General features: G+C 37.0%; 84 protein-coding genes and 2 pseudogenes (1 of these 86 running past the window's edge). 21 read left to right on the top strand and 65 right to left on the bottom strand.

Features of this window, described 5'->3' with window-relative positions; genetic code table 11:
• Positions 1–97: 97 nt before the first annotated feature.
• Positions 98–439: a glycosyl hydrolase family 18 protein gene (locus BANVL01_RS16955; protein ID WP_066087879.1), complete on the bottom strand. Its 342-nt coding sequence runs from the start codon at positions 437–439 to the stop codon at positions 98–100.
• Positions 440–835: 396 nt separating this feature from the next.
• On the opposite strand from BANVL01_RS16955, the pseudogene BANVL01_RS16950 reads away from it, so the two are divergent.
• Together BANVL01_RS16950 and BANVL01_RS16945 are read left to right on the top strand one after the other, a co-directional pair.
• A pseudogene (locus BANVL01_RS16950) lies at positions 836–997 on the top strand (pyridoxamine 5'-phosphate oxidase family protein); the annotation flags it as partial.
• Between the two features lie 250 nt (positions 998–1,247).
• Positions 1,248–2,387 (top strand): IS110 family RNA-guided transposase, encoded by a 1,140-nt coding sequence (locus tag BANVL01_RS16945; protein WP_066087883.1) that lies wholly within the window; start codon positions 1,248–1,250, stop codon positions 2,385–2,387.
• A 182-nt stretch (positions 2,388–2,569) separates the two neighbouring features.
• On the opposite strand, the gene BANVL01_RS16940 is transcribed toward BANVL01_RS16945, so the two are convergent.
• The 5 genes from BANVL01_RS16940 to lipP1 form a co-directional block, all read right to left on the bottom strand.
• The gene (locus BANVL01_RS16940) at positions 2,570–3,340 is read right to left on the bottom strand and encodes an SDR family NAD(P)-dependent oxidoreductase (RefSeq protein WP_066087886.1); all 771 of its coding nucleotides are present in this window, start codon (positions 3,338–3,340) and stop codon (positions 2,570–2,572) included.
• 57 nt (positions 3,341–3,397) lie between these two features.
• Positions 3,398–4,435 (bottom strand): 2,3-butanediol dehydrogenase, encoded by a 1,038-nt coding sequence (locus tag BANVL01_RS16935; RefSeq protein ID WP_066087889.1) that lies wholly within the window; start codon positions 4,433–4,435, stop codon positions 3,398–3,400.
• A 116-nt stretch (positions 4,436–4,551) separates the two neighbouring features.
• Positions 4,552–5,988, bottom strand: coding sequence for an MFS transporter (locus BANVL01_RS16930; RefSeq protein WP_066087893.1), 1,437 nt, complete (start codon positions 5,986–5,988; stop codon positions 4,552–4,554).
• A gap of 395 nt (positions 5,989–6,383) precedes the next feature.
• Positions 6,384–8,021 (bottom strand): flavin-containing monooxygenase, encoded by a 1,638-nt coding sequence (locus BANVL01_RS16925; RefSeq protein WP_066087894.1) that lies wholly within the window; start codon positions 8,019–8,021, stop codon positions 6,384–6,386.
• Positions 8,022–8,428: 407 nt separating this feature from the next.
• Positions 8,429–9,373 carry a LipP1 family hormone-sensitive lipase gene (lipP1, locus tag BANVL01_RS16920; RefSeq protein WP_066087897.1) on the bottom strand — a complete coding sequence of 315 codons (945 nt, stop codon included), beginning with the start codon at positions 9,371–9,373 and terminating at the stop codon, positions 8,429–8,431.
• Positions 9,374–9,750: 377 nt separating this feature from the next.
• On the opposite strand from lipP1, the gene BANVL01_RS16915 reads away from it, so the two are divergent.
• Positions 9,751–10,665 (top strand): LysR family transcriptional regulator, encoded by a 915-nt coding sequence (locus tag BANVL01_RS16915; protein WP_066087900.1) that lies wholly within the window; start codon positions 9,751–9,753, stop codon positions 10,663–10,665.
• A 94-nt stretch (positions 10,666–10,759) separates the two neighbouring features.
• Here BANVL01_RS16915 and BANVL01_RS27845 read toward each other — a convergent pair whose 3' ends face one another.
• Positions 10,760–10,921, bottom strand: a complete 162-nt coding sequence (locus tag BANVL01_RS27845) for a hypothetical protein (RefSeq protein ID WP_169803190.1) — start codon at positions 10,919–10,921, stop codon at positions 10,760–10,762.
• 863 nt (positions 10,922–11,784) lie between these two features.
• On the opposite strand from BANVL01_RS27845, the gene BANVL01_RS28910 reads away from it, so the two are divergent.
• Positions 11,785–11,922, top strand: coding sequence for an LPxTATN C-terminal sorting signal domain (locus tag BANVL01_RS28910; protein ID WP_501193477.1), 138 nt, complete (start codon positions 11,785–11,787; stop codon positions 11,920–11,922).
• A gap of 73 nt (positions 11,923–11,995) precedes the next feature.
• Positions 11,996–12,484: a pyridoxamine 5'-phosphate oxidase family protein gene (locus BANVL01_RS16910; RefSeq protein ID WP_066087903.1), complete on the top strand. Its 489-nt coding sequence runs from the start codon at positions 11,996–11,998 to the stop codon at positions 12,482–12,484.
• A gap of 137 nt (positions 12,485–12,621) precedes the next feature.
• On the opposite strand, the gene BANVL01_RS27370 is transcribed toward BANVL01_RS16910, so the two are convergent.
• The 3 genes from BANVL01_RS27370 to BANVL01_RS16900 all read right to left on the bottom strand — a co-directional run bounded on the left by BANVL01_RS27370 (position 12,622) and on the right by BANVL01_RS16900 (position 16,047).
• A complete protein-coding gene (locus BANVL01_RS27370; RefSeq protein ID WP_156482343.1) occupies positions 12,622–12,789 on the bottom strand; it encodes a hypothetical protein in 168 nt (55 codons plus the stop codon).
• A gap of 323 nt (positions 12,790–13,112) precedes the next feature.
• Positions 13,113–14,840 carry a glycine betaine ABC transporter substrate-binding protein gene (locus BANVL01_RS16905; protein ID WP_066087906.1) on the bottom strand — a complete coding sequence of 576 codons (1,728 nt, stop codon included), beginning with the start codon at positions 14,838–14,840 and terminating at the stop codon, positions 13,113–13,115.
• A gap of 1 nt (position 14,841) precedes the next feature.
• The gene (locus BANVL01_RS16900; protein WP_066087910.1) at positions 14,842–16,047 is read right to left on the bottom strand and encodes a quaternary amine ABC transporter ATP-binding protein; all 1,206 of its coding nucleotides are present in this window, start codon (positions 16,045–16,047) and stop codon (positions 14,842–14,844) included.
• Between the two features lie 241 nt (positions 16,048–16,288).
• Between BANVL01_RS16900 and BANVL01_RS16895 the strand changes: the two genes are divergently transcribed.
• Positions 16,289–16,969: a Dph6-related ATP pyrophosphatase gene (locus BANVL01_RS16895; protein ID WP_066087911.1), complete on the top strand. Its 681-nt coding sequence runs from the start codon at positions 16,289–16,291 to the stop codon at positions 16,967–16,969.
• A 167-nt stretch (positions 16,970–17,136) separates the two neighbouring features.
• On the top strand, positions 17,137–17,832 hold the full coding sequence (locus tag BANVL01_RS16890; RefSeq protein ID WP_066147998.1) for a class I SAM-dependent methyltransferase: 696 nt from the start codon (positions 17,137–17,139) through the stop codon (positions 17,830–17,832).
• Between the two features lie 118 nt (positions 17,833–17,950).
• Here BANVL01_RS16890 and BANVL01_RS16885 read toward each other — a convergent pair whose 3' ends face one another.
• Together BANVL01_RS16885 and ftsH are read right to left on the bottom strand one after the other, a co-directional pair.
• Positions 17,951–18,676 carry a 3-ketoacyl-ACP reductase gene (locus tag BANVL01_RS16885; RefSeq protein WP_066087917.1) on the bottom strand — a complete coding sequence of 242 codons (726 nt, stop codon included), beginning with the start codon at positions 18,674–18,676 and terminating at the stop codon, positions 17,951–17,953.
• Between the two features lie 151 nt (positions 18,677–18,827).
• A complete protein-coding gene (ftsH, locus tag BANVL01_RS16880) occupies positions 18,828–20,675 on the bottom strand; it encodes an ATP-dependent zinc metalloprotease FtsH (protein WP_066087921.1) in 1,848 nt (615 codons plus the stop codon).
• Between the two features lie 232 nt (positions 20,676–20,907).
• On the opposite strand from ftsH, the gene cls reads away from it, so the two are divergent.
• The 3 genes from cls (at position 20,908) to BANVL01_RS16865 (ending at position 24,204) form a co-directional block, all read left to right on the top strand.
• Entirely contained in the window at positions 20,908–22,359 is a 1,452-nt protein-coding gene (gene cls / locus BANVL01_RS16875; protein ID WP_066087924.1) for a cardiolipin synthase, read from the top strand.
• A 51-nt stretch (positions 22,360–22,410) separates the two neighbouring features.
• On the top strand, positions 22,411–22,878 hold the full coding sequence (locus BANVL01_RS16870) for a GntR family transcriptional regulator (protein ID WP_066087927.1): 468 nt from the start codon (positions 22,411–22,413) through the stop codon (positions 22,876–22,878).
• 294 nt (positions 22,879–23,172) lie between these two features.
• Positions 23,173–24,204, top strand: a complete 1,032-nt coding sequence (locus BANVL01_RS16865; protein ID WP_066087930.1) for an acyltransferase family protein — start codon at positions 23,173–23,175, stop codon at positions 24,202–24,204.
• A 146-nt stretch (positions 24,205–24,350) separates the two neighbouring features.
• Here the strand turns inward: BANVL01_RS16865 and BANVL01_RS16860 are convergent, their stop codons facing one another.
• The 7 genes from BANVL01_RS16860 to BANVL01_RS16830 form a co-directional block, all read right to left on the bottom strand.
• Positions 24,351–25,073 (bottom strand): hypothetical protein, encoded by a 723-nt coding sequence (locus tag BANVL01_RS16860; protein WP_235845621.1) that lies wholly within the window; start codon positions 25,071–25,073, stop codon positions 24,351–24,353.
• Between the two features lie 140 nt (positions 25,074–25,213).
• Complete coding sequence (locus tag BANVL01_RS16855) at positions 25,214–25,387, bottom strand: ATP-binding cassette domain-containing protein (RefSeq protein WP_235845619.1); 174 nt, start codon at positions 25,385–25,387, stop codon at positions 25,214–25,216.
• Between the two features lie 58 nt (positions 25,388–25,445).
• On the bottom strand, positions 25,446–25,796 hold the full coding sequence (locus BANVL01_RS16850; protein WP_066087940.1) for a DUF2178 domain-containing protein: 351 nt from the start codon (positions 25,794–25,796) through the stop codon (positions 25,446–25,448).
• Positions 25,786–26,025: a helix-turn-helix transcriptional regulator gene (locus tag BANVL01_RS16845; protein WP_066087943.1), complete on the bottom strand. Its 240-nt coding sequence runs from the start codon at positions 26,023–26,025 to the stop codon at positions 25,786–25,788. The genes BANVL01_RS16850 and BANVL01_RS16845 overlap by 11 nt, the downstream gene beginning before the upstream one ends.
• A gap of 349 nt (positions 26,026–26,374) precedes the next feature.
• A complete protein-coding gene (locus BANVL01_RS16840; protein WP_066087946.1) occupies positions 26,375–27,649 on the bottom strand; it encodes an L-cysteine desulfidase family protein in 1,275 nt (424 codons plus the stop codon).
• A gap of 372 nt (positions 27,650–28,021) precedes the next feature.
• Positions 28,022–28,936 (bottom strand): DUF2628 domain-containing protein, encoded by a 915-nt coding sequence (locus tag BANVL01_RS16835; RefSeq protein WP_218010674.1) that lies wholly within the window; start codon positions 28,934–28,936, stop codon positions 28,022–28,024.
• Positions 28,937–29,325: 389 nt separating this feature from the next.
• Positions 29,326–33,087: a PDDEXK-like endonuclease domain-containing protein gene (locus BANVL01_RS16830; RefSeq protein ID WP_066087952.1), complete on the bottom strand. Its 3,762-nt coding sequence runs from the start codon at positions 33,085–33,087 to the stop codon at positions 29,326–29,328.
• A gap of 201 nt (positions 33,088–33,288) precedes the next feature.
• Between BANVL01_RS16830 and BANVL01_RS16825 the strand changes: the two genes are divergently transcribed.
• From BANVL01_RS16825 to BANVL01_RS16815, 3 genes are read left to right on the top strand one after another with little or no spacing between them, the layout of a single operon-like run.
• Positions 33,289–33,840: a gluzincin family metallopeptidase gene (locus BANVL01_RS16825; RefSeq protein WP_169803196.1), complete on the top strand. Its 552-nt coding sequence runs from the start codon at positions 33,289–33,291 to the stop codon at positions 33,838–33,840.
• Positions 33,824–34,063, top strand: a complete 240-nt coding sequence (locus tag BANVL01_RS16820; RefSeq protein WP_066087958.1) for a hypothetical protein — start codon at positions 33,824–33,826, stop codon at positions 34,061–34,063. The genes BANVL01_RS16825 and BANVL01_RS16820 overlap by 17 nt, the downstream gene beginning before the upstream one ends.
• 7 nt (positions 34,064–34,070) lie before the next feature.
• Positions 34,071–34,367, top strand: a complete 297-nt coding sequence (locus BANVL01_RS16815) for a hypothetical protein (protein ID WP_066087963.1) — start codon at positions 34,071–34,073, stop codon at positions 34,365–34,367.
• 263 nt (positions 34,368–34,630) lie between these two features.
• On the opposite strand, the gene BANVL01_RS16810 is transcribed toward BANVL01_RS16815, so the two are convergent.
• Entirely contained in the window at positions 34,631–34,990 is a 360-nt protein-coding gene (locus BANVL01_RS16810; RefSeq protein ID WP_066087966.1) for a hypothetical protein, read from the bottom strand.
• Between the two features lie 52 nt (positions 34,991–35,042).
• Positions 35,043–35,390, bottom strand: a complete 348-nt coding sequence (locus BANVL01_RS16805) for a hypothetical protein (protein WP_218010673.1) — start codon at positions 35,388–35,390, stop codon at positions 35,043–35,045.
• A gap of 257 nt (positions 35,391–35,647) precedes the next feature.
• On the opposite strand from BANVL01_RS16805, the gene BANVL01_RS16800 reads away from it, so the two are divergent.
• Positions 35,648–36,160, top strand: coding sequence for a hypothetical protein (locus tag BANVL01_RS16800; protein ID WP_066087973.1), 513 nt, complete (start codon positions 35,648–35,650; stop codon positions 36,158–36,160).
• Between the two features lie 385 nt (positions 36,161–36,545).
• Here BANVL01_RS16800 and BANVL01_RS16795 read toward each other — a convergent pair whose 3' ends face one another.
• Complete coding sequence (locus BANVL01_RS16795) at positions 36,546–37,097, bottom strand: DUF6155 family protein (RefSeq protein ID WP_066147994.1); 552 nt, start codon at positions 37,095–37,097, stop codon at positions 36,546–36,548.
• Positions 37,098–37,190: 93 nt separating this feature from the next.
• Here BANVL01_RS16795 and BANVL01_RS16790 point away from each other — a divergent pair, with 93 nt between their 5' ends.
• The gene (locus BANVL01_RS16790) at positions 37,191–37,634 is read left to right on the top strand and encodes a TOTE conflict system archaeo-eukaryotic primase domain-containing protein (protein ID WP_066087976.1); all 444 of its coding nucleotides are present in this window, start codon (positions 37,191–37,193) and stop codon (positions 37,632–37,634) included.
• 316 nt (positions 37,635–37,950) lie between these two features.
• On the opposite strand, the pseudogene BANVL01_RS27360 reads toward BANVL01_RS16790, so the two are convergent.
• The 3 genes and pseudogenes from BANVL01_RS27360 to BANVL01_RS16770 form a co-directional block, all read right to left on the bottom strand.
• Positions 37,951–38,405, bottom strand: a pseudogene (locus BANVL01_RS27360) (IS1595 family transposase); the annotation flags it as partial.
• Positions 38,406–38,899: 494 nt separating this feature from the next.
• Positions 38,900–39,301, bottom strand: coding sequence for an acyl-CoA thioesterase (locus tag BANVL01_RS16775; RefSeq protein ID WP_066087984.1), 402 nt, complete (start codon positions 39,299–39,301; stop codon positions 38,900–38,902).
• Between the two features lie 36 nt (positions 39,302–39,337).
• Positions 39,338–40,924 (bottom strand): long-chain-fatty-acid--CoA ligase, encoded by a 1,587-nt coding sequence (locus BANVL01_RS16770; protein WP_066096596.1) that lies wholly within the window; start codon positions 40,922–40,924, stop codon positions 39,338–39,340.
• A 442-nt stretch (positions 40,925–41,366) separates the two neighbouring features.
• Between BANVL01_RS16770 and BANVL01_RS28625 the strand changes: the two genes are divergently transcribed.
• From BANVL01_RS28625 to BANVL01_RS16755, 4 genes are all read left to right on the top strand, one after another.
• Positions 41,367–41,498, top strand: a complete 132-nt coding sequence (locus BANVL01_RS28625) for a hypothetical protein (RefSeq protein ID WP_268874947.1) — start codon at positions 41,367–41,369, stop codon at positions 41,496–41,498.
• 144 nt (positions 41,499–41,642) lie between these two features.
• On the top strand, positions 41,643–42,263 hold the full coding sequence (locus tag BANVL01_RS16765; protein WP_066087988.1) for a gluzincin family metallopeptidase: 621 nt from the start codon (positions 41,643–41,645) through the stop codon (positions 42,261–42,263).
• Positions 42,260–42,622 carry a M1 family aminopeptidase gene (locus BANVL01_RS16760; protein WP_066087992.1) on the top strand — a complete coding sequence of 121 codons (363 nt, stop codon included), beginning with the start codon at positions 42,260–42,262 and terminating at the stop codon, positions 42,620–42,622. The genes BANVL01_RS16765 and BANVL01_RS16760 overlap by 4 nt, the downstream gene beginning before the upstream one ends.
• On the top strand, positions 42,598–42,894 hold the full coding sequence (locus BANVL01_RS16755; protein ID WP_066087995.1) for a hypothetical protein: 297 nt from the start codon (positions 42,598–42,600) through the stop codon (positions 42,892–42,894). Before BANVL01_RS16760 ends, BANVL01_RS16755 begins: the two co-directional genes overlap by 25 nt.
• A gap of 427 nt (positions 42,895–43,321) precedes the next feature.
• Here BANVL01_RS16755 and meaB read toward each other — a convergent pair whose 3' ends face one another.
• From meaB to BANVL01_RS16635, 24 genes are all read right to left on the bottom strand, one after another.
• Positions 43,322–44,275, bottom strand: a complete 954-nt coding sequence (meaB, locus tag BANVL01_RS16750; RefSeq protein ID WP_066147991.1) for a methylmalonyl Co-A mutase-associated GTPase MeaB — start codon at positions 44,273–44,275, stop codon at positions 43,322–43,324.
• A 51-nt stretch (positions 44,276–44,326) separates the two neighbouring features.
• A complete protein-coding gene (locus BANVL01_RS16745) occupies positions 44,327–44,743 on the bottom strand; it encodes a cobalamin B12-binding domain-containing protein (protein ID WP_066088000.1) in 417 nt (138 codons plus the stop codon).
• 137 nt (positions 44,744–44,880) lie between these two features.
• Positions 44,881–46,062, bottom strand: coding sequence for an acetyl-CoA acetyltransferase (locus BANVL01_RS16740; RefSeq protein ID WP_066088003.1), 1,182 nt, complete (start codon positions 46,060–46,062; stop codon positions 44,881–44,883).
• A gap of 1 nt (position 46,063) precedes the next feature.
• Positions 46,064–47,464 (bottom strand): OB-fold domain-containing protein, encoded by a 1,401-nt coding sequence (locus BANVL01_RS16735; RefSeq protein ID WP_066088006.1) that lies wholly within the window; start codon positions 47,462–47,464, stop codon positions 46,064–46,066.
• A gap of 26 nt (positions 47,465–47,490) precedes the next feature.
• On the bottom strand, positions 47,491–49,173 hold the full coding sequence (locus BANVL01_RS16730; protein ID WP_066088009.1) for an acyl-CoA mutase large subunit family protein: 1,683 nt from the start codon (positions 49,171–49,173) through the stop codon (positions 47,491–47,493).
• 27 nt (positions 49,174–49,200) lie between these two features.
• Positions 49,201–50,754: a class I adenylate-forming enzyme family protein gene (locus BANVL01_RS16725; protein WP_066088012.1), complete on the bottom strand. Its 1,554-nt coding sequence runs from the start codon at positions 50,752–50,754 to the stop codon at positions 49,201–49,203.
• 206 nt (positions 50,755–50,960) lie between these two features.
• The gene (locus BANVL01_RS16720; RefSeq protein WP_066088015.1) at positions 50,961–51,281 is read right to left on the bottom strand and encodes a DUF3870 domain-containing protein; all 321 of its coding nucleotides are present in this window, start codon (positions 51,279–51,281) and stop codon (positions 50,961–50,963) included.
• A 104-nt stretch (positions 51,282–51,385) separates the two neighbouring features.
• Positions 51,386–52,153, bottom strand: a complete 768-nt coding sequence (locus tag BANVL01_RS16715) for an SDR family NAD(P)-dependent oxidoreductase (protein ID WP_066088018.1) — start codon at positions 52,151–52,153, stop codon at positions 51,386–51,388.
• 64 nt (positions 52,154–52,217) lie between these two features.
• Complete coding sequence (locus tag BANVL01_RS16710) at positions 52,218–53,075, bottom strand: 3-hydroxyacyl-CoA dehydrogenase family protein (RefSeq protein WP_066088020.1); 858 nt, start codon at positions 53,073–53,075, stop codon at positions 52,218–52,220.
• Positions 53,076–53,103: 28 nt separating this feature from the next.
• Positions 53,104–53,874, bottom strand: coding sequence for an SDR family oxidoreductase (locus BANVL01_RS16705; protein WP_066088023.1), 771 nt, complete (start codon positions 53,872–53,874; stop codon positions 53,104–53,106).
• Positions 53,875–53,893: 19 nt separating this feature from the next.
• Positions 53,894–54,691: a 1,4-dihydroxy-2-naphthoyl-CoA synthase gene (gene menB, locus BANVL01_RS16700; protein ID WP_066088029.1), complete on the bottom strand. Its 798-nt coding sequence runs from the start codon at positions 54,689–54,691 to the stop codon at positions 53,894–53,896.
• A 61-nt stretch (positions 54,692–54,752) separates the two neighbouring features.
• Positions 54,753–55,916, bottom strand: a complete 1,164-nt coding sequence (locus BANVL01_RS16695; protein WP_066088032.1) for a CaiB/BaiF CoA transferase family protein — start codon at positions 55,914–55,916, stop codon at positions 54,753–54,755.
• Complete coding sequence (locus BANVL01_RS16690; RefSeq protein ID WP_066088035.1) at positions 55,913–57,562, bottom strand: class I adenylate-forming enzyme family protein; 1,650 nt, start codon at positions 57,560–57,562, stop codon at positions 55,913–55,915. Before BANVL01_RS16690 ends, BANVL01_RS16695 begins: the two co-directional genes overlap by 4 nt.
• A gap of 101 nt (positions 57,563–57,663) precedes the next feature.
• Entirely contained in the window at positions 57,664–58,428 is a 765-nt protein-coding gene (locus BANVL01_RS16685) for an enoyl-CoA hydratase/isomerase family protein (protein WP_066088036.1), read from the bottom strand.
• 14 nt (positions 58,429–58,442) lie between these two features.
• Positions 58,443–59,285 carry a 3-hydroxyacyl-CoA dehydrogenase family protein gene (locus tag BANVL01_RS16680; RefSeq protein ID WP_066088037.1) on the bottom strand — a complete coding sequence of 281 codons (843 nt, stop codon included), beginning with the start codon at positions 59,283–59,285 and terminating at the stop codon, positions 58,443–58,445.
• A 15-nt stretch (positions 59,286–59,300) separates the two neighbouring features.
• Complete coding sequence (locus BANVL01_RS16675; protein ID WP_066088040.1) at positions 59,301–60,494, bottom strand: ABC transporter substrate-binding protein; 1,194 nt, start codon at positions 60,492–60,494, stop codon at positions 59,301–59,303.
• 11 nt (positions 60,495–60,505) lie between these two features.
• Positions 60,506–61,636 carry an acyl-CoA dehydrogenase family protein gene (locus tag BANVL01_RS16670; protein WP_066088043.1) on the bottom strand — a complete coding sequence of 377 codons (1,131 nt, stop codon included), beginning with the start codon at positions 61,634–61,636 and terminating at the stop codon, positions 60,506–60,508.
• Positions 61,637–61,659: 23 nt separating this feature from the next.
• Positions 61,660–62,778: a CaiB/BaiF CoA transferase family protein gene (locus BANVL01_RS16665; protein ID WP_066088044.1), complete on the bottom strand. Its 1,119-nt coding sequence runs from the start codon at positions 62,776–62,778 to the stop codon at positions 61,660–61,662.
• Complete coding sequence (locus tag BANVL01_RS16660; protein WP_066147987.1) at positions 62,775–63,497, bottom strand: ABC transporter ATP-binding protein; 723 nt, start codon at positions 63,495–63,497, stop codon at positions 62,775–62,777. The genes BANVL01_RS16665 and BANVL01_RS16660 overlap by 4 nt, the downstream gene beginning before the upstream one ends.
• A complete protein-coding gene (locus BANVL01_RS16655) occupies positions 63,484–64,254 on the bottom strand; it encodes an ABC transporter ATP-binding protein (protein WP_066088048.1) in 771 nt (256 codons plus the stop codon). The genes BANVL01_RS16660 and BANVL01_RS16655 overlap by 14 nt, the downstream gene beginning before the upstream one ends.
• Before the next feature lie 30 nt (positions 64,255–64,284).
• Positions 64,285–65,292 carry a branched-chain amino acid ABC transporter permease gene (locus BANVL01_RS16650; RefSeq protein ID WP_066088052.1) on the bottom strand — a complete coding sequence of 336 codons (1,008 nt, stop codon included), beginning with the start codon at positions 65,290–65,292 and terminating at the stop codon, positions 64,285–64,287.
• Between the two features lie 10 nt (positions 65,293–65,302).
• A complete protein-coding gene (locus tag BANVL01_RS16645; protein WP_066088055.1) occupies positions 65,303–66,172 on the bottom strand; it encodes a branched-chain amino acid ABC transporter permease in 870 nt (289 codons plus the stop codon).
• A 458-nt stretch (positions 66,173–66,630) separates the two neighbouring features.
• Complete coding sequence (locus tag BANVL01_RS16640) at positions 66,631–67,065, bottom strand: PaaI family thioesterase (protein WP_066088058.1); 435 nt, start codon at positions 67,063–67,065, stop codon at positions 66,631–66,633.
• Between the two features lie 527 nt (positions 67,066–67,592).
• Positions 67,593–67,871, bottom strand: coding sequence for a transposase (locus BANVL01_RS16635; protein ID WP_156487444.1), 279 nt, complete (start codon positions 67,869–67,871; stop codon positions 67,593–67,595).
• 210 nt (positions 67,872–68,081) lie between these two features.
• Between BANVL01_RS16635 and BANVL01_RS16630 the strand changes: the two genes are divergently transcribed.
• The gene (locus tag BANVL01_RS16630; RefSeq protein WP_066088063.1) at positions 68,082–70,406 is read left to right on the top strand and encodes a TOTE conflict system archaeo-eukaryotic primase domain-containing protein; all 2,325 of its coding nucleotides are present in this window, start codon (positions 68,082–68,084) and stop codon (positions 70,404–70,406) included.
• A gap of 199 nt (positions 70,407–70,605) precedes the next feature.
• Here the strand turns inward: BANVL01_RS16630 and BANVL01_RS16625 are convergent, their stop codons facing one another.
• From BANVL01_RS16625 to BANVL01_RS16550, 16 genes are all read right to left on the bottom strand, one after another.
• Positions 70,606–70,911, bottom strand: coding sequence for a hypothetical protein (locus tag BANVL01_RS16625; RefSeq protein ID WP_066088064.1), 306 nt, complete (start codon positions 70,909–70,911; stop codon positions 70,606–70,608).
• A 121-nt stretch (positions 70,912–71,032) separates the two neighbouring features.
• Positions 71,033–71,206: a hypothetical protein gene (locus BANVL01_RS27355; RefSeq protein ID WP_156482340.1), complete on the bottom strand. Its 174-nt coding sequence runs from the start codon at positions 71,204–71,206 to the stop codon at positions 71,033–71,035.
• Between the two features lie 543 nt (positions 71,207–71,749).
• Positions 71,750–74,647, bottom strand: coding sequence for an AAA family ATPase (locus BANVL01_RS16615; protein ID WP_066088072.1), 2,898 nt, complete (start codon positions 74,645–74,647; stop codon positions 71,750–71,752).
• Positions 74,644–75,201 (bottom strand): ABC-three component system middle component 1, encoded by a 558-nt coding sequence (locus tag BANVL01_RS16610; RefSeq protein ID WP_235845617.1) that lies wholly within the window; start codon positions 75,199–75,201, stop codon positions 74,644–74,646. The genes BANVL01_RS16615 and BANVL01_RS16610 overlap by 4 nt, the downstream gene beginning before the upstream one ends.
• Entirely contained in the window at positions 75,194–76,525 is a 1,332-nt protein-coding gene (locus BANVL01_RS16605; RefSeq protein ID WP_066088073.1) for an ABC-three component system protein, read from the bottom strand. Before BANVL01_RS16605 ends, BANVL01_RS16610 begins: the two co-directional genes overlap by 8 nt.
• A 21-nt stretch (positions 76,526–76,546) precedes the next feature.
• Positions 76,547–77,758: an MBL fold metallo-hydrolase gene (locus BANVL01_RS16600; RefSeq protein ID WP_066088077.1), complete on the bottom strand. Its 1,212-nt coding sequence runs from the start codon at positions 77,756–77,758 to the stop codon at positions 76,547–76,549.
• A gap of 602 nt (positions 77,759–78,360) precedes the next feature.
• Positions 78,361–80,115, bottom strand: coding sequence for a DUF2075 domain-containing protein (locus tag BANVL01_RS16595; protein ID WP_235845615.1), 1,755 nt, complete (start codon positions 80,113–80,115; stop codon positions 78,361–78,363).
• 89 nt (positions 80,116–80,204) lie between these two features.
• Positions 80,205–80,519, bottom strand: coding sequence for a nucleotide pyrophosphohydrolase (locus tag BANVL01_RS16590; RefSeq protein WP_066088079.1), 315 nt, complete (start codon positions 80,517–80,519; stop codon positions 80,205–80,207).
• Between the two features lie 597 nt (positions 80,520–81,116).
• Positions 81,117–81,959, bottom strand: coding sequence for a phosphoenolpyruvate hydrolase family protein (locus BANVL01_RS16585; protein WP_066088088.1), 843 nt, complete (start codon positions 81,957–81,959; stop codon positions 81,117–81,119).
• Positions 81,946–83,187 carry a Tm-1-like ATP-binding domain-containing protein gene (locus tag BANVL01_RS16580; protein ID WP_066088098.1) on the bottom strand — a complete coding sequence of 414 codons (1,242 nt, stop codon included), beginning with the start codon at positions 83,185–83,187 and terminating at the stop codon, positions 81,946–81,948. The genes BANVL01_RS16585 and BANVL01_RS16580 overlap by 14 nt, the downstream gene beginning before the upstream one ends.
• Complete coding sequence (locus BANVL01_RS16575; RefSeq protein WP_066088102.1) at positions 83,180–84,094, bottom strand: sugar phosphate isomerase/epimerase family protein; 915 nt, start codon at positions 84,092–84,094, stop codon at positions 83,180–83,182. Before BANVL01_RS16575 ends, BANVL01_RS16580 begins: the two co-directional genes overlap by 8 nt.
• A gap of 21 nt (positions 84,095–84,115) precedes the next feature.
• Positions 84,116–85,201, bottom strand: coding sequence for a Gfo/Idh/MocA family protein (locus tag BANVL01_RS16570; protein ID WP_066088105.1), 1,086 nt, complete (start codon positions 85,199–85,201; stop codon positions 84,116–84,118).
• A 41-nt stretch (positions 85,202–85,242) separates the two neighbouring features.
• Entirely contained in the window at positions 85,243–85,599 is a 357-nt protein-coding gene (locus tag BANVL01_RS16565) for a cupin domain-containing protein (RefSeq protein ID WP_066088108.1), read from the bottom strand.
• A gap of 68 nt (positions 85,600–85,667) precedes the next feature.
• Complete coding sequence (locus BANVL01_RS16560; RefSeq protein WP_169803193.1) at positions 85,668–86,456, bottom strand: carbohydrate ABC transporter permease; 789 nt, start codon at positions 86,454–86,456, stop codon at positions 85,668–85,670.
• 47 nt (positions 86,457–86,503) lie between these two features.
• A complete protein-coding gene (locus BANVL01_RS16555) occupies positions 86,504–87,454 on the bottom strand; it encodes a carbohydrate ABC transporter permease (protein ID WP_066147984.1) in 951 nt (316 codons plus the stop codon).
• 73 nt (positions 87,455–87,527) lie between these two features.
• Positions 87,528–88,892: an ABC transporter substrate-binding protein gene (locus BANVL01_RS16550; RefSeq protein ID WP_066088114.1), complete on the bottom strand. Its 1,365-nt coding sequence runs from the start codon at positions 88,890–88,892 to the stop codon at positions 87,528–87,530.
• Positions 88,893–89,298: 406 nt separating this feature from the next.
• Between BANVL01_RS16550 and BANVL01_RS16545 the strand changes: the two genes are divergently transcribed.
• A protein-coding gene (locus BANVL01_RS16545; RefSeq protein WP_169803192.1) for a sensor histidine kinase crosses the window boundary here: on the top strand, positions 89,299–89,473 show its 5' end (the start). It continues 1,442 nt past the right edge of the window; only the first 175 of its 1,617 coding nucleotides appear in the window; its start codon is at positions 89,299–89,301; its stop codon lies beyond the right edge, outside the window.

Below are 89,473 nucleotides of genomic sequence, written 5' to 3'. Positions count from 1 at the left end.
ATTATTGCTTTTATATTGTATTAGACTCTTCATATATTAATTATATCAAAAATTTCAAACTAATTCCACAATTAAAGGAACATTTGTTCTAAAATATTTATAAAAAACCCCCTCCCCCCATACATGAATGCAGGGGCTTGCGGTTGTTTATTTTGGTCACTACTTTCCCGTCACGATGCAGCGCATCAGACAATTTTTTAATCATTAAACTAAATGAATCGCGGTCAGTCAAATTCAAATTTTCTATGTCTATATTTACACCATCAAAACTGAACTGATTAATTTCATTTCGTAAATTCTGAATGAAAACATTGCGGTTATTTTCGTTATTGATGACATTACTTGCCACTTGTTTGCCCTTCTCCAAGGTTTCATAAAAGAGGTTGTGAACAACTAGATAAACCTTCACCTGTTTTTCATGTGCTCTTTGAATAACCATTCTCTTATGATCTGCTGTAACGGAATCAATAAGACTGCCTGGACGCTTATCATCAAGCTTGTACCAAAAGGGCGCAATGCTGCTTAAATTCGTGAATTGCGAGTTACTGTAGGTTGAGACCCTGGAAAATTTCCTTCCTGCTCTGTATAAAAACCTAAAACTTCTCGAGGAGTTTTATTTTCTGGGCTAACTTCTTTTCTTTGTGATTGATTGCAGGATGACAATAGTAAAAAGACCATGTTTAAAGAAATTTATTGTAAATACCGATAACCGTTTCGCGACATCTATTACACCCACCCACTTTACTAATTTGTTTATTTCTTAAAACCGCCATATCTGAATAAAAATTGGTGTAAAGGGTAGATTACCTCTATAAACATTAATGAGGTGATGGAAATGTCTAACATGATGAAACAAGAAGAAATGGAAACATTAAGAGAGTTAATCAAAGACGTAGACACGGCCATGCTGAATACGGTAACTGAAGAAGGGCTTGTTTCTCGTCCTATGAAAACACAAGAAGTAGAGTTTGATGGTGACTTATGGTTTTTCACTAAAAACTTTCATGAGCTTACGCTCCCAACCCATGCATGAAAATTAATCTCCTCCGACCATAATGGTAGTGACACAAACAGTATGTAAGACGTGGTCTTTTTTGGTGGCTCGACCCTGTACAAAAAACTGTTTGAGTGAGCTTGGTGTTCAACCCTTTGTTAGCTCTCTCCGTTGGAGGGATGACTCGTACAGAAAAATGCTCATTTTTCAATCTCACTCACTGTTTGTGATCCTATTTATGGAGGAGATTTTTATGGATGTATTTATTGAACTATGCGCTGGTTTAGATGTCCATTCTGAGACGATTGTTGCTTGTGTCATAACTGGAAATCACAATGAAGAATTATTCAAGGAAACAGAGACATTTCCTACTTTAACAAAGGATTTATATCGTCTCTTAAAATGGCTTGAAAACCATGGTGTTTCCCATATTGCAATGGACAGCACTGGAGTATATTGGAAGCCTGTATTCAATATTTTAGAAGGCTTCTTTGATATAACATTGGCAAACGCACAACGTATCAAGAATGTTCCAGGAAGGAAAACGGATGTATCGGATGCAGAATGGATTGCTAAATTATTACGACATGGATTAATCGAAAAGAGCTTTGTTCCACCGGTCGATCTTCGAGAACTTCGGGATTTAACCAGACTTAGAAAAAAATGGATTGGTCACTTAACTTCTGAAAAGAATCGGATTCAAAAGGTATTGGAGTGTTCGAATGTAAAATTGAGTACAGTCATTTCTGATGTTTTTGGCGTTTCGGGGAGAAAACTGCTTGAAAGACTTGTAGAACAGGGTTATGTAGACGCCTCTGATGTAGAAGAAAGAATACACGGTAGAATGGCGGCAAAAAAGCAGATGATTACGGATTCTTTGTTTGGCACATTAAATGACCATCAACGTTTTCTCATCCGTCAATCTTGGTCGCACATTGAATACTTAGAAAAGCTTATTAAAGAAATTGAAGAGCGAGTGGATACCTTATTACAAAACTACCAAGAGGAACTCCAATTACTTACAACGATACCCGGTATAAAGAAAGATACTGCAGCGATTATCATTGCCGAGATTGGTGTAGATATGAGTCAATTTCCAACATCCCAACACCTAGCTTCTTGGGCTGGTGTTTCACCAGGGAACAAAGAAAGTGCAGGTAAACGGTATAGTACTAAGACTGTAAAGGGAAATCCTCATATTAAATCGGCAATGTGCGAAGCTGCATGGGCTGTTTCTAGGTGTAGGAATCGCTGGTTAGCAACAAAATACTGGTCAATAGCTGCAAGAAGAGGAAAGAAAAAAGCACTCGTAGCTTTATCGCATCGAATGCTTCGGATTATTTACTCCATGCTTATCAACAAGGAGCCATTTAAAGAAATGCAAATTAGTTAGTATAACCAAAACCAAATAGATTTATACAAAGATACCCTGCAACCGGTAGCTCTGCTTTCTTATTGGCTTTTTAGATTATTTATAGGGTTACCCACCTCGATCAATAATATACAGGAGTCCCGAGGGACTTTTATTTTCACAGAAAATAAACAACTTACTAAGTAGAAACGAGAATAATAATGTTAAATAAACTTACTTAAATCTGGATAACCGCTAACTTCCCAAGCACCATCGACAACTAATCCTGTACCATTTACATAGGAGGCATCATCGCTTACTAAAAACAGTGCTGGTCCAGCCATTTCATCGGGATCAGCTGGTCTTCTCATCGGAATGCGCTCTTTGTAAGCGTTAACTACTTCCTTATTATCAGTTAAACCTTTTGTTAAAGGTGTAGAAACTAACCCTGGTAAAATAGCATTTACCCTAATATTGTACTGTGCTAATTCCAGCGCTGCGTTTTTAGTAAGCATTTCAACACCTGCTTTTGCAGAAGAATAAGCAGCACCATAAAACATTGGAACATGAGCGTTTAGCGAAGCAACGTTAACAATTGCTCCTCCACCATGATCTTTCATGTATCTTGCTTGATGTTTTACAGATAGGAATACGCCTTTAAGAATAAGGTCAACAGTAAAGTCCCAATCTTCTTCACTTTGCTCGATAATCAAACCAGAGCGAGATGCACCTGCAACATTAAACGCATAATCTAATCCACCAAATGTATCAACCGTTTTTTGTACTAATTGTTCAATATCTTTTTCTACGGTAACGTTTGTTACACAACCAATTAAATTACCTTTATGTTGCTCTTCTAATTCTTTTAACTTTTGTTCGTTTAAATCAGCAACTGCAACTTTTATCCCTGCATTTATTAGGCGTGTTACAATCGTATTTCCTATTCCTGATGCTCCACCTGTTACAATTGCTACTTTTCCGGATAATTTACTCATTATCTTTACCTCCAATATTGTAGTTAAAATAATTATATTTAATTCGAGAATAATTAATTATATACATCTTACCAAAATTTTTGCTTGCTTTTTATCATGAATTAATTGTTCAAACCCTTCTGCTACTATATCTTCTAGATTAATCTTCTTTGTTATAACAGGGTTCACAACCAATTTACCTGTTGAAATCATATCGATTACCTCTGGAAAAACATGTCGATAAGCAAGTCTGGAGGTAATATCTGAAGCTTTGAACATCAATTGTCCTAGCTCAATAGAAACTGGTTTTGCAAAAGTGGCCAGTACCATTACTTGCCCACCTTGCTTTACAGAAGCAACAGCATTCGTTATGGTCGCCTGTGCCCCAGCACATTCATAAGCAACATCTACACCACCATTTGTTAATTCCATAATTTCTTCCACAAGATTCTCATTTGCCCCATTGAGAATAGTAGTTGCACCAAGGTCCCTTGCCTTCTCAAGTCGCTCTTCTGACAGGTCCACGGCGATAATCTTTGATGCGCCTGCAGCTTTTGCAGATAATAATGTGAGCAATCCAATCGGACCAGCACCAAATATTGCAACCGAATTACCAGCTTTTAATTTGCTTTCTTTTACCGCGTAAAAAGAGACTGCAGTAGGTTCTATTAACGCACCCTCTTCAAAAGAGACATTTTCAGGCAGTACATGAACCATATGTTCATCAACTAGTACAAATTCAGCAAACCCTCCATCACGATGTAATCCTACAAAACCAACTTGGCTACATTGATTGTAGTACCCTCTTGTACATGCATCACATTCACGACAGTAAATTAAAGGTTCGATTGCTACTCTTTGCCCGACTTGAAGACTGGTGACGTTATCTGCAACTTCGACAATTGTACCTGAGAATTCGTGGCCAAGTGTATGTGGCGGCTTTTGTCCAGTAATTGGATGCGCTTCTAAAGATAAACCGTATGAGTAAGCTCCAAGGTCACTCCCACATATTCCTGCCCACTCAACTTTTACCTTTACTTGACCAGATGAAATTTCTGGAATCGATACTTCTTCTATACGTAAATCTTTTATCCCATGCCATACCGCAGCTTTCAACAATTATCCCTCCCTATCTACTTATATAAACATTCGGTTTTAACCGAGTCATACGGTCAATGATTTAACTCCCCCTTACTTTTGTCTACCAGTGAAAAGACTATTTGGCGCTCTCCTTATTTAACATTGCTTTCTACTCTACCTATTTCCACATTTTGTGCTAAACCTTTTGCTCTTTTAAATCCTGCCACTCTTTTCGGAATTGCTGGTATAAAGATTAGCCCTATGGCAGTAAAAATCATAAGGTAAAGTGCAGTCCTTGGTACAGCTCCATCCCCTAGGGTTACAGCAAGTAAGGAGTAGGTTATTAAAACGAACGTACCCCCTATATTTTTTACAATATTCTCAACTGTATTAAAGGTAAACGTTATGACTCCTAGTCTAGCTGGGTTCGCTTCTGCCAACACAACAGGCTTCAGTCCAGTATTTAAAATACCTGCACCTGTTGATGCTATTATTACTAATATAGTAATATAGAACATAGAAGTGTTTGTATTTAAGAATGCAAGCATAGCAAACCCCGTAGAAACAAAAATCACACCTAACATATTAATCATTCGAGCTGAAATTTTAATCAGTACCCTTCCACATATATAGGCACTTATCCCAAGTCCTAATGAAAATACAAACTGTAATGTCCCGGCGATGATTGATGGTTTGCCTAGAACATTCTGTATATAGAATGTTAATAGATATAGAAGTGAAACAGTAACTAAGCCATAAAATAAAGTTATTGCAGCTGGCCCCCAAAAGTGCCGATTTCTTATATAATCAATATCCAGCAGTGGATCCTTTTTCTTCTTTTGAACAAAATATAACACGATTAAAGAAATAAAAAATATACCCAATGAAGGCATCCATGCAATAGAATCTGTTCCCGTAGCGTTCAGAATTAATGCTATTGACCCGAGTGCTACCAACATGACAAACATGAGAATGGAACCCGAAATATCGAATTTGTATTTAATGTCTCGTACATCATTAGGTAATGAAAGTGCAATCATAAAAATGGCTACAATGGCCAATAATGCGGAAGCCCAATAGTTATAGGACCAATGCATAAGATCAGTAAATACCCCACCTTTTAAGGGAGCAATTGCATTAAATAAAAAGATTATCGCAAACATGGTACCAATTTTTTTCCCTCGTTCTTCTTCACCATAATATTTTCCGATAAAATTATAGGCCAATGGAAAGGTAGCAGCAAAGGATATTCCTGTAAAAGCATAGCCCACAATAGCTAGCCAAAAACCGATAACGGGAGACACAGCTAAAATAACTGATCCAATTAGCATCAGTGAAGCACCTAGAATGCCAACTCGTCTTTGTCCGTAATTATCCGCTATCCACCCAAATAAAGGTTGAAATACAACCATTGCAACAGCAAAAAAACCCTGTGGCCATGCCGCATACCCTGGACTCAAGTCGAAGGTTTCCATCATTTTAGGTATTACTGGCACACCTGAGGTTGGAGTAAAAATAACTAATGCCACTCCAATACATAACAGATAAAATTTTTTATTTAGATTATCCAATGTTGCTTGATTATTCAAAGTAATCTCCTCCATGATTTGTTATACTTAGTAAATTTCTAAACAAATCTAATTCTTCTCTCTTATATCAATGTGAAACAATACTATAGTGGGGTATTCCCCCCACTAGTAGAAAGTACATATAATTTTTATCCATCTTGAGTTCAACTACTGAAGCGAGTACACACGTTCTATTTCTTACAATTCGTCCACTATCTCTAGATTTTTAACAGTCATTACCACTGTACTTTAAAGGAACTACAAATAAAGTGAAACTTCAATCAGTGGGTCCCACTGATTGTTAGTTGAACGAATCGGGCTTTAACTGACTGTTAATCCCCCACTTTAAATTCCCAGTTTTTGCTCGAATTTTTTCAAGTGGGGGTCTCAGCCAGGAACCTACGATAAAGTTCCGGCTATCTTTTCAATTTTGTTTCAAATGATCGAGTCATTAAAAAACCCTCGTATTCTTTAGAAGCAACCTCATCATATTTTGCCTTATACGTTGGCCAATCTCCAAAATACATCAGATTCGCAGGAGGCTTGCCTTCAATATTTGCCCCATGATACCAACTAGGCACCCTGTTTGATAAGCTTTGGGAAGCGATAGCATCATTAAAATTGGTCCATTCATCTTCCGCTTCGGCAGTAGCCTCAATGGTTTCTACTGCATGCTTTTGAAGATAATCAATGCATTGAAAAGTCCATTCTACATGTAACTCAAGACCCCTAAGTGCATTAGTAAATGCAGTACTATGTGGTCCCCAAATGGTAAACATATTAGGAAAACCGGAGTGCGTAAGACCCAAATTTGTCTTAAAGTCTTTAAATCCATCCCATTTACCCCATAGGGTCAGGTCATTTCTCCCAAGGATATCTATTTTCAATAATCCTCCTGTTAAACCATCAAAGCCAGTAGCAAATACAATGTAGTCGAGTTCATGTTCCGTATCTCCAGTCCGAATCCCTTGCTTTGTGATTTCAATCGAAGTGTCTCGAATATCTACCAAAGAAACGTTATCTCGGTTATAAGTTTCATAATAGTCTTTTCCAAAAATAGGACGCTTGGCACCCACTAATAAGTTCGGAAGTAATTTCTCAGCAGTTGTAGAATCTTTTACAATTTCTTTGATTTTTGAACGAATAAAGTTCGCTACATCTTCATTTGCTGCATCGTTTGTTCTGGTATCTGTATAAGCACTTAATAGCGCCGTGGCGGATCGACTTTGCCAAAGTTTCTCGTAAAGTTTTTGACGTTCCTCTCGTGTATCATCAAATGTTGGGTATGGTTTCCCAAAATTTTCTTGAAGGAAGCCACCTGGAGATTCATCCATCCTGCGCCGCCAATTATGAAAATTGTCTTTCATCGCCTGAACTTCTTTAGGTTTAGGAGGTTCGTCCTTGCAAGGAAAAACCCATTGCGGTGAGCGTTGGAAGACTTTTAAATGTTCTGCCCCCTTGGCAATTTCTGGTATTGCTTGAACACCACTTGACCCTGTACCAATCACACCTACACGCTTCCCTTTAAAGTCAACTTTTTCATGTGGCCACTTACCAGTATGATAAATTTCACCTTCAAAATCTTTTAAGCCTTTTATATTAGGCATATGGGTTGCGGATGACAGAGATCCAAGTGCAGTTACAAAATATTTTGCTATTACAACTTCATTATCATCCGTTTGAATTTGCCATTTGTTTATCTTCTCATCAAAATGCGCGGAAACGATTCTTGTATTAAATTGAATATCTCGACGCAGATCTAACTTATCTGCAACAAAATTTGCGTACTTCAGAAGTTCTGGTTGTCTTGGAAAGCTCGTAGACCATGTCCATTCTTTAAAAATTTCCTCAGAAAAAGTGTAACAATAATACATCGTTTCTATGTCACAACCTGCGCCAGGGTAGCGATTCCAATACCAAGTTCCACCAACATTATCCCCTTTTTCAAAAACACGGGTAGAATACCCTTCCTTACGTAAAAGATGGAGTAAATACATGCCAGAAAACCCAGCCCCTACTACAACAACATCAAGTTCTTTTTGATTTAAATTCATTTATTATTTACCTCCTCTTATTTACACTACCTCTTGTTTTTTTGTCAGACAACAGACATGAAAACGCTTCCATTCCTTTGCTAAGGTTCGTTATATTTTTCAATTTCAAATCAAATTTTAAACTTTGCAATTATAGTGTAAAAAATTAAATCCTACGCCAATGTAATTATTAAGACTCGGAGATAGCATTATCTCTTCTAGTAATAAGAATGACTTCCCTCCCGCGGGAACCAATATTACAAAAGCTTTATTGATTTTTCTTTTTGTCGGACAAAGAGGTTGTTTAATTTCCTTAGTTCCGAACGAATCGGGATTTCACCGGCTGTTGATCCCCACTTAAAATTTTCAGTTTCCTTTCGAATTTTTGAAGTGAAGGTCTAACAACCAGTTAACCTGCATAAATGAGTTTAGGAGTTTTTAATTCTATTTGAAAATGCTTCTTTTAGAGAATTTGCTGTTTCCTCTATTGCTTCCATACCTTGTTTATAAAGTTTGGGCATCCAATAAAAACCGTGAAGCATTTCATCATAACGGCTAATTTTTACTGGTACTCCAGCTTCTTTTAACCGCTCTCCATACCCTTCTCCTTCTACACGGAGTTGATCATACTCGGCGGTAATTACCAATGCTGGAGGAAGTCCACTGAGATCCTCAGCTATAAGTGGTGATACGTAAGGATTCTTACCATCTTCTGCGTTATTTAAATAATGATCCCAGAACCATTTCAATTCTTTATTTGTAAGTAGATATCCTTCCCCAAATTCCTCATGTGTTGCTGTATCAAAGGCATAATTTGTGTTCGGATAAACTAATACTTGGTATGAAAGCTTTGGATTTCCTATGTCTTTTGCCATTAAAGTCACAGCAGCAGCTAAGTTTCCTCCTGCACTATCCCCTCCAACAGCGATTCGAGTTGTATCTACTCCTATCGATTTCCCATGCTCTGCTACCCACTTCGCTGTTGCATACGCATCATTTAAAGGTGCGGGAAATTTATGTTCCGGGGCTAAACGATATTCAACAGCAATCACGATGGAGTCCGATCTGTTTGTAATCAGGCGGCAAGGGACGTCAACGCTATCTATACTGCCAATCGTCCAGCCCCCACCATGATAATAAATGAATGCCGGGAAGTCACCCTCACCTTTAGGGGTATACACCCGTATAGGAATGTCACCTAGCGGACCAGGTATTAAGACGTCTTCTACCTTACCTACTTCTTCTGGTTCTCCAGCAGTTTCTGTGAGATCCATTGGTTGTCTTGCTTGCTCGGGGGTTAATTCAAATACCTTTGGCGCATTCATCGCTTTCTTTTGTTCCAACATATGTTGTGCAACAGGATCGAGGGTCATTATTCATTTCCTCCTCTAATTTTTTATCAATTATAAATTCGTTCCTAATTAATTTTCACCATAAACGTTTTACGAATGCACAAAGGAAACTCGGATTGAACTAAGACTAACTACAACACAGATCACCTCCCCGTTATAATAAACCACCCTACTGAAGGCACTTACATAATATTATTCTATTAAACTTAAAAAATTAATGAGTGCACACTTGCTATTCATTTAACTAGTTTCAAACATTTTCATTAGAACCTTTTTTCAGATTATAGACTTGATTTTGAATATTGCGATAAGTTACAATGTTATTATACTCACAAAAGATAGGCTCTGAATAAAAACTAATTTAATTGTACTTAAAATTTACTTAAGGGAGGTTCACTATGAATATTGAACAATTGTCCTATGTAGTAGAAGTAGCTAATTCAAAGTCTTTATTGAAAGCAGCAAATAATTTACATGTTACGGAATCTGCAATAAGCCAAGCGATAAAACGACTTGAAGACGAATTGAATGTAAAGATTTTCAACCGTACACAAGCCGGGTTTGTACCGACGGAAAGAGGAAGGGAGGTAGTTAACAAGGCGATTCATGCACTTCAAGCAATTGATCATATAAGGTTAGAAGCAAGTAAACAAATGATTACACCACGCAACTGCCTTCGAATATCGACGATTACAGAATTAACAAACCACATCAATGATATTATGTATCACCATTACAAAAAAAATCCCTCCTTAAATATAGAAGTGACCGAGCAGTCAAGCCAAGACACGGTTAGAGATTTGCGAAACGATTTATTTGATATAGGGTTTATTGTATTTAATAGAAAAAAGCTAGATTTATTAAATGAATTTGACTTTACCCCTATCCATCAGGGCAAGTTTAATCTGCTCACTTCCAACACATTTCAATTTGGTCATAATATTAAAGTTAATTTAGTACAGTTTAAGAATGAAAAATTTGTTCTTTACAAAGACCCTGATATACAAGAACTTATGAATGAGTTTCAAACTGTTTTTGGACCTATAAATATTATATTTAAAACAAAGAACATAAAGCTAATTGAGCGTTCCATTTTAGACTATGGTGCCTTTACAATTGGTCACAGTCTTTTTCCTTTCTATAGTCAATCTCCGATACTGAAAAAATCACATCACTTAGATTTAGGGAATTTTCTTGACACGTCTTTTCAATTTGGCTGGATTAAAAAAAAGGAACACACACTATCGAGGGAAGCTAATTTATTTATCAAGAAAATTAATGTCGTACTGTCAGAATTTACTCCGGTTCAATAAGAGGAATGAGGAGTTGCGCTTTGTAAGTCCTCATTCCTTTTTTAACATATTTAATTCACATGCATGCAAGGGAATTAGGATTTACTTCCTCGCTCTAATCTAACAAACGATTATTCTCATCCACGGACATAATTTTTGTTTCGCGTTTGCCGTCCGACCCATCAAGCTTACCGAAACCGTGACAAACACTGCATTCATATTGCCAGCCTTCATCATCTCTCAGCAAACCGACACCTTGGCACACTTTACATACCATATCATCCTTCATAAATGTCTTTCCTCTAAGAGAACCTTATTCCTATTTTCACCCAATTAATAATCCCGCCTTGCAGCATTATTTCCTTTTGGCGTTCCGATAAAACTTGACGTACTTTGATTTCTTGATTACTCCCTTTTACACGGATAAAGAAGTCCTCGCCCGCTTTAACTTTGTCTTTTAAACCTTCAAGCAGCAGGACATCTCCAGCTTAAATGAGGTTATAATCTTCCGAATTAGCAAACGTTAACGGTAGTATCCCAAAATTCACTAAATTCTGCCAATGAATCCGTGAGAAATCTTTTACTAATGCTACTTGCATCCTGACGCTACCCCTATTACAAGTATGGCCAACAATATATTTTTTAAAAAGGTAAAAGTGCCTGATGTCCGGTGATTTAACCTATCAACTGTCAGGATTTGTTGTGTCCTTTCAGGGTACCTTTATTTCATCATCTTAGTTACCAAACCTTCGCCCAAAAATCCTTTGTTGATGGGTAGAATTAATAAAACCCAATTGTGGTGACGGGGGAAATTGGCAGTGGCACCTATTATGGAGGAAGCCACTGGGGTTGAAGAAACGCAATGAATGTTACAAAACTATTATATTTTGGTTGAATCAAAAAAACAGCCTAGAGGCAGCTACCTCTAGGCTGTTTTTAGGTTCTAATCACCGCTAGCTTTACAATCCATTAACAAAGCTATCTTAATTTCATAAGCGTATTTCTGTGGTTGTTTATTGTTCGAATCTACGGTTCTTTAATCAAAATCCAAATGGACAAAATCCAACATCAGGTAATCGAAATCCAAACTGACAAGATTCATCAGGTAATCAGAATCCTGGTGGCTAAAGTACTGGTAATGTGAAAGATAATACCAACCAAGGAAACAACAATAGAAATAAAATACCAAATACAGCAACACCATATTTTAATTGGATATTCATCGGTTTCCTATTAATTATCATTGCCCTAGTCCGGCAGCAAATTAAAGTTAGTTAGTAATCCGCCATATCTGAATAAAAGTTGGTGTAAAGGGTAGATTACCTTTATAAACATTAATGAGGTGATGGAAATGTCTAACATGATGAAAAAAGAAGAAATGGAAACATTAAGAGAGTTAATTAAAGACGTAGACACGGCCATGCTGACTACGGTAACTGAAGAAGGGCTTGTTTCTCGACCTATGAAAACACAAGAAGTAGAGTTTGATGGTGACTTATGGTTTTTCACTAAAAAAGAGACTAATAAATATGAAGAAATTTTACATGATCAAGATGTTAATGTGGCTTATGCAGGTAAATCCTATGTTTCCGTCCGTGGAAGAGCAGAAATTGTTGATGATTTAGACAAGAAAAAGGAATTGTGGAGCAAAGTATATGAGAAAATTATGCAAACTTCTTATGATGATCCTACCGTTATCTTGATAAAGGTAAAAGCGGAAGCAGCCGAATATTGGGAAACCGGTAATTTTACGAAGAAAATCGCCTTTCTCTATAAACGCATGACAGGGCAAAGTTCTAAATCGACAGATGTTAATGAAACGGTTGAATTGAATAAATAACAGCAAAAATGGGTTGTCTGGTTATAGGACAATCCTTTTTCCTATGGTAAGTTATGTTGATCCATTTGTAGCTATATTAATCTCCCGGGGCGGTGCCAGGCACCCAGAACTACGACCATTTGAGTCAGTTTCCTTTGTTAATACCTTGTTAATTTTTTCATGACTTCCGTTTTTCTTTGCTTGTCTTTTATTCTCGTCAAATCAAGGGCCACTTCATGGCCTTTATGTTTCGACCGTAAAATTTCTCTAATCGCATTTTTCACACTTTCTTCATCATCGGTTACAACGATTACATTTCGCAGCATTGTTCCCCTTCCCTTCGATCATTAATTTCTTCCGTTTTATCCTTGCTTATTACAAGAATAAAATGATTTTCAATATTCAAAGTTGATACCACCTCTTATTTAAATATTCTATTATTTTTAGGATGTTATATTAAAAATAAACCTATTACCAAATAATACCATAATTATCTTTTACCATGGTGTACCCTTTTTCTAAATAAGGTTATTGTGGATTACAAAAAGGAGTGCCGAGTATTTTCCAAAGGGAAAATGCTCGACACTCCTTTTAACTTTGACAGGGAACGACAAACCTTGAGTTGTGCAATGAAATTAATCCCAGTAATTCACTTCAAATCTTCAATGGAATCAATATCCATATACTTTGGTACAACAAATCCATTCTTGGTTCCATGGAGGTTGGTTCCTAAATCAACAAAATCGTTTTTATATTGCTTATAAAATTCGTTATGGGTACTTGGCAGCCAGCCGGCCACCATACCGTCCACACTTCCGTTGGCCACACCGGCAAACATAGGACCGACCTCCACTTGGCTTAATTTCACATCATAGCCATTCTGCTCCAGAACCTTAGCGATGACATTTGTACTCGCGATTTCGGTATCCCAAGCGACATAGACAAGATTGATTTTTTCCCCATTGCCCGCCACAGCACCCTTGGTCCAATGCGCCACTTTGTCCCCGTTAGCCTTAATCCACTTATCAGCTGCTTCAGCTGGGTCCATCCTATCTTTAATATCCATCATTACTTTTTCAATATCAGCTGGTTTCCAGGTAAATTGGTCAAGGATGGTAAATGCACCTGGCGCATCCTGTTCCAGGCCTTTTCTTACAATCGTATGAATATCTTCAACCTCACCAAAGGACTTCTTTGGGTCTTTCAGAAATTTAAGATCGTAAGTCGAGAACATCCAATGCGGTGCCCAACCGGTAATAATGATGGGTTTTTTATGGTCATAAGCCTTCTTCAATTCAGCTGTCATGGCCGCAGATGAACCTTCAGCCAGTTGCCAATCATCCAGCTGATAATCTTTGATAGCTTTATTCGCTTGTGTCATAATTCCCGCACCAGGTTCAATCCCGATTAATTTATAATCCGTTTGGGCACCAATGCTGTTGCCATCCTTATTTTTAGCCGTTTCTTTTGTAATTCCTGTCACAATCGCTGTCACGATGACCAGGACAGCTAAAATGGAAAAGACAATTTTTTTCTTAAGCAAATTCTCATAAGCTGGATTCCGTAAGTTTTGCGAAATCCGGTCGAGTATAACGGCGATAAACACAATGGATAATCCCGCTTCGAAACCTCTTCCTACGTCAATTTGACTGACTGCCCGGTAAACATCTGCCCCAAGCCCCGGTGCACCGACTAATGATGCTGTCACCACCATCGAAAGGGCCAGCATAATACTTTGGTTGACACCGGCCATAATCGTTGGTGTGGCGATTGGTAATTGAACCTTTAACAATTTTTGGGCGTTGCTTGAACCAAAGGCATCAGCTGCTTCAATTAAATCCTTCGGAACTTCCTTAATGCCCAGATTCGTCATTCGGATTGTTGGCGCAATCGCAAAAATAAACGAGGCAATAATTCCCGGTACCACTCCGATTCCAAAAAATAATATAGAAGGAATTAAATAGACAAATGCCGGCATGGTCTGCATAAAGTCCAAAATCGGCGTTACGATTCGATGCACCGTTTTTCGTTGCGCACACCAGATTCCAACTGGGATTCCGATAATGATGGTAAGTAATCCTGATAATAAAACAATCGCAATGGTTTGAATACTGGAATCCCAATAGCCGAGATTATCAATCAAGAGCAAACTGATGAGCGTAAAAATTCCCAATGGCCATCTGTTGGTATAGATGACTAATAGCGTTAAGACGATGATTAAGATGATGGGCGGACCCGCACTTAATACATTCACTATGATATCTAATAAGGACTCGATGGCAGTGGTTACCAAGGAAAAAAATCCTACAAATGCAACGGTGACCCACCTGACCAGAGCGTCTACCCAATCTCCTAAAGGGATTTTCGGTATATTCATCTCATTCACTCTCCAAATCGTTCAAGGAATCTTTATTTCCTGCCAAAGCACCGATAACGGCGCCGCGAATGACAATTCCTTGTAAGCGGTTTTCTTCATCGATAACGGAGATGGGCAGAATCGATGTGGCCATTACATCCATTAGATCTGTCAGTAATGTATCACCAGAGACAGTTGGAATATCGGTTGTCATGACATCCCCAATGGTTTGATTCTGTTCAATGGCCTGCCGTGCCTGCTCAGCGGTAATGGCGCCCAGAAGTTTCCTATTGCGATCAACGACAAAAATGCTGGAGTATCCCTGCTTCCGCATAATTTCCAACGCTACCCGCGGCCCTCGGTCGAAAGCGATTTTTTCTGCTCGTTTCATCACATGGGAGGCGGTTAATATTTTGGATAAATTAACGTCTTCTACAAACTTCTCGACAAATTCATTGGCGGGACTCATCAAAATTTGTTCAGGCGTTCCCAGCTGAATGATACTGCCATCTTTCATCAACGCAATCCGGTCGCCGATGCGCAGTGCTTCATCTAAATCATGGGTGATAAAGATAATCGTTTTCTTGTATTTTTCTTGGATTTCCAGCAATTCATCCTGCATATCTTTCCGAATTAGCGGATCAAGTGCACTGAAGGCCTCATCCATCAAGATGACAGTAGTGTTACTTGCAAGAGCCCTGGCCAGTCCCACCCGTTGCTGCATGCCGCCGCTCAATTGTTTAGGCAGCTGGTTTTCGTAGCCTTTCAAACCGACGACCTCGAGCGCACTTATCGCTGTTTTGCGGCGCTGTTCAGCCGGGACTTTTTGAATTTCCAGCCCATATTCCGTATTTTCCACAATCGTTTTATGAGGAAACAAAGCAAAGTTTTGAAACACCATACTAATCTTTTTCTGTCTGACTTCCCTCAGTCTTGCCTCACTCATCTTCACGATATCTTCATTCTCTATCCGTATTTCTCCGATTGTTGGTTCAATCAGCCTGTTAAACATGCGGATTAAGGTGGATTTCCCACTTCCGGATAAACCCATGATGACAAAAATTTCACCGGGATAAATTTCGAAGGAAACATTTTTTACCCCAACTGTCTGTCCTGTTGCTTTTAAAATTTCCTTTTTGGTCTTACCCTGTTTCAATAGATCAATCGCTGCTTTCGAATTATTACCAAATATCTTAGAGACACTTCTGACCTCGATGTAGGGATTCATGCTGTCACCTCATTCTTTTAATGACCGTATCATATACATTTTTTCCAGATGTTGTTGTTTTATGTTACTTTAGAAGATTAAGTTATGTATCCTGTTATTGTGGCATCAAAATTACCATTTAAACAAAAGGAGTAGTCAAACTGATTACTCCTTTTGTTCATGATTCATTGTTGCCATCAATGATATGATAAAATAAACATATTCCAATCAGTAAAAATATGTTTTATAAGGATGATCAATCATGAAAAAACGAATTGCTTTATCCTGGAGTGGCGGAAAAGATTGTTGCATCGCATTAGACACTCTTATTCAACAAGGATATGATGTCGTATGCCTGGTTACCACAGTACCAAAAGAAATCGGTCGAACATATGGTCATGGAGAACGTACGGAAATGATTACAATACAAGGAGAATCACTATCCATCCCCGTTCATTTTATAGAATGTACATACGAAAATTACACAGATCAATTTATCAAAACAGTACACTCCTTGAGAAATCACCTTAAAATTACAGGAATTGCTTTTGGAGATCTCTATTTGGATGGACACGGGGAGTGGGGAGAAAAAGTTGCCGCCACTGCGGGAGTCGATGCCTTGTACCCTCTTTGGATGAAAAAGGAAGTTGCTTTACAAGCACTGAAACACTTTGTCCATTCCGGCTATGAAGCAGTAGTTGTTCGTGTGCGAGAAGATGTATTAGATGAAACGTGGCTTGGGAGATTAATCGATGATTCATTTTTGCAAGATGTACAAAAGAAACCTATTTGTCCAATGGGTGAATCAGGCGAATATCATACCTTTGTATATGATGGACCTTTATTTTCAAAAAGGATTGATTTGAAACATGGAGAATTGATTCAGCATGAAACGACAAAGAAACTAGAATTTAAGAGTTATTGCCTCATAGATAAGGTTTGAGGAAATCATTTGAAGCAATCACAGGCACCATCCAGTAAATGTACAAAACTCGGGTAGGGACACGGATATAAGAGAAAAATTCCTGGCACTTATTTGAACGTTTGTAAGTTTTCTTTAACTATAAGATAATAATAGACAGAAAGTTAATGTACGAAGGGGGAAAAATAGTGAAGGACGATTTAGAATTTGATATGGAAATGGCTAGAGAATACGATAAAGGGATTCGACGTGCTTTACCCACATATGATGCGTTATTCCGTATGGTGCAGTCCTTTCTTCGGGCCCATGTTAAAGACTCAGCAAACGTATTAATCGTGGGTGCGGGAGGAGGAAATGAATTTGTGAAATTTGGAACAGCAAATCCCACATGGACCTTTGCAGGTGTCGACCCCTCTGAAGCTATGCTAGAAGTTGCATTGCAAAAAGCAAAGAATGAGGGTGTCCATGAACGAGTGTCCATTCATACCGGCAAAATTGAACAAATGCAATTTAATGAGAAATTCGATGGTGCAACATGCTTACTTGTTCTCCATTTTATTGAGACGATGGAAGAAAAACGCAGTTTATTAAGAACAGTGAAAGAACAATTACAACCAGGTTCACCTTTTGTCCTTGTCACGATGTATGGTGATCAATCAAAACCAGAATTCGATGAACGGATGAATTTATGGAAATCAATATGGCTCGATTTAACGAATTTAACTAATGAAGATGTAGAGGAAATGGAAAGATCAGTTCGGGGACTATCATTTATATCGGCCATCGAAATCGAAGAACTTCTAGAGCAAACTGGATTTGAGCATATTGCACAATTTTTTTCAACAACACTTTTCGGTGGTTGGATTGCACACACTTCAAAATAAAAAAGGTGTAAAGCTCCCTTCCAATTTTATGTACCTAACTGGCGCATAGTTATTAATGACTTCTTGATCCCAGAAGACAAAAAAATTCGAAGTCAGCATGGACCGACTTCGAATTTGATTAGAATGGGTTGGTTGCTAAAAGGCTTGCAGTTTTGATATAAACTCGTGGATGTAATTTTAATTGGGAAACGATAAATTCAGCAATATCTTCAGGTTGCATATATTTTTCATCATCGTTTTCTGCGATTAAATTGGTTTTGACAGCCAGGTCTGTAGCTACCGTACTAGGAGTTAAGGCCGTCACCCGGATATTGTTTCTACGGACTTCTTGTGCTAATGATTCAGTTAGACCAATTACTCCAAATTTAGATGCGCTATATGCACTAGATGTAGCAGCTCCGTTCAACCCATTGGTCGATGAAATATTAATAATATCACCGCCATTTTTTTCGATTAACTGTGGAAGTACAGCACGTGTTACATAATATGTACCCATTATATTGACATCAATGATTTTCTTCCATTCCTCTGGGTCCATTTCTAAAAGAGTCGCAAATTTTCCAATTCCGGCATTATTTATTAGAATATCCGCCGTGCCCAACTGGTTTGTCAGTTTTTCAATGGCTTGATCTACCTTCTCTAAGGATGAAACATCAACTGCAGCATATGCTACTTTAACTCCCAAACCTTCAGCTTCACTTGCCACTTCCTTTAAAGCAGCTTCTGTTCTTGCAAGCAAGCCAACATTTATCCCTTCATTTGCTAATGCAATCGCAATCGCCTTGCCAATTCCTCTTCCAGCACCAGTTACAAACGCAACTTTTCCTTTTAATGATTGTGCCACTACAAACAACTCCTTCGAAAAACTATCATTCCCTACTTTTCCATTATATATTGAAGAAAGCAACCATTCTAAAATTATGCCTGCAAGGTTTTGTAAAGGAGTGGGTTACGAAAAAAATGTATCATTTTGGGTTGTGACTAGGCACTCACTTCTACTTATCAAGGTTCACGCTTGACTCCAGTTTCCCGGTTAATATCGCCATAAATTCCTCACCGCTGATGGTTTCTTTTTCTAACAAGTACTTGGTTAGTTCGTGTAACTTATCTTTGTTTTCCTCCAATATCTGAATCGCCCTCCGGTGGCAAGATTTGATAATCTTGAGAATCTCCGCATCTACTCTAGCGGCTGTTTCTGCCGACACCATCAGCGATGTATCTCCGCCTAGATACGGATTGTTCACCGTTTCCAGCGCCATCATATCAAATTCTTCACTCATCCCAAACCGTGTGACCATCGCTCTGGCAATCTTTGTCGCTTGTTCAATATCATTAGAGGCACCTGAAGTGACTGTTTTAAAAATAACCTCTTCGGCGGCACGTCCTCCCATGTAGGTGGTGATTTTATCTAATGCCTGTTCTTTCGTCATGAGAATCGTTTCATGTTCATCGACCTGCATCGTATAACCTAAAGCCCCAGATGTCCTTGGGATAATCGTAATTTTATGAACCGGCGCCGAGTGACTTTGTTTCGCTGCTACCAGTGCATGTCCAATTTCATGATACGAGATTGTTAATTTATCCTTCATGGAAATAACCGCATTTTTTCGTTGATAACCGGCAATGACGACCTCAACGGACTCTTCCAAATCATTTTGCATTACTTTGTTACGGCCCATCCTTACCGCCCTAAGTGCCGCTTCGTTAATAATATTCGCCAAATCAGCCCCTGATGCTCCTGAAGTGGCTCGCGCAATCATATTAAAATTCACATCATCTGCTAGCTTTACTTTTTCTGCATGAACGCGCAAGATGGATTCACGTCCTGCTAAGTCAGGTAATTCAACCGGAACTCGCCGGTCGAAACGGCCAGGTCTTAATAGTGCTTTATCAAGTGTTTCAGGCCGGTTCGTCGCTGCCAGAATAACGACACCTTTATCGGCATCAAATCCATCCATTTCTGTTAAAAGCTGATTTAACGTTTGTTCCCGCTCATCATTTCCGCCAGGCATACCCGAATTACGGCTTTTACCAATAGCATCAATCTCATCAATAAAAACAATACAAGGTGCCTTTTCTTGCGCTTGTTTAAATAGATCCCTTACCCTTGCGGCACCCATCCCGACAAACATCTCAACAAATTCAGAACCTGACATGGAAAAGAACGGAACCTTTGATTCCCCCGCAACTGCCTTTGCGAGAAGAGTTTTCCCTGTTCCTGGAGGGCCGACTAACAAGGCACCTTTTGGGATAGTTGCGCCGATTTCTTTATATTTTTTCGGGTTATGAAGGAAGTCGACAATTTCCTGCAGTGCTTCTTTTGCTTCATCTTGACCGGCAACATCTTTAAAGGTAATCCCTGTTTGGGTTTCCACATAAACCTTGGCATTACTTTTGCCCAACGACATCATACCGCCGCCGCCCATCATCTTATTTTGCATCTTCTTCATCAACCATTGGCCAATTGCAATAAAGATTAGCAACGGAAGTATCCACGATAGAATAAAGTTTAACAGCGGCGATGTTTCTTTCGGTATTACCTTTGCAAATTTAACATTCGCCTCATGCAAACGATCTACTAATTTCGGATCATCGATGGTACCGGTCTTATAAAGCTTCGCTTCCCTTGTATCAGTTGGCTTGAACATGATGGTATTATTTTCAATGTCAACCTGTTTTACTTTCCCTTTTTCCACCATGTTTAAAAATGTTCCATAATCCACTTCTTTGACGGAGTGATTAAAGATGGCGGGAAAAATAAACGAATTTAACAGTAAAATAATAACCAAAATTACTCCATAATAGAATATCAGTGGTTTTTTCGGCGGTTTCATTTGTTTCATATGGATTCCTCCTTGTTACGAGTCATTAAAACTTCAACTTTTTCATACAAGCCCATGTATCAAAAGACTCATCTCCATTATATCATTCCCCGTTGCTTCCTCTTTAGAAAAGGTCTTAAGTGAATTTTTCAACAACACGACAACCTGGTGACCGTCATATTTCTTTTAAAGTCCATCCAATTCAGGTAAGATTTGCTAGAGGACTCGTAACAATAAGAGGAGATTTTTTCGTATGGATGTGACAAATGTAACGACACTGCTTGTAACCATTGTTCTCATCGGGAATATTGTGCTTGCAGGTGTGGTTGTGTTTATAGAACGAAGAGACATTGGTTCTACTTGGGCCTGGCTGATGGTCCTATTCTTTATTCCAATCGTGGGATTTTTGGTTTATCTGTTCCTGGGAAGGCAATTAAAACAGAGGAATTTTTATCGTCTATCATCTGAAGAAAGAAACTATCTTCAATCAACTGTAGAAGAACAAATTCATCAGCTGCAAAACAGGAGGTTTTTCGACCATAAGCTGCTAACAAAACATTCGGATTTGCTCATGATGAACTTGAATTCCTCCAATGCATTACTATCGATGTACAATGAAATTGAGATTTTCAGTGATGGTCATGAAAAATTTCATGCTTTGTTTGAAGATATAAAAAATGCGCAAGAAGAGATTCATTTGCAATATTATATCATTCAGCGCGATTCTCTTGGAAAAAGGCTGCGCGATGAACTGACAAAAAAAGCGAAAGAAGGTATAAAAGTACGGGTTCTCTATGACGAAATTGGTTCTAAAAGGATTTCTCCTGATTTTTTTAAAGAACTCATTCGTTATGGCGGTGAAGTGGAAGCCTTTTTCCCATCTTTTCTAAAATTAATCAATTTCCGCATTAATAACCGCAATCACCGAAAAGTTTGTATCATCGACCGAAAGATTGCCTATATCGGCGGCTTTAATATCGGAAATGAGTACTTGGGCTTGGATAAAAAATTCGGCTACTGGCGCGACACCCATCTAAGAATTAAAGGTGAATCGGTGAATCAATTACAAGGAAGGTTTCTTTTAGACTGGAATTATGCTGCCAAGAATAAATTGAACCTTGAGCCCTATGCTGTACCAATGGAAAAACCAGAAGGGAATAGTCCTGTTCAAATCATTGCAAGCGGACCAAACTCTGAAACGGAACATATCAAAAATATGTATATTAAACTGATCATGACGGCTAAAAGAACCGTATACATCCAATCCCCTTATTTTGTTCCTGATGCCAGTTTTATGGATGCTTGCAAAATTGCCTTACTTTCAGGTGTTGATGTACGAATTATGATACCTAGTAAAGGGGATTTTCCCATAGTTTATTGGGCAACCTTGGCATACACTGGTGAACTGGTCGATTACGGCGCAAAAATTTATTTGTATGAGAAGGGATTCATCCATGCAAAAACGATTGTAGTGGATCAGGAAGTGGCTTCTGTTGGAACTGCCAACATCGACACACGCAGCTTTCATTTAAATTTTGAGGTCAATGCCGTAATATACGATGAAAAAGTCGCTAAACAGCTTAGTGAATTGTTCCAGCAGGATTGTCATGATAGCTCTCAACTGACTATGGGAAAATATAAAGAGCGCTCCATGTTTATCAAGTTTAAAGAGGCCATCTCACGTCTATTATCGCCTATATTGTAAAAAACTCGGCACCCCAATTGAGTGCCGAGTTTTTTAAAAAAAGATGGTTTAGTGGATGTAAAAAGCAGGTCAGGCACCTATGTTAGTCAGCCAAATGTAAAAGATATCGAGGAAATATATGAGGTTAGAAAAGCTCTGGAAGGGCGAGCAATAAAATTATCAATGACAAATATGCCACGCCAAATTTTAGAAAAGATTTATCAAAATGTCTTAGAAGTTGATCACGATATCGATACAGGAAACCTCAATACCTTCTTTCAGTCCGATCGAAATCTACACAAAACCTTAATAACCTATTCAAAAAATAGCCGCTTGATAAAAATGATGGAGTCACTTGAAACTCAAATCAACTGGATTGGTGTCATGATTGCTCATTCCCAGGAAAGACCTCGCCAGGCAAAAAACGAGCACAAAGAAATTTTAAATGTACTTTTACGATCAGATGTACTATTAGCACAAAATCTTATGGAGGGCCACATTAAAACTATTAAGCAAATGACATTGAAGGATTTTAGATAAATAGATTTAGGTTATTCTCCAGTAGTAATTGATTTATTATCCCTTAATTATCTAGAGGGCATAAAAAAATTAGTGCCGGTAACTCCTTTTTTGTTGGAGTAACCGGCACCGTGTTTTTATTATCCCTTCCATATTCCTAATTTAACATTTGATGCTTTACATTGAATTGTAAGAGGTAAAAGTTTAAAATAGAAAAAGTGTCCTTAATATTTTATTATGTTAGTGAAATAGACTATTTATCTAATTTATTTTAGACTTTTTAGAACAACAAAGAATATCCAGAGGTGTAATAATTTGATTAAAGAATGGAACTTATTACGAACAATAGCTTGTCTGTGTATTGTATTTCTTCATAGCACTACCCGGATAGGATATATTGTTGGAAATCCTCAAAATACTGTATATAATTTTGGAAGAGTTCTTTTATGTTATGCTACTCCAACATTTATCGTCCTATCTATAATAATATTGGCTAATCGCTATCCCAATAGTCTTCCTACTAACTTTTGGTTGAAGCGCATTAAATGGCTGGTTCTTCCATATCTATCCTTTGGCATCATTGATGCTCTCGTCGGTAAACATATCGATCCTAGTTCCGTATTAACCCAGAGAATCATTGTCAACATTTTTAGAGGTTCATTTGAAGGTTGGTTCATTTTGGTGATCCTTCAGTTTTATATAATCCATCACATAGTTACACGTTTCAAATTGTCAATGAAATGGCTGTTTCCTCTAAGTTTGGTGATTATGATTGTTTATTTGAAAAAAGGACTTATGTTCTTTGTAGGGTACGAGGATCTTTTTAAACTCCCTTTCCTAGCCTGGTTTGGCTACTTCACAATTGCATTTATAATTGGAAAGCATTATGGAGTTATTGCTGAAAAATTAGTAAAATACCGCTGGCTTACACTTTGCTTACCAGTTATCTCGGTAGGAATAATTTATTTATCATATAAAACTGGAAATACGATCATTCATTCTAGGCGATTGGATTTATATCCGTTGGTCCTTTCAGTTACCGCTGTTGTACTTGCTTGGGGACAAGTCATTCCAAATACAAAATTTATTGATCTAATTAGTAGATATTCTTTTGGCATCTATTTGTTACATTGGCAGCTTCAAAGACTTCTTGATTCTTATGTTGTAAATTTCTTTACTCATTTTCGTACGCAGGCGTTGGCTTTATTCATTTTATCCTTGTTGGGTTCAATATTGATCATTAGGGTGCTTACCTTCGTTCCATTTGGTTCATTTATAGTGGGTAATGTGAGAAAGAAAAAAACTACATCATTTAGAACGGAACATGGAAAAGCTACGGCCGCATAGGAAGTGCTTGCGCATTGCGATCGATTTAAAAAGGTGCCTGGCCCTCAATGCATTAAAGCATTACCGCACCGGGTGTCAGGCACCTTTTTCCCACCACAAGGATTGTCGTTAGTGGTAGAAGGATGATATTCTCTTTTGAAATCCGTCTAATGTTGACACGTCTGTGATTCTCGCATTTTGTTTTCAATTAGCTTTTGGAGTGCATCCGAACTATCCTTTTGCTCTATTGAGCCATGTCTCGTCTGTCTTGGTGTAATTTCCTCGTATGAAACCTGATTGGTATTGCCCCATTTCATCCAGGGGACTTTATCATATTGATGATGCTGGTAATATTTCCATGGAATTATGCTGCCAGGCGCATAATTATAGGTGCCCATGTTTACCGGATCGTTTACCATCTGACCCGTCTCAGCATGATAGACAACTTCAAAGCGACCATTCGAGGATATAAACTTTACATTATAAGCAGCGTCATATTCGCTTACTTCATACCGGTGATATCTAGCGCTGAATAGCTGCCATTTGCCGCATGCCACTAGTTCAATCATTTCTTCTAATTGTTCAGGCGCATCTCCATATCGATTCAGTTCATTACGAAAATAATGAATCTCTTCCGTGATATAAGGGAGTTGTTTAACATATTGATCAAATGTCTCAAAAAACAGATCAAATTGCTTATGCCCATTTAGAAGCTCTTGATTTTCCACCAAATCATGCATCATATGCGTTAGGATTGCGTGTGATGCAATTGCTTTGGATGTGTCTACTATATACCATTTTCTATGCTCAGAGCGAATTTGATCATACTGGTCTGAGAGTTCAGAAAAGTATCCCTCCGATAAAAAATCGGCCTTGATCGCTACAGGCACAATCGGATATACAAAGTCTTTCTCTAGTCGATGGTACCCGTATATCGACACTAAAAACAGGAAAAAAAGAATGATAAGAACCGTTTTTGGCGACCGACTTTTGATTACTATCCTAATTTTTTGCCCCTCCTCTTCTCTACCTAATGTTTGTCTGCAACTGATCCATCATAGGTCTGAATGATTTGCCTTATAATCTTCATCAGGGTACTTTTGCCAGCGCCGTTTCTTCCAATCAGACCAACGATTTCTCCTTGGTTGAATTCTAAAGAGAGATCTTTTAAAACTATTGAATTTCCATATCGCTTAGTTAGCATATTTACCAGCATTGTCTAATCCTACATTCATGGCTGAGCCTCGCTCCTCAACCTTTCCTTATAAAAAATCCTTTTTATATTGGACAGCCAGGTAAATTCCACCAGCTAAAAATGCCAGCGCATATTTGAACAAGAAAAAGATGGTCCACATATCGTCTTTGGGAAAAATCATGTCACATAGAAGAATTGCCCACAACACACAGTAAGCACTTTTCAAAGAGATATTATTTGTCCGTTCATCTGCTGGCCCCATCTTCTTATGAAATACATAGGCAAAAATCGCACTACCCATAAGCAGTAAAAAACCAACTCCAATGAGAATATTCCAATTTCCCGTAGATTGTTCAGCCCAGGACTTTAAAGGGTGAAAAATTGCGTTATGGATATCTGAGAAAAACTTAGTTATCATTTTGATCATTTCCTTTCACATAAGTAAAAATATCGTTTACATCAACATTAAAAAAATCGGCAATTCGAAAAGCCAACAGCAGAGTCGGAACATAATTTCCTTTTTCCATTACGAAGATGGTTTGTTTGGAAACCCCGACTTTCTCTGCTAAATCTTGCTGAGACATTCTGGCAAGTACACGATATTCATAAACCTTATTTGATATCGAATCACCAAAATCTTTCTTCATGACAACCACCTCTTGAATCAAATTATAAACTCAATTTTTACAAAAGTAAAGTAAACTTATACAAAAACACTAAATACCTTTATATTTGCTCAGATTACTTTTATTTAACAAGAGCCAGAATGCAGAAAGAACCTGACGAAATTCATGATTCCGTCAGGTTCACATATCGATCTGGTGTAATATATGGTTTTTGGTGGTGCATTTTATGATATTCAGTGGTGCAAAAAACGGTTAAAAGTTTGAAACCTATGTCAGAATATAATTTTATTGCTCTAAAACTTTCCGGAAGAGTATGCAAAAACACTGGATACTCTTCTTGTGTATGTCCCCTTGCACTCTAATTCAACTATTATTTTTCCATCATTAATTTTAAAATGAGTTCATCGGTTTGCTTTGTACCTTCATTTCCAAGTTTGCAGAAGCTTTCAATACTTTTTTCCACATCATCGTGGATAAAGCCGTCAGTCGATTTTATTTCTTGATGGTTTAGTGCCAACAGAGCTGATTGTACTGCGACATTTGAACAGGTCGAAACCTTCATAGCACAGCCTGCCTTAGCCCCGTCGCAGATCATTCCTGATACGTTGCCAATCGTATTTTGAACGGCTGCTTTAATTTGCTGCAGGCCTCCATCTAATAAATAAACAATCGCTCCACTCGCCCCCATTCCGGCGGCGGTAACGCCACATAATGCAGAAAGGCGGCCAAATCTAGATTTAATATGGATGGTGATAAGATGGCTCAGTGCAACGGCACGAATCATCTTTTCCTCTGATACTTTCAGTTTTTGTGCCGCGGCGACAACAGGAAGTGTAACGGCAATCCCTTGATTTCCACTCCCAGTATTCGCCATCACCGGAAGTGTGGAACCTGCCATCCTGGCATCTGAACCAGCGGCGGCAAGAGACATGGCCGCTGTAGCTATATCATCGGATAGAATTCCTTTTTTTACATTATCTTTAATCGTTCTCCCTACATTTAGACCATAATCCCCGGAAAGTCCTTCTAATCCAATGATTCGATTCAATTCGATGCTCTTTTTTACAAGGGTTAAGTCTTTAATGTCCGCCGTTAATACCCATTTATATAATTCATCAATCGTAAGAGCATCGAATTTCTCTTCATTCGATTGAATTCCGATATTCTCACATCCGCCAAGGTACACAGCTTTCCCATCTACTTCGATTAAGGTGATATTGCTATGATTATCAGAAATGACTACTTTAGAAGTCTGTATATCGGTTTCTACAATGACTTCAATATAAAGTCTTTTCGGTGTATCCGCTTGGCCGGCAGTTACTTTACCTCCTTCAATGAGTTTTAATGCCAACCGCTCATCTTCCTTTGTCAGTCCATCTAAAATTTCCAATTTCTTATTTGGGTCACCAGCTACCGCTCCAAGCGCGGCTGCGAATTCTAGACCTTTAGCCGACATCCCCGGAATCCCAACAGATTTTGCATTTTTAATAATATTTCCACTCGCTTTTAAACGGATTACCTGTATTTGTCCATTTGCATGGCTTTTTGCCGTTGCGGCAGCCAGTGCAATCGCTACTGGTTCTGTACAACCAAGGGCAACTACTAATTCTTTTTCTAAGATAGCTAATATTTTGTGCTTCCTCATTTTGCTCCCCCTGATTGAAGATAACTTTCCTAACATTTTATCATAATTGAACCCTAGGTTTTAGTAATTTTCTTTCCAAATATGGTGCCTGCCCCCCACTGGCCTAGCACGCACTGAAAAATAATAAAAAATGTAATTAAAGGGGTCTTCAATACATAAAAAAACTCCTATAGTAGAAGTTGTTGACCTTGTTTTGTTCCCTAAACAAACAAGTCTTCTACAAAGGAGTTTTTTATTGAGTAATAAAATCAAAATTTAATGACCTTTTTGAACAGTACTCATTTTTTATTCTCCTTTTTTATTCAATCAAAAAATTGAAGGAAAAATCGGTGGTGGTCATATTTCCCAATTCCTACTTCGAGTTTTAATCATTTAATTGTGAATTACATTTTCATTTGAATTAAATATAGTATCAATCATGGTTTCAATTTCCTCATTAGCTAATTTATTACCATTCACTGTTGATGAATGAATTTCAAAAGAATTGTCTGTAATAACAAAATCTATGATTACTTTTACCTCTTCCCCATCACTCATAACAATACCCGAAAAACGAACGACATCATATGGGCTACCAGAAGATACATATTCCCAGTGAGTATCATTAAAGAAATTATCAAAACCTTTACCAATGGTAGTGGTAGGATAATTGTAAAAAGAACCATCTTTTACAGTATGGATTTGGTCTACATTGGTGGGAATTAAAAAAGCGGATACAATTCCATAAAATAAAACAAATAATATCGTAAATAATACACCCAACCAACTGGTACCACCTTTACTTTTTAACCAGGTTTTCTTTTGTTCATTATCAAAAGGTTTTAGATTTACCTGATTAATATAACGATTTGCATGTTTTAAATAAATATAATTTCCAAATAAACCCAAAATAATAAATAAAGGAAACAATACAAGGTTTTGTATCGGATCAACGAAATAATTATCCTCTGAAAATTGATAATGGATTAGAAAAAAGAATAAATCCACCAGAAAGTAGATAACTCCAATTAAGAGGACAGGAATATACATTTTTCGGTAACCAAACCAAAATGGTCCCAGAAAGAATGTCGCCCAATTCCAACTAATCTTCGAATCTTTATTCTCTAGCTTATTCCACTTGTTAATATAAAAATCATAGTTTTTACGGACAAATGATTCTTCCAACTGTGCCTCCAAAGAGTCCTCACTTTCAACAGGTGCCATGTATTCGACAGAAGCTGCAGCCTCTGAACTCACTTTTTCATCAGTGGCTGCTTTTCCACAACTTGAACAGAAATAATCTTGCACGCCTAATTGATTTCCACAGTACCGACAATACATTCTTCTCGCCTACTTTCATAATTCATTTCATATCATTTGCTGAAAAAGAAACAAAATCACAGTACAATCTCATCTCCTTTTTGCATTCAGTCAATTGCAATTATTTCCTTGTTAAATTCAATTCTAATCTGCACTTTAATTCCCCAAATCCAAATAAAATTTCTACTAGATAAGTTCTACAAAAGCTTTTTTTTCCCTCCCATTGGAGACAAATTTACTAAAATATTGCTAATTTAAAAGCGGACACAAAGGAGGTGTTTATGAATAGATGAATAGGATTATCTTTAAATTTAATTGGGATAGATCAATTAAAAAAAGTATCAGTAACCCCCAATTAAGTTACTGATACTTGTAAATTAATTAACAATTTCCTCTCGAACATCATCTCTTTTTAACAATTCTTTCACTTTCTGATCAATTCTCTCAATCTCTGCCGATGAGTTCTTCCACCAGTTCCTGCTCCAGATTCGTTCGATTGTCCAGCCTCTGCTTTCTAAGAACCGCTGACGATAGACGTCTCTCTCCTTGGCATTGGCCGAGCTGTGATACATGGCTCCATCGCACTCGATTCCCACTATATATCGGGATGAATCATGCGGGTGAACAATGGCCATGTCGATTCGGTATCCAGACATACCAACCTGTGTTGTAACCTCATACCCAAGATTTCTCAGTTGATGATACACTTGTTCTTCAAACGGAGAATCAAAGTGCAATTCCTTTTCTTGCACATGTGTATTCACATTTTCATTTACCTCTTGGACAACAGCGTTTATCTGATCAACTTGCGAATTTGAAACAGCTCTTACGTACTTTAAATAGGATTTCAACAATTTAGGACCCATATGAGAGGTGCTAGCCACATTCAGTTCTTCCGGTTCAATACTAGAAACAACAGTAATTCCTTCTTTTGCCCGTGAAACCGCAACGTTCAGACGGTTTTCCCCTCCTTTTTTATTAAGATCCCCAAAGCGGTTATAAACCTTGCCCTCTTCGTTTTTCGCATAGGTAATCGAGAATAGGATAAAATCCCTTTCATCCCCTTGAACATTTTCAATATTTTTAACAAAAACACGTTCATCGAGATCCTTGGTTAACATTTGATTATAAACCGCGCTAAATTCCTCATCCTCACTTACTAATTTATCAATCTGATCCTGGATTTTCGTTTGCTGCTTTGAGTTAAAAGTGATAATCCCCACCGTTTTTCCCGGCTGATTGATTAAAATTTCCTTAAGAATATTGACGGCCTCAATTGCCTCAACTTCATTTGACTGATTAATCCATCTTCCATCAACTTTTTTCCACTTGATTGCGGGTGGATTTTTAAATGGAACAACATTTGGAGCTATTTGTACATGACCATTATAGAAGGCATGGTTGGAGTAATTGATTAACTCTTCATATTTAGAACGATAGTGCCACTGGAGAAGCTTTTCAGAAAATCTTCTCTTCGCTAAATTTAACAGACTGATGGAATCGTCTGTATCGTATTCTTCTTCCTCATCATCGTCGTTAACAAAAGAGGATTGAAACAAATTATAGGGCGGAAGCTGTTTTTCATCGCCCGCAATTATTACCTGTTTTGCCCGGTATACAGCAGGAATCCCACTTTCCACCGTACATTGTGACGCTTCATCAAAAATCACTAAATCAAATAATCCTTCTCGTAAAGGAAAAATAGATGAAACAATTTCGGGCGAAGCCAGCCATACTGGCATTATGTCTACGAGCCCATTTCCTGCAAATTCATTTACCAATCTTCGTAGCGGCCAAACCTGTCTCTTCTTTCCAACCTGATGCTTCAACTCTTTAATATTCCTTGAATGGTTGGTTTGAACGGAATCCACCTTTTTGGTAAGGTTATGAAGCAGAAACTGAGTCCCAACTTTTCTTCTTTCCTCGATCAGCCCTGCGAATGATTGTCTAATTCTCGAAAACTCATTGGTTGAAATCTTTTGCACCTGCGGATTTCTTTTTTCTGTTTGGTCAATCCATTGGACATAAGCGGAGTTTTTAAATAAATCTACCCAGTAATCAGACAGAGTTAATTCATTCTTCGCTGTTTTCTTTTGAAGAAGAAGAATCACTTTCTTCTCTATCTCGGAACAATGATTCCAATAAACATCCATTTGCTGCAGCTCTTCAAAATCACGATGGATGAATTCCAACATTTTATCTAATTCATTTAACGGAATATCACCTTCCGATATTCTTGTTTTCAGAATATTCACTTTTGAATCATTCAAATATTTTTTAAGCTTGTCTACTTCCTCAGACATTGTTTTTGTCACTTTACCCAGCTCATGCATAATCACTAGAGATTTCTTAATATTTAGCCATTCAGATGAACTTGTCCCTTTAAATTTCCCGCCCTCAAGTAATTCTTCGATAATGTTTTTTCCAGAAACCGAGGTCCACCACCAAAGTCTTAAACCCTGTAAAGTTCTTTTCGTCCCATCCTCTAAATCAGGATAAATTTTATCTAATTTACTTTCAATTAACCACGTGTACCCTGGAGTAATTTTTTCATGGTCTAATGACTCAATGTATTCAACCGATTGCTTCGCTTTAGCAATCACGTCATTAAGTAGCTCGATGGCTTCTAGCTTTTCTTTCATATTAAAATGGGCGAAGGTTTTACGCTCTTTTAATGGAAAATCTTCATCACCAAAGCGATCAAACCATTCCGCATAGGTGTACACTTTTTCAGATATATCCACTAAAACGTCTTTATTTAATGCCGGGAGCACCTCTTGTAGATCAATGATTTGAGTGGTTTCCCCTATCGGTTTTGCTAATCCGTATAAATCATATAATCTCAAGCCAAAGTCTTGGTAACTGTACAAAGCAGCAGCAATACTGTTCAATATTTCTTCTTGAGAAGATAATTTCTTTGAAGTAGAAGATAACTGATTCTTCGCATTCTCAAAAGACACCTGATTTTGTTCTAGAACGGCCCCAACTTTTGCATAGAGCTTTTTCCGGTCATTCTTTTCATCATGTACCAGTGCGACGTGATTACTTAACCCCAAGCCATCAAGGCGTTGGTAGACGACATCTAATGCAGCACGCTTTTGGCAAACCACAAGTATTTTCTTCTCTTGTTGAAGAGCGTCCGTAATAAGATTAACAATCACTTGGGATTTACCCGTTCCTGGTGGCCCATGAACAACGATTCCTTTTTTATAACGAGCCTCTTTTAAAATTTCTTCTTGTGATCCGTCTGCTTGTAATAGGTTTAAAATGTCTGGTTTATTAAGGTTATCCTCTTTAATGTTTTCGGGCAGGTCACCAACAGTATCAATTTCCACGTCTTGGGGCTCTATTAACTCGCCGGCTAAGGATAAATCACTTTCCTCCGATAGGAGAATAAGTTCCTCATAATCTTTAACTAACGAGGACCCACCCTGTGGGAAATTTCCTATGACCGCATTTTCTATCAATGTAAAGCCGGCAACTTCGGGAACTTCTTCTTTACTATATTCTTTCAGTTTGGAAATACCTTTTGGTGAAAATGATACATTCATTTCATATTTTTTTAAAAACAAAAGCCAATCATCATAGTTGTATTTGCTAGATACTTCTGCAGCCTGTTCAAAGAAATCCTCTGTAAAGCTTAGGTTGTTTAGCTTTTTAAATGCTAAAAACAAAGTCCGGTTAATCTGAGAACCTTCTTCATCTTTTTTGATTACCCATTTTTGTGCGTTAACATTGTTTTTTTCAAGCCTTACCGGGTATAAAAATAATGGAGCTTGAAAAAATGTTCCATCCGATAATGTTCCAGACAAAAACGGAAAACCGAGATAAAAATCATGAATTCCTGTTTCATCTTCAATTCCTTTAATATTTCTAAATAAATCAGTAAGTTTTCTAGAAAGTTTCATTGATACTTCATTATTAATAGTGGGCTTTAAAAGGGTGATTTCATTCTTGGATTGATTCATGATTTGTTCTACTACAGACACACTTGCCTTTTCTTTCGATAACTTTGATAAAGAATCTAGCTCTGTTAAATCAAAGCTCCATTTATTATAAAGCTTCAGCAATCTGATTGAGCGGTTTCGCCGACTGATATCATTGATCTTATCCCTCATATGTATTAACTTATCTTTCATTAACAGGACCTCTTTCCGCAGTACAAATATCCAATAATAACCATTATATAATTAATCTTTACTAGTTATTCTTATTTCAAAAATAAGATTATAAAGCACTCTTATCTTACTATTCTACTGGTTTTGACAGAATGTGCCAATAGGAAGAACCAGGATACTAAAGAACTGGTCGTTTATTGTTTTATATTTAAGCCTTTTTTAGTGATAATGTTGAAAAAAGTCGCATTATTCATTGATCTCCGTATTTACTATAATCCAACACTAAAATCAAATAAAAAAGCACAGCAGCCAGCTATTCAACTACCCAAATTTATCTCTGCCATAGGCACATTTGCACCACAGACTTCCACCAATCAAAACAAAGCAGCCTATGAATTGAATGTAGAATTAGATGATAGCAAGACCTTTCAGGTAAAATCAGCAATCACGGTGAACAACCTATCGAGTGACATATGGAACGAACTCGTATTTTATTTTATTCCAAATGCGTTTACGAAGGAAAATAAACCCGAACGGATGACTAGTGCCTCAACTGTATCAATCAAACGAGTAGCAATAAATGGGGAATCTACGCCGTTTGATCTCAAAAATGACATTTTGCTACTAAAACCAGTGAATGGGATGGAAGCTGGTGCTGAAGCAAAAGTGGAAATTGAATACTCCATGACCATTCCAGAAAATGGAGCCAGGCTATCCGAATCGAACGAAAAAATTATTTTTAGCCCAGTGGTATCCAATGTTAGCAGAATATAAGAATGGTTGGGAAAAGGAAGATTTTAGCTTAACCGGGGAATCGTATCATACAGATTATAGTGATTTCACGGTTCATTACAAGGTACCACAGGGGTATTCCGTTTTTAGTTCTGTGGAACAAGATGCTAAGGAAGGCACGAATAATGGAACGGTTTCCATGAAGCATATTAAAGAATTTTATATAGCCATCGTATTTTATGAATGTGGAAAAGACTCCAGTTGACACAATCATGGAACAAACAAGAAATGCTTTAGAACAAGCAATCGACAAACAAGCATTAGTCCCTGCAGGGTCACCTCTCTCTCAATACGGAAAAAACTATTACGCTAGTGTTTACTGCCTAATTCCAATAAAAGTCTGGGAGCTGTCAAACAGTGATGCTAAGCAGGCTGAAGCCTTCCTTCATTCCTTCTACCAGACGTATCAAGGAAAAGAAGTCGACACCAATGAGGCCATTCGCTTTATGGCTTCCTACTTCAAACAGAAGGATGCTGTGTTTTTTAAGGATTGGGTGGCGGCGGAATAACTAAGTTTAATTTCTTAAATACAAAAAATAGAACAGTTCCTTGTCTTAACGGGTTCCGTTACCTATTGCAAAACGTTAATTTACAACTGAAGATGTAAAGTAAAATGCATACCAAATTGCACCACAATCTGCGGTGCAATTTGGTATACAAAAGTAAAATAGCCAAGTCCAATATGAATTGACCGATTCTCTTTATTTATTTTGCTGCCTATTAAATCAAGCCCCTTATAGTTCAATAAAATGTTTCTACAGTGGGATACATATTAGCCCCAACCAAACCCTAACCTACCTTCTTTTATTTTGCTTTCATTCCATTCCAGAATTCCTTCTCCTTCGCATATCCCTTGTTCTTCAATTTCTATTTTATAAAACTCAATAATCCTATTTCGCTTTTCGTGGTCTTGCGGTAAATCTACAATCAGAGCTGTAGCATATGGTCCCCCTTCATCTTCTATTCTTTCTTGTTCATCAAGAATACCTATAACATTTACCTTTAGTGCACCAAGTTCATAGATTTTTTCAACAAATTTTATTGCATTAGCTGTTTCACCAAACCTATCAGTTGCTAACGCTGATGGATTGTTGTTACTTTTAAGCCATTCTAATGCTTCAAATGTTTTCATTAAAATCACTCCTAAATTTAATTGCTGCTTTACTGATACAAATTCCCATCACCTACAATCGCTCAATCTCCTCTATTTGCAAACCTGTCATTTCAGCAATTTCTTGAATTGGTCTACCCTTTTCTTTCATCCTTTTTGCAACCATCCTAATGGCTTCCAGTTTTCCTTCTATTTTTCCTTCTTCTTTTCCAAGTTCTCTTCCACGTCGTTCATACGAATTAATAATTTCCATTACTTTATCGGTTTCTTTTGCTCTCATTTCCCTCACCTCTTCTATGACTTTTTGTTCCTCTTCTTCTGTTAACTGTAAATAGGTATCGAAAAAAACCATGATTAAGGTTTGCTTTGCTGGATCCAGTTTCAAGCGGAGCATCATGAATAAAAACTCCACTTTTAACAAGAAGTTAAGAAAGATTTTTCCTTATCAACATCATCATTTTCTAGTTTGGTTTGTTGGTTGTTGTTGGGAGCATTAAAAATCGGTATTTTAAATCAGTTTGGAAAGTTTCTTCAAACGATTTAAAAGAATTGGGTTATGACCTTGTTTCAAGAACAACTATGCCCCATCCTGAATTACAGGAAAGTTACATATCAGATGGCACCGCTAGTCACCAATTATATACTTTAAAACAGATAGTATTAAGGAGGTTGCCCTAATTGCAATTACAATTTAAGTTATCATTCGATAAATTTGAAGAGGAAATAGGTTTTGGTGAATCACGTTTTGTCCGTTTATTAAGCTTTAATGACATTCTAGCTATTGAGATTTGGGGTTTAGACTTTAACATGAGGACATTTTTATCAGAAGAGCAATTACCCTTTGACATTAAGTTTGATGAAGAAGAAGTCTATGTAGCTGGTATATCGAGATTTATTATTAAACCTACACAAGTATGCTATAAAGGGCCAAATAATGAATTAAAAAGTCATTTTGCTTTAGCTAACTTTATGCAAAATGAGGAACCTAAAAATGCTGATTATTGCTACATTTTCGGTGGAGCCTATGGAAATAAGTATGAAGAAATTGAAATTAATTCGAATGAGCCGATTCATTTATTTCTTGATCCCAAAGACATAATCAATGGTAAAGATTATGTTAAATCCCCTGATAGATATTCATATCAAGCTGAACCGAAGTTTCAAAAAATCACATTGGAAAATTTCCTTTAAAAAGATTTGCTTCTGTGACCTTAAAAGAACCAAATAGCTTTAACAAAGACCGACCATTCTAAAGATGGTGCCTGCACTTAGGGGGTTAACATGTTTAGGGAAAATGGCACCTTGATTCTACTGCCAAACCTGTAGTGGACTTTCACCACTATGAACCATGCCGGAACAAAAAGCTTGCTTCAAAGCATTAACTGCCTAGTTAATCCCGTAAAGCGCCTGAGCTAGCACCCCGTGGCATCTATTAGAATCAGTGGATCAATCCCAACATTGCGCGTTGCTTCAACAGGAACACCTGTTGCTTTTAGTCCTTCTGGGTAGGCTTCCCCTTTATAACGCATGAGACGCTAACTCAAGGGTGGATTATTTTAATAATTAGGGGAGAGGTCTACTCATCCTCGTCTTCATCATGAACCCATTCTATTCTGTAATACGAATCCATCAAAGCTTCGTAGAACCCCCAGCCAGATCCGTTTGCCCTAGATAGAACAACATGCAACCTTGTAGAAAAATGTTTATATAGTTCTTCATTCCCATCACATTCCATAGCTACCTGATCAAACATTTTCTCCATACTCATGTAAAAGTTTTCTGAAATGTCCCCATATGCACATGTGAATTCAATACCCTGTTCCACATAAAAAAGCATAAGTTCAACTGTCCGTATCTCATCATTTGTCGCCTTCTTAAACGCATTAATCTCCTTTTTTGCTTCCACCAAACGAAGCTTCGCATTTCCTCGATTTGGAAAAAATTCATTCTCTATTTTTCCTCGAGCCTTTAAGAAAAGAGTTTCAATTACTTCTTCCCCCAGGAATTTACTGGATAGGTAGTTTTGAATCTCTTTATTTGTTTTGTACATCTCAACAATTAATTCAATTAGTTCTTTTTGGTCATATTCTTTTAACTGCTTTTTTAAGTCTGTTACTTTGATTTTCACAAATATCCCCTCCAATGTTACACTTTTTGAATTTGGCTTTCCTATTATTGTATAATGGAATTATACAAAACTAAACTATTTTGAGGGAATAAAATGAAATATGATCTTGTAATAAAAGAGTTAAATCAGCTAAAAACGGAAAATGAACATCTAAAACGGCTGCTATCAAATATGATGCATCGACGGGAAGAAAAGGCAGAAATTACAAACAATGCAAACATTATTAGTAATCGAGCACTACCTATATATAAAATCAATCTTTTTAAAAGTTTATTTAAGGGTAGAACAGATGTATTTGCATACCGATATGAATCTAACAATGGAAAGAAGTGTTACACCCCGGCAATATACCCCCTTCTTCAAGATGATATGTGTGTTTTTCTTGCATTCGATTTTGATAAACAAAACTGGCAACAGGACCTTTTGGCATTTGTAAAGGAATGCAAAAATAGTCATATTCCCGTTAACATAGAACGATCTCGATCAGGAAAAGGTGCACATGTATGGATCTTCTTTTTTGTAAAAATTAACCAATGATATAATAAAAATAAGGAAATGTTGGAGGTGGGGATATGAACTTGTTAAATTTCTCTCTAGTATCATTAGTTGTTATAGCACTCATTTTGCTTATTTTTGGAGTAAAGAGAAAATCTCGATTGTCTATATTTTTTGGTGTTATTGCTTTTATCACGCCATTGCTTTACATTAGTTTTAACAATTGGATTGTTCTACTGCTGTTGGTACCTGCAATTTCATTTGTAATTTCAGATATCGTAAGGAAAAAAGTAATTACACCTTGAAAAGACTCCTTGTATGGGGTCTTTTATTATGCACTTCTCAACATTTCTACGGTTTAATAATTAGATTTTTGACAGGCAGAAATAAGCATTTGTTCAACTCGATTTTCAAATGCTAAGTTTATACCTAGTTCAAGCCATCGGAACCAGTAGAGGTAGTTGTCAAGATATTTCGTTGCTACTCCTTGAAAACGCTCCATCCAAGTTTTTAAGCGATAATGAAAGTTATTAACGTGTTGAACGTGGTAAATTCCTTTCTTTACACGCTGTTTTTGTCGCCATTACGGTCTTGTGCAACTGTAACGGCAATTTTAAGGTAAGAAATCCCTCTCTTTTTGTCTTTTTCTCCACGCTTCTTGGATTTTCTATGGGTGATTTCACTTCCTTTCATTGACTCACGAAAGAAGGTTTCATCACTCTCAACTATTCCTTGAAGTTGATTAAAACCAAGACTTCCTATTGCGTTCAAGATTTTATGCCTCCAATAAAAGGCAGTAGAAATGTGTATTTGATGTGCCAATTGTATTCAGAATATTCAATTAATTAGCCCTATGAAAAAATTGTTACAGGGACTGCTGGTAGTACTTTGGTTATACTTATTTGATGAAAACATAGGAAATCCGCAACAACTTAAAATTCTTGAACCTATTACAGCACCAGGGTGAACTTCCACAACCTTTGATAAAACGAACTGAATCTTTAAGTTGCATTTTCAAAAAATTGGGTTATTATAAATTTAAGAAATTCATAAATTAAAAAAGACCGAACATTTTCGGACACATGTTCAGTCTAGCAATAGACGGTTCCCTCAAGGGGATCTGCTACGAAAGGAAGAAAATAATCCACCTGAGCCACTATGCTATTCCCCTCACTTCATTCATTCCTACTTATTTTATCGCTTAAATACACTAAATGCTATTTGCAGCAAATAACCGCAATAATAATCTTACGAATAAAAAAAATCGGCCTTGCTCTTCGCGGCAAAGCCGATTATCTCCATAAATTTTAATCTTCATCCACGAATCCGGATCTAATTTGCTCGATGACGGGCGTGCTTTTTCTTGATGAAATATTGAACATGACAAAGATTTTCGTGGATTCAGTAATAAGCTCATCACGTTGATTATAGATTTCCTGCCTCATGACAAAACTTTTCGTGCCAACTTTACTCGGGGTTGTTACCACTCTGAGTAAATCTCCTAATCTGGCTTCCTTTAAGTAGGATACCTCCAATTTAACTAAAACGGTGCCGATTTTATTTTCCGCAAGATAGGCATGTGATACCCCCACACCGTCGTACCAATCCCCCACACCTTGTTCTAAGTAGGCAATATATTTGTTATAGTTCACATGGCCCAGATAATCCAGGTCTACTTCCTGCACAATTATTTCTGTTGTTGTTTGCATTTGATCATCACCTTTTACTGCCCTTTCATAGAATAATTAATTAACTTTCTTCGGTCCTGACCAGTACATTTCCCTTAAACGATATTTTTGTAGTTTTCCTGTTGCGGTTTTTGGCAAGGAATCCACAAACTCCACTGCCTTAGGAGCTTTAAAATGAGCCATCATCAAACGGCAGAATTCAATTATCTCAGCTTCCGTTACCTTACCCTCAGGCTTCAACACGATGATCGCTTTTGGCACCTCACCCCATTTTTCATCAGGGATGGCGATGACCGCTGTCTCCAAAACATCAGGATGCTTGTAGAGTATTCCCTCAACCTCGGTGGAAGAAATATTTTCTCCGCCGGAAATAATCAAGTCCTTGGCACGATCCCGGATTTCGATATAGCCGTCCGGATAGGTAACTGCCAAATCACCGGTATGGAACCAACCATCCCTGATTGCCGCGGCAGTTGTAACCGGATCCTTGTAATATCCCGCCATGACGACATTCCCGCGGGTTACGATTTCTCCCAATTCCTGCCCGTTCCAGGCTACTTCTTCACCGTCTTGGCGAACAACCTTCGTTTCCCCGTTAAATACGAGCTCAATTCCTTGTCTTGCCTTAATTGTCGCTTGTTCATCCGCAGATATTCCCGCAAATTCCTTTTTCCATTCACAGTAGAGAATGAAAGGCGATGTTTCCGTCAGACCATAGACATGAATCATATTTAAGCCAAGAATCTCTTGAGCTTTATGTATGAGGGCAGCTGCCGGTGGAGCCCCTGCCGTCGCCATTCTTGGACTCGTCTTAATCTCGACTTCCTTGGCCCGAGGGTCATTGACAAGCATATTGACCACTGTCGGTGCACCGCATAATAACGAAATTTGTTTGCTTTCAAACAATTCAAGAATAAGCGGTGGGTCTACTTTACGTAAGCAGACATGGGTGCCTCCTGCTGCTGTGATTGCCCAGACACCGCCCCACCCATTGGCATGGAACATGGGCAATGTATGGAGGTAGACATCATCATGCTGAACGTTCAGATGGTATAGAAAATTGGCCGCATTCAGGTAATTGCCGCGATGTGTCAGCATGACCCCTTTTGGCTTGGAGGTCGTGCCGCTCGTATAATTTAGAGTGAGGAGCTGATTTTCATCAATTTCCACCTCGGGAAATGATTCACCAGCATGTTCAAGAAAATCCTCATAAGAGACACCATTTAATGAAGTTTCATGTCCCTCTACTGGTACGATTACGATTTGTTCGATAGGCAGAAGATCGACGATTTTTTCAATTGGTGCGCTAAATTCCGAATCAACAATTAACATTTTCGCATCGCTGTGACGGATGATATATTCTAAATCCTCCGCTGACAGCCGGTAATTTAATGGGACCATGACCGCACCAAGCTGGCAGATGCCATAAAAGCATTCCAGCATATAATGCGTGTTCGGCAGCATTACGGCAACATGGTCGCCCTGATCAATACCTGCTTGATTTAATGCGGAAGACAACTGGTCAACACGCCGGCCAAATTCACGATATGTAAATTCCTTTTCGCCATCAATGACCGCGACCTTTTGCGGATAATATTTAACCGCCCTGCGCTTCCAGTCCAATGGTGTTAACGGAGAAATCATCAAAACCAGCTCCTTTATTTGAATATTCATATAATTATTTCACCAATGGGTTGTCATTTCCCTTTAATTTATATGCTTTTATTCAAAAAAAATAGGACGGCCAAAGCCGCCTATTCAAATTCAAAGATTATCTCGCACCAACCCATTTTCAAAATGTCCTTCACACTAAACAATATATTCTTATATTTGCAGGAAATACATTCGCAGTTACGAATTAATAACTAAAAGGGGTAACCCGAAAAATGGGATCAGTCCCCCCGCCGAAATAAAGCGTTAATGCGACGGGGGACTGACTCCAAAATCAAAATAAAAGCCATTTTGGGTAAGGCTGGGGATCCAAAATGTGTTAATCGAATAAACAAAGGATAATTTTCTAAAAATTGTAACTACCAGGAATCCTTTCACGTCTAACCAAGGTATAGATTATTTTAGGGGGAACAATATGAAAAGAAAACTATTAACAATGGCAATCGGCATCACTTTCTTGTTAGGAACAGGCTGTCAGCAACAAGCTGCTTCGGATAAGGAAAAGAGTAAGCCCAAGCCTGCAGCCAAAACGGAACAGCCAACATAACCTGCAACACAGGAATCCCCAAAAGAAAAGCCACTTACATATAAAAAAGCACAGCAGCCAACTATTCAACTACCCAGTTTAATCTCTGCCATAGACACATTTGCACCACAGACTTCCGCCAATCAGAACAAAGCAGCCTATGAATTGAATGTAGAGTTAGATGATAATAAGACCTTTCAGGTAAAATCAGCCATCACGGTGAACAACCTATCGAGTGACATATGGAACGAACTCGTATTTTATTTTATTCCAAATGCGTTTACGAAGGAAAATAAACCCGAACGGATGACTAGTGCCTCAACCTTTTCTATCACACGAGTAGCAATAAATGGGGAATATACGCCGTTTGATCTCAAAAATGACATTTTGCTGCTAAAACCAGTGAATGGGATGAATGCTGGCGCTGAAGCAAAAGTGGAAATTGAATACTCCATGACCATACCGGAAAAGGGAGCCAGGCTATCCGAATCGAACGGAAACTTTTATTTAGCCCAGTGGTATCCAATGTTAGCAGAATATAAGAATGGTTGGGAAAAGGAAGATTTTAGTTTAACAGGAGAATCGTATCATACAGATTATAGTGATTTCACGGTTCATTACCAGGTACCACAGGGGTATTCCGTTTTTAGTTCTGCGGAACAAGATGCTAAGGAAGGCACGAATAATGGAACGGTTTCCATGAAGCATATTAAAGAATTTTATATGGCAATCGTTCAAAATATGATGGTAAAGTCCACAGGGCTGATGGTGTCTCCATCCGAGTGATTGGAAGTCAAGGTGATGCCAAAAAGATTGAAGAAACGCTCGAGGTTAAAAAAGTTTTAAGCTATTTTAAACAAAAGTTTGGACCGTATCCGTTTAAACAGTTGGATATTGTAATAAACGGCGGTGGAATGGAATATCCAGGGATTGTAGAAGTTAATACCACACCTGAGGAACCTGCAATTAATGAAACAGTTGTCCATGAAACAGCACACCAATGGTTCTATCATGGGGTGAGCAACGATCCATATTATCATGCTTGGATTGACGAAGGACTAACTTCCCTTGCCACCATGCTCTATTTTATTAATGTGGAAAAGACTCAGTTGACACACTCATGGAACAACCAAGAAATGCTTTAGAACAAGCAATCGACAAACAAGCATTAGTCCCTGCAGGGTCACCTCTCGCTGAATACGGAAAAAACTATTACGCTAGTGTATACTGCCTAATCCCAATAAAAGTCTGGGAGCTATCAAACAGTGATGCTAAGCAGGCTGAAGCCTTCCTTCATTCCTTCTACCAGACGTATCAAGGAAAAGAAGTCGACACCAATGAGGCCATTCGCTTTATGGCTTCCTACTTCAAACAGAAGGATGCTGCGTTTTTTAAGGATTGGGTAGCGGCGGAATAACGAGTTTAATTTCTGAAATTCAAAAAGTAGAACAGAGCCTTGTCTGTTCTATTTTTTCGAAATCAGGTGAAATTGGACTTGAATTGCACGGTAGATTTTATGACAAACCAAACAACTTTTGTTTCAAATTCCTCCAACAGCATCAAAAGCCATTCTTGCCTTTTTGGAAAAGTCTTCATCAAATTGATTCCTTTTATCAAGGTTGATTGCACTCTCACTATCCCACGTGTACTTTATAAGGAATCCAGGACAGGTTGAACACTCTTTTTTACAAGTGTCTTACCTACAGGTACCATTCTACCTGTTGCTCTTTTTTTCATTTTACACAAATGTATGGATGTGGATATTTTACATAAATTCAAAATATACACTTTTGCGCAAAGCCAGTGGTCAGGCACCCTGATTATAGCTATATTCATTTGGTCAATTATTTTACAAAATTCCCATTTATCATTTCTTTAATGTGAGAGTGAATCAGTGAAATGGGATCGTCCATTTTTTGATAAATTTGTTCAATGATTTTTTGTTTTTGCCCAGAGTGACTTATATAATTTAATACATTTGTCTCAATCCAACTGGTGATATGTTCCTCTATTTCTTGTTCGATTCGATCTTTACTCTTTTTCTCCATCAAATTTGATTCCTTTAAATAGTTATAGTGGTTTTCCAGTTCATTAACAAATATTTCTATTCCTTCTTGTTTTTTAGCGATTACTGGTATTACTGGTGGAGTCCATTCATTGACCGCAAAATTGAACTCAACGGTGCCAACAATGTCTTTCACCGCGTGTGCTGCTCCATTCATATCTGCCTTATTGACGATAAAAATATCGCCCGTTTCAAGAATACCCGCTTTGATGGCTTGGATTCCATCGCCATAACCGGGAGATAGAACGATTACCGTTGTATGGGCCATTTTGGCAATTTCGTATTCCGATTGCCCTGTACCTACGGTTTCAATGATAATGACATCCATCCCAAAGGCATCCAATAATTTCACTACATCATTGGTTACTTTTGACAATCCACCGAGCTTGCCACGGCTTGCTAAGCTTCTGATAAAAAGGTTTTCATTCTCATCATTTCCTTGCATCCGTATTCTGTCTCCAAGCACGGCACCTTGTGAAAATGGGCTACTAGGATCAACAGCAATTACCCCTACCCTTTTACCCCTTCCTCTTAATTCGGTTACCACAGCATCGACCGTAGTGCTCTTACCAACCCCTGGAGGGCCTGTTATGCCAACGATATGTGCATTTCCGATGGAATGAAAAATCCTTTTTATAATTTCTTGACGAGCCTCTTCGTCATTTTCTGATAAGGTTATTAATCTTGATAAAGCACGTTGGCTTCCATTAAGCATATCATCGATTAATCCCACAAAATCACCTCACTCCTAATCGGGTAACAGATTATAAAACAGCATATTTTATTATAAAGAATACTCTTGATTCCGATCCTTCGTTTTCTCTTTTACAAAATTGACAATATCACCAAGCTCGGATCCTGGTGTAAATACACCGGCATAACCGATACTCTTCAAGTATTCAATATCCCTATTTGGTATAATTCCACCGACTAAACAAACGATATCGTCTGCCTGTTGTTCTTTTAATAGTTCCATAAGTTTTCCACAAAGCTTGTTATGGGCACCCGACAGAATACTGACGGCAATAACATCAGCGTCTTCTTGATTGGCAATGGCTGCCACTTTTTTGGGGGTTTGTCTGATTCCTGTATAGATGACTTCAAATCCGGCATCACGAAAACCGGCTGCTATTACCTTAGCACCGCGGTCATGTCCATCAAGGCCAATTTTTGCTACAACAACCCGCAACGGTCTCTTCATTCTTATCCACATGCCTTTCGTCTCGCCAAAGGTACAAAAAGCTATGAAACATTTTTTGTATCTTTTGCGTTATTTTTTTATAATTGAGGAATGTTTTTTTAGCCAATCCAGAGCACTCTATTCGAGGAGTAAATTAGTTAATTCACTCGTTCTAAAATCGAAACTCCTGCTACCGAACCCGGTCCGCCAAGAGCATGCGTCAGCCCAATCCTTGAATTGTTTACCTGTCTTGGACCTGATTTCTCAAGCAATTGTTCTGCTATATCAACAACCATACGGACCCCGGAGGCTCCAATCGGATGTCCGCAAGATTGCAAGCCTCCACTTACATTTACCGGAAGGCAACCACCCAAAGTTGTTACACCCTCATGCAATAAAGTACCGCCTTTTCCCGGCCCACAAAATCCTAAATCTTCATAATTAATCATTTCGGTGATGGTAAAACAATCATGAACCTCCGCCACATCAATTTGCCTCAAAGGGTCGGTGATTCCCGCTTGTTTATAAGCAGCTTGTGCTGCCAATTTCGTTGACTGAAAACTGAGAAAATCCCAATTCGGATCAAATTGAGCCGTAAAATATCCGCTTGTGACAGCTACCCCAATCCCTGATATCACAACATATTCGGCACCCAATGCTTTTGCTTCAGATTCTGTCGTAATCACCACTGCCGCTGCACCATCGGAAGTTGGTGTACAATCTAAAAGTCCAATTGGGTCCGCTACCATTGGTGCATTTATCACCTGCTCTAGTGATACTTTTCCTCTAAAATGAGCGCGGGGATTTAACGATCCATGGTAATGATTTTTAACTGAAACCATTGCCATCTCATTCTTCGAATTCCCATAAGTCTCAAAGTATCGATTTGCCATAATACCAAACATTCCCGGAGCCGTTCTTCCTTTCGCATATATTGGGTGTCCATTTTCAGCATGTGTTGCTACTAAACTATCTCTTGGTGGAACATCTCTCATTTTTTCCGCCCCGACAACAAGAACTCGTTTAAATGCACCGGCTTGGACCGAATAGACTGCATTACGGATGGCATCTAGACCTGTTATACAATAATTTGCCACTCTAGAGATGGGAATTCCATATATGCCAAGTGCTTCCGCAAGGGATGTACCAGCATTACCTTCCGTACCATATTCGTATGCGTAGCATGTTCCGAGCCACGCTGCTTCGATATCGTTCAATTCCAGATTTGCCATCTTTAGGGCTTTGAATGCGGCATCTTCCACTAATTCACCATAGCTTTTATCGAAATGCTCTGTGAATCTTGTTGCTCCCAATCCGATAATCGCAACTCTTTCCGACATCTTAAACACCACCTTGAATAATAGGTAAAGCTTTCCAAAAGTAATTTGGAAAATCTCCACCCTCATGTAATTTTCGGAATGATAACCGGACACGATTGCCTATTTTCACTTGATTATGGCTATGGTTTGTCATTTGTGTAAAAATACGGCAGCCGCCATCAAGGTCGACAACTGCCATTGTCTTTGGTTCGATGTCCCCCGGGAAAACATGGTCATGGGTAAAGGTGACAATGGTTCCTGTCCTTTCCAGCCAAATCCATTCCATCTTTTCTCGTGATCCGCAAAGATGGCAATTTGGTCTCTTCGGAAAATGGATAAATTCACATTCCCCACATTTTTGACCTCGAAAACGAAGATTGTTCTCCCGTTCTCTACGCATATAGGTTTTCGTTGCATACGGTTTTAATTCACTTATTTTTTGCAAGCCCCTTCTAACTAAACCTTCATTATAATTTTCAATGACCGTTTTCGAACTGAGTTGTAACAGAAGTCCATTTTCTTTTTTAAAGTCTTCTATATTAGAGGTCACCTGGAAAATATATCCATCTGCACCTGATCCCGATTGCAAAAGCATGATTCGATCGCCAGAATTAGCTTTAAGAAATAGTTCATTTAAATATAAAAAACCTGATGAAACCCCCAGATAACCTATTTCATTGTTTAATGAACTAATAAAATGCTGCTCCGCCGTAAAGCCAAGCTTAGAATTAATTGTATTCGCTAGCTTTGTTTGGGAATCTGCAACTATTACCCATTTAATATCAGATGCTTGAAGATTGGAAGTTTCTAAAAGGTCCTTTCCAACCGCAACCAGATTTTCTATTTTAACTTCGTTAGCAAATTTATCATCACTTTTTTTCACGGATGCCTCATTTTTTAATTGCCATGTATCATATCCAAAGTCTGTTCTCGAAGAAAATGCCTCTACCTTTGCCATTACATGATCCACACCAATCTCAATCGCACATGCACCATCGCCAAGTACTTTTTCAAGATCCTCCCCACTTTGGATATCACGGCGGTCAGCAGCGATAATCATCCCTTTTTTCTTTTCTTTAAGCAATTGAAGGCCTAAATGTAATGCTTTTGTACCGCTTGTTAAGGATTGATTTACATTTAGGTTTAAACAGTCAGCACCTGTTCCAAGGACATAAGATATGATTGCTGCACTGCTTTCCTCCACGAAAGGACTACTAGTTGTAGCATGAATTAGGAAATCAAGATCATCCCAGCTTTTCTTTTTAGAGGATAACGTATTCACCGACATCGTAATGACATCCTCATCATAATTCGAAATCGAACGGGTTCCCTTTCCCGCCGGTCGGTTCCAAGCTCTGTTTATTGACTCTAGTGATATTCGGTAGTAAGGAAGATACGGATAAATATTTGTAATACCAATCAAGTATGGACCCTCCTATTATCATCATATTAAAATTTAGCAGAATCCTGATAAATTCCGTAAATATCCCGTAACACATCGCTTATTTCACCTACGGATGCATAGACTTTCACTGCTTCAATCATCGCCGGAATCACATTTTCTCTTCTTTCTTCCGCTTCTTTTATACGTTGTAACGCTTCTTTGACTTTTTCTTCATTTCTGCTAGCCTTTAATTCTTTTAGTCTTTCAATTTGTCTTTTTTCCATTTCCTCATTGACCTCAAAAACTGGTGTGTCGAGGTCTTCTTCTACTTTGTATTTATTCACTCCAACCAATGTCTCTTTCCCAGATTCAATATTCTTTTGATACCGGTAAGCAGATTCAGCAAGCTCCTTTTGAAAAATACCATTTTCAATACAGGCGACGGCGCCGCCGAGTTGATCTATTCTCTCAAGTTCTTTCATGACTTCCTCTTCGATTTTATCTGTCAAACATTCAATCGCATAAGAGCCGCCCAGTGCATCGATGGTGTTTGTTACTCCACTTTCCTCGGCAACAATTTGTTGAGTTCTTAGGGCAACTGTTACGGCTTGTTCCGTAGGTAAACCCAATGCCTCATCAAAGGAAGAGGTTGCAACGGTCTGTACCCCGCCTAAGGCAGCAGCCATCGTTTCGATAGTTACACGGACGATATTATTTAAAGGTTGTTGAGCGGTTAAAGCCCCTCCTAATGTGTAGGCAAAAATTCGATATCTCATCGAGTCAGGATTTTTTGCACCATATTTTTCTTTCATAAGTTTTGCCCAAATTCTCCGTGCAGCTCGAAACTTCGCTACTTCTTCTAAAAAATCTACACTGGAGGCTAAAAAAGTAAATACTTTTGGAGCAAAATCATCAATTTCCACCCCTCGTGACAATGTCTCATCTATATAAGCAATGGCATTCGACAAAGAATACGCCAGTTCTTGAATGGCCGTACTACCGCTGTCACGAATGTGATAGCCGCTAAAAGCTATAGGCACCCAGTTTGGTAAATGCTTTGAGCAGTATTCAATCACGTCTGCAGACAATTTAACGGAAGGTTCGGGTGGATAAATATATGTTCCACGCCCTATATATTCCTTTAGTACATCGTTTTGCAGAAAAATTTTAATGTTGTTCGGATCGATTCCTTGTTTCTCAGCATATGCGACTAATAGGGCCACCATCAAGGGACCAATTCCATTAGCTGTTGTTCGAATCTGGCGTACCTTTTCAAAATTTACCCCTTCAAATAGCCTTTCCATATCTTCTAGGGAATCAATCGCAACCCCTACTTTTCCGACTTCCCCTTCAGAAAGTTCATAATCGGAGTCATAACCAACTTGTGTAGGTAAATCTAAGGCAATCGAAAACCCTGTTTGCCCTTGCTCTAACAGGAAACGGTACCGCTTGTTCGCTTCTTCAGCCGAGCCAAATCCTGAATACATACCCATTACCCAAATATTACTGCGATACATCGATGGGTCTACCCCGCGGACAAAAGGAAATTGACCAGGAAAATTAATCTCATTTAGATATTGTTCTGGATCCCTTCCCAGATCCTCAGGAGTATATAAGGCTTTTACAGGAAGTCCGGATTTTGTTAAAAATTCACTATTTCGTTCAGGATTATCTAACAGCCAAGGTTCCAAACGTTCTTCCATCCACATTTTATTTGCTATTGCGATATCCTTTGTTTTCTGTGTCATCTAAACCCCTCCCGATAGTTCCGAACGTTAAACTTGCCGATCACATGATTGCCAATATTGACTCCTTAATTCACGCTTAAGAATTTTACCATTTGAGCTTTTTGGAAGTTCATCAAGGAAATCGATTGACTTTGGCTTTTTATAGCTGGCAAGAAATTTTCGGCAATATTCTATTAATTCTACAGCTGTTACTGTTTCTCCTTGTCGAAGGGCTACACAAGCTTTGACAGACTCTCCCCATTTATTGTCCGGAATACCAAAAACGGTTGCTTCTAAAACACTTTGATGTTGGTATAGTACTTCTTCGATTTCTCTTGGATAAATATTATATCCTCCGCTAATGATCATGTCTTTACGGCGATCAACAATATAAATATATCCATCTTCATCCTTCTTTGCTAAATCGCCAGTATATAGCCAGCCGTCACGAATCGTTTCTTTGGTAGCTTCCCGTAAGCCCCAATATTCTTTCATAATATTGTCACCGGAAATAATAACCTCGCCGATTTCCCCGGTAGGGACTTCATTCCCATCCTTATCTATTAGTAACACTCGAGCATTCATGATTTCCCGACCGGCCGAAGCTAGAATTCTCGGTTTTTCATATAACCCAGTGATATGATCGTTCTTTGTTAAAACTAAATCGGGATTAGGCGCTTCGCTGAGACCGTAAACTTGAACAAAAATATTACCAAATACATCAATCGCCCTTTTCAAGGTCGCTACCGGCATTGGCGCCCCTGCATAAATAATCGTGTTTAAACTGCTATAATCATACTCGTGAAGATTTTCGAACTGGACTAGCATCGAAATCATGGTGGGAACCATCCAGGTCGTTGTAGCACCATATTTTTCCACAAGATTAAAAAACTCATCAACTTGGAACTTTGGCATTAAGATGTTGGCAGCCCCTTTTACAAAGTGAGGCAACACCTTTGTACCCCCACCATGTGCTAAAGAAGCAACATGAATCATTGCATCGGTTGGCTTAATCATTAACTCATCAATAAAAACGTTGTTCAGTGAAGAAATTCTCGAACGAACATCTGTGACAGCCCCTTTTGGCTTGCCTGTTGTTCCAGATGTATATAAAATTTGGAAAAGGTCCTCTTCATTCGTATCGACATAATCATTTTCAGGACTGTTCTGGGTCAACAGTTTTTCATATGATAAGTCACTTGTATTCTCATTCCCTACACATATAAAATGTTTTACAAAAGGAATGTTATCCCTGATTTCACTTACTTTCATTGCGTAATCATTGCCATATATAAGTATTGATGCATTTGAATCATTAAGAATGTATTCAATCTCATTTGTTGTTAATCTTGTATTTAATGGCACCCGAACTAAACCACTTTTTATTAAGGCAAAATCTGCAATACAATATGGAGAGCTATTGGGAAGTAAAATACCCACTCTCTCGCCTTTCGTTACACCAAGCTTTTGAAACGTATTACTTAAGGTGTTTGATATTTTATGAACTTGTTCAAATGTCATTAATTCCCCCTCAGAAATTAGGGCAGTATTATTTTTATAATATCTTGCACTTCTTTCGATCATATAAGCTAGTAGATTCATAATAAAATCCCTCCATGATTTTAAATAAGTTTAATTTCTAAGCTTAATGACCATCTACTAAAAAAAACCCAGTAACAAATAAACTACCTTTGTTACTGGGTCTTACCTAGTGATAAGATTGATTTTTGTCAATCCCCATAGATAACCAGAAAAGCTATATAAAATTGTCAATAGTCCACTAATTGGATCATTGCATGTTTATTAAATTATAAGGCTTTTGATTCATTATACCGATCCCATGCTGAACGTACAGCTTGGATAATAGCACCTTGTGAAGGCAGTAAACAATGTTTTTTTATGGTCTCTGTAAGCGGTTGTAAGCCCTTCTTTAAATCATACCCTTTTACAACTTCACTTAAGTAGAAATTTGTTAAATCAGCAACAAATGTAAATTCTGCATCTTCAATGATTTCTGTCTTTGTATTAACAACCAGGACAACACCAATGATCTTATTTCTTTCATATAATGTAGTACCACGAGGCAACTGGGCAAATCCGGTGATTAAAACATTTTCGCGATTTTTCATTATTTCATCCCTCTCTTAATATTTCAAATTTTATAATAGTATTACATAAAAGAGAGATTACTTCCATCTGAAAAATCTTATATTCTTAATTTTTTAAACATTTTTTATCCCATAAAACGCCCACCATTGACATCCAATATAGCCCCGGTCATATAGTGAGAATCATTAGACGCCAAAAAGGTCACTACACTTGCTTGTTCTTCAATTGACCCTAATCGGCGAAGTGGAATTTCTTCAAGAACCGAATTCTGTTCTATTTCATTCATGTTTTCCCAAGTATCTTGCATTCGTTCACCACTGATCACCAGTCCAGGTGCAATCGCATTCACTCTAATTCCATAACGGCCTATTTCTTTTGCCAACCGCCTTGTAAATGAGATGATTCCGCCTTTAGCCGCAGCGTACGCAACACCGGTTACAATACTTGCCGTTCTCCCACCGATTGAGGCAACATTAATAATACTTCCGCCTGTTTTTGCTTTCATATATGGAACAACTGCTTGAGAGCATAAAAATGTCCCTTTTAAATTTACATCCAATACTAAATCCCAATGTTCTTCCATAATTTCTTCTAACTTTTTTGGTGTATGCAAACTTCCTCCAGCGTTATTAACCAGAATATCAATTCTTCCAAAAGAATCATAAATGAACTTCATCATTGCCGTGACTTGATCCTTGTTGGCTATATTTGCAGCATATTCATTCACTTTAAATCCTTCATTTTTTAATAAATCAACCGCTTTTTGTAGACCCGTTTCATCAAGGTCATTCATCACTACAATAGCACCCTCTATTGCCATCTGTTTAGCCATTGCATAACCTAATCCACCTGCGGATCCAGTAATGCAGGCAACTTTACCTTCCAATTTCATTTCAAGCCCCCCAAAATATCAAGAAAAAAGATTCAATTGAACCCTGAAAGTATTAAAGCTTGATTTATTTTGTTGCTTCCTTCGCCATATATTGATAAAAACCTTCACCAGTTTTCCTTCCTAACTTTCCTTTTTCTACCATTCCATATAAAAGTTTGGAAGGCTGATACTTTCGATTATTCGTTTCCACGTAAAGGGTTTCCATTACATTTAATACTGTATCCAGCCCCACGGTATCAGCTAACGTAATTGGACCAATCGGGTGATGTGCTCCTAATTTCATTGCTTCATCTATTTCTTCTTTACTGCTAATCCCTTCTTCCAGGACACAAATTGCTTCATTAATCATAGGGATTAGGATGCGATTGACGACAAATAACGGAGATTCCTTAACCTCAATCCACTTTTTATTTAAACTCTCCATAAGTTTTTTGACTATTTCAAACGTCTCGTTACTTGTTTGATGGCCTCTCACCACTTCTACAAGCGACATTACTGGAGGAGGATAAAAATAATGAGTGCCAATTAAACGTTCAGGGAATTTAAGAACTGATGACAGTTCCGTAATATTTAATCCGGAAGTGTTGGTTGAAAATATCGCTTTTTCACAACAAATACTCTCTAATAATAAAAGCAACGATTGCTTTAACGCCATTTTTTCTGGGATTGCTTCGGTAACATAATCGACTTCTTTTAGATCTATTATGTTTATTGTGGTTTTTATTCGTTGTAAAACTGATTCAACATCTTCATTTAAAGTATTTTTTTTGTATGCTCTTTGTAGATGGCTTTTTATTTTTTCAACACTTTTATTTAAAGAGGTCTCATTAACATCAAAGAGTGTGACACTATATCCCGATTGAGCAAATAGTTGCGCGATTCCTGTACCCATAGTTCCAGCACCAATAACTGCAGTGATCATAAACCTTTACCACCCGTTCTTTTAGAATTTATAAAGAGAATCCGCCATCAACAGCAAGGACTTGACCAGTCACAAAATCACTGGCGTCAGAGGCCAAAAATATTGCTGCACCTTTTAAACTATTATCATCACCTATTCTTTTTAAAGGTGATCTTTCCATCACCATTTCTCCTTTTTCTTCTAAAAACGCCATTGTCATCTTCGTTGGAAAATAGCCTGGAGCAAGCGCATTCACATTGATGCCATGTTTGCCCCATTTCATTGCTAAATCCTTTGTAAGATGAACAACAGCAGCCTTACTCGTGGAATAACCAACTGCATCTAAAATTTCCGGTGGATCCACTCTTAATCCCGCGCAGGATGAAATATTGATAATTTTGCCAAATCCTTGTTCAATCATCTTTTTGCCAATTATTTTCGCCGTTAAAAAGGTGCCTGTCAAATTAACTTTGATTACTTTTTCCCAGCCCACAAGTGGCATCTCTTCTACAGGTGCTGCCCAATTCGTACCACTATTGTTAACCAAAATATCAATCTTCCCAAATTCCTTGATTACATTATCAATTAAACTCTGAATCTCTTCTTCTTTTGTTATGTCACATTTATAGGCCTTTGCCTTTACATCATAGTTCATCAAGCGGTAAGCAGTATCCGCGCATGTCTCGATTTTCCTGGAACAGAGTACAATATTACAGCCTGCCTCTGCCAAAGCTGTTGCAATTTGCTTTCCTAGTCCTTGACCTCCACCGGTAATAATGGCAACCTTACCTTCTAGCTTAAATAACTCCAATACATTCATTTTCTAAACCCCTTTACCTTTATTTTCTGAATCTGCTAAAATCAACAGGGCGTTTTTCTACGAATGCATTTTTTCCTTCCAATGCCTCTTCCGATTTATAAAACATGGATAAGCTTCCAAAAGCCAATTGTGAAATCCCTTCGATATTGGCTGAATCGGCATTAAAAGAGGCTTTTAACATTTTTAAAGCGGTTGGGCTCTTTTGTAGAATAAGTTCACACCATTTGTCTACTTCTTCTTGTAACTGTTCATGCGGTACCACTTTATTGATCAAACCCATTTGTAATGCTTCTTCGGCGCTGTATTGGAGACAAAGATACCAAATTTCTCTTGCTTTTTTCTCTCCCACTATCCTTGCCAAATAAGCAGAACCAAAACCTGCATCATAGCTTCCTACTGAAGGGCCTTTTTGGCCCAGGATTGCTCGATCAGAGGCAATAGTTAGATCGCAAAGTACTTGTAGCACATGTCCTCCGCCAACTGCATAACCGTTCACGGCGGCAATAACTGGTTTAGGAATGTTACGAATGACGTAGTGCAGCGTCTCCATCTCTAATCCCATTCCGCCGGTTAATCCACCATTCCCACCGTATCCGCCGGATTCTCGTTGTTTAATATCTCCACCTACACAAAAAGCCCTATCTCCAGCACCAGTTAACACCACTACGCCAATTTCATTATCATCCCATGCATCGCGAAAACACCTGATTAGTTCCTGAACAGTTTCACCACGGAAGGCATTTAGCGATTTAGGACGATTCATCGTAATTTTTGCCGTTCCATTAGTTTTTTCATATAATATATCTGTAAGATTCAAAGAAAATCACTCCCATTTTAATAAATTTATTTATTTTGCTAGCTTTAGTGACAAATTAAAGCTAAATTCCCTTAATTATTCCTGTTTCTAAAAGATGGGTTACTTTTGACTCACTATATCCTAGTGACAATAATAGTTCCCGAGAATTTTCGCCGAGAATTGGTGCACTTCTTTGGTTATTTGTCGAAGTATAGATTGGTGTTGTAATATATTTAAATTCCTGATTTCCACTTGTTCGATAACTTTGGATGATATTTTTCTTTTTGATATGAGGATCATCCTCTAATTCTTCAATCCCTTTTACCGGTGTAAAAGGAATATTTGCATTGAAAAATAGTTTTTCCCACTCAGACCTTGTTTTTTGGATAAAAATTGATTGAATGATTGAAATGATTTCATCTCTTTGCTCAATATTATGGAAATCAAATGGGATTAAATCTTCTCGATTCACCAAATCACAAAATCCTTTCCAAAAATATTTATCATAAGCGGCAAGTGAAACATATTGGTCATCTTTGGTCTTATAAACATTCCAAGCGGCGGATTTACCTGTAAAATCTGAGGATGTTTTCCCATCTGCAAAGTATCGGCCTGCAATAATAGTTAATAATGATAATAATCCATCTTGCATCGCTAAATCGATATAGGTTGCCTCACCGGTGTTTTCAACTTCTTTTAATCCGGCAAAGATGGAAATAACTGTCCATAAGCTAGCCGATGTGTCCCCCAATAATAACCCTTGGATGGAAGGATTACCGTGTTTATTTTGTTGAGACATTCCAAGAATTCCACTTAGTGATGTAAAATTTAGATCAAAAGCGGGGAGATCTTTGTATGGACTATCTTGACCAAATCCAGATAATGAACAATAAACGATTTTGTTATTCAGCTTTTTAATTGTTTCAAAACTAATCCCTAGTTTATTTGCTACCCCTGGGCGAAAATTTTCTAAAATACAGTGCGAACTTGCCGCTAATTCATAGAAAATTTGTCTGCCTTCATCTGTTTTTAAATTTAGGGCAACGCTTTTTTTATTTCGATTGATCGTCAAATGATGATGGCTTTCGGTGCCAACGAAGGGAGGTATATCCCTGCTAGGATCTCCATCAATACTTTCAATTTTAATCACTTCTGCACCCAAATCCGATAAAATCAATGTTGCATAACCACCTGGAAGTAATCGTGATAAATCTAATATCCGAACACCATTTAATGGTTTCGTCATACAACCTCTTCCTTTGTAAGCATATTTTGTAGTTTAAATTTTTGGATTTTTCCACTATGAGATACTGGAAACTCTTTCACCATCACTACCTTGTCTGGAATTTTATATTTTGCGATTTTTTCATTTAAAAATTTCACCAAATCATCCCTTGTAATGATGGTGTCAGGTGATTTTGCTCTTATAAATGCACAGGTTCTTTCACCAAGATACGCATCCGGGTAACCGACTACATGAACCTCCTGAATATCTGGGTATTGGTAAATGGCTTCCTCCATTTCGGAAATATAAATGTTTTCTCCTCCTCGGATAATCATATCCTTTATACGGCCAATAATCTTTATATAGCCAAGTTCATTCATAACACCTAAATCACCACTATGGAACCAGCCAGCTCGATCAATTGCAGTTTCATTTGCTCCGGGATTGTTATAGTAACCAAGCATTCTCGTAACTCCGCGAGCACAAACTTCACCCGGTTGGCCAATTGGTACAATGTTTCCATCAGGATCAATCACTTTTGCTTCGGTACCTCTGACTGGAGGTCCACCACTTCCACATGACAATTCAATTGGGTCCTCAGGTTTCGTGCAGTGATTTCCTCCACATTCCGTTGTTCCATAACATTGAATGAATATTGAATTGAATGTAGATGAAATTTTTTTAGCAACCGAAATTGCTACCGGCGATCCTGCACACCAAGTTCCCCTAACGGACTTTACATTATAGTGAAGAAAATTCGGATGATTCATGATGGAAATGAACATTGCCGGTACACCAATTAATATTGTGGCACCAAATCGCTCAATTTGCTCAAGCGTTTTTTCCGGTTTCCATGAACCTAAATAGACAACCGAAAAATTCCCCAATAACGCTCCATTTTGAGAATGATTGCTGCCAGTTGAATGGGCTAAGGGAGCCATTGCGATCATAATATCACTTGGTCTGGCACCCCAAGATTCATTATTTAGTGTCCCTGCAGCAATACGATTATTATGGGTAGCCATAACTCCCTTAGGTGCCCCGGTTGTACCAGATGTATAGCAGATTTCAAGCAAACTATCTGCATCAACAGAATTTTCTTTCAAATATTCCGCTAATTGCTCATTCACTTCTTCATTACTTAAATCTGTCTTTATTAAATGGTCAAACGAAAAAATATAAGGTGACTCTTTTATGGATTCATTCTTCCCTACAACAATGATATTCTCTAATTCTTTGAGGTCGTTTTGTTTAAGTTCTTCTACCATCCCAACAAAATCAAAATCACTGTTAGCAGGCAAAATGATATGTTTTGCACCGGAATGCCCCAATATCATTAAGAATTCCTTTTCCCGATACCGAGGACTAACCGGCATTGTAATAATTCCAGTTTTTGCACATGCATAGTAAATTAATGAATATTCCGGCCAGTCAGGAAGGCATATTCCAAGTCGATCTCCCTTTTTAAAGCCATTTTTTATTAAGTTTAAGGCAATTACATTCGTATATTTATGAAGTTGACCATATGTAATTGTCCTATCTTCATAGTAAATAAAAACCTTGTTTGGGAACTCTTCTGCTGCCTTTTCAATTACATCCCCAAATGTACGTCCTAGAGGAAAGATTTCACCCGGACTATGGTAATAGCTTACCTTTCTTTTTGACAAATTTTATCCCTCCCAAAATACAGATTAGCGCAGGCCGCAACTCGTAAAGCCTCATTGACTTTACTTAGGACTGCTTGCGCTAACCGTTATTAAAGAATTTATTAGAATTCCGGCTTTCTTTTCTCTAAAAAAGCAGATATACCCTTCTGAAAATCTTCACTTCCAAAGCAATGGCTTCCTAACTCTAACTCTATTTCCAATCCAGTAGGTAAATCTGTGTTCATTCCACTCATGATTGCTTGTTTTATCGTTCTTATTGCATTCGGGCTTTTTTCACTAATCGTTTTAGCTAATCGTTCCGAAAAATCAGATAATTCATGATATGGGACGACATATTCTACTAAACCTATTTCCAATGCTTCCTGTGCTGATACTCTTCTTCCGGTAAATAATAAATCTTTTGCCCTGCCAATCGAAACGATGCGAGGCATCCGCTGAGTTCCTCCACCGCCTGGAATTAATCCAAGATTGGTTTCAGGAAGTCCAAGTTGAGCATTTTCAGACGCAATCCGAATATCACATGCAAGTGCTAATTCGGTTCCTCCCCCTAACGCAAGACCGTTAACGGCACAAATAGTCGGAATCGGAAGTTTAGCAAGTTGATCAAATGTATGGAGAAATTGCTGATTTATTACCTTACCTTCTTCTACACTTACATTCTTTAAACCTTTAATATCAGCACCTGCTGCAAAAAACTTTTCACCACAGGAAGTGATGATTAACACTCTATTTTCCTTATGGTTATTGACTTTTTCTAAATGCATCCGTAATTCTTCTAAAACTTCTAAGCTTAGAGCATTTACAGGAGGTCTATTGAGAATTAGTTTTACGATCCGTTCTTGCTGAATCACTTCAAAGTAACTCATTTTTACCCTCCACACTATTGATAATTATAGAAGCCTTTTCCTGATTTTCTGCCAAGTAACCCGCCTGCAACCATATTCTTTAGGACTGGACTTGGTCTGAAGACCTCACCCAGTTCTTCAAATAAGGATTGCTGGATTTTAAGTTCCGTATCCAAGCCGATTAAATCTATTAATTCTAATGGGCCCATTGGATAATTGTAGCCGAGCCTCATACCCTTATCAATATCCTCAACAGTTGCCACTCCTTGTTCAAGACAACGCAATGCTTCGCACATCATGGCCTGACCAACTCTTGTGACAATAAACCCCGGAAAATCATTTGAAACCACAACTTCTTTGCCGATTTTTTCACAAAACATCTTAATTTCTTCAATTGTTTCTTGAGAAGTATGGATACCCGTAATCAGTTCAACCAATTTCATAGCAGGTACTGGATTAAAGAAGTGGGTTCCAATAAGCCTTTCCGGATGGGTTAATACCGATCCGATTTCAGATATACTAATCCCGGACGTATTTGTAGCTAATATTGTTTTTTCGTTTACAACCGTTTCTAGCTTTCTGAAAATCTCTTGTTTCACTTGTAGGTTTTCATAAACTGCCTCAATTACTAAAACGCAGTCAGTTAAATCCTCTACATTGGTGGTATAGTCAATTTTATTCACCCATGAACCTACCGTACTTTCGTCTGCACCGCGTTTCATCGCATTTTTACCAAATCGGTCAAATCTTTGTCTAGTTCCGGTAAATGCCTCCTCGGAAACCTCATGGACAATAATGCTGTCTTCCAGCTTACTGCTTAAATGGAAGGCAATTCCTGAACCCATTAATCCTCCGCCAATTACACCAATTTTTCTCATTTCTACTCTCCTCCGTTATTGAACAGGTACCCATTCACCGTCTTTATGTTCTACCATGATCACAGCCTCATTGCTCGATCCTTCATGTTTATCAGGTCCAAATGAAATCGAGTACCCTTTAGGACCGGTTAGGGTGTCAAACTTGTCAATCGATTCAATTGCATCCCTTATCCTTTGACGATTAATTTCTCCCTTTGCATCCGCCTTTCTTATCGCTTCAATTAGAACTTTTGCTGCATCATAACCAAGTGCTGCAAAATCAATCGTACCTTCATTACCGTAGTCTTTATGGTATTGATCTACCCAAGTTTTTACTTCATCTTGACCAAGGTCTAAAGATGCAGTCGCAATTGTTCCATTGGCTGCTTTACCGCCAATATTTGTGAAGATTTTAAAAATGGAACCACGGCCGCCAATATTCGGAATGTTCCAGCCGATTTTTTCAAGATTACTAACAAACCTTCCGTGGTCCGCACCTAATCCCCAAACGATTACGACATCAACATTGGCTTTCTTTAAATTTAACGCTTGTGTTGTTAAATCCGGGGCTCCAACTGTATACCCTTCAGAGGCAACAATTTTAAGCCCTTCTTCAGGGATCACCTTATCAAAAATTTGTTTTCCTGACATTCCATAGGCGGAAGTATCATAAAGTAAACCGATATTTTTCCAACCTTTCTCCTTTATAAACGCAACAATACTGTCAATATCCATGGTGGATACAGCCGATACCCTGAATATCCATGGACTTGCCGGTTGCAACACTTCAGGCGATTGGGCGATTGGAACAATTTGGGGCACCTTACTTGAACGCGAAACATTTGCTGTTGCAATGGAAGTGGCTGTATTTGGATTTCCTAGAATTGCTACTACTTTTTCAGATGAAATTAATTTTTGTGCACCCGAAGTAGCTTTTGTCGGATTCCCTTCATCATCGTAATTTATGATTTCGATTTTTCTCCCATCAATTCCTCCATCGTCATTAAATTTCTTGATGGCCATCTCTACTCCATTACGCATGGTAATTCCCATATCTGCACCGGCGCCGCTAAAAGATCCAATAACACCAACCTTGATTGATCCTTTAGCCGAAGTATCACCTGATGCGGTTTTTTGACTAGTCTCCTTTCCGGCACATCCTGAAATTAAAGCAATACCTAGAAGGGTAACTGCTGTTGTAGTAACTATTTTCTTAAATCCATTGAACATATAAATCCCCCTTATTTTTTTAATTTATATTTTGCAATGATCATCCTTTGAATCTGATTCGTCCCTTCAAAAATTTGTGTTACTTTTGCATCTCTCATCATTCTTTCAACAGGATAGTCTCGAATGTACCCCGCCCCCCCTAGAACTTGAACCGCATCGGTTGTAATTTCCATCGCAGCATCAGAAGCTACTGTTTTCGCGATAGAAGAATAATAGCTGGCAATCTTATTTTTATTGATTACTTGTTCCGCAGCATAATAGACCATTCTCCGAGCCGTCTCTTCTTTGATAGACATGTCGGCAATCATAAACTGTAGTCCTTGGAATTCTCCAATTGTTCTACCAAATTGTTTACGCTCAGAAGCATATATCACGGCAAATTCTAGTGCTCCTGAAGCAATTCCCAGTGCATGTGCGGCTACAACAACCCGTGTTCGATCCATTGTCTTTTCGATAATCGAAAAGCCATCCCCTTCCATTCCAATAAGCTGTTCCTCAGGAATCCAGGCATTTTCAAGATATAAATCTGTTGTATAGCTGCCCCGCAACCCCATTTTCTTTTCCTTTTTCCCTACATGTAACCCCTCTGTTTCCTTTGGTACGATAAAAGCACTTAATCCCCCTTTCCTATCCGTTTGATCGGTTCTAGCAAATATGACATATACATCTGCTAATCCGCCATTCGTAACAAAACACTTACTACCATTAAGTACATATCCTCCGTCTTTCTTATGGGCAGTTGTTCTTATCGATGTAACGTCTGACCCAGCCCCTGGCTCTGATATGGAAACTGCAAATAGGTTGTTTTTTCGTCCATTTGGATACACAAATCTTTCTTTTTGCTCATGATTTCCTCCAACTAAACATGCCACTGATCCCGTTAAATGACCAACCAAAGTAATAGCTGTTGATGCACAATATTTAGCTATCTCTTCAACAACAGCGCAAACTGTATCAAGGTCAACCTCTGCTCCACCATTTTCAGCAGGGTACATCATACTGGTATATCCTTGCTCCTTAAGTTTTTCAATGATCGAAGGATCAATTGCCTCATTCTCATCAAATTCCTTAGCAATTTCACTCAGTTGTTCTTTGGCAAATCTTTTTGTAGCAAGTTTAAAATCGTCAAAAATACTATTCACCTAAACCACCATCCTACTATCTATTAATTTACTTTACTTAAAATCTTTTCTGTATCTTCACCGAATAATGGTGCACTTCTTTTTTCAAATTCTGCTAGATTAGCATAACGTATAGGATGACTTAATTGTTTGATTGACCCCTCTGTAGGATGTTCAATCTCATATAATAGATCCCTTTTTTGAGAATGTTCATCATCAAATACTTCATTTAGTTCTCTAACCGGAGATAAACAAATATCGTCATCTTTAAAGAATTCAATCCACTCATTCCGAGTTTTTGTTCTAAAAATTGAATTTAATTCATTTTTGATTTGTGCTCCTACATCGTTTGTTAATTTTCCAAATGGAATTAAATCTTCCCTGTCGATTTTTTCACAAAAGATTTTCCAAAATTTCGTTTCAAATGCACCAAGTGCAACAAACTTGGCATCACTCGTTTTATATACGTTGTAACTTGGACTGGTCCCTGCAAATTCGCGTAGGTTTTCAGTTTGATCTACAAAAAATTTACCTGCAATCATGCTAAGCGACCATACATTTACGTCATACATACTTACATCAATGAGTTCTCCTTCACCTGTTTTCTCCCTTTTATAAAGGGCAGTTGATATAGCAAAGGAAGCACTTAATCCTGTCATAATATCAACGATTGGCACACCCGGTATTGCCGGATCCTTTATTCCGTCGGTCATTAAGGATAAAAACCCTGACATTGCTAAAAAGTTCAAGTCATGTGCAGAATTGTTTTGATAGGGTGATTCCTGGCCGTACCCTGATATGGAACATAAAATGATTTTACTGTTATATTTTTTTAATACCTCATAATTAATCCCTAGTCTTTCCATTACTCCAGGCCGAAAATTTTCAAATACAATATCGGATTCTTTCACTAATTTTAAAAATAGATCCATGCCTTCTTGTGATTTTAAATCCAATTTCACACTTTTCTTATTTCCATTTAGGATTAGATGGTAATAACTCTCATTTTTAATCAATGGTTTTTCCCATCTGCAATAGTCTCCTTGTTTTGGCTCCTCAATTTTGATCACTTCTGCCCCTAAATCTCCAAATAATTTAGTCGTTAACCCCCCCGGAAGTAATCTCGATAGGTCTAAAATACGTATTCCTTTATAAAAAGTCATGAGATCGCCTCATTCCCCAAATAGACCTCTGTCACCTTTGGATTATTTAACAGTTGTTTGGAGTCTCCATTAAGAACCATATTTCCATTTTCAATTAAATAACCGCGATCCGAAATAGATAAGGTTTCAAAAGCATTTTGCTCAACAAGCAGTATACTTAATCCATTTTTGTTTAACTCCACTAACACCTCAAATATTTGTTCCGTAATTAATGGAGACAATCCTAAAGAAGGTTCATCAAGGAGAAGCAAGGAAGGATCACTCATTAATGCTCTGGCAATAACGAGCATTTGTTGTTCTCCTCCACTTAAACTACCGGCCTTTTGCCCTTTCCTTTCTGCCAGCTTTGGAAACAGATGATAAGCATATTCCAAGCGTTTTTGTAATTGCGTCTTCCCTTGTTTTCTTTTCGAGAAAAAGCCTAGTGTCAAATTTTCCACCACGCTAAGAGGTCCAAAGACTTGCCGTCCTTCTGGGACTTGAACTAAACCTTGGTCCACTCTTGTATGGGCAGATACTTTTGAAATATCTTTACCGTTAAACTTGATTGATCCGGATTTTAGGGGAAGTAACCCGGAAATGGCTCTCATTAAGGTGCTTTTCCCCGCACCATTTGCACCAACTACGGCAATTATTTCACCTTTGTTTAATTCCATATCAAATCCGTGTAAAACGTCCGCCATTCCATAACCTGTCGTCATATTGTTAATTCGCAGCATGGACAAAACCCTTTCCGAGGTAAGCTGAAATCACTTCTTCATTTTCCTTAATTTCTTTTGGTAAACCAACTGCTAAAAGCTCCCCATTTTTGAGTACGACAAGCCTTTGGGAAACACTCATCACCAATCTCATATCATGTTCAACAAGTAAAATCGTTTTCCCATCCGCTTGGATTTTTCTTAATATTTCGATGAATTGAAGGACCTCTGAAGAATTCAAACCGCATGCCGGTTCATCTAAAAGTAATAATTCGGGATTTCCTGCTAATGCTCTTGCTACTTCCACTAATCGAATTTTTCCATATGGGAGATTTCCTGATATCACATCTGCCTCTTTTTCTAAACCAACAAATTTCAATAGTTCATATGAAGTTTCACGAATATGGTTCAATTCTTTTCTTGCATGTTTTGTTTGTAAAATGCCCTGAAAAATATCCGATTTAAACCTTGGAAAGTAGCCAACCATGACGTTTTCTAGCACGGACATTTGTTTGAATATTTTTGCTATTTGGAAAGTCCTGCCGATTCCTGTTTTGCTTAGACGGTGTGGTTCACTACCTGTAATATCCTTTTCTTTATACTGGACGGTTCCATAGGTAGGCTTTATAAAACCTGTAATGACATTTAGTAATGTACTTTTACCAGCACCATTTGGACCAATCAATGATACAATTTCACCTTGATCTACACTGAAAGTGACATTGTTTAATGCTACGAGGCCGCCAAATTGTTTCCCTACTTCATTAAGGTTTAACATCTTGAGTACGCTCCTTATGATTTTTTCTTTTTAATTTAAATCACTAGCGTTGCTTTTCGTTTTTGACAAATTTTTATGTGGTATTTCTTTTTCAACTTTCCTTACTTTGACTGGTTTAAAGGAATGGAATATTTTTACCAAACCATTCGGAAAGAAAAGTAATACAATTAACAACGCCACTCCGTAGATCATTGTTTTCATATCATCTAAGCCCTCAATAAATTCCGGTAATAATGTTATAAAAATGGCACCGATTACCGCTCCACTATTACTTCCAAGGCCTCCAATAACGACCATCGTTAAAATCATGATTGAAGTATGAATGGAAAAAGCTTCAGGTGAAATGAACAAATATAAATGGGCATATAAAATACCTGCAAACGCAGCCATTGCACCTGATAATGAGAAGATTAACGTTTTATACCGAACTACATCAACACCTGCTGCTTTTGCTGCATTTTCATCTGCTGCCACTGCCTTAAGAGCTATACCCAATTTAGAATGGTAAATGGAAGTGCAAAAAATAAATACTACTATAGTTGCAACTAGAATAACCTCATTAAATACGGTTGAAATATCCATTCCAAAAATTGTGGGGGTTAGAACTGGCATACCGCTTGGTCCCCCAGTAACCTCTACCCATTGCATGGAAATCGTAAAAATTAACAAACCAAATGCTAAAGTTGCCATACCTAAATAATGGTCTTTAAGTTTTAGAATTGGGAAAGCGATAATCCAAGATAATAAGAAACAGAGAACTAATGTAATGATTAGGCTCCATTCAAAGGAAATACCAAATTTTGATTCAATAATTGTAGATATATAGGCTCCCAATGCATAAAACCCGGCGTGACCAAATGATATTTGTCCTGCCAATCCAAATAGCATATTTAAACTTAATGTTAAAATAATGGAAATCGCACATAGTCCTACAATCCCTAGGTAGTAGCTATTCGTGCTAAAAAACGTAATAAGTAATGCTGCGATGATAAAAACGATTATTCCACTAGACTCTCTTAAGACACTTGCTTTTCTCATCTCAACCCTCCTATCGGGAACTTCCCAATAATCCATTTGGACGTGCAATTAAAATAATTGGTAATAGTAGAAAAACAATGATCTCGACTAATGAGGAAGAAACGTATCCTGCAATAAAAACTTCAAATAAACCTATCAATATTCCTCCCACAATACCTGCAAATGGATTGGTAACCCCACCAATTACGGCAGCAATAAAACCTTTTACTGCTAACGGGAGTCCCATTTGTGCCGTCCCTGAAATAATTGGTGCAATTAATATTCCCCCTATAGCAGATAAACCTGCACTTAAGACAAAACTTAGTAGAATAACAGAATGGATATTAATCCCCATCATTCGTGCTGCATTTTTATCAATACCTGTTGCTTTCATTGCAACTCCATACATCGTTTTATTCAGAAATAACCACAATCCTGTTACGGTCAATCCAAGGAAACCAAGTATGATTAATTCCTGAGCTGTAATAAAATTGCCACCTATTGAAAGCTTTGCATCAATCACATTCGGTGTATACATGGATGAAGTCCCAACTAATAGCTGTGTGACATTACTGATTATGATAGCTAAAGCAAGCGTGGCCATGATCATAATAATATGATTAACGTTCTTCCTTTGAAGATAGCGGATACTTAAACGTTCAACACCAAACCCTACTGCTACTGCAATGCTTATTGCCAACAGCACCCCGACATAATAGGGCATGTGGTATTTTGTAATAAAAACGGAGCTAAAAACGGCCCCAATCATCACAAACTCACCCTGCGCAAAGTTTAAAACGGATGTGGAATTATAAACCATTGTAAAACCTAAGGCGATAAGTCCATAAACAGCTCCTGTTATAATACCTGAAAGTATTAATTGAGTAACATAAGTCGACATAAAAACAACTCCTCATGGAAACTAGTTCTTCAATCTAATCCATTTTTGAATACAGTCTTATGATAAAACAACTCAGTGCAACCCCCCTGTAACGATAATTTAGTTATTCAATTTCAAAATTACCATTCTAAATTAATTGATAAAAACAGAAATGTTTGCGCTTCCATATTTTATTGATTATGCCTTTGAAAATGGGACTTTTAGACAAGAAAACTTACGTATCCTCCTCCCCCCTCAATTACTATTTCAACAAAAAAACCCAGCAACAAACACCCCTACGATAAGAGAATGTTGTTGCTGAGTTATACCTACGATAAGAGAAATCATTTTGGTAATTTCCCAATAAGTATTCAGCTCTATTTAATTTTCCTAATAATCAAAATTTTAACATTACTTCAAATACAAATCAATAATTTTTTTTTGCTATTTTTTAATTTCTATTTGATGTTACGCTAGCATTATCTTTGATCCTTTCTATAAAAGGTTCCAGAAGTTATACATAGTTTTTCATTATTCCCATTAAAAATTTCACATTCGGAAAATAGTACTTTCCTTCCTTCTTTGACAAAGCGGGATATTGCTGTAATTTCCCCAGTTTTGATCCCTTTTAGAAAGGATGTTTTCATTTCTAATGTGACGAATGTACCCTCATAAAAATGTAAATTCAAATGGCCCAGTGCTGTATCGGCAATATATGAAAGGAATCCCCCATGTACCATTTGAAAAGAATTCCACATTGGCTCTTTAACTGAACATGTAACTTTACAAGTTCTTAGGATATCATCATAATCAAACTGAAAATCAAAAAAGTGGTAAAAAAATAGTCCTTCTGGTTCATATACCGTTTTGTCAAATGAATCTTCTGCTTTCTTAAGGAATATTTCCTTATTCATCAAACCATCATCCTTTTTTATTAATATTCAATTCTATTACCATTATTATCCAATATTATTTATAATACCTAATGAACTATATTACATGTAAAGAGTAATTTTTACTTTTATAGAATAGTTAAAGAATAGTTTTGAATTTACTAAGTAGTGTGAGTATTTAGAGGAATCATAATATACAACGTGACCATAGTCAACCACCTTTGGCAATTCTTATGTATCGTCTTTGCAATTAATCTTTGTTTATTTTCCTATTATTTTATATTGATAACAAAAAAACCGACATTTGATGTGAAATGTCGGCATTTTTGTGTATATAAAATTTCAAAGAACCTGTTGGTTCTTCAAAATCTGATTTTTTCCTAAATATATCTTTCAACTTTTCCCTTAACCGTTTGTCTTCCCTACTTTCAGTCGTTTTCATTTTGATGTTAAGAATCCCTTACTTCCGAAATATTTCATCCTTCATTTTGTCTCACCATTACCGAACCATATCCTTTTTGAAGTTAATCTGTACTAATTCCCCTCACCTATAATCGCTCAATTTCCTTTATTTCCAGCCCTGTCATTTCAGCAATTTCTTTAGTTGGTCTACCCTTTTCATTAATCCTTTTTGCAACCATCCTAATGGCTTCCAGTTTTCCTTCTATTTTTCCTTCTTCTTTTCCAAGTTCTCTTCCACGTCGTTCATAGGAATTAATAATTTCCATTACTTTATCGGCCTCTTTTGCACTCATTTCCCTCACCTCTTCTAAGACTTTTTGTTCTTCTTCTTCTGATAACTGTAAATAAGTATCAAAAAAAAACATGATTAAGGTTTGCTTTGCTGGATCCAATTACAAGCGAAGCAGCATAAATAAAAACTCAACTTTTAACGCTGTTTTCTCCCTTTCCGCCTTTTTTAAGTCTGTTACTTTGATTTTCACAAATAGCCCCACCATTGTTACACTTTTTGTATTTGACTTTCCTATTATTGTATAATTGAATTATACAAAACTAAACTATTTTGAGGGAATAAAATGAAATATGATCTTGTAATAAAAGAGTTAAATCAGCTAAAAAAAGAAAATGAACATCTAAAACGTCTGCTATCAAATATGATGCATCGACGGGAAGAAAAAGCAGAAATTACAAACGATGCAAACATTATTAGTAATCGGGCGCTACCAATAAATAAAATCAATCTTTTTAAAAGTTTATTTAAGGGGAGAACAGATGTATTTGCATACCGATATGAATCTAACAATGGAAAGAAGGGTTACACCCCGGTATGCGATTTGGAATGGCAAAAACCAATTTGCCAAAAACCTCAAATTAAATGTTCCGCTTGTCAGCATCGGAGGTTAACTCCGCTTAACGATCAAGTACTATATAACCATCTAAGTGGAAAAAAAACAGTCGGAATATACCCCCTTCTTCAAGATGATACGTGTTTCTTTCTTGCATTTGATTTTGATAAACAAAACTGGCAACAGGACGTTTTGGCATTTGTAAAGGAATGCAAAATTAGTCATATTCCCGTTTATATAGAACGATCTCGATCAGGAAAAGGTGCTCATGTATGGATCTTCTTTTCAGAAAAAATTTCGGCAGCAATTGCAAGAAAACTTGGGATGCGTCTGTTAACGAAAACTCATGAAAGAAGACATCAAATTGGGTTTGACTCATTTGATCGAATGCTGCCAAATCAAGATACACTTCCGAGCGGAGGATTTGGCAATCTTATCGCTTTACCGCTTCAGCTCCATTCAAAAAAAGAAGGGAATAGTGTATTTGTTGACGAAAATTTTATACCCTTTGAAGATCAATGGCTGTATTTATCTTCTATTGAAAAAATGAATAAACAGGATGTTTTAGGAGCTTTAAATAAACTTGGACATTTACAAGTTAATGAACCTGCTTTGAATTTAGCTACCCCTAAGAAAATCAAGGTCTTTATAAAAAATGGGCTGTATATCCGAAAGGAAGGAATTCCTTCTGTGATTTTTTCAAAAATGATGACATTAGCTACTTTCAATAATCCTGAGTTTTATAAAGCACAGTCCAAGCGAATGTCAACCTATGGGATTCAAAAGGTGATTAGCTGCTATGAGGAGAATTCTGAATATCTAATACTTCCCCGCGGCTGTTATGAAGAGTTAGAAAAACTGTTAAAAGGATATTCGATAGAACTCGAAATAGAAAATGAATCTTTTGAAGGAGACGATCTTCAAGTTAACTTTAATGGGCAACTTACATCGCAGCAAGAAGATGCCGTCCAAAAATTATTGGATCATGAAAATGGGACACTTGCAGCATCTACAGGTTTTGGAAAAACAGTTACTGCTGCGGCACTTATTGCAAACAGGAAAATAAATACCTTAATTATTGTGGATAGGACCCAACTCCTCCAACAATGGGTGGAAAGTTTATCTACTTTCCTCGATATATCAGCTAAAGACATAGGACAAATTGGCGGCGGCAAAAAGAATATAACCGGACAAATTGATGTAGCTACCATTCAAAGTCTAAATTCTAAAGGTGAGTTAAAATCATTTATTACTCAATATGGTCAGATTATTGTTGACGAATGCCATCATATCTCTGCATACAGCTTTGAAAAAGTGATAAAACGAGTCCGCGCTAAGTATGTATATGGTCTGACAGCTACACCTATTCGAAAGGACGGACTGCACCCCATTATCTTTATGCAGTGCGGCCCAGTACGCTACAAAACGGATGCAAAAACGCAAGCGAAAATTCGCCCATTTAAACATACATTAATACCGAGATATACTAATTTCAGGTTAAGTTCAACTAATCTTCAAGAAATCTACCAGTCCATATCAAAGGATGAACAGCGAAATCAATTACTATTTGATGATGTTTTAAATGAATTAGATAAAGGAAGTTCCCCTATTGTTTTGACAGAGAGAATTGAACATCTTGAATTCCTTCGTGATAAATTTAAAGGTTTTGCCAAAAACATTATTATCCTTACTGGGAAAATGAATAAAAAAGAACGAAGGACGGAATTGGAACGCCTGGCTAAAATCCCGGATAACGAAGAGCGACTAATAATCGCAACCGGTAAATACATTGGTGAAGGTTTTGATGATCCGCGTTTGGATACTTTGTTTTTAGCCATGCCCATATCTTGGAAAGGTACACTCCAGCAATATGTTGGGCGATTGCACCGAATTCACTCTAATAAGCAAGAGGTTAAAGTTTTCGATTATGTTGATGCGCATGTCCCAATATTAAAAATAATGTTTGAAAAACGGCAAAGTGGGTACAAGTCTTTAGGATATGTTTCATTGAATAATAAAGAAAACAGTTCAACCGAGCAAATGCAATTGTTTTAGTCGAGAGAAAATTGGATTTCTAAGATCAACCCTATAACCGTTAGGTAAAATAGGTTTTGTATTGAAACAATGCTACAGCTTATAATTGGCTGCAGCATTGTTTACCTTTTGTACTACATTTGTTAATTTCTTGCATAGTGCAGGGTTTTATCCAACCCTCAACGCCTTATTAAGATCAGTCTATATGCCGGATATCTATTTATGAATAATTGTTTCCTTCCTTGCTATAAATTTCATAAGCAAAAAATCCAAATAAATAGCCTATTCCAGCTCCTAGACTAACTGTAAATACTAGAGAGATTGGGAAAAACATGCCAAAAATTAAACCGATAGCACAACCAAAAAGCATTCCCATTGGTATTAAACTATCTAATAAATCTTGAGCGCCTTTGGATTTTTTCATACCTTGGTTACCTTGGTTATATTTATATTTAAGTCTTTCAACTACATATACTACAATCCCTCCCACTATTACAACAGGCGCAATTGCCATGACTAACCCCATGTTAGAACCTCCTTTCACTTTTTAATCAGATCATACCTGCTACTCTTAAACTAAATGGCCCTATAATGGAAACAGGCAAAAACCTTATTCCATTATTGCGTCCTATAGCGGAAAACTAATTTTAAAACGGAAGGTTTTGAAAAAGTGAAATAGTAATAATTAAAGTTGATAAAGAGCCTAAAGATACCAAAGAAACAATTTTTCGGTTGTTTTGCTTTTTTGAAGGCTTACTTAGTTCATGGATTACTGCACCCCATAAAAGCACGGATGCTAAAATAATAATACTCATAGTCATATTTGATATCTCCTTTCTAAATATTTTAACTTTGTTTATATTCTAACACATATGGCTTTTAACTTTAATCAGCCGGAAGATGTGGTGGTAATCATCTGTCATTTACTGGTACCTTCCTTTTCATTCAGTGGTAAAAAGTATATCAACGTTGGTACATTTTCTTGGCCGTAATCATTATGCATTAGTTTGGAATTTAAATTAAAAATAATAAATAAAGTAAACGCGATGCGTAAAACCTGGTTAAGGTCTTATGCATCGCGTATTTTTGATCATACCTTTTTTAACAATAGAATCCAAGGATGGTAATTTCAGAAAAAGTTTAACGATTAACTTCGACAGAAATCAACAAAACCGGGGTGGTGCACTTATTGGCTTTATAAAAAAGTTGATTAAAAAAATAATGACAAGGCTTATTTGGCACAAGCAGAAAGAATCCATATTGAAAATAATTCGATTAAAATGGATTCTTTACTTTAAGGTGATAATTTAACTTTTAAAAAAAGATTGATTATTTTTTTGATATTGATTGTTTCTTATAAATGATTATTCATTTTTATCTAGTCGCAAAAGTGCATCTCTTGCTTGTTCATAATTTAATTCAAGGTGACCCTTATTATAATAATGGCCTTCATTAGGTATTTTAATAGTAGGTCCTTTATCACCATAGGCTTCATATTCAATTGTTACTAAATTATAATACCTAAATTTCTTTAATATTAATTTATAAAAACTCTGATCGTGAGTTGAAATAATTATTTGCTTTCTATGTTTGTCCACAAATAAACGCATTAAATCTATAAAAGAAATTACATTAACTTCATCCATGCTCTGAATTGGGTCGTCCATTCCAATTAATTGTAACGGTGACCATTTTTGCTTCAATGACATCGCCAAGAATAAAGAAAGAGCAATACTGTTCACTTGCGCTGAGCTAAACACATAAGGTGCATTTGCTTTTATTTCTTTTGTTCCATTCATTTTAGATACATTAATGGTTAAACAATTATTATTACGATATTTATCCATTGCTAAATCTAACTTTGTAAAAATTGGATGTGAATTAATCTGTTCGAAAATGGTTTGAATAGTTTCCTTCAACTTAGAAAATACTTTCTCATTAAGGTTTGAAACCGCTTCACTGGATTTATTAACTAATTCCAAAAGATATGCAGAGTCTTTATTCATTTCTATTTCCTTATTTTTTAAATCAACCACTTGATTTTTCATTGAAGCTAAGTCTTTTTGTAAATGTATTAATCTCATTTTCTCTGTATTCATTTCAATCATACTTTGAAGGTTAATGTTTGTCACTTCTATTTCATATATCTTTTTTAATCTCTGTTCTAAAACTTGCACTTCCTCAGCCACATCAATCTTTACTTTATTCAAATCAGCAGTTTTAATATCTATATTCATTCTTTCTGATAATTTAGTCAGACGATTGACTCGATTTATCTCTGTCTCCTGTATGAAAATCATTTGTTGTAATGTTCGCTCATATTCATCAATTTGAGAAATATCGTAATTTTTCACTCTTAATTCTTCAGGTAAATAATTTAACGGCTCCTGCTCTGAAAATCTCTTTGAATTTAGTTCATTTAATTCTTTTAGCACTCCCTGATTTATTAGTTCCAGTTTTTCTCCGATATTATCTTCAATTTTCAAACCTAAAAGGCTACAGTCTTTCTCAAATTGATTTAATTTTAATTTTAATGAATCCACCTTCAGTTGTAGAGTCATTTGATTTTGTCTCTCAGTAGATGTAGTAATGTCTATTGTTTTTAAATTATTTTTAAACTTAGATAATACTTCTTGAACATTTTTTTTAGATTTTTCAATACTAGTGTTTGCGGAATTAATCTCCTCAACGATTTTCTTTAAATTGGATTGTGCTTGAAGCTTCAATTCCTCTAATCTAGGTAAACCTTCATTTACTTTTAACTGTTGCCTCTGGACATTATTTAAAATATCGTCTTTTTTTATTCCCACTGTTCCACATGCAGGACAGCTCTTTAACTCCTCAGAAACTACTAAAATATATTGATTTAATGAAGATAAGAAAGCACTATAGATTTCGTCAGTACTCTCGATTTGTTTAATAGATTCTTCTAAAGCTCTCAATTGAATCAACTGGTTTTGCTGGATAGATTTCTTTTGTTCAATAAACTGATATTCCTCAAACATGGCATTAAATGAAGTTTTTAAGATTCTATAATCTTCTTCAGTCATCTTTGGTTTAATTTCTGATAAAAAGCCAATTCCATTTTGCCACGAGAGGGTATCGAGCTGTATATTTATAGATTCAATAATCATTAATAAACTATCTCTTTTATTTAATAACGAACCTACCATTAAATTAGATTCTCTTTGTAAAGAAGTTAAAGATTCAAGGGTTACTCTGTCATCTTTAACGACTTTTTCCATAGAAAGTAATTGTTCAATTTTCAAATTTGATAATGATAACTCCTTAAATTGTTGCAGTAATTGTCTTTCGTGTAAAACAACTTTATTTGCTTCACGTAAATACGTAAAATTTGGCAATTCCTCTTTGATTTCCATCAAAAGATGATATTCCCTTTGTAACCCTTTTTGCTCAATCTCAATATCATTTTGGTTGGAAATTATAGATTTCAGCAGTTTTCCTAAGTCATCTTTATTTACATTAATTTTAGGATACATATTAATATAGTTCTCTAATTCAGCATTAAAGTCTGTATCCTCATTTTTCACAATTTTTAATTCTAGTTCCTTTACTTCATTCTGTAACTTATCAATGAGCAATTGTTTCTCTCTAGCTTGTACTTTTAGTTTCTCTAATTCGCCATTCAAGGTATTTCTTACTATCCTGAATCCTTCACGATACTTATCAAAATGATCTGTACCAAAAATTGTAGAAATAGCATCGTATCGATCTCTTTCTTGCATCCCCCTTAGAAATTCAGCAATTTTTTCTTGTGATAGAATGTGCGTTAAGCTTAACATTGTTGTCGGAGAACCTATTTTAGGTAACCAATCTTCATGAATAAGCCAACTTTTTAAAGTCTCCTCTGCTCCTTCGTTCTCCTTATATAATTGATTATTTTCATCAAAGATTCTCAATCTATACTTTCCATAATCGGTACGATCTGAAATAGATGCTGTACATTCTCGTTCGATAAAAAAACGTCGCTCATTTGATAAAATTATCCCTAATTTCACGAATGATTTATCTGAACTGTCTGCATGTAAATTTCGTATGAATCGTGTTCTTTTTCGCTCGGGCGATGCTTCATCAAAGCGATAAATTCCACCTGTTAATCCCCACTCAATTGCATCATAAATAGACGATTTCCCATGACCATTTGGTCCATATAAAACTATAATGTCAACACTCTCTAAATTAAATTCCTCTATTTTATTAAACCCTCTAAAGGCTTGTAAAGTTAACGAAGAGATTTTCATTCTTGTACTCCTTTACTTTTATAAGGTTCTAGGAAGATCAAGTTATTTGCTTCTTCTATAGACTGCTTCTCATAGATACCGAAATCTAGTCGATTTGCCATTTCTGAGGGTACAACCTTTTTTAGCTCATCCAAAAATTGTTTATCTGAAAAAACCTCTAATTGGTCTGAATTATCCAATTCTAGCTCAATTGGAAGTTTTCGTTGAAATTCTTCTAGGTTTCTTGCTATTACGATCTTTTTAAAGTACATACGGTCATTTTCAATATGTTTACAAAGCTCTATATCTTCAATATTTGTTTGAATAACTAATATCAAATACATATCCCATTTTAAATTATATAAGGAAGCCACTAATTGACTTTGAATTCTAGCAGCAAATTCTTGACTAACTTTCTCCCAATCTCTTTGTAAGATATCCTCATCTTCAAATACAGCAATTCCAAAAATTTGTTGTGGTGAACTAAATACAAATTTCAATAAATTAAGTTCTATATTTTGGAATTCAATGAATATATCTTTTTTACGGAAATATTCAATAACCTTATCAACCATAAACTTTTTCAACCACCATTCTTTTTAATTCTTCACTGTTCTCTACTTGATCTCGGACTTTACGGACACATTCTCCACAAACAATTTCTGCTTTATTTAATAATGCAAAATTGTTATTTTCTATACCTTTAATAAGACCATCATCTTCGGTCTCTATATATGTCTGAAGGATTCCTTCAAATTTAAAAGGTTGTCCACAAGATTTACACAGATTATGACGAAAACTACTACTACAATTATCAAAAATTATAGGGTTCGGAGGTATAGGTTTTCCACATTCAATCATTACTTGCGCTGCAGATTTATTTATCATTTGATTATGCATTTTCAATAGTATCTCTGGCATAATTTGATTTCTTTCTTGCGCATAAACAAAACTCATATTAAAATCTTTATCTGACCTTACTCTAAGATTGGCAAAATCGTCTTCTATTAATATACGAACATTTCCGTACATACTTCTAACCATAAGTATTATTTCTAGTGTAGCTTCTATTCCGTTGACCATTGTTTCTTCGTTTGCTATAGGATACTTTGAGTTTTCTAAAAAATATTTAACATTATCCAAATTACCAAAAAATTCTCGTTGTAATTCATATAGCTCCCTTCTAAGAAAGACATTTAGCGTATCTGGAAATCCCTCAATAAACCTTTCTGTATTGGATACAGCTTCTTTTAGTGATTTTTGGAGTGGTGATTCTTCTGTAATTTCTATTTCCAAAGTAGCAATGTTTGTTTCTAATAAATTTCTTGAGCGTCTAAGACTAGAAGCACCAATAATGGCACCTGTACTTTCATTTGAAAATATCGCTACTACTTTGCCATTGCGTATTATAGGAGACCCTGAAGCACCTTTTATTCCATATCGAGCATCAATAATCATAGGTACTTCACAATTTAGATTTATATCAAATTTTTCATCTGGATTTGCAGATAAAATATCATGAAACGTTCCTTTAAATCGCTCACCATAAGATCTTTTTGATCCTGGAAATCCATAAGATATCCATTCTTCATCAACTTTTATATCAGAAAAATCTAAAACTAACGGATCAATTTCAACAATAGGTTCATTCAATTTTATAATTGCAATATCATTAGCTAGATTATCTATATCTACATCATCTTCAAAATAAATTTTATCAATATCATATTGTTTTTCACCAACATGATTAGGAAAAAAAATTTTGTAAGTAGCTTTATCTGGATTTGATATAAAGGTATGTCTGGAAGTCAACATATATTCTTTAGAGACTAAGAATGCCGTTGCTATCTCACCTTCATTTCCATCTAGACGTGCCACTGCTCTTTTTATATTCTCCATTTACAATAGACACCTTTCTAATTACAAATAAATTTGTAAGCTATCTTCGGACATGCTTCTATAATGTATTTTATATTGGTATTTTTGTTGCCACTCTTTGTTCTCAAAAAAATCTAATTTAGATAATTTATTAGTGAAATATAAATTTCTAGTAAAATCCCTCTTTTCTCTGACTATTATCTTGGCTATCGTCTCAATATCTGGATGCCCATGGATACTTCCATTGGTAGAAATAAAATAATGTTCAGAGTCTATAATATCTAACAACTCATTTCTAGTATTTTTTGCACTACCGTGATGTGCTACTTTAATTGCATCAAAAATTATAGGAAAGTCTGCTTCTTTATATATTTTTTTTATTTGTGCTTCTACAATAGACGGTATAGAATCACCTAATAGTAATATTTTCTTTTCCATAAACTCAATTATACAAGTTATAGAACTTGCATTTATTTCGTCGATATCTTCCTGAAATATGATGTTCGCCAGATTTTCAAGATTAGTTGTTGTAGATGTATCTCTTGAATAATTTGGAACATTATTAGGACGTCTCATTAATGAAACGCACTCCACAGCATCATCAAAGATGGTGTCATTATTTAATACAATTGTGGGGAACTTTATTTTAAGTTCCTTTTTCCATGTTATTTTTAATTTTTCCAATTCTTTTATTGTTGGTGATAGTACTGTAATTTTGACCTCATCATTTAAATAAACCGGTACTTGCTCTTTATACGAAACGGCTTGACCATCAAAACTAGAATTCCAATTATATCCATTGTATTTCAAATTAGCTGCTAGACGAGAACCTTGTTTTCCACTTGTATCGGTTACATTTCCTTCACGATTTTGTTCTACTACAATTGAATTTTGAGCAATATGCTTTCTTTCTTTCTCCGATAATATCTTATCCGTTTCTGCCATTGCTAGATGCCTATAACTATTGTGCCAAACTTCCTCAACACTAATAATCTTTGGAGCAGCTGCAAGTCCATTTTCCTCAAAAAAACGTATTCCTCCACTAATATGATCTTGATCGATATGTGTTACAATTATTAAATCAATCTTTTCATTATTAGCTGCCATATTTGTTAAATGGATTTCAACATGATTTTTATAAGTATTGCTATAACCAAAATCAACTAAAATATTTGTGATATTTTCTCCTTTACATCTAATTAAAAAACTATCACCATTTCCTGCTTCAAACATAGTGACTCGAAATTTATTCATAAAAGGTACCTCTATCATTAATTATTTTTGTATTATATAACATCATTTAATCAACTAGTTTTTTCTAGTTAAATTCTCCAAGTATGTAATATAATTTGTGAAAACGAGCAAAAAGAAAAGTAAACCTTTTATTATATTTAATTTACGCATGAGAAAGGATATAACTTTCCAACCTTTTATCACAGTAGTAAACATACCCCCCCATTCATTTCCCTTGTCATTAAAGTTTAATATGTATTTCCAACAAGTTCTAATAGTGCATTGTCCTGTCCTTACTTAGGCTTAGCAGGTTTTGCCCCATATCTTTGAACACATCTCTCCTTACAGTAATCTTTTTATTTTCCTCATCATAGCACAAGTCCTTACCAATAATTTCACCGACGCAATCCATTTCCAGAACTTAATATGAAGTATAGGGATTTTGTATTTTGGGGTAAGCTCTCCGGTGCATTAAAGCTTTACTTCACCGGGGGACTGGCCCTATTTCCGTTACCCCACAGGGAGTCAGGTACCAGAATTTGTGTTTACTTCCTGATTTTGCATTGGAATAAATTGATTAAAGAACAATAAGATTATTCTTTCTATTGGTCATAATACCCTAACTACATATGATCACGGATATATCTTTCCAGTCCTTTATCACAACAGTAAATATAGCAACCTTTCATCCCTCTAGTCATTAATGTTTTATAGGTATTCCGAACAAGTTCTACTAGTGGATCATCCTGTCCTTTTTTAGGCTTAGCTGGTTTTGCACCTTTGTCTTTGAACTCATCTCTTCTTACAATAAGCGTTTTATTTTCCTCATCATATCCCAAGTCTTTACCAATAATCACACCCACATAATCCATCTCTAGGCCTTGCACTGTGTGAATACATCCGATTTGTTCAGCACATTCAGGATGAATTGCCCAGTCAATTCTATTTGGGTCATTCCAGGGCAATGCAAAGTTATGCTCCTCGATGACTACATCATCGGCAAGCTTTCCATCTACAATATTTTTCGTCCAGTCCCACGCGTAACCGGCTAATAGTCTGCCTCCGCGTTTATCAACAATTTCCTCCTTCAATTGTTGGGGGCTACAAAGAATTTTAAAGTCAAAATCCCCTTCAAGAGCAAATGTTTCTTCATCATTATTTAATATACTTTCCAGCCATGAGATGTAATTTCCTGACCCTGAGCAGCGATATTGTGATTCTAGTTCAACGGTATGTATATCTGCCCCAAATCTAGCAGCTTCTTTTTCAACCTCTTTAACACTTCCGATATCTTTTTTAGAGATTTTCTGAAAGTCATCAACAAAAAACACGCTTATTCGTGATGATCTAATGATTTGGGTTACCTGGTTTTCCCCTTCAATCTTCTTTTTCATATGTCCTTGTTCTTTTAATCGATGTGCTTCGTCACATATAAGGACATCAAAGTAATTTTCAGGTGCATGTACATAAGAAGCAGACCCTTTAAATAAATCTCTTACCTCCACATGACCTGAAGAACCAATTAATTTTTTACGAAGGACTTCCCTAAATGCCTGATTCGGTGTTATGTACTCCACGTATGCCTTCGATTTTAGCATGTGGCTCATTAAATTTAATCCGATGACCGATTTTCCTGTACCAGGTCCACCCTTTATAATAATGACATGTTTTTGGTCAGTCTGTGCCTTGAATTGTTTATATTTACTTACTACTTTTTCATATGCTACCTTCTGTTCATCCAGTAGCACAAACTCTTCATTGCCCTCAATCAGAGATCCGACAGTTTCGACCAATTTTTTTGAGGGTCGAATTTTTCCATTTTCAATCGTATCTGCGATTTTCTTCCCATTTCCTTTTGAAACCAACTGACGGATATTCTTTGCTAAATCCCGATCATTGAATTGGAAATACACGGGAGATTCTTGTAAATAACTGCTGTAGCGCTTATCAAGTAGCGGCTCGGCATAACTAGCCATAATATAATTATGTAAATAAGCACAAGAGTGAAGCTGAATAGATGTTGAATCACTGTATAGAGACTCATTGAAATTCTGCAAATATCTTTTATAAGAAAATGCTTGATAGGCAGGGTGAACTGTTTCACGTTCTCTTCCTCCTAAAAAAGTCCGGACAATACCATCTCCTTCAGACACTTTTGCTTTTTGCCACTGTTTCAGCTCAATGATTACAGCATTTTGTTTACCCTTTTCATCCTGGCCTGCCACGAGGAAGTCAATTCTTTTTTCAGACGAGGGCAGCTTATATTCTAATAAAACATGTGTATCCTCTTTTAAATCTGCATCCCTTAAAACCTTTGCCATTTGAGGAAGCGAGTTTTCCCAAGACCTTAATTCACTGCCAGAAACTACTTTGTTCATTTTTGTTAGGACGTTCTTCTTAAGGACGTACCCTATTTTATTTTCATAAATATGATTTAAAAAATTTGATGAGGTCTCATTATATATAATCATTCTGCCTTTTCCTCACTTCTGTTCACTGGATATGCTTCAGCATTTTTAACCAGCTTCTTTGAGACTTCCTCTTCAAGATTGACCTGCATCTTATCTGCAAGTTGTACAAGATATATTAATATATCAGCCATTTCTTCCTTTATATTTTGTTTGGATTCTGCGATTGCTGTTTCACTAGTTCGCCACTGAAAATTCTCAAGTAATTCATTTGCCTCGAGGGAAATTGAAATGGCCAAATCCTTTTCATTATGATATTTTTTCCAGCCTCGTTCATCACGGAATGCTAAAACTTTTTGTTGAATCTTTTTCATACTTCTCTCACCCTTCGTAAGAAAAATAAATAATGAAATATTACCTAATTTTAACACTAGTTATTCATATTAAACATATGGAAAAGGATATTTCAAATATGTTTTTGTCATTAATGTAGGTCTTTCATGATATTCTTCAATTTCCTAATCAGCCTTTCCCCCCAATTGCCATTGACCCCTCCTTTAGAGTTGTTTTTCTATTTACAATTATGTTTTGCGAATAACACCTGAATTCTTGATTTCCAATATGTTTAAATCCTACTTGTGTTATCGAAATCATATTTAATTCGGATTGTTCATTTTTGTTTTTTACAACAAAGATAAAAGCTCATTACATCAAACAAGTCTTCCGTTAAATCGAAATTCTCAATCACTCGCTGAATCGGCATAATCCAACCAGGAATGGCGCCTACTTAATGTCCTATAACCGATTCTATTAGTTCAGAAATCAATAGGACACCGACAACTATTATAGAAGCATCAAAAAACCACTACATTAAATTTAAATGTAGTGGCCAAAAACATCTTTTTATAAATTATAAGAACTAACCCAAAATTCGATGGATTTAATATATCCAAGAAAAAACCTAATTATTTTTATGAATATATTTTATTTGCATTAATGTCCTTAAATTTCTTAACTTGCCCTGAAATAGCTAATTCCGTTGGTAATCGTTCAATGCTTGATGCTCCAAAAAATCCTGAGACCCCGTTTGTTCTATTTAAAACATACTCCGCATCTTCAGGTTCGGAAATTGGCCCTCCATGACATAATACGATAATGTCGGGATTAATGCTCTTACCCGCATCGTGTATTCGTTGGACTAAATCGACAGCCCCATCAATATCTATTGCGGTTTTCGCACCAATAGCTCCTTTAGTTGTTAAGCCAACATGAGCAACTAGTATATCAGCCCCAGCCTTTGCCATTTTTATTGCATCCCCTTCATTGAAGACATACGGGGAAGTAACTAAGCCAATATCGTGTGCTTTTTTAATCATTTCCACTTCAAGATCATAGCCCATTCCAGTTTCCTCTAAGTTTTGACGGAATTGACCATCACATAATCCGACCGTTGGAAAGTTTTGTACTCCGGAAAAACCTAATTCCTTTAGTTGTTTTAAGAAGTAATCCATGTCTCTAAATGGATCCGTTCCGCAAACACCAGCTAATACGGGAGTATCTTTAACGACAGGTAAGACCTCGTTACCCATTTCTACGACAATTTGATTTGCATCACCATACGGCATTAGCCCGGCCAATGAACCTCGTCCAGCCATTCGGTATCGACCTGAATTATATATAATAATAAGATCAATTCCACCCATTTCAGCGCTTTTAGCTGATAACCCGGTGCCAGCACCTCCGCCAATAATCACCTTTTTGTTCTCAATTTGTTTATTTAATCGTGATAATACTTCCTCTCTAGAAAGTCGCATTCTCTACACCACCTATTTTAGTACTTAGTAATTCTAATAATTGATAAGCTATTAGACTTGCAACACTAGGATTATTAATATCTTCTTCAACTTCTAATAATGTAATATGAGGTTTCAAATTCTCTTTAATACCATTATATAAGGCTTGCCGTTCTTCAATCCCTTCAAATGGCTGACCAGATTTATCTAATAATGACACCCCGCCTTTCGGGAAAACAAGGACAGTTGGTGAAGCACTTTTATTTAACTTTCGTGCTAACGTTCCACCTAATATAAAGTTCTCCTCTACCGTTGTCCTCATCAAGGTGGTTGTAGGATTATGTTGATAAAATTTCCGGTCTTTAAATTTTTCCGGTACTGTTTCAGGAGGGCCGAAATTCACCATATCCAACGCACCAACAGAAACAACTTGAGGAATTCCCTTCGCCCCTGCAACTTCTAAACGATTTTTTCCAGATGAAAAAATACCACCGACAAGTCCATCTGCCAGCTCAGTTGTGGTAATATCAACAACCCCTTGAATAAAGCCATCATTAATTAAATTTTCCATCGCATCCCCGCCTGCGCCTGTGGCATGGAAGACTAGAACATCAAATCCGTTCTTTTCCAATATTTCTCTAGTTCGATTTACACATGGTGTCGTTACTCCAAACATCGTTGCCCCAATCATCGGCTTTCCATCATCAACTATTGCGACGGAATTCCCTTTCACCATCCCACTAAGGGCGTTTGCTGCATTCCGAAGAATTCGAGCAGATAAACTGTTAATCCCCGCAATATCAACAATTGAATACATCATCATAATATCTTTTTCGCCAACATAGGGACGAGTATTGCCTGAAGCAACAGTGGAAACAATCAGTTTGGGAATACCAACCGGAACGCTTCTCATGGCTGCCGCTCCAACCGTTGTACCAGCAGTTCCTCCCATTCCAAACACACCTGCTACTTGAACATCATCTACCAATTTCTTTACTATTGAGGCTACACCATTTGTCATAACTGCAACAGCATAACCACGGTCATTTTTTTGCCTTAATTCATCGACCGTTGATCCGCCTGCTTTTGCAACTTCTTCATTAAAAATGTCACCAAAGGAGGATGATTCATAAACACCAGTATTGATTAAAAGTGTTTCAACTCCTGATTCTTCGATTATCTCTTTCACATACAAGAACTCTTTTTCCTTGGTGTCCAGCGAACCAACTAAGACAATTTTTTTACTCATGAGCTCCCTCCTTTTTCACAATACTTTCGAAAAACTCCTTTGTTTGACGAACAACTTCCACTTCACCAAGTTTATCTTGTTGGTAAAAGGACGGATAATGAGTATCAATCGTTAAAATTGCTTGTGGGTCGTGATCAGCAAGCGCCTTCATTAATGGTTCGTGATCAAAGTCATCTTTTCCGGCAATAGCAAAGTTCCCAAACATTCCATATGGATTAACCTTTGTGATGGAGTTCGATAAACGGGAAGCTCCTTTAAGATGCGTTTGGTATACAGAGCCTTTAATGTTTTCATACTTTTCCAAAGTGGGATATTCTCCCGCTCGCCAACCATTAACTATATCCCAATTGATTTTTAAATTAGGATGATTCGTATATTTTACGAGAATCCCCAATTCTTCACAATTGCTCGTTAAAGTAGGTGGTTCGTTTTCAACCAATAAAATTTTCCCTCTTTCTCGCGCATGTTCTGCATGCCTTAACATAATTTCAGCATTATTTTTATATTGTTTTTCCTTTTCATCATCTGGTAATAAATTGAAATCCTCTTGTCGATATAATGAATAGATTCTAATATAGGGAGTGGAGAATATATCCGCTAAATCAAATAAACGATCCAAGACGGTACTCATGTTTCTATGATGGCTCTCATCGTCATTTCTATAGGATGGTTCTCCGGAGAATGTACATGAATTTACTGCCCAAGAACTTAAACTGCTCACTTTCAGGTTGTTCTCTTGGACTAGTAAACTTAAGTATCTAGCTTGCTCTGATGTAATATTATCAATTGTAGACCCGTTTAATTTCCCTCTTAAATCAATGCTTTCAAATCCAAGTGCTTTAGTATGATGAAGCGCCTCTTCGAATGATTCACAACCTAACATATCTGTGAAAATGCTCATTTTCATTTATTCATTCCTCCCCAAGGATTATTCAATTGTGATCCATTTACCAGAACGATTATTTTTGTAAGCCTCAAAGATTTTTGTTAAATGTAAGGAATCTTTTAAAGTAGCACGTTCAATTTTTCTGCCATTTAAGACAGCATTAGAGAAGTGATTTACACTCTGAACCATACCTTGAAGAAAAAGATTTTTATTATAAATTTGCCCTAATGAGAATTCTGGCTCCCAATGCACAGGCCCATCAGTAGGGTCATCACCAATATACGATGGGGCCTTCCCATATTCCCCGCTCCCCTTTGATCCCTTATAATAAGACAATCTCATGCCGTTATCAATCAACACATTCTGTTTATTGCCAATAATCTCGTATCTTTCAAATGGACTTGTATCCGCTTGGGTAGAAGGTAATTCCAGATTCCCGACTGCACCTGATTTAAATGAGAGAAGAGTTTGCACATTACCACTTGGTTGGTGTTCAATAAAGCACATCTCCTTTACCTCACCCATAAGGTAATGAATACCAGACATAGGATGACAAATATCTAAAAACCAGTGTAAATTAGTTCTTTTTCCCAATTCTTCCTGGAATGGTGACAATGTAAGTGGGTACCTTCCTGAAACGGATACAGGTTTCCCAAAAGGGTCACTTTCAAGAATCAATTTAGCCTTTTCAAACGATGGGTAAAAATAGCGCTTATTGGAAACAAGTACGAATTGCCCCGTCTTTTCTTCCAATTCTACTAAGTCTTCCGCTTCCTTTGCTGTGTAGGCTACTGGCTTTTCAATCCAGGCAGGTATCCCAGCCTTTAGGATATCTGGAACGATCTTCGGGTATAATGGATGGCCGTTTCTATCAAAATTTAAAACCACAAATACAGCATCCAAATCCTCCCTTTTTAGCATCTCCTTATAATCTGTATATGCTTTTTCTGCACCAAATCTTTTTTTATAAATATCAGCACGTTCCTGGTTTAAGTCACAAACAGCGACTAAATCTACTGGAGCATAATCAAAAGTAGGATAAACGTTCCTAAATGCGTGTGCGCCACAGCCAATAAACCCTACTCTTATTTTCCTTGAATATTCATAATTGAATTTTACAGGTTCCATAGTTTCTCCCCTTTTCATTGTTATATTTTTAAAAAAATCGATTATTCCCCAATTGTCTTCCTGTCTGGCGCTGAATAGGCAATGATCATTCTACAAGGTTCCCAGCTAGTAACCGTTGCATTATGTGGAACATTACGCGGAATTCGCAACATCATTCCCGGCTTAAGTTGGTACGTTTCATCACCAAGTGTGTGATCACACTCACCCGATAAGACAAAGATCAATTCTTCGCAATTTGGATGAACATGTCGAGAATTGGATTCACCTGCTTTAATATAAACCATGCCGAATGTCATTTCGCACTCGGGATCGATTTCTTCCCCACAGAGCCACTGAATTGCCCCCCAATCCATTGGTAATACATGCTTTCCCGTATTTAAATCTGTAATTGTTGCCATTCAAATCTCTCCAATCGTTTGTTATTTTAAGAAAAGCCTTTTTGCTTTTATTCCAAGTAAGAATGAACTTACTTATTAGCCCCTCCTGTCATCCCTTCTACGAATGACCTTTGAAAAATGATATAAATGATAATACTCGGAATCATACTGATAACGGTACCGCCAAAAATTAAACCAAAATTTGTCGTCTGTTCCCCCTGAAAGGAATATAAACCTAGTGAAATAGTAAACTTTTCTTGGTTGATTAATAAAACTAATGGAAGTAAAAAGTCATTCCAGATGTTCATAAATGTGAAGATCAGTAGGGCTACTACACCTGGTTTCGCCAGTGGAAGAATTACAGACCAAAACGTTCTCCATTCCCCAGCACCATCGATAGCAGCTGATTCCCGCAGCTCTTTTGGAATATCTTTAAATGTATTTCTCATAAGGAATATTGAAAATGGCAGCGCCAAACCCGATGAAACTAAAGTTACACCAGTGAGTGTATTAACTAAGCCCATTGTTTTTAATTGAAAGAAGATTGGGATGATAATCGCCTGGACTGGTAATGACATCCCTAACAATATCAAGTAAAATAAGAGATTGCTTCCTTTAAATGACAATTGCGCAAACGCATATCCTGCAGGACAGGCCACAAGGGCAACAATGATCATTCCACCAACCGTGATAAAAGCACTATTTAAGAAGTACTGCTTAAAGTTTCCTAGATTCCATGCGTTTATATAGTTATCAAAATTCCATGACTTTGGTAGCGAAAAAGGCGAGTTAAAAATCTCCATATTTGTTTTAAAACTTGCTAACATCGCATAAAAGATCGGTGCTGTTATAAGGAGGAGAAGGAGTAGTAAGACCACCCAGAGTGTAAATTGTGATGATTTCCACCTCTTTACGAGAGATTCCACTAATTTTCACTCCTTTCACGGTAATAATTAAAGCCAATCGTAAAAACGATGACGATTATTCCAAGGACGACGCTTCCAGCCGTTGCATAGCTTACCTTATTCATACTAAAGGCGGCCTTGTAGACATATGTGGAAACAAGCTCACTCATATAGAATGGCCCACCTTGTGTCATGATCCAAATCAATGCAAATCCCTTCAGAGCATTAATAATAACCATACTAATAACCACATTTAATGTATTTCGTAAACTAGGGATGGTTATACTCCAGAATTTCCTGATGGGACCTGCTCCATCCAAATCGGCTGCCTCATATAGCTCAGAATTAACATTTTGCAGACCCGCTAAGAATAAAATCATATAGAGACCATAAAAGGCCCATGTACTCGCGATTACTAATGCTGGGATAACAAAGTAAGGTTCTCCCAACCAATTTTTTGCTAGATTTTCTAATCCGATTGATTTTAAAAATACATTGATTGGTCCCATCATCGGGTCATAAATTTTAGACCACAACACACCAACAACGGCTAATGAAAGAACACTTGGGAGGTAGAAACCTGCTCGAAAAAAAGTTTTGCCTTTTTTCACACGACTAATTAATACTGCTAATATTAGAGTCGGTATGACCATTAAAATTAAACTTAAAACCACCCATAACAAATTGTGTCCAAGCGCTTTTAAAAAAATCTTATCATCCGTCAACTTGACATAATTATCAATCCCTACAAAATTCATTGAAGTGGCTGCACCGTCCCAATCAAAAAAGCTAAAACGAACCGCATCTATCATAGGATAGAGCATAAAGATTGAATACAAAATTAGCGCTGGTAACAAAAAGGAAATAATTGTAATCATTTTTTTAAACTTTATTTTGTTTCTTCCCTTTATTATTGAAAGGCTTTTCTTTTGTTCAATCTCTAAAGAGGATGTAGAATCGTATACGTTCAATGCAATACCCCTCCTTTACAATGAGAGGCTTAAATCATTTTCATACTTCAAATAATTTAAGCCTCATCTTTTCTTATTTCTTGTTTAATTTAAATCCTGCAGCACGGTCTTTCTCAGCGGCGGCTTCAATATTATTCATCGCATCCATAGGTGTTGCTAAACCACCCACTAAACCTTGTAAGTTTTGATAGTAGGCTTCCTTCGCTTCTACCCCAATAAAAACACTAGGATTGTAACCAGATCCATTCTCAATATTTTTCATAGACGATTTTAATACTTCACCTACTGGCACCATACCAACCGATGCTTTTGAGGCAGGCACAAAATTGTAATCTGGTAAATTTAAAACAATATCGCTATAATCTTTTGAAATGATAAAGTTAAACCATTTCGCAGCTAAATCCACATCTTTTGCTTTGGTTGGAATTACCCATGTCAAACCAATACCTCCAACTGGTTTGGCTGTCTTACCTTCAATAAAGGAAGGCATCATAAAAGAATTTACGCTAGTTTGTAATTTCTGATCTACAATGTCGGTAATTAAATAGGTTCCCTCCGCCTCCATTGCAGCTTTTTTACTTAAAAACCTAAACTTCGAATCGGCTTGCGTTTGGGTTACAGACTCTTTGGTAATATATCCCTTTTTTACCCAATCCGCCATCATTTCAGCTACTTTTACCACCTCAGGATCATTCCATTTACCGTTTCCATAGATAAGTTCCTCAACCTTTTCAGTACCTGCAATAGACTCTAACATGACACCAAATAACCATCCGATAGCATATCCATTTCGAGCACCTACGGTAATTGGTGAGACACCAGCATCCTTTAACTTCTGAAGCGCTTTCAAAAATTCATCTTTTGTAGTTGGAACCTCAATTCCATTTTGTTCATAAATATCTTTATTATAGAAAAGTCCAATCGCATCAAGCATATGTGGTAATTCATAGATGTTTTCCTCGCCGGAGATTAGGTCATAGGCAAATGGACGCAATTGATCTTTCCAATTATTTTCCTCGTACAATTTATTTAATGGTTGTATTAATTTAACATCAGATAATACAGAAACTCTTCCGGGACCCGCATTCATTAGAATTGCATCAGGGGGCTCGACGCCTGATTGTAAAAGAGTTGGTAACTTTCCTGATTCTACTTGGACATCACCATTTGCTGCATTTACATTGACACCAGGATTTAGTTCTTTAAATTTTTCGACAACCTTTGCCCATTGTTGTTTTTCTACATCGTTAAAATAATTCGGAATGTAAAGATCAAGTGTTTTATCTTTCTCACTTTTTGCACTCTCACTTTTGCTTCCATCCTTTTTACTTGCTTCCTTTTCGTTGGAACTAGCTGTTGGGGACTGACAACCGACAATCATTGCTAACACCATTACTAATGTTAGTGCTAATGCAAAATAACGACGATAATTTCTCACCTCATGACCCTCCTTGTTCATTTTCCTCAAAAAAACTTTAAGTAGGAAACCACTAGTTCTAATAAAAAGTAATTTACTTTTTATCCTCCCTTCGATATTCTTAAAATAATAATTCATTGCTTACTGATAATTATAAATATTATAAATTATATAACAACGGGATAAATGGTAGGAAAAAGGTGACAATTCGTGGATTACAAGAAAAGCTTGTATCAAAATTTTTAAAAAAAGGGGGAAAAGCAAATTAATGAGATTCGCAAACTCAATCTTCTTTAAACTCCTGCTTTCATTTGTACTCATTTCAGTTATTCCACTGACATTCGTCGGATGGATTACATATGCTAAATATTCCCAAAATCTTTTTGATAAATTAGAATATCACGCAAATTACATTTTAAGTCAGAAAATGAAAGCACTTAATACTTTTTTGTTTGATCTAGAAAGAATGCAATCTGGGATGAAGAGCAGCAGTGTTTTTTCTCAATTTCTAGCCAATCAAGATCCCACTTTACACCCCCAGTTTTATTTAAAACTTGATGTGCTAATGGAAAGCATCCAGACTATCCGCCCAGAAACAGTTG

It is taken from the genome of Neobacillus novalis NBRC 102450, assembly GCF_001591805.1.
Classification (GTDB): Bacteria; Bacillota; Bacilli; order Bacillales; family Cytobacillaceae; genus Neobacillus; species Neobacillus novalis.
Note: the sequence above shows the minus strand (reverse complement) of the source record. Positions and strands in the feature narration are given on the sequence as shown.

What these genes read in the sequence shown, in the direction of transcription:
- BANVL01_RS16955 (WP_066087879.1), bottom strand. Translation starts at nt 439, where the DNA reads ATGGTTATTCAAAGAGCACATGAAAAACAGGTGAAGGTTTATCTAGTT.
- BANVL01_RS16945 (WP_066087883.1), top strand. Translation starts at nt 1,248, where the DNA reads ATGGATGTATTTATTGAACTATGCGCTGGTTTAGATGTCCATTCTGAG.
- BANVL01_RS16940 (WP_066087886.1), bottom strand. Translation starts at nt 3,340, where the DNA reads ATGAGTAAATTATCCGGAAAAGTAGCAATTGTAACAGGTGGAGCATCA.
- BANVL01_RS16925 (WP_066087894.1), bottom strand. Translation starts at nt 8,021, where the DNA reads ATGAATTTAAATCAAAAAGAACTTGATGTTGTTGTAGTAGGGGCTGGG.
- lipP1 (WP_066087897.1), bottom strand. Translation starts at nt 9,373, where the DNA reads ATGACCCTCGATCCTGTTGCACAACATATGTTGGAACAAAAGAAAGCG.
- BANVL01_RS16915 (WP_066087900.1), top strand. Translation starts at nt 9,751, where the DNA reads ATGAATATTGAACAATTGTCCTATGTAGTAGAAGTAGCTAATTCAAAG.
- BANVL01_RS27845 (WP_169803190.1), bottom strand. Translation starts at nt 10,921, where the DNA reads ATGGTATGTAAAGTGTGCCAAGGTGTCGGTTTGCTGAGAGATGATGAA.
- BANVL01_RS16910 (WP_066087903.1), top strand. Translation starts at nt 11,996, where the DNA reads ATGTCTAACATGATGAAAAAAGAAGAAATGGAAACATTAAGAGAGTTA.
- BANVL01_RS27370 (WP_156482343.1), bottom strand. Translation starts at nt 12,789, where the DNA reads ATGCTGCGAAATGTAATCGTTGTAACCGATGATGAAGAAAGTGTGAAA.
- BANVL01_RS16905 (WP_066087906.1), bottom strand. Translation starts at nt 14,840, where the DNA reads ATGAATATACCGAAAATCCCTTTAGGAGATTGGGTAGACGCTCTGGTC.
- BANVL01_RS16900 (WP_066087910.1), bottom strand. Translation starts at nt 16,047, where the DNA reads ATGAATCCCTACATCGAGGTCAGAAGTGTCTCTAAGATATTTGGTAAT.
- BANVL01_RS16895 (WP_066087911.1), top strand. Translation starts at nt 16,289, where the DNA reads ATGAAAAAACGAATTGCTTTATCCTGGAGTGGCGGAAAAGATTGTTGC.
- ftsH (WP_066087921.1), bottom strand. Translation starts at nt 20,675, where the DNA reads ATGAAACAAATGAAACCGCCGAAAAAACCACTGATATTCTATTATGGA.
- cls (WP_066087924.1), top strand. Translation starts at nt 20,908, where the DNA reads ATGGATGTGACAAATGTAACGACACTGCTTGTAACCATTGTTCTCATC.
- BANVL01_RS16855 (WP_235845619.1), bottom strand. Translation starts at nt 25,387, where the DNA reads ATGCTAACTAAGCGATATGGAAATTCAATAGTTTTAAAAGATCTCTCT.
- BANVL01_RS16850 (WP_066087940.1), bottom strand. Translation starts at nt 25,796, where the DNA reads ATGATAACTAAGTTTTTCTCAGATATCCATAACGCAATTTTTCACCCT.
- BANVL01_RS16845 (WP_066087943.1), bottom strand. Translation starts at nt 26,025, where the DNA reads ATGAAGAAAGATTTTGGTGATTCGATATCAAATAAGGTTTATGAATAT.
- BANVL01_RS16840 (WP_066087946.1), bottom strand. Translation starts at nt 27,649, where the DNA reads ATGAGGAAGCACAAAATATTAGCTATCTTAGAAAAAGAATTAGTAGTT.
- BANVL01_RS16830 (WP_066087952.1), bottom strand. Translation starts at nt 33,087, where the DNA reads ATGAAAGATAAGTTAATACATATGAGGGATAAGATCAATGATATCAGT.
- BANVL01_RS16820 (WP_066087958.1), top strand. Translation starts at nt 33,824, where the DNA reads ATGTTAGCAGAATATAAGAATGGTTGGGAAAAGGAAGATTTTAGCTTA.
- BANVL01_RS16815 (WP_066087963.1), top strand. Translation starts at nt 34,071, where the DNA reads ATGGAACAAACAAGAAATGCTTTAGAACAAGCAATCGACAAACAAGCA.
- BANVL01_RS16810 (WP_066087966.1), bottom strand. Translation starts at nt 34,990, where the DNA reads ATGAAAACATTTGAAGCATTAGAATGGCTTAAAAGTAACAACAATCCA.
- BANVL01_RS16790 (WP_066087976.1), top strand. Translation starts at nt 37,191, where the DNA reads ATGAAATATGATCTTGTAATAAAAGAGTTAAATCAGCTAAAAACGGAA.
- BANVL01_RS16775 (WP_066087984.1), bottom strand. Translation starts at nt 39,301, where the DNA reads ATGCAAACAACAACAGAAATAATTGTGCAGGAAGTAGACCTGGATTAT.
- BANVL01_RS16770 (WP_066096596.1), bottom strand. Translation starts at nt 40,924, where the DNA reads ATGATTTCTCCGTTAACACCATTGGACTGGAAGCGCAGGGCGGTTAAA.
- BANVL01_RS28625 (WP_268874947.1), top strand. Translation starts at nt 41,367, where the DNA reads ATGAAAAGAAAACTATTAACAATGGCAATCGGCATCACTTTCTTGTTA.
- BANVL01_RS16755 (WP_066087995.1), top strand. Translation starts at nt 42,598, where the DNA reads ATGGAACAACCAAGAAATGCTTTAGAACAAGCAATCGACAAACAAGCA.
- BANVL01_RS16745 (WP_066088000.1), bottom strand. Translation starts at nt 44,743, where the DNA reads ATGAAGAGACCGTTGCGGGTTGTTGTAGCAAAAATTGGCCTTGATGGA.
- BANVL01_RS16740 (WP_066088003.1), bottom strand. Translation starts at nt 46,062, where the DNA reads ATGTCGGAAAGAGTTGCGATTATCGGATTGGGAGCAACAAGATTCACA.
- BANVL01_RS16730 (WP_066088009.1), bottom strand. Translation starts at nt 49,173, where the DNA reads ATGACACAGAAAACAAAGGATATCGCAATAGCAAATAAAATGTGGATG.
- BANVL01_RS16725 (WP_066088012.1), bottom strand. Translation starts at nt 50,754, where the DNA reads ATGAATCTACTAGCTTATATGATCGAAAGAAGTGCAAGATATTATAAA.
- BANVL01_RS16720 (WP_066088015.1), bottom strand. Translation starts at nt 51,281, where the DNA reads ATGAAAAATCGCGAAAATGTTTTAATCACCGGATTTGCCCAGTTGCCT.
- BANVL01_RS16715 (WP_066088018.1), bottom strand. Translation starts at nt 52,153, where the DNA reads ATGAAATTGGAAGGTAAAGTTGCCTGCATTACTGGATCCGCAGGTGGA.
- BANVL01_RS16710 (WP_066088020.1), bottom strand. Translation starts at nt 53,075, where the DNA reads ATGATCACTGCAGTTATTGGTGCTGGAACTATGGGTACAGGAATCGCG.
- BANVL01_RS16705 (WP_066088023.1), bottom strand. Translation starts at nt 53,874, where the DNA reads ATGAATGTATTGGAGTTATTTAAGCTAGAAGGTAAGGTTGCCATTATT.
- BANVL01_RS16695 (WP_066088032.1), bottom strand. Translation starts at nt 55,916, where the DNA reads ATGACGAAACCATTAAATGGTGTTCGGATATTAGATTTATCACGATTA.
- BANVL01_RS16685 (WP_066088036.1), bottom strand. Translation starts at nt 58,428, where the DNA reads ATGAGTTACTTTGAAGTGATTCAGCAAGAACGGATCGTAAAACTAATT.
- BANVL01_RS16680 (WP_066088037.1), bottom strand. Translation starts at nt 59,285, where the DNA reads ATGAGAAAAATTGGTGTAATTGGCGGAGGATTAATGGGTTCAGGAATT.
- BANVL01_RS16675 (WP_066088040.1), bottom strand. Translation starts at nt 60,494, where the DNA reads ATGTTCAATGGATTTAAGAAAATAGTTACTACAACAGCAGTTACCCTT.
- BANVL01_RS16665 (WP_066088044.1), bottom strand. Translation starts at nt 62,778, where the DNA reads ATGACTTTTTATAAAGGAATACGTATTTTAGACCTATCGAGATTACTT.
- BANVL01_RS16660 (WP_066147987.1), bottom strand. Translation starts at nt 63,497, where the DNA reads ATGCTGCGAATTAACAATATGACGACAGGTTATGGAATGGCGGACGTT.
- BANVL01_RS16655 (WP_066088048.1), bottom strand. Translation starts at nt 64,254, where the DNA reads ATGTTAAACCTTAATGAAGTAGGGAAACAATTTGGCGGCCTCGTAGCA.
- BANVL01_RS16650 (WP_066088052.1), bottom strand. Translation starts at nt 65,292, where the DNA reads ATGAGAAAAGCAAGTGTCTTAAGAGAGTCTAGTGGAATAATCGTTTTT.
- BANVL01_RS16645 (WP_066088055.1), bottom strand. Translation starts at nt 66,172, where the DNA reads ATGTCGACTTATGTTACTCAATTAATACTTTCAGGTATTATAACAGGA.
- BANVL01_RS16640 (WP_066088058.1), bottom strand. Translation starts at nt 67,065, where the DNA reads ATGAATAAGGAAATATTCCTTAAGAAAGCAGAAGATTCATTTGACAAA.
- BANVL01_RS16635 (WP_156487444.1), bottom strand. Translation starts at nt 67,871, where the DNA reads ATGTTTTTTTTTGATACTTATTTACAGTTATCAGAAGAAGAAGAACAA.
- BANVL01_RS16630 (WP_066088063.1), top strand. Translation starts at nt 68,082, where the DNA reads ATGAAATATGATCTTGTAATAAAAGAGTTAAATCAGCTAAAAAAAGAA.
- BANVL01_RS16625 (WP_066088064.1), bottom strand. Translation starts at nt 70,911, where the DNA reads ATGGGGTTAGTCATGGCAATTGCGCCTGTTGTAATAGTGGGAGGGATT.
- BANVL01_RS27355 (WP_156482340.1), bottom strand. Translation starts at nt 71,206, where the DNA reads ATGACTATGAGTATTATTATTTTAGCATCCGTGCTTTTATGGGGTGCA.
- BANVL01_RS16615 (WP_066088072.1), bottom strand. Translation starts at nt 74,647, where the DNA reads ATGAAAATCTCTTCGTTAACTTTACAAGCCTTTAGAGGGTTTAATAAA.
- BANVL01_RS16610 (WP_235845617.1), bottom strand. Translation starts at nt 75,201, where the DNA reads ATGGTTGATAAGGTTATTGAATATTTCCGTAAAAAAGATATATTCATT.
- BANVL01_RS16605 (WP_066088073.1), bottom strand. Translation starts at nt 76,525, where the DNA reads ATGGAGAATATAAAAAGAGCAGTGGCACGTCTAGATGGAAATGAAGGT.
- BANVL01_RS16600 (WP_066088077.1), bottom strand. Translation starts at nt 77,758, where the DNA reads ATGAATAAATTTCGAGTCACTATGTTTGAAGCAGGAAATGGTGATAGT.
- BANVL01_RS16595 (WP_235845615.1), bottom strand. Translation starts at nt 80,115, where the DNA reads ATGAACAAAGTAGTTTCTGGCAGTGAATTAAGGTCTTGGGAAAACTCG.
- BANVL01_RS16590 (WP_066088079.1), bottom strand. Translation starts at nt 80,519, where the DNA reads ATGAAAAAGATTCAACAAAAAGTTTTAGCATTCCGTGATGAACGAGGC.
- BANVL01_RS16585 (WP_066088088.1), bottom strand. Translation starts at nt 81,959, where the DNA reads ATGCGACTTTCTAGAGAGGAAGTATTATCACGATTAAATAAACAAATT.
- BANVL01_RS16580 (WP_066088098.1), bottom strand. Translation starts at nt 83,187, where the DNA reads ATGAGTAAAAAAATTGTCTTAGTTGGTTCGCTGGACACCAAGGAAAAA.
- BANVL01_RS16575 (WP_066088102.1), bottom strand. Translation starts at nt 84,094, where the DNA reads ATGAAAATGAGCATTTTCACAGATATGTTAGGTTGTGAATCATTCGAA.
- BANVL01_RS16570 (WP_066088105.1), bottom strand. Translation starts at nt 85,201, where the DNA reads ATGGAACCTGTAAAATTCAATTATGAATATTCAAGGAAAATAAGAGTA.
- BANVL01_RS16565 (WP_066088108.1), bottom strand. Translation starts at nt 85,599, where the DNA reads ATGGCAACAATTACAGATTTAAATACGGGAAAGCATGTATTACCAATG.